90 protein-coding genes, 12 tRNA genes, 3 rRNA genes and 5 pseudogenes (1 of these 110 cut by a window edge) are annotated in these 115343 nt (G+C 39.4%); 88 read left to right on the forward strand and 22 right to left on the reverse strand.

Annotated features, from left to right (window positions below; translation table 11 throughout):
* Positions 1-211 precede the first annotated feature (211 nt).
* Together UP17_RS01330 and UP17_RS01335 are read left to right on the forward strand one after the other, a co-directional pair.
* The gene (locus tag UP17_RS01330) at positions 212-1294 is read left to right on the forward strand and encodes a D-alanine--D-alanine ligase (protein ID WP_061461176.1); all 1083 of its coding nucleotides are present in this window, start codon (positions 212-214) and stop codon (positions 1292-1294) included.
* 164 nt (positions 1295-1458) lie between these two features.
* On the forward strand, positions 1459-2841 hold the full coding sequence (locus UP17_RS01335) for a UDP-N-acetylmuramoyl-tripeptide--D-alanyl-D-alanine ligase (protein ID WP_061461177.1): 1383 nt from the start codon (positions 1459-1461) through the stop codon (positions 2839-2841).
* A 50-nt stretch (positions 2842-2891) separates the two neighbouring features.
* Here the strand turns inward: UP17_RS01335 and UP17_RS01340 are convergent, their stop codons facing one another.
* Positions 2892-4043 carry a PP2C family protein-serine/threonine phosphatase gene (locus tag UP17_RS01340; protein ID WP_061461178.1) on the reverse strand — a complete coding sequence of 384 codons (1152 nt, stop codon included), beginning with the start codon at positions 4041-4043 and terminating at the stop codon, positions 2892-2894.
* 1262 nt (positions 4044-5305) lie between these two features.
* Here UP17_RS01340 and UP17_RS01345 point away from each other — a divergent pair.
* From UP17_RS01345 to UP17_RS01355, 3 genes are all read left to right on the forward strand, one after another.
* Entirely contained in the window at positions 5306-6805 is a 1500-nt protein-coding gene (locus tag UP17_RS01345; RefSeq protein WP_061461179.1) for a degradosome RNA helicase CshA, read from the forward strand.
* Positions 6806-6982: 177 nt separating this feature from the next.
* Positions 6983-7456 (forward strand): PH domain-containing protein, encoded by a 474-nt coding sequence (locus UP17_RS01350; RefSeq protein WP_061461180.1) that lies wholly within the window; start codon positions 6983-6985, stop codon positions 7454-7456.
* Entirely contained in the window at positions 7449-8918 is a 1470-nt protein-coding gene (locus tag UP17_RS01355; RefSeq protein ID WP_061461181.1) for a PH domain-containing protein, read from the forward strand. The genes UP17_RS01350 and UP17_RS01355 overlap by 8 nt, the downstream gene beginning before the upstream one ends.
* 27 nt (positions 8919-8945) lie before the next feature.
* Here UP17_RS01355 and UP17_RS01360 read toward each other — a convergent pair whose 3' ends face one another.
* Positions 8946-9536, reverse strand: a complete 591-nt coding sequence (locus UP17_RS01360) for a rhomboid family intramembrane serine protease (protein ID WP_061461182.1) — start codon at positions 9534-9536, stop codon at positions 8946-8948.
* A 107-nt stretch (positions 9537-9643) separates the two neighbouring features.
* Here UP17_RS01360 and acpS point away from each other — a divergent pair, with 107 nt between their 5' ends.
* The 14 genes from acpS (at position 9644) to UP17_RS01430 (ending at position 21043) form a co-directional block, all read left to right on the forward strand.
* The gene (acpS, locus tag UP17_RS01365) at positions 9644-10000 is read left to right on the forward strand and encodes a holo-ACP synthase (protein WP_061461183.1); all 357 of its coding nucleotides are present in this window, start codon (positions 9644-9646) and stop codon (positions 9998-10000) included.
* 236 nt (positions 10001-10236) lie between these two features.
* Positions 10237-11241, forward strand: a complete 1005-nt coding sequence (locus tag UP17_RS01370) for a LolA family protein (protein WP_061461184.1) — start codon at positions 10237-10239, stop codon at positions 11239-11241.
* Between the two features lie 244 nt (positions 11242-11485).
* Positions 11486-12649, forward strand: coding sequence for an alanine racemase (gene alr / locus UP17_RS01375; RefSeq protein WP_061465935.1), 1164 nt, complete (start codon positions 11486-11488; stop codon positions 12647-12649).
* Positions 12650-12808: 159 nt separating this feature from the next.
* On the forward strand, positions 12809-13090 hold the full coding sequence (locus tag UP17_RS01380) for a CopG family ribbon-helix-helix protein (protein ID WP_061465936.1): 282 nt from the start codon (positions 12809-12811) through the stop codon (positions 13088-13090).
* A 7-nt stretch (positions 13091-13097) separates the two neighbouring features.
* Positions 13098-13448 (forward strand): type II toxin-antitoxin system PemK/MazF family toxin, encoded by a 351-nt coding sequence (locus UP17_RS01385; RefSeq protein ID WP_034306610.1) that lies wholly within the window; start codon positions 13098-13100, stop codon positions 13446-13448.
* A gap of 471 nt (positions 13449-13919) precedes the next feature.
* Positions 13920-14747: an RsbT co-antagonist protein RsbRA gene (locus tag UP17_RS01390; protein WP_061461185.1), complete on the forward strand. Its 828-nt coding sequence runs from the start codon at positions 13920-13922 to the stop codon at positions 14745-14747.
* A 2-nt stretch (positions 14748-14749) separates the two neighbouring features.
* On the forward strand, positions 14750-15106 hold the full coding sequence (locus UP17_RS01395) for an STAS domain-containing protein (RefSeq protein ID WP_061461186.1): 357 nt from the start codon (positions 14750-14752) through the stop codon (positions 15104-15106).
* Positions 15107-15109: 3 nt separating this feature from the next.
* Positions 15110-15511, forward strand: a complete 402-nt coding sequence (locus UP17_RS01400; protein ID WP_061461187.1) for an anti-sigma regulatory factor — start codon at positions 15110-15112, stop codon at positions 15509-15511.
* A gap of 9 nt (positions 15512-15520) precedes the next feature.
* Entirely contained in the window at positions 15521-16531 is a 1011-nt protein-coding gene (locus tag UP17_RS01405; protein ID WP_061461188.1) for a PP2C family protein-serine/threonine phosphatase, read from the forward strand.
* Positions 16532-16590: 59 nt separating this feature from the next.
* Positions 16591-16923: an anti-sigma factor antagonist gene (locus tag UP17_RS01410; RefSeq protein ID WP_061461189.1), complete on the forward strand. Its 333-nt coding sequence runs from the start codon at positions 16591-16593 to the stop codon at positions 16921-16923.
* Complete coding sequence (rsbW, locus tag UP17_RS01415) at positions 16920-17393, forward strand: anti-sigma B factor RsbW (protein WP_061461190.1); 474 nt, start codon at positions 16920-16922, stop codon at positions 17391-17393. Before UP17_RS01410 ends, rsbW begins: the two co-directional genes overlap by 4 nt.
* Positions 17371-18159, forward strand: coding sequence for an RNA polymerase sigma factor SigB (gene sigB / locus UP17_RS01420; protein WP_061461191.1), 789 nt, complete (start codon positions 17371-17373; stop codon positions 18157-18159). Before rsbW ends, sigB begins: the two co-directional genes overlap by 23 nt.
* Positions 18156-18767 (forward strand): PP2C family serine/threonine-protein phosphatase, encoded by a 612-nt coding sequence (locus UP17_RS01425; RefSeq protein ID WP_250211736.1) that lies wholly within the window; start codon positions 18156-18158, stop codon positions 18765-18767. Before sigB ends, UP17_RS01425 begins: the two co-directional genes overlap by 4 nt.
* Before the next feature lie 92 nt (positions 18768-18859).
* Complete coding sequence (locus UP17_RS01430; protein WP_061461192.1) at positions 18860-21043, forward strand: Tex family protein; 2184 nt, start codon at positions 18860-18862, stop codon at positions 21041-21043.
* Positions 21044-21122: 79 nt separating this feature from the next.
* On the opposite strand, the gene cmpA is transcribed toward UP17_RS01430, so the two are convergent.
* On the reverse strand, positions 21123-21242 hold the full coding sequence (gene cmpA / locus UP17_RS27240; protein ID WP_089364909.1) for a cortex morphogenetic protein CmpA: 120 nt from the start codon (positions 21240-21242) through the stop codon (positions 21123-21125).
* A gap of 83 nt (positions 21243-21325) precedes the next feature.
* Here cmpA and UP17_RS01435 point away from each other — a divergent pair, with 83 nt between their 5' ends.
* The 20 genes from UP17_RS01435 (at position 21326) to tsaD (ending at position 30995) form a co-directional block, all read left to right on the forward strand.
* Positions 21326-21805: a SprT family protein gene (locus UP17_RS01435; RefSeq protein ID WP_061461193.1), complete on the forward strand. Its 480-nt coding sequence runs from the start codon at positions 21326-21328 to the stop codon at positions 21803-21805.
* Positions 21806-21938: 133 nt separating this feature from the next.
* Positions 21939-22013, forward strand: a tRNA-Asn gene (locus UP17_RS01440).
* Between the two features lie 7 nt (positions 22014-22020).
* Positions 22021-22111 (forward strand) — tRNA-Ser (locus tag UP17_RS01445).
* Positions 22112-22128: 17 nt separating this feature from the next.
* A tRNA-Glu gene (locus UP17_RS01450) sits at positions 22129-22200 on the forward strand.
* Positions 22201-22227: 27 nt separating this feature from the next.
* Positions 22228-22303: transfer RNA gene (locus UP17_RS01455), tRNA-Asp, on the forward strand.
* 78 nt (positions 22304-22381) lie between these two features.
* Positions 22382-22456 (forward strand) — tRNA-Gln (locus UP17_RS01460).
* Between the two features lie 9 nt (positions 22457-22465).
* Positions 22466-22541: transfer RNA gene (locus UP17_RS01465), tRNA-Lys, on the forward strand.
* 9 nt (positions 22542-22550) lie between these two features.
* A tRNA-Leu gene (locus UP17_RS01470) sits at positions 22551-22632 on the forward strand.
* Positions 22633-22691: 59 nt separating this feature from the next.
* Positions 22692-22777 (forward strand) — tRNA-Leu (locus UP17_RS01475).
* An 18-nt stretch (positions 22778-22795) separates the two neighbouring features.
* Positions 22796-22872 (forward strand) — tRNA-Arg (locus tag UP17_RS01480).
* A 7-nt stretch (positions 22873-22879) separates the two neighbouring features.
* A tRNA-Pro gene (locus UP17_RS01485) sits at positions 22880-22956 on the forward strand.
* 29 nt (positions 22957-22985) lie between these two features.
* A tRNA-Gly gene (locus UP17_RS01490) sits at positions 22986-23059 on the forward strand.
* Positions 23060-23154: 95 nt separating this feature from the next.
* Positions 23155-24705, forward strand: a 16S ribosomal RNA gene (locus tag UP17_RS01495).
* 176 nt (positions 24706-24881) lie between these two features.
* Positions 24882-27815 (forward strand): 23S ribosomal RNA (locus tag UP17_RS01500).
* A gap of 117 nt (positions 27816-27932) precedes the next feature.
* A 5S ribosomal RNA gene (gene rrf / locus UP17_RS01505) occupies positions 27933-28048 on the forward strand.
* The 16S, 23S and 5S rRNA genes sit together here with 12 tRNA genes alongside, the layout of an rRNA operon.
* Before the next feature lie 66 nt (positions 28049-28114).
* Positions 28115-28188: transfer RNA gene (locus UP17_RS01510), tRNA-Met, on the forward strand.
* 181 nt (positions 28189-28369) lie between these two features.
* Positions 28370-28822 (forward strand): tRNA (adenosine(37)-N6)-threonylcarbamoyltransferase complex ATPase subunit type 1 TsaE, encoded by a 453-nt coding sequence (gene tsaE / locus UP17_RS01515; protein ID WP_061461194.1) that lies wholly within the window; start codon positions 28370-28372, stop codon positions 28820-28822.
* Positions 28822-29514, forward strand: coding sequence for a tRNA (adenosine(37)-N6)-threonylcarbamoyltransferase complex dimerization subunit type 1 TsaB (tsaB, locus tag UP17_RS01520; protein WP_061461195.1), 693 nt, complete (start codon positions 28822-28824; stop codon positions 29512-29514). Before tsaE ends, tsaB begins: the two co-directional genes overlap by 1 nt.
* Before the next feature lie 21 nt (positions 29515-29535).
* Positions 29536-29988 carry a ribosomal protein S18-alanine N-acetyltransferase gene (gene rimI / locus UP17_RS01525; RefSeq protein WP_061461196.1) on the forward strand — a complete coding sequence of 151 codons (453 nt, stop codon included), beginning with the start codon at positions 29536-29538 and terminating at the stop codon, positions 29986-29988.
* Positions 29985-30995, forward strand: coding sequence for a tRNA (adenosine(37)-N6)-threonylcarbamoyltransferase complex transferase subunit TsaD (gene tsaD, locus UP17_RS01530; RefSeq protein WP_061461197.1), 1011 nt, complete (start codon positions 29985-29987; stop codon positions 30993-30995). The genes rimI and tsaD overlap by 4 nt, the downstream gene beginning before the upstream one ends.
* Before the next feature lie 277 nt (positions 30996-31272).
* On the opposite strand, the gene UP17_RS01535 is transcribed toward tsaD, so the two are convergent.
* The gene (locus UP17_RS01535) at positions 31273-33192 is read right to left on the reverse strand and encodes an ABC-F family ATP-binding cassette domain-containing protein (RefSeq protein ID WP_061461198.1); all 1920 of its coding nucleotides are present in this window, start codon (positions 33190-33192) and stop codon (positions 31273-31275) included.
* Between the two features lie 131 nt (positions 33193-33323).
* Between UP17_RS01535 and moaC the strand changes: the two genes are divergently transcribed.
* The gene (gene moaC, locus UP17_RS01540; RefSeq protein WP_061461199.1) at positions 33324-33830 is read left to right on the forward strand and encodes a cyclic pyranopterin monophosphate synthase MoaC; all 507 of its coding nucleotides are present in this window, start codon (positions 33324-33326) and stop codon (positions 33828-33830) included.
* Between the two features lie 33 nt (positions 33831-33863).
* Entirely contained in the window at positions 33864-34523 is a 660-nt protein-coding gene (locus UP17_RS01545) for a redox-sensing transcriptional repressor Rex (RefSeq protein WP_061461200.1), read from the forward strand.
* A 29-nt stretch (positions 34524-34552) separates the two neighbouring features.
* Here the strand turns inward: UP17_RS01545 and UP17_RS01550 are convergent, their stop codons facing one another.
* Positions 34553-34765 (reverse strand): YdiK family protein, encoded by a 213-nt coding sequence (locus tag UP17_RS01550; RefSeq protein WP_061461201.1) that lies wholly within the window; start codon positions 34763-34765, stop codon positions 34553-34555.
* Complete coding sequence (locus UP17_RS01555; protein WP_061461202.1) at positions 34762-35487, reverse strand: CPBP family intramembrane glutamic endopeptidase; 726 nt, start codon at positions 35485-35487, stop codon at positions 34762-34764. Before UP17_RS01555 ends, UP17_RS01550 begins: the two co-directional genes overlap by 4 nt.
* 336 nt (positions 35488-35823) lie before the next feature.
* On the opposite strand from UP17_RS01555, the gene groES reads away from it, so the two are divergent.
* Together groES and groL are read left to right on the forward strand one after the other, a co-directional pair.
* Positions 35824-36108, forward strand: coding sequence for a co-chaperone GroES (gene groES / locus UP17_RS01560; RefSeq protein ID WP_053348954.1), 285 nt, complete (start codon positions 35824-35826; stop codon positions 36106-36108).
* A 59-nt stretch (positions 36109-36167) separates the two neighbouring features.
* Positions 36168-37805, forward strand: coding sequence for a chaperonin GroEL (groL, locus tag UP17_RS01565; RefSeq protein ID WP_061461203.1), 1638 nt, complete (start codon positions 36168-36170; stop codon positions 37803-37805).
* Between the two features lie 462 nt (positions 37806-38267).
* On the opposite strand, the pseudogene UP17_RS28505 reads toward groL, so the two are convergent.
* Positions 38268-38419, reverse strand: a pseudogene (locus UP17_RS28505) (IS6 family transposase); the annotation flags it as partial.
* 190 nt (positions 38420-38609) lie between these two features.
* Here UP17_RS28505 and UP17_RS01575 point away from each other — a divergent pair.
* The 3 genes from UP17_RS01575 (at position 38610) to UP17_RS01585 (ending at position 42315) form a co-directional block, all read left to right on the forward strand.
* Positions 38610-39950, forward strand: coding sequence for a sensor histidine kinase (locus tag UP17_RS01575; RefSeq protein WP_250211737.1), 1341 nt, complete (start codon positions 38610-38612; stop codon positions 39948-39950).
* Positions 39947-40579 (forward strand): response regulator, encoded by a 633-nt coding sequence (locus UP17_RS01580; protein ID WP_061461205.1) that lies wholly within the window; start codon positions 39947-39949, stop codon positions 40577-40579. Before UP17_RS01575 ends, UP17_RS01580 begins: the two co-directional genes overlap by 4 nt.
* Positions 40580-40983: 404 nt before the next feature.
* The gene (locus tag UP17_RS01585; RefSeq protein WP_061461206.1) at positions 40984-42315 is read left to right on the forward strand and encodes a peptide MFS transporter; all 1332 of its coding nucleotides are present in this window, start codon (positions 40984-40986) and stop codon (positions 42313-42315) included.
* Here the strand turns inward: UP17_RS01585 and UP17_RS25905 are convergent.
* Positions 42274-42534 (reverse strand): tyrosine-type recombinase/integrase, encoded by a 261-nt coding sequence (locus tag UP17_RS25905; RefSeq protein ID WP_081108666.1) that lies wholly within the window; start codon positions 42532-42534, stop codon positions 42274-42276. The genes UP17_RS01585 and UP17_RS25905 overlap by 42 nt on opposite strands.
* Before the next feature lie 354 nt (positions 42535-42888).
* Between UP17_RS25905 and UP17_RS01590 the strand changes: the two genes are divergently transcribed.
* On the forward strand, positions 42889-43326 hold the full coding sequence (locus tag UP17_RS01590) for a VOC family protein (protein WP_061461207.1): 438 nt from the start codon (positions 42889-42891) through the stop codon (positions 43324-43326).
* 631 nt (positions 43327-43957) lie between these two features.
* Positions 43958-44086, forward strand: coding sequence for a hypothetical protein (locus UP17_RS29120; protein ID WP_284149550.1), 129 nt, complete (start codon positions 43958-43960; stop codon positions 44084-44086).
* A 47-nt stretch (positions 44087-44133) separates the two neighbouring features.
* Here the strand turns inward: UP17_RS29120 and UP17_RS29125 are convergent, their stop codons facing one another.
* Positions 44134-44265: a hypothetical protein gene (locus UP17_RS29125; protein ID WP_284149551.1), complete on the reverse strand. Its 132-nt coding sequence runs from the start codon at positions 44263-44265 to the stop codon at positions 44134-44136.
* 235 nt (positions 44266-44500) lie between these two features.
* On the opposite strand from UP17_RS29125, the pseudogene UP17_RS29670 reads away from it, so the two are divergent.
* From UP17_RS29670 to UP17_RS01620, 6 genes and pseudogenes are all read left to right on the forward strand, one after another.
* Positions 44501-44666 (forward strand): annotated as a pseudogene (locus UP17_RS29670) (IS6 family transposase); the annotation flags it as partial.
* A gap of 199 nt (positions 44667-44865) precedes the next feature.
* Complete coding sequence (locus UP17_RS01595; protein ID WP_061461208.1) at positions 44866-45597, forward strand: GntR family transcriptional regulator; 732 nt, start codon at positions 44866-44868, stop codon at positions 45595-45597.
* Entirely contained in the window at positions 45590-47134 is a 1545-nt protein-coding gene (gntK, locus tag UP17_RS01600) for a gluconokinase (RefSeq protein WP_061461209.1), read from the forward strand. The genes UP17_RS01595 and gntK overlap by 8 nt, the downstream gene beginning before the upstream one ends.
* 18 nt (positions 47135-47152) lie before the next feature.
* Complete coding sequence (locus tag UP17_RS01605) at positions 47153-48499, forward strand: GntP family permease (RefSeq protein ID WP_061461210.1); 1347 nt, start codon at positions 47153-47155, stop codon at positions 48497-48499.
* Between the two features lie 79 nt (positions 48500-48578).
* Positions 48579-49982, forward strand: coding sequence for a decarboxylating NADP(+)-dependent phosphogluconate dehydrogenase (gnd, locus tag UP17_RS01610; protein WP_061461211.1), 1404 nt, complete (start codon positions 48579-48581; stop codon positions 49980-49982).
* A gap of 750 nt (positions 49983-50732) precedes the next feature.
* Complete coding sequence (locus UP17_RS01620; protein ID WP_061461213.1) at positions 50733-51440, forward strand: SH3 domain-containing protein; 708 nt, start codon at positions 50733-50735, stop codon at positions 51438-51440.
* 2730 nt (positions 51441-54170) lie between these two features.
* Here UP17_RS01620 and UP17_RS01630 read toward each other — a convergent pair.
* A complete protein-coding gene (locus UP17_RS01630; RefSeq protein WP_061461215.1) occupies positions 54171-55310 on the reverse strand; it encodes an FtsW/RodA/SpoVE family cell cycle protein in 1140 nt (379 codons plus the stop codon).
* 729 nt (positions 55311-56039) lie between these two features.
* Here UP17_RS01630 and UP17_RS01635 point away from each other — a divergent pair.
* From UP17_RS01635 to UP17_RS01670, 8 genes are all read left to right on the forward strand, one after another.
* The gene (locus UP17_RS01635) at positions 56040-56279 is read left to right on the forward strand and encodes a hypothetical protein (RefSeq protein WP_061461216.1); all 240 of its coding nucleotides are present in this window, start codon (positions 56040-56042) and stop codon (positions 56277-56279) included.
* An 82-nt stretch (positions 56280-56361) separates the two neighbouring features.
* Positions 56362-58593, forward strand: coding sequence for a transglycosylase domain-containing protein (locus tag UP17_RS01640; protein WP_061461217.1), 2232 nt, complete (start codon positions 56362-56364; stop codon positions 58591-58593).
* Positions 58594-59015: 422 nt separating this feature from the next.
* Positions 59016-59663 (forward strand): type A chloramphenicol O-acetyltransferase, encoded by a 648-nt coding sequence (gene catA / locus UP17_RS01645; protein ID WP_061461218.1) that lies wholly within the window; start codon positions 59016-59018, stop codon positions 59661-59663.
* 156 nt (positions 59664-59819) lie between these two features.
* Positions 59820-60320 (forward strand): GNAT family N-acetyltransferase, encoded by a 501-nt coding sequence (locus tag UP17_RS01650; RefSeq protein WP_061461219.1) that lies wholly within the window; start codon positions 59820-59822, stop codon positions 60318-60320.
* 253 nt (positions 60321-60573) lie between these two features.
* Entirely contained in the window at positions 60574-61083 is a 510-nt protein-coding gene (locus UP17_RS01655; RefSeq protein ID WP_061461220.1) for a YfiT family bacillithiol transferase, read from the forward strand.
* Between the two features lie 686 nt (positions 61084-61769).
* Positions 61770-62222, forward strand: coding sequence for a tetratricopeptide repeat protein (locus UP17_RS01660; RefSeq protein ID WP_061461221.1), 453 nt, complete (start codon positions 61770-61772; stop codon positions 62220-62222).
* 247 nt (positions 62223-62469) lie between these two features.
* Positions 62470-63078 carry a hypothetical protein gene (locus UP17_RS01665; protein ID WP_061461222.1) on the forward strand — a complete coding sequence of 203 codons (609 nt, stop codon included), beginning with the start codon at positions 62470-62472 and terminating at the stop codon, positions 63076-63078.
* Positions 63079-63091: 13 nt separating this feature from the next.
* Complete coding sequence (locus UP17_RS01670; RefSeq protein WP_061461223.1) at positions 63092-63352, forward strand: MerR family transcriptional regulator; 261 nt, start codon at positions 63092-63094, stop codon at positions 63350-63352.
* A 442-nt stretch (positions 63353-63794) separates the two neighbouring features.
* Here the strand turns inward: UP17_RS01670 and UP17_RS01675 are convergent, their stop codons facing one another.
* Positions 63795-65069 carry an IS110 family RNA-guided transposase gene (locus UP17_RS01675; RefSeq protein WP_061461224.1) on the reverse strand — a complete coding sequence of 425 codons (1275 nt, stop codon included), beginning with the start codon at positions 65067-65069 and terminating at the stop codon, positions 63795-63797.
* Between the two features lie 301 nt (positions 65070-65370).
* On the opposite strand from UP17_RS01675, the pseudogene UP17_RS25920 reads away from it, so the two are divergent.
* Positions 65371-65646: pseudogene (locus tag UP17_RS25920) on the forward strand (GyrI-like domain-containing protein); the annotation flags it as partial.
* Positions 65647-66589: 943 nt separating this feature from the next.
* On the opposite strand, the gene UP17_RS01685 reads toward UP17_RS25920, so the two are convergent.
* Positions 66590-67261 (reverse strand): helix-turn-helix transcriptional regulator, encoded by a 672-nt coding sequence (locus UP17_RS01685; protein ID WP_208857038.1) that lies wholly within the window; start codon positions 67259-67261, stop codon positions 66590-66592.
* A gap of 162 nt (positions 67262-67423) precedes the next feature.
* Between UP17_RS01685 and UP17_RS01690 the strand changes: the two genes are divergently transcribed.
* The 3 genes from UP17_RS01690 to UP17_RS01700 all read left to right on the forward strand — a co-directional run bounded on the left by UP17_RS01690 (position 67424) and on the right by UP17_RS01700 (position 70512).
* On the forward strand, positions 67424-67810 hold the full coding sequence (locus UP17_RS01690; protein WP_061461227.1) for a RidA family protein: 387 nt from the start codon (positions 67424-67426) through the stop codon (positions 67808-67810).
* Positions 67811-68221: 411 nt separating this feature from the next.
* On the forward strand, positions 68222-69520 hold the full coding sequence (locus tag UP17_RS01695) for an MFS transporter (protein ID WP_208857039.1): 1299 nt from the start codon (positions 68222-68224) through the stop codon (positions 69518-69520).
* A 41-nt stretch (positions 69521-69561) separates the two neighbouring features.
* Positions 69562-70512 (forward strand): sugar phosphate isomerase/epimerase family protein, encoded by a 951-nt coding sequence (locus UP17_RS01700; RefSeq protein ID WP_061461229.1) that lies wholly within the window; start codon positions 69562-69564, stop codon positions 70510-70512.
* A 986-nt stretch (positions 70513-71498) separates the two neighbouring features.
* Here UP17_RS01700 and UP17_RS01705 read toward each other — a convergent pair.
* Complete coding sequence (locus UP17_RS01705; protein WP_061461230.1) at positions 71499-73961, reverse strand: SpoIID/LytB domain-containing protein; 2463 nt, start codon at positions 73959-73961, stop codon at positions 71499-71501.
* Positions 73962-74130: 169 nt separating this feature from the next.
* Between UP17_RS01705 and UP17_RS01710 the strand changes: the two are divergent.
* Together UP17_RS01710 and UP17_RS28165 are read left to right on the forward strand one after the other, a co-directional pair.
* Positions 74131-74676, forward strand: a pseudogene (locus UP17_RS01710) (lipid II flippase family protein); the annotation flags it as partial.
* 884 nt (positions 74677-75560) lie between these two features.
* A complete protein-coding gene (locus UP17_RS28165; protein ID WP_167555960.1) occupies positions 75561-75710 on the forward strand; it encodes a hypothetical protein in 150 nt (49 codons plus the stop codon).
* Positions 75711-76009: 299 nt separating this feature from the next.
* Here the strand turns inward: UP17_RS28165 and UP17_RS01715 are convergent, their stop codons facing one another.
* Positions 76010-77242 carry a glycerophosphodiester phosphodiesterase family protein gene (locus UP17_RS01715; RefSeq protein WP_167555961.1) on the reverse strand — a complete coding sequence of 411 codons (1233 nt, stop codon included), beginning with the start codon at positions 77240-77242 and terminating at the stop codon, positions 76010-76012.
* Between the two features lie 673 nt (positions 77243-77915).
* Here UP17_RS01715 and UP17_RS01720 point away from each other — a divergent pair.
* Together UP17_RS01720 and UP17_RS27245 are read left to right on the forward strand one after the other, a co-directional pair.
* Positions 77916-78044 (forward strand): annotated as a pseudogene (locus UP17_RS01720) (VOC family protein); the annotation flags it as partial.
* Between the two features lie 815 nt (positions 78045-78859).
* On the forward strand, positions 78860-79009 hold the full coding sequence (locus UP17_RS27245) for a hypothetical protein (RefSeq protein ID WP_155727176.1): 150 nt from the start codon (positions 78860-78862) through the stop codon (positions 79007-79009).
* Here UP17_RS27245 and UP17_RS01725 read toward each other — a convergent pair.
* From UP17_RS01725 to UP17_RS01735, 3 genes are read right to left on the reverse strand one after another with little or no spacing between them, the layout of a single operon-like run.
* A complete protein-coding gene (locus UP17_RS01725) occupies positions 78979-80193 on the reverse strand; it encodes a Ger(x)C family spore germination protein (protein WP_061461232.1) in 1215 nt (404 codons plus the stop codon). The two genes, UP17_RS27245 and UP17_RS01725, sit on opposite strands and share 31 nt — an antisense overlap.
* Positions 80177-81280, reverse strand: a complete 1104-nt coding sequence (locus UP17_RS01730; protein WP_061461233.1) for a spore germination protein — start codon at positions 81278-81280, stop codon at positions 80177-80179. The genes UP17_RS01725 and UP17_RS01730 overlap by 17 nt, the downstream gene beginning before the upstream one ends.
* A gap of 25 nt (positions 81281-81305) precedes the next feature.
* Positions 81306-82874: a spore germination protein gene (locus UP17_RS01735; RefSeq protein WP_434218690.1), complete on the reverse strand. Its 1569-nt coding sequence runs from the start codon at positions 82872-82874 to the stop codon at positions 81306-81308.
* A 769-nt stretch (positions 82875-83643) separates the two neighbouring features.
* Here UP17_RS01735 and pbp4b point away from each other — a divergent pair.
* The 5 genes from pbp4b to UP17_RS01760 all read left to right on the forward strand — a co-directional run bounded on the left by pbp4b (position 83644) and on the right by UP17_RS01760 (position 89880).
* Positions 83644-85017, forward strand: coding sequence for a penicillin binding protein PBP4B (gene pbp4b, locus UP17_RS01740; protein ID WP_061461235.1), 1374 nt, complete (start codon positions 83644-83646; stop codon positions 85015-85017).
* 111 nt (positions 85018-85128) lie between these two features.
* A complete protein-coding gene (locus UP17_RS01745) occupies positions 85129-85641 on the forward strand; it encodes a GNAT family N-acetyltransferase (RefSeq protein ID WP_061461236.1) in 513 nt (170 codons plus the stop codon).
* A 411-nt stretch (positions 85642-86052) separates the two neighbouring features.
* On the forward strand, positions 86053-86502 hold the full coding sequence (gene hutP, locus UP17_RS01750; protein WP_061461237.1) for a histidine utilization transcription antiterminator HutP: 450 nt from the start codon (positions 86053-86055) through the stop codon (positions 86500-86502).
* Between the two features lie 112 nt (positions 86503-86614).
* Positions 86615-88132 carry a histidine ammonia-lyase gene (hutH, locus tag UP17_RS01755; protein ID WP_061461238.1) on the forward strand — a complete coding sequence of 506 codons (1518 nt, stop codon included), beginning with the start codon at positions 86615-86617 and terminating at the stop codon, positions 88130-88132.
* Between the two features lie 350 nt (positions 88133-88482).
* Entirely contained in the window at positions 88483-89880 is a 1398-nt protein-coding gene (locus UP17_RS01760) for an amino acid permease (protein ID WP_081108967.1), read from the forward strand.
* 574 nt (positions 89881-90454) lie between these two features.
* Here UP17_RS01760 and UP17_RS01765 read toward each other — a convergent pair.
* A complete protein-coding gene (locus UP17_RS01765; protein WP_061461240.1) occupies positions 90455-91408 on the reverse strand; it encodes an acetyl-CoA carboxylase carboxyltransferase subunit alpha in 954 nt (317 codons plus the stop codon).
* On the reverse strand, positions 91405-92214 hold the full coding sequence (gene accD / locus UP17_RS01770) for an acetyl-CoA carboxylase, carboxyltransferase subunit beta (RefSeq protein WP_434218691.1): 810 nt from the start codon (positions 92212-92214) through the stop codon (positions 91405-91407). Before accD ends, UP17_RS01765 begins: the two co-directional genes overlap by 4 nt.
* A gap of 643 nt (positions 92215-92857) precedes the next feature.
* Between accD and UP17_RS01775 the strand changes: the two genes are divergently transcribed.
* Both UP17_RS01775 and UP17_RS01780 read left to right on the forward strand, forming a co-directional pair.
* Complete coding sequence (locus tag UP17_RS01775) at positions 92858-93829, forward strand: sporulation protein (RefSeq protein WP_061461242.1); 972 nt, start codon at positions 92858-92860, stop codon at positions 93827-93829.
* A gap of 62 nt (positions 93830-93891) precedes the next feature.
* Complete coding sequence (locus UP17_RS01780; protein ID WP_061461243.1) at positions 93892-94299, forward strand: sporulation protein; 408 nt, start codon at positions 93892-93894, stop codon at positions 94297-94299.
* A gap of 689 nt (positions 94300-94988) precedes the next feature.
* Here UP17_RS01780 and iadA read toward each other — a convergent pair.
* The gene (gene iadA, locus UP17_RS01785; protein WP_061461244.1) at positions 94989-96161 is read right to left on the reverse strand and encodes a beta-aspartyl-peptidase; all 1173 of its coding nucleotides are present in this window, start codon (positions 96159-96161) and stop codon (positions 94989-94991) included.
* 28 nt (positions 96162-96189) lie between these two features.
* The gene (locus UP17_RS01790; RefSeq protein ID WP_061461245.1) at positions 96190-97611 is read right to left on the reverse strand and encodes a YfcC family protein; all 1422 of its coding nucleotides are present in this window, start codon (positions 97609-97611) and stop codon (positions 96190-96192) included.
* Positions 97612-97885: 274 nt separating this feature from the next.
* Between UP17_RS01790 and UP17_RS01795 the strand changes: the two genes are divergently transcribed.
* The 3 genes from UP17_RS01795 (at position 97886) to UP17_RS01805 (ending at position 104224) form a co-directional block, all read left to right on the forward strand.
* Positions 97886-99919: a sigma-54 interaction domain-containing protein gene (locus UP17_RS01795; RefSeq protein ID WP_061461246.1), complete on the forward strand. Its 2034-nt coding sequence runs from the start codon at positions 97886-97888 to the stop codon at positions 99917-99919.
* Between the two features lie 1367 nt (positions 99920-101286).
* Complete coding sequence (locus UP17_RS01800; RefSeq protein WP_061461247.1) at positions 101287-102492, forward strand: quaternary amine ABC transporter ATP-binding protein; 1206 nt, start codon at positions 101287-101289, stop codon at positions 102490-102492.
* A 4-nt stretch (positions 102493-102496) separates the two neighbouring features.
* Positions 102497-104224 (forward strand): glycine betaine ABC transporter substrate-binding protein, encoded by a 1728-nt coding sequence (locus tag UP17_RS01805; RefSeq protein WP_061461248.1) that lies wholly within the window; start codon positions 102497-102499, stop codon positions 104222-104224.
* Between the two features lie 57 nt (positions 104225-104281).
* Here the strand turns inward: UP17_RS01805 and UP17_RS01810 are convergent, their stop codons facing one another.
* On the reverse strand, positions 104282-104464 hold the full coding sequence (locus UP17_RS01810; protein ID WP_061461249.1) for a hypothetical protein: 183 nt from the start codon (positions 104462-104464) through the stop codon (positions 104282-104284).
* Positions 104465-105034: 570 nt separating this feature from the next.
* On the opposite strand from UP17_RS01810, the gene UP17_RS01815 reads away from it, so the two are divergent.
* The 8 genes from UP17_RS01815 to esaA all read left to right on the forward strand — a co-directional run.
* The gene (locus tag UP17_RS01815; RefSeq protein ID WP_250211738.1) at positions 105035-105982 is read left to right on the forward strand and encodes an IS110 family RNA-guided transposase; all 948 of its coding nucleotides are present in this window, start codon (positions 105035-105037) and stop codon (positions 105980-105982) included.
* Positions 105983-105987: 5 nt separating this feature from the next.
* Positions 105988-106266 (forward strand): hypothetical protein, encoded by a 279-nt coding sequence (locus tag UP17_RS28515; protein ID WP_250211739.1) that lies wholly within the window; start codon positions 105988-105990, stop codon positions 106264-106266.
* A gap of 198 nt (positions 106267-106464) precedes the next feature.
* On the forward strand, positions 106465-107379 hold the full coding sequence (locus tag UP17_RS01820; RefSeq protein WP_061465939.1) for a nucleoside hydrolase: 915 nt from the start codon (positions 106465-106467) through the stop codon (positions 107377-107379).
* Positions 107380-107809: 430 nt separating this feature from the next.
* On the forward strand, positions 107810-108100 hold the full coding sequence (locus tag UP17_RS01825) for a WXG100 family type VII secretion target (protein WP_061461250.1): 291 nt from the start codon (positions 107810-107812) through the stop codon (positions 108098-108100).
* Positions 108101-108197: 97 nt separating this feature from the next.
* Complete coding sequence (locus UP17_RS01830) at positions 108198-108437, forward strand: ESX secretion system protein YukD (protein ID WP_061465940.1); 240 nt, start codon at positions 108198-108200, stop codon at positions 108435-108437.
* A 70-nt stretch (positions 108438-108507) separates the two neighbouring features.
* Positions 108508-109824 carry a type VII secretion protein EssB gene (gene essB / locus UP17_RS01835; RefSeq protein ID WP_061461251.1) on the forward strand — a complete coding sequence of 439 codons (1317 nt, stop codon included), beginning with the start codon at positions 108508-108510 and terminating at the stop codon, positions 109822-109824.
* A gap of 29 nt (positions 109825-109853) precedes the next feature.
* Positions 109854-114335 (forward strand): type VII secretion protein EssC, encoded by a 4482-nt coding sequence (gene essC / locus UP17_RS01840; protein ID WP_061461252.1) that lies wholly within the window; start codon positions 109854-109856, stop codon positions 114333-114335.
* Positions 114328-115343, forward strand: partial view of a type VII secretion protein EsaA gene (gene esaA, locus UP17_RS01845; protein ID WP_061461253.1) — the 5' portion only. The gene runs 1912 nt beyond the window's last position; 1016 of the gene's 2928 nt are visible here — the first part of the coding sequence; the start codon lies at positions 114328-114330; its stop codon lies off the right edge, out of view. Before essC ends, esaA begins: the two co-directional genes overlap by 8 nt.

A 115343-nucleotide genomic window follows, 5' to 3' on the forward strand; every position in this document is an offset into this window, starting at 1 on the left:
ATTATTTGATATCTTTGATTTTTTTTAGGTGTAAGACTTACTATCTATTGCATAAAAGATAAGGGGGGACGCCGCACAGGAGACAGGGAGTTGTGGCTTTGGCCTATATTCCTCATTGGAAAAGAACCAATGATGGAAGTTTCGCTTTTCCCGTTTTAGTGTAAAATGATACAATGAACATGGTTAAAAGAATATTGGAGGGTAATAACTCATGAAAACTAAACTTGGTTTGCTTTATGGTGGAAAATCTGCGGAGCATGAGGTTTCTATGCAGACGGCTTTAGCGGTGATTAAGGCTCTCGATTTAGCAAAGTTTGATATATATCCGATTTACATAACAAAAGAGGGTTCATGGATTAATGGACCGATGTTAACAGGGCCTGCCGAGAGTGTGGAGGCTTTGACTTTTTCGTCGGACAAATCGAACTCGCCTCTTGCCTTGCAGGCACATTCAACTGATGAAAATAGTGAATCAACAGGGTATGACGTAATTTTCCCATTGCTTCACGGGCCAAATGGAGAAGACGGGACAGTGCAAGGGATGCTGGAACTATTGAATCTCCCTTATGTAGGCAATGGCGTTTTAGCTTCATCAGCTGGAATGGATAAAGTTATCATGAAAAACATCTTTGCCCAAGCGGGGCTTCCTCAAGTTAAATACACTTGGTTCATTCGTTCTGAATGGGAAAAAAATACTGAAAGCGCCATTAAAAAGGTAGCTGATGAATTGGGGTACCCTTGTTTTGTCAAACCAGCTAATTTAGGCTCGAGTGTCGGTATCAGCAAATGTAATGATGCTGATGAATTGGAAAAAGCGGTTGCGGAAGCTTTTCAATTCGATCGGAAGATCATCATTGAAGAAGGGGTCGTAGCCCGTGAACTTGAGTTTGGCATTCTTGGCAATGATGACCCATCATGTTCAGTGGCAGGAGAAATCATCCCTAAGCAAGATTTCTCCTTCTATGATTATTCAGCAAAATATGTTGACGGTAATTCAGCGATGGTCATTCCAGCGGAGATAAAGGAAAGCGAGTACGCAGCTTTATCTGAAATGGCCATTACGGCCTTTAAGTCATTGGATTGCTCTGGATTGGTTCGAGCTGATTTCTTCTTAACGAAAGAGGGCCAAATCTATATTAATGAAGTGAATACAATGCCCGGATTCACTCCTTTCAGTATGTTTCCGTTATTGTGGAAGCACACAGGTGTCGACTATCCAGCGTTAATTGAAAAACTCGTGAAACTTGCCTTGGAACGTCATCAAGAAAAACAACAAATCAAATATACAGTTTGATCATGCAGGTAATGTATCAGTGAACTTCACAATTCTTCAAAAGTTGATCTGATGGATTAAAATTAGCAGGAGCCGGTTCAATTTATACTGGTTTCTGCTTCGTTTGGTTAATGGAAGAAGAAGAAGAGAGCGATTAACGGTTCGATGAATGTAGGAGGAACAAAATGATAAAGAGAACGTTGAAACAAGTACATGAAATGGCAGATGGATTGAATGATATCACTTCATTCCAGTCCAAAGGAATAAATGGGGTTACCATCGATTCAAGAACGGTTAAGGAAGGGTGTTTGTTCATTCCGCTTAAGGGTGGGCAGGTTGACGGTCATCAATATGTCAGGCAGGCTTTAGCACAAGGAGCGGCGGCTTCTTTTTGGCAAAGGGATGTTCCGAATCCTCCCAATGATTTACCGATAATCATTGTTGAAAATACCGAAAAAGCACTTCAGCAATTAGCGCGTTCTTATCGACAGCAGTTGAATATAAAAGTGGTAGGGATTACAGGCAGCAACGGTAAAACGACTACGAAAGATATGACGGCTGCGCTGCTGGCAACTACCTATAAAGTTCATAAAACCAATGGAAACTTCAATAATCATCTAGGTTTACCACTAACGGTGCTTTCGATGGAAGAGGATACTGAAGCGGCTGTTTTGGAAATGGGAATGAGCAGCCGTGGAGAAATTGAGTTTTTATCCAAAATGGCAAAGCCTGATGTAGCGATCATTACCAATATCGGTGAATCACACTTATTGGATTTAGGATCACGCGAGGAAATTGCGAATGCGAAGTTGGAAATTGTCGAAGGTTTGGCGAAAGGTGGAACGCTGATATATCATGGTGATGAGCCATTGCTTCGCAATCGGATCAAAAAAGATTTTCCGGATTTAAATGTAATTTCTTTTGGGCGTACGGAACAAAATGATTTGTTTCCACAGACCATTAACCAAGGGGCAGATAGTACAACGTTTACAATCGCATGTGATGAAAAGGATATCAATTATGAGATACCGGTTTTAGGCCATCATAATGTTCTTAATGCATTGGCAGCCATCTTGGTTGCTAAAGAATTCCATGTAGATGTTGCAGCAATCCATAAAGGTCTGTCTACCATTCAGTTAACTAATATGAGGATGGAATTGGTCCAGGGTGCAAAAGGGCAGAAAATCATCAATGATGCGTATAATGCCAGTCCAACTTCAGTAAAGGCAGCTGTAGAGTTGATTGAGGGATTATCTGGTTTCGAGAAAAAGATCCTTGTACTGGGAGACATGTTGGAGTTAGGGCCACAGGAAAAAGACTTTCATCTGAAAATTGGTGAATTGATTTCTAATGAGCGGATCGATAAGATCTTCACGTATGGTCCTTTAGCAGAGTTTATTGCGAAGGGAGCGAGCAAGGCTTTTTCATCAGAGAATGTCCGTCCTTTTCAAGATAAGCAGAAACTTATAGAGGAACTTAAGTCGTCTACACAGGTAAATGATATCATTCTCGTTAAAGCTTCTAGGGGCATGAAGCTTGAGGAAGTCGTTCAAGCCTTACAAAAATAAAAAAGAATAGAAAAGGCCGTTTCTTTTTGAATCGGCCTTTTTTATCGTACTTAATAAAGTGTCCCGGCAATAATGCAGATATCATCGTCAATCACTGAATGCCTCATCCTTGAGACAAGTAACTCCTGAAGAAGGTCATGTGTATCAAGATGGATATTCTCGATGAATTCCCTCTCGACATTGCCAGATCGGTCGATTGCGGATGGTACGGGAGTTTTAGAAAGTCCATCTGTATAGATGAAGAAACGGCTTCCTGGTTCATAATGAAATACTATTTTTTTTATGGGCATTTCAGGACTTAGCCCAATGGCTATAGTCCCTTCATTCAAATTGAGGAATTGATTGGTGCATGGGGAATACAAAAAGGCTGAAGGAAGTCCGAAGTTCACATATTCGATGCGTCGCTCCTTTGTATCCACGTATGCAATGAAGGCTGTAAAACAAGCGTGGTTTTTATATTCCCTTTTAACTCCTTGAAATAAATCCCGCATATGTTTGTTCAGTTCCTCCGTTATGAAGATGGGGTCTTTTACGCGTTTGATAAGCTCAGGTATCAAAGTGCGTATGGACATGTTTATGAGTGCCGTATGAATGCCCTTTCCGCATAAGTCGATCATTATGAAGCTGTATGTCCTGTCGCCAATCTCCGTCCAGTAAAATAGATCCCCTGACAGTTCACTAGAAGGCTGGGAAAGCCCTTTGACCTCTATATCTTTTTTATTGATAGACAAAGGTAAACCTGAAAGTTGAAAGCCCTTTGCAATTCGCAGGCTCATTGCTGATTTCTGGTTGATCTTTTCTAGCTCCTGCCCCTTCAATTTCGCTGAAAACAGTTGCATGCTGATGTTTTGGAGTGACTTTAATTTAATCCTGACTTCTACTGAATTGGCAGGGACAGCCATGGTTTCATAAAAGGTCCTTTCTGGTAACGCCAGAGGGGCCTCCATACCTAAAGCACGTTTGTAGATAAATAAGATAGGGATTTCATAAGTTTCAGCTAAGGCGAACAACGAGGTTTGCTGCCAAGAATCTTTTGTTATGTATAAAGGTAAAACAAATAATGATTTCATTAAGTCCGTTGATTCCTGAAATAGAAGACTTTGATTGAGTGGATCCTCCAAAAAGGTGACTTGCTTGTTCATTTTCTTTAACATCAGACCAAAATCCTTACATAAAGGAACATCTATAGTGTATATATTCATATAACCCCCAATGTTTTATTGATAGGTCAATCATACTGCATTTAGACTTATTTACTACCGTTTTTTTAATAATTAATAGAAATTTCGAAATATAATGGTATTATATACCTGGTAATGTATAGTGGGTTGGTAGTAAGTCCTTTCTTTTTCTAAAGGAGTAACCGTGTAAGGTGGCCTTTTGATTCGGATTACTCCTTCCTGAATAAAGTTTGTTGAAACTATTTGAATTAAACACATATCATGTATATAAACAGATGTTCGTTTTGTAAAATCATTTATTGATTGCTCAAATATTAAATAAAGAATCCATTTACTCATACTTGGATATAGTAACTACGGTAATCCTGTTGGTGGTGAATCAATCCGTGTGCTTCTCTAAAGGGAAAATAAAAACCAATGTGACACACATTTCAACCGATAAAATGGCACATTGAATGAACATGCTAAATTCTTACTCAAACGTATTTCAGATGCACATTTCCATGTGGGAAAATCAAATTCCCCTATTTTTTGAAACGATCTAAAGTTTATAGTAACCATAAATGGGGAGATATCCTTTATTGCAATAACAGTTTGAAAATGGTAATATGAAGTATGAGTTTAAATGTCTTATCATTGATGATTATTTAAATTAATCAGGTTGAGGCAACAAAATTGTATGTTCTTACATGTTTCATGAGTTCATTCTTGAGATTATTTTAGATTAAATAGGCCGCGCGTCTGGTCATATATAAAAGCTGCATTTCTTGGCGGCTTTAGTAGCTATTAGGGAATCAAGCCGCATTTTAGCGCTTTTCCACTTCTGCAAATCCTCAACGCACCGGGCCTGTTTTGTATAAGAATCTTGGCTCTCGTCAAGTTTTGTTCATACAGTCTTTTTAAGTCTGATGAATAATAGGTGCAGCAGCCCTCACCTGAATAAAACGGTAAACATCCGTTTATGCTACTTTTAATTTTCCATATTGAATTTAATTTTGGTTACATGTACTTTTAAAAAGATGAGCGTATGTTAATGATAAGTTTACACGTGCGCGAAACTAAAAATGCCAGTGAATGTTCGTGCTGGTATATTTCCTTTTTAAAAAATCATATTGAGTTCATTTGAACTAAAAGGCAGACATACTTTTAGGTGATAATGATAAACTTTTTCATAAGAGATAAAGTAGAACATCCGTCATGATGATGAGGATTTGAACTAAACATCTGTGCATGATCCATGAATGCACGTGTAAATTTACGATATAAAAAGGAGTACGAAAACATTGACATTGTTTAGCGAATTAGGATTAGATAGAACGTCTATGAAATCAATAGAAAAAATGGGATTTGAGGAAGCGAGCCCGATTCAATCCCAAACGATACCTCTAGCTCTTGAAGGTAAAGACATCATTGGTCAAGCGCAAACTGGAACTGGTAAAACTGCTGCATTCGGTATCCCATTGATGGAAAACATCGATATTAATAACGAAAATGTGCAAGGGATTGTTATTGCACCTACACGTGAGCTTGCCATCCAAGTTTCCGAAGAACTTTTCAAGCTTGGTTACGGAAAACGCGCCCGTGTATTAGCGGTTTATGGTGGACAAGATATCGATCGCCAAATCCGTGCTTTAAAGAAAAAACCACATATTATCGTTGGTACACCTGGTCGTCTTTTAGATCATATCAAACGTAAAAATATTAAATTAGGCGGAGTTCACACTGTAGTTCTTGATGAAGCAGATGAAATGCTTAACATGGGATTCATTGAGGATATCGAATTGATCCTTTCAACGGTTCCTGACGAAAGGCAAACATTGCTTTTCTCAGCTACAATGCCTGATCCAATCCGTAAAATTGCTGAAAGATTCATGCAAGAACCAGTTCTTGTACGCGTAAAAGCGAAAGAAATGACAGTGGATCGCATCGAACAATATTACTTGGAGTTAAAAGAAAGTGAAAAATTCGATACACTTGCACGCCTTTTCGATATTCAAACACCGGATCTTGCTATCGTCTTCGGACGTACGAAACGCCGTGTAGATGAATTGGCTTCTGCATTGAATATCCGCGGTTATATGGCTGAAGGCATTCATGGTGACCTAAGCCAGGCGAAACGTCTGTCCGTTTTGAAAAAATTCAAAGAAGGAAGCATCGATGTCCTTGTTGCTACTGATGTGGCTGCACGTGGACTTGATATTTCCGGCGTAACTCACGTATACAACTTTGATATCCCTCAAGATCCAGAAAGCTACGTTCACCGTATTGGACGTACAGGACGTGCGGGTAAACACGGTATTGCAATTACGTTTGTAACACCACGGGAAAGAGGTCAACTGCATGCAGTTGAACATACAACGAAAAAACGTATGGAGAAACTTAAGACCCCTACGTTAACTGAAGCGTTGGAAGGTCAACAAAAAGCAGTAACGGAAAAAATTCTGACTACAATCGAGAATGATGATTTATCATTATACCTTGGTCAAGCGGAAGAGTTATTACAAAAACATAGTGCGGCGGATTTAGTTGCAGCTATGCTTAAATCAATGACAAAAGAACCGGATCAAACGCCAATCAAGTTAACGGAAGAGTCTCCATCTCCAATGCGCCGCAATCGTGGAGGAAGCAGTTCTTCTAGTAACAGACAGCGCAATGGCCGCAGTTCTTCAGGCAGAAAAGATTACGGTAGCGGATCAAGTAAACGCCCAAGCACGAACCGTAAATCGAATGGTTACGGAAACCGTAGCACGAGCCAAAAAAGAGAAAAATCAAATAAAATTTAATTGAATTGGAAATGCCGCTCATTTGAGCGGCATTTTTTTATATGCATCTGGATGAACGGTTCAAGGACTTTGTTTGAAAAGTGGTTAAAACCCCGCATTTAATTATAGTATAATGGATGAAGCGAAGGATGAATGATACGTTTCATTCAAAATACCTGTACAGAAGAGGGGAACCGCATGGAACCTGAAAATCGTATATCGAATAAGGCCTTGACCGTATGGAAAATCAATGGTCTTATAAGCTGTTCAATAACATGGATTATAAGCATCGCCGTACTCGTGCTTACAATCGTTTTTAATTGGACATATTGGGTTTTTGGAGCGTGGATCATAATTTCGATAATCCAACCATATTTGACCATCTTTCTGATTCCTTCGGTGAAATGGAAGAGATGGCGTTACGAAGTAAGGGATACGGAAATTGATATCCAAAGTGGTATTTTTGTCATTAAAAGAACACTCATACCAATGATTAGGGTTCAGCATGTTGAAACGAAGCAAGGACCATTATTAAGAAAATATGATTTAGCCTCCGTTGAAATCTCCACTGCAGCGACCCTTCACGTTATACCTGCACTGGACCTTGCAGAGGCAGATGAATTAAGGCACTATATTTCCAGAATGGCGAGTGTGGAGGAAGAAGATGTCTGAACCTAAAAGGCTTCACCCTGTGGCTGTATTGCTTAATATTATTAAATCGGTCAAGGAGTTAGTTATCCCTTTTTTACTAGTTGTCGTTATTCCTGGGAAGAATGAAGGGATTCCTGGATGGGTTCAACCGCTAGTCATTGCCATTATTGTACTTTTACTGATAATAAATGCATTCCTTCGATGGTTACGTTTTACATATAGCATACAAGACGGCGAGTTCAGAATTGAGTCCGGAGTACTCATAAGGAAGAAGCGGTATATAAAGTTTGATCGCATTCATAGCATAGATATTTCAGAGGGCATCATACAGAGGATATTCCGGCTGGTGAAGTTGAATATTGAAACTGCAGGCGGGGCTCAGGCTGATGCTGTGTTATCGGCCATAAGAAAAAGTGAGGCGGAACGAATCAATGCTTTTATAAGCCAGGAGAAAAGCAACAATACGAATAACCCCCTTGATAAGGATAAAGATCAAGTGTGGGGAAATGAAGATGCGGCAAAATCATCTTCTGTTTTTAATCAGACGCTTCCGCAATTATTCGTTATGGCTGCCACTTCGGGAGCGGTAGGTGTTTTTATATCTGGAGGGATCGCTTTTATTTCACAGTTTGATGAAATAATACCTTTTAAGCGGATATTTAAGGGCTATGAAGATTTTATTGGAATGGGAACCATTGTTCTTACAGTGCTTGCCCTAGTGGCCTTATTGGTGGTTTATGTACTGGCCACATTAAGTATGGTAATTAAATATGCTTCTTTTACCGTAATAAAAACGGATGAGGAAATCGTTATTTCCAGAGGGCTTCTCGAGAAAAGGCAGCTGACAATCCCTATCCATAAAGTGCAAGGTATCAGGATCATGGAGAATTTGATTCGGAAACCATTGGGATTGGCGACAGTTTATATTGAATATGCAGGAGGCAGTATGGATGATAAAGAAAGCCTATCCATCATGCTGTTCCCTTTGATCAAGAAGAAGCATTTACATAAAAAACTCCTGGGAATTTTACCGGTTTATCAAACAACCATGGAGATGACATCGATACCTAAGCGTGCACTTTCGCGGTTTGTATTACGCAAGGTTCTATACATCATCCCAATCATCGGTGCTTTGGTGTGGTTTGGCAGGCCTTGGGGTTTTCTTTCTCTGTTACTTTTACCGTTGGCGGTCTTTTGGGCTTACATGCAATATAAAGATGCAGGATGGGGGATAGAAGGGAATTTGTTGCAACTGAGCAGCCGTTTTTTCTCAAAGCAAACATTGATCATGCAGAGAAGCAGAATTCAATCAATCACATATAAAAAAAGTTGGTTTCAGAATCGAAAAGAATTAGCTACGATTTCAGCATCTATTAAATCTGGAGTTAACTCCCAGGTCGGCATGGTTGTGGATGTGGAAGAAAAAGATTGCCGATTAATTAAATCATGGTATTTACCTAAAAAAGCAGTCGACTCCCAATGAATGAATGGAAAGAGTCGGCTGTTTGTCCTACCACTTTTTTCTCGAGTATAATGGGGCTGTTAAAGCGCCGATTGCTATACCGGCCAAATGTCCGACAACGTTGATCTGTGGTTGAATGAAAGTCATGATAATGGCAATTCCGGTCAAGGTATATACTGTATTTCTTTCGTTGTTCGTAAAATTAGTCTTATTAAACAGTACAAGGTAAAAAAAGAAACCGAATAAACCAAAAATTGCACCGCTGGCACCTATGTGGTTATATGTCAGTGGTTTAATTAGAAAGGTTGCGATGTTAGCAAGGATTCCGGTCGATAAAAAGAAGATTGAAAACTTTACGGATCCAAGAAATTTCTCTAGGAATGGACCAAAGATGGCAAGTGAGAAACCATTAAACAGTAAATGTGTGAACGTGCTATGTAGAAAGATGGGGGTGATCAAACGCCACCATTGTCCATCAGCGATGAATAAGTTCACACCTGTTCCATAATAAAAAATTACATTACCAGGAAATATAGGGAAAAGGACGAGAACGAAAACAATCATCATAATGAGTATGAGCACAGTCACAGCTCGATATGAATGGGTGTATTCGCGGAAGCTTTCTGTTCTTGTAAACATGGATTCCTCCTTATTATCGTTTTAAATAAGATACATATTGTCATTTCCAGGTAAAAGAGTCCTTCTAATAATATGCAACTTATTAATTTAATAGAAGAGGTGTCAATTTGATTAAAGGTATAGGCGTCGACATTACTGAATTGGATAGAATGGAAAAATTGATTGACCGGCAACCCCGTATAAAGAAACGAATATTAACTGAAAGGGAAATCTCAATTTTCGAAAAGTTAAATGGAAGAAGGAAAATCGAGTATTTTGCTGGGCGCTTTGCAGCAAAGGAGGCTTTTTCTAAAGCATACGGTACAGGGATAGGTAAGCACTTGTCCTTTTTGGATATCGAAATCATATCTGATGATAAAGGAAAGCCAGTGATTTCAAAGCCGTTTTCTGAAGGGGTCCATCTTTCTATTAGCCACAGCAGGGATTATGCGGTTGCTCAGGTCGTAATCGAAAGGGTGATTTGAGTTTTGTCCAATCGGGTCATAAACCTTTAGGTTGTCTCATATACATTTAGTGCTATAGGGAGACAAGGCCCGGTAAAAGGTACATGGCAGAGTAGGTGCTCTCGAAAAGTTTTTAGCCGGGTCGAATTGATCCGTGTCTAAAATGCTGAGGAATCTAAGACATCAGTCGAGCCAATGTCCGGATCCTGCCTTTTCCTCTCCCTTTTACGTTCAAATGACAAAAAGGGGTTGAAAAGATGAAGAAGATGTTAATGCTTTTTGCAGGGATCATGCTCTTGCTTGCTCTTTCTGCTTGCGGCCAAAAATCACAGGGTGATGTAGTGAGTGAATTGAATGAGAAGCTTGGCGAAATGAAAGGGTATAAAGCTAACGCGATGATGACATTGAAGATGGGGACGGAACCTCAAGTGTATAACGTGGAAATTTGGCATAAGGACCCTTCCTTTTACCGCGTAAATCTTAAAAATGAAGAGAAAGATCAAAGCCAGATGATTTTGAAAAATGATGATGGTGTATATGTTTTGACGCCAGCTTTGAATAAGAGCTTCAAATTTCAAAGCGAGTGGCCGGAGAACAGCAGTCAGGCCTATTTGTTTGAGTCGCTGGTGAAAGACATTACGGAAGATAAAAGTGCGACATATAAAGAAACGGATAAACATTATGTCTTTGAAACGAAAACGCGCTACCAAAACAATAAAATGTTGCCGTACCAAGAGATTACTATAAACAAAAAAGATTTATCTCCGGTCAGTGTAAAAGTCATGGACCCCGATAAGACCGCATTAGTCCTTGTTGAATTTTCAAAAGTGAAATTCGATACGACTTTTGATAAAGATTCATTTGATATGAAGAAAAACATGACAAGTGCACAACTTGAAGCGCCTGTTATGGCGGAAGTCCAAAATGAAGGGTTTGCGGTAAAATACCCTGAAAATATTGGTGACATGAACTTAACGGAAGAAAAGGAAATTGCGACGGAAAAGGGAGAACGTGTCGTTTTGACCTATGAGGGTACAAAAAGTTTTACATTAGTTCAGGAAAAAGCTGAGGTAGTCCAAACCTCCGTTTCGACGAATGTTAATGGAGAGCCAGTTGATTTGGGTTATACAGTCGGGGCCATGACAGGAAATACAATTGCATGGACTCTTGAAGGTGTGGATTATATGATTGCATCAAAGGACTTAACACAGGAAGAGATGATAGAAGTCGCCCGTTCAGTTGGGGGAGATCCGGTCAAATAGGATTACATAACAAGCTGATGTTTCCCGTCTCCTTATGAAGGTTTCTTCTAGGAAGGATAGGCGGGGAAGCAGCTTGTTGACATTTTAAATCCCTTCCATTTTGAATGGTTTGGCAAGTTGGGAAATTAGAATCAATGTTAAAAAGCACTTTATCTTTCTATCAGTTGGTTATAGAATGGTCCTATAATGAAACGAAAACTTCGCTATTGGGAAGAATCTTATTGTGAGTGCAGGAAAGAAGGAAATGGGCTTGGAAACGAAAAACTTTCATCGGGATACGTGGGCAGAAGTAAATTTGGATAATATTTTTGAAAATATCTCTTCAATGAAAAATAGACTGAGAAATGGCGTTAGTCTTTTCGCTGTCGTTAAAGCGAATGCTTATGGCCATGGTGACTATGAAGTGGCTAAAACCGCGCTTGAAGCGGGGGCTGATTTTTTAAGTGTCGCTTTCTTAGATGAGGCTCTTGCTTTACGGAAAAAAGGAATATTGGCTCCGATTCTTGTACTTGGGGCTTCGAGGCCTGAAAGTGCAGCGCTTGCTGCCGATAATGGGATTTCCGTGACGGTTTTCGATGTAACATGGTTGGAGAAGGCAAAGGATTTATTGAAACCGGGACAAGTTCTGCAAGTTCATGTAAAGGTTGATAGCGGCATGGGGAGAATTGGCATTCGTGATAAAGGCCAACTCTTGAAAGTGGAAAGTTTGCTTAATGGGGAAACGTGTTTTAACTTCCAAGGGATATTCACACATTTCGCGACGGCCGATGAAATAAAGACCGACTTTTATGAAAAGCAGCTTGCTTCATTTAAAGGAATGCTTTCCGCCTTGATCAGAAGGCCAGAATATATTCATGCAGCCAATAGTGCAGCTTCTTTAAGGTTTAGCGATCCTGAATCGAATGCGATAAGAATGGGGATTTCCATGTATGGTTTGAGTCCTTCTATGGAAATGAAGCCGATATTGCCATTTCCATTAAAGCAGGCTATATCATTGAGAACGAAGATGGTTGCAGTTAAACAGCTTACAAAGGGTGAAAGCGTTAGTTATGGAGCAACATATACGGCTGAAGGTGATGAATGGATTGGGACTTTGCCGATTGGTTATGCTGATGGCTGGATCCGTAAGCTGCAAGGTCAGGAAGTTCTTGTGGATGGAAGCAGAGTGCCGATTGTCGGCAGGATTTGCATGGATCAATGCATGGTCAAGCTGCCTCGATCATACCCTGTAGGAACAGAGGTCACACTCATTGGGAACGATGGAGATGAATCGATTACAGTTGATGAAGTAGCGGCTAAACTGGAAACGATCAATTATGAGGTAACGTGTATGATAGGAGCAAGAGTGCCCCGCGTATATATAAAAGACAATCAGTTGATTCATGTTCGTAACTTCATCCTGGAATGACGGATTGTAAAAAAATCCTAGGATTGTGAATAAGATTTACTTTATTATGCTGATAATAGGATGGAGAATAGAATATACTCTTTGCAGATAGGCAATTTAATGGTAATATTGAAAAGGATATATAATAAAGGTGTGTAGTGATGGTGGAGGTGTATGTTTGTGTCTGAATCCAGCGCAACAAGAGAGATATTAATTCGATTACCTCAAAATTTTTTATCAGAGTTAGATGGGTATGCGAGTGAAGAAAATGTAAATCGCAGTGAATTTATTTATCGTGCCACAAAAATGTATCTTCGCGAACGTAAAAAGAAAGAGTTTCGTGAATCGATGAAACGCGGTTATATTGAAATGGCGGCCATTAACTTAACGATTGCTTCTGAAGCCTTTCAGGCTGAATTCGAGGCTGGTCATTGCGTTGAACGATTAGTTAGCGGAGGCTGAGCCATTGATTGTTGTTAAGCGTGGTGACGTATACTTCGCAGACCTTTCCCCGGTAGTCGGTTCAGAGCAGGGTGGAACCCGTCCGGTACTAATTTTACAAAATGATATTGGTAATCGCTTTAGTCCGACTGTGATCGTGGCAGCCATTACAGCTCAAATTCAAAAAGCGAAATTGCCTACACATGTTGAGATTAATGCCAAAAAGTACGGATTTGAACGGGATTCCGTCATTTTATTAGAACAGATCCGGACAATTGATAAGCAGCGTTTAACCGATAAAATTACGCATCTTGACGAACCGATGATGCAAAAGGTCAATGAAGCTTTACAAATCAGTCTAGGCCTCATTGAGTTTTAGAGAAACGTTTTCCCGTTAATCCGGGCGTTATTATAATACAAATCATTCTTTATTTTAATTAGATGGCACGATTCCTGCAACAGTGGGAATCGTGTTTTTTTATGAAATAACATAAATTTATGAACACAATAAAGGAATTAAGAGGAGGAAGATTCTTCAATCCAATTAATCGTATTATTTGTACCAATTTTTACAGCAGGAAATATAAAAAATTTGACGAATAAAAAAGTATACAATTAGATATTGGATTAAACGTTCATTGGTTTTTATTGGTATCCTCCTAACTTTACTTTGGAAGATGTTTTCCTTACCTGATTTTCGGGTATGTAGTTATGTTGTAGATACTTAAATAAGGAAAAGTGTAGTGGGGAAACCCAATGGAATTCCAGGTGGAAAGAACATTACAGTTAGTTAACATCCTTGTGACGAGGACAGGGAAACATAGCAATTGTGTTAGAATGGGAGGATATTATGAACCAATTGGTTTACGATTTTATTAAGCAAAATCATGATTACATCCTTACTGAGTGGATGGATATCATGAAGGAAAGTACAGACGAAAGATTAATTAAAGTCGTCTCTGATCGAATGTTTACGCAAACGAGCAGTGAATTTATAGATATGATCATTACGAATGTTGATAGTAAAAACAAGGAATTCACATTGAAGCTTTCAGATTTTGCCGAGAAAGTCGTCCAATTGGGATGGCCTCTTACTTTCGTCAATGAAGGACTTCATAAATTCACGTTAATTGTCATTAATGGAATGGTGGCAAAGGGTTTGGTGACTCTTGAGAATCAAGTCAATCTTGTTAACCATTTGGATAAATGGGCAACACCAATAAATAATGAGATAGTCAATATATATACCCAAACTTGGGAAAGAACTGTTTCCATGCAAAAAATAGCCTTGCAAGAACTTTCGGCACCGCTCATTCCTGTTTTGGAAGGCATTACGGTAATGCCGCTGATTGGCACAATTGATACTGAACGTGCCAAACAGATAATGGAAAACCTGCTGACTGGCGTGGTTAAGCATAGATCTGAAGTTGTGCTTATTGATATAACGGGTGTGCCGGTCGTGGATACCATGGTTGCTCATCATATCATCCAGGCAGCGGAAGCGGTCCGATTAGTGGGTGCTAAATGTATACTCTGCGGCATTCGCCCTGAAATAGCCCAAACCATCGTTAATCTTGGAATTAATTTAAATGAAGTGATTACAAAAAATACGTTGAAAAAAGGGATAGAAGTTGCGTTGGAATTAACGAGCCGTAAGATCGTAAAGGTGGAGGGATAAGTATGAGGATTCCGATATTAAAGCTTTATGACTGCTTGTTAGTCTCTATTCAGTGGGAATTGGATGATGTGACAGCCCTTCAATTTCAAGAGGACTTACTGCATAAGATTCATGAAACAAGCGCAAATGGCGTTGTTATAGATATAACCTCAATAGATTTCATAGATTCCTTTATCGCAAAGGTATTAGGCGATGTCTTTAGCATGTCTAAGCTAATGGGGGCAAAGGTTGTAATTACGGGGATCCAGCCTGCTGTTGCAATAACATTAATTGAACTGGGAATTAGTCTCGATGGTGTTTTGACAGCATTAGATTTAGAGAAAGGCCTGGAGAAATTACAACAGGAATTGGGGGATTAAAGAATGGAGTTCCAATCCTGCGTAAAAATCATAAATGAATGGGACATCGTAGCTGCAAGGCAGCTCGGAAGAAATGTCGCTAAAGAGTTGGGGTTCGGTACTGTAGACCAGGCAAGGATCACAACGGCTATAAGCGAATTGGCCCGAAATATATACTTATATGCTGGACAAGGCAGTGTAAGCATAGAAAAGCCAAATATAAATGGGAAGTCAGGATTGAAAATCATTGCAGAGGACCAAGGGCCGGGAATTGAGGATATTCGCAGAGTCATGGAAGATGGATATACCACCTCAGGGGGACTGGGGGCAGGCCTTCCTGGAGTCAAACGTTTAATGGATGACTTTGATATTGAATCGATACCAGGAGAAGGTACTAAGATTGTCGCTACGAAATGGCTCCGTTAGGGGGGGACTATGGATATTAGGGAGAACATGGAGAAAAAGTATCAAGAGGCGCTTTCTACTTATCTTAAAGACCAAAATGAGCAGGCACTTTACCAAGGACAAAAGATTAGCCGCCTACATATAAAATACAATATATCTCCAGAAGAAATCATCAGTATGCATAAAAATAACTTAATGGAACTTTACCCGGAATTACCGGGAAAAGTATTGGATTCATTCGATTTTCTGCTAGAAGTCATGATGGGATACGGCATTGCATACCGTGAACATCAAAGCCTTAGACATCAACAGCAGGAACTGAAAACGGAAATTGAGATCGCGGCAAACGTTCAACATACTCTTTTGGAAACGGAAATTCCTGATATCAAAGCTCTTGAAATTGGGGTGATAAGTGTTCCGGCCAGACAGATGAATGGAGATTATTATCACTTCGTCCAAGATGAAAATGAGCGTATCGGGGTAGGGATTGCCGATGTAATAGGCAAAGGGATTCCTGCTGCATTGTGCATGTCGATGATTAAATATGCGATGGATAGTCTTCCGGAGCATCGTCATGAACCGAAAAGCGTGCTTGAGAGTTTAAACCGTGTTGTGGAGCATAATGTAGATCCAAGTATGTTCATAACCATGTTCTATGGCTTATATGATCCGCATGACAGGCAATTTTCCTATGCTTCAGCTGGGCATGAACCTGGTTTTTACTATGACGCCGCTTCAGGTACTTTTAGCGATTTGGATGCAAAAGGTTTGTTGCTTGGAGTTGATAAAAAAACAAGGTATCGCCAATATGAAAAAACGGTGAATCGCGGAGATATGATTATTTTATTATCTGATGGAGTGACCGAGTGCCGGACAAATGATGGGTTCATAGAAAGGGAAACGCTAATTGGTTTCATTAAAAAGAATATGCACTTACAAGCCCAGGAAATGGTGAATAATATTTATAAGCAATTGGAGAAAATGCAGAACTTCCAACTAAGGGATGATTTCACATTAATAATTTTAAAATCAAATGTTTAGTATTTTTTCCACAGGGTATAGATATAGGAATGAAGAGGATTTGAAGAGGTGGGTTAAGGATGAATATAACAGTAGATGTTAATGAATTAAATAATGAATTTATTGTAAAACTAAAAGGTGAAATCGATGCCTATACTGCACCAAAACTAAGAGAATCACTATTTCCAATATCAGAGCAGGACAATGTTTCGATTATTATTGATTTAACTGAAGTTTCCTATATGGATAGTACGGGACTTGGAGTATTTGTCGGTGCTTTTAAAAGTGTAAGGGCACATGATGGCGAATTCACTTTAGTTGGTTTATCAGAAAGGTTACGACGTTTATTCGATATTACGGGTCTTGCAGATATCATTGATATAAAAAGTGGTACAGAGGGTGGGTTAGAATGAGTCAAGTATATGATTACATCGAAATGAAAATACCTGCAAAACCAGAGTTCATCGGTGTCATTCGTTTAACGCTTTCTGGAATAGGTAGCCGGATGGGATTTGCGTATGATGAAATCGAGGATTTGAAAATCGCTACCAGTGAGGCTTGTACAAATGCGGTACAGCATGCATATAAGGATTCTGAAAAAGGTGAAGTGAAAGTGAGCTTCGGGCTTTATCCTGACCGTTTGGAGGTCATGGTTTCTGATAGTGGTAAGAGCTGTAATTTCGAAGAGATTCGTCAAGGAATCGGTCCATACGAAAATGGACAAAAAGTCGAGCTCTTGAGAGAAGGAGGCTTGGGTCTTTACCTCATTGAAACTCTGATGGATGATGTGAAAATTCATCAGCATGACGGGGTTACAGTATTTATGACTAAGTTTTTAGAAGGAGAGCAGGTGGAGATGGATGCAAAAACAGTCTCAACCTAATCAGGCACAAAGGGAACAGGTAAATGAATGGATTAGAGCTTATCAGCAGAACCAAGATGATGAAGCACAGAGTAAACTGGTCATCCATTATAAAAGTTTGGTTGAAACAATCTCCCGAAAGTATGCGAAGGGGAAATCATTTCAGGAGGATATCTCTCAAGTCGGCATGATTGGTTTGTTAGGTGCCATTCGAAGGTATGATGAATCTTTCGGTAAAAGCTTTGAGGCATTTGCCGTTCCTACAATAATCGGGGAAATCAAGAGGTTCTTGCGTGACAAAACATGGAGTGTTCATGTGCCAAGAAGAATTAAGGAACTTGGTCCGAAAATAAGGGTGACTGTTGAGGAATTAACGACGACTCTGCACCGTTCACCAAGAATAGATGAAATAGCCGATTGTATAGGGGTTACTGAAGAAGAAGTTTTAGAAGCGATGGAAATGGGTAAAAGCTATCAAGCGTTATCTGTTGATCATTCTATTGAGGCGGATTCCGATGGTGGTACGGTCACATTGCTTGATATTTTCGGAAATGTCGATGGAGGTTTTGAAAAGGTCAATCAGCGCCTAGTGCTTGAAAAGGTGCTGCATGTGTTGAGTGACCGTGAAAAGATGATCATTCAACATACTTATCTAGAAAATTTAAGTCAAAAAGAAGCGGGCGATAAACTTGGAATTTCCCAAATGCATGTATCAAGACTCCAGCGCCGCGCAATCAAGAAACTTCAGGAAGCCATTAACGCTGAAAACTCGGAGTTAATACAGTGATCAAAGATATTCTGAGGGAAGAAAAAATAGAAGTCCTTGTCTCTCAATCCTCTAAAAACGGGATGGTTTATTGCGGTGATGATTACTTCTTTCTTCATACGAAAGAATACTTTGTGTGTGTACTGGCAGATGGGCTAGGTAGCGGGAAAAATGCTTACGAATCCTCCCATGCCGTCATCGAGGAAGTTAAACGTAATCATGAGTTGGATGTAGAATCATTAATGGCAGTATGTAATCAAGTTTTAATCGATAAGCGGGGGGCAGCCGTCTCCATTTTGAAGATATTTTATGAAAAGAATGAATTTATATACAGTTCAGTTGGGAACATCCGCTTTTTTCTGTATAATCCAAGCGAGGACCATCTTGTTTACCCTTTACCTGTTACAGGGTATTTATCCGGCAGGAAGCAAAAATACAGGACGCAGAGCTACAAATATGAACCTAATGCAAAATTCATTCTTCATTCCGATGGTCTAGAACTTAAGGGAGCTAAATCTTTTTTAAAAAGGCTTGTCCCTATCGATAAGAACGCCCAATGCATTTTAGAAAGCAGTCCAGTAACTGCAGATGATACGACTTTCATTTTAGGAAGCTTACTTTCGCCATAAATCGGAAGTGAGCTTTTTTGTAATGGATTCGCAACTTCATCCCTCATTTGCTAGACTATACATATTAGATTAAAAGCTTGGAGGTAAACATAATGATCGTTGTAGAAGATACATTAAAAGAATTGATTAAACAAATATCCAATGAGCTAACTTTGAAAAATAATCAAGTTCAAAACGTCATACAGATGCTGCAAGAGGGGAACACTGTACCATTTATTGCCCGGTATAGAAAAGAAATGACGGGTTCGCTTGATGAAGTGCAGATTCGTTCCATTATGGAAAGGTGGAACTATCTAGAAAACCTTGGGCAGAGGAAAATGGAAGTTACGCGTTCGATTGGTGAACAGGGAAAATTGACGGAAGAATTAAAAAGACAAATCGAGAAGGCAACAAAACTGCAGGAAGTCGAGGATTTATACAGGCCATTCAAGCAAAAAAGGAGAACGAAGGCGACGGTCGCTAAAGAAAAGGGGCTTGAGCCACTGGCTAAATGGCTTCTTGAATGTCAAATGCAAGCTCGAGTTAGCGAAAAAGCCGCAGAATTCGTATCGGCAGAAAAAGAAGTTACTTCTATTGAAGAGGCAATTGCAGGAGCGCAGGATATCATAGCAGAACATATTTCTGATGACGCGGAATTAAGGAAGTGGATGAGGGCTGAGATTTTCAAAGCGGGAAAAATAGTTTCGGTCGTAAAAAATGAGGAGAAGGACGAGAAAAGAATCTTCGAGATGTACTATGAATATGAGGAGCCAGTTCAAAGGATCGTACCACATCGGGTCTTAGCGCTTAACAGAGGTGAAAAGGAAGAGGTTTTACGAATATCCATTCAGCCTCGGACTGAAATCATCATTGGTCATTTGGAACGGAAAATCATTAAAAATAACAAATCTGAAGCCCAAAGTGTCCTTAAATCAGCGATTGAGGATGGACTCAAGCGTTTGATCATGCCTTCGGTAGAACGGGAAATCAGGAAAGAGCTGACGGAAAAAGCAGAGGATCAAGCTATCCACATTTTCTCTGAAAATCTCCGGAACTTGCTCCTGCAACCCCCGCTTAAAGGGAAAGTGGTCCTAGCTCTAGATCCGGCATATCGGACGGGCTGTAAATTGGCTGTTATTGATGAAACGGGAAAGGTACTCGATATTAGTGTAATCTATCCGCATCCCCCTGTTGCGAAGTTTAATGCTGCCCGCGAAAAAACGATCGAAATACTTCAGCGGTTCTCAGTTGAAATTGTGGCAATCGGCAATGGGACGGCATCACGTGAATCAGAGCAATTCATCGCGGATATTCTAAAGGAAGTGAAAGGAAATATTTCTTATATCATTGTTAATGAAGCGGGGGCAAGTGTATACTCTGCCTCAGATATTGCCCGTGAAGAGTTTCCGGATCTTCAAGTAGAACAGAGAAGCGCCGTATCTATAGGCAGAAGGCTTCAAGATCCCCTTGCCGAACTTGTAAAAATTGATCCTCAATCAGTGGGGGTAGGTCAGTATCAACATGATGTGTCCCAGAAAAAGTTAACGGAATCCCTTTCTTTTGTAGTAGAGACAGCTGTTAACCAGGTGGGAGTTAACGTCAATACCGCTTCATCGTCCCTATTGCAATATGTAGCTGGTTTATCAAAATCAGTTGCTCAAAATATTGTGAAGAAAAGGGAAGTGGAAGGGAAGTTTGCTAGCAGGAAGGAATTAAAGAAGATTCCCCGACTTGGCGCCAAAACATATGAACAATGCATAGGGTTCTTGCGTATCATTAATGGAGATGAACCTTTGGATCAAACCGCGATACATCCTGAGAACTACAGTGCCGTGAATAAATTGTTAAAGAAAATGGGATTCACATCTGAGGATTTAGGCAGTGATGCACTGAATGAAGAGTTAGGTAAACTAAATCCGGCGGAATTAGTAAATGTTTTGGAAATTGGGGAAATTACGATTAAAGATATCATAGATGATTTGATGAAACCGGGAAGAGATCCTCGGGATGAATTATCAAAACCACTGCTTAAGCAAGATGTGCTAAAAATGGAGGATCTGCAAACTGGGATGGAATTACAAGGCACAGTGAGGAATGTTGTGGATTTCGGTGCGTTTGTGGACATCGGTGTTAAACAGGACGGACTTGTGCATATTTCCAAACTAAGCAATCGGTTTGTAAAACACCCATTGGATATAGTTGCCGTTGGGGATGTTGTGACGGTTTGGGTAGAACTGGTCGACTCTCAAAAGCAAAGGGTATCTTTAACTATGCTCGAGCCAAAGAATCAAAACTAGCCTATGGTAAGCTCCTTCTATATTAGAAGGGGTTTTTTTGGGGAAGCAAATGTATGTTATATTTCGAACATAGTTGAATCTATAATCGGAGACTTTCCTTCTTTTGATAAAAAAACCAACATTGATTCAACATCTTTACTTGATAATAATCCTTTTCATAAAAGGCTTTACGGATTTGATTCTGGAACCAATTAGGCATAGCTTTTCCTCCCTTAGTTTCCTATTGTATTATTAGTCTATGTTATAATGGGTTGTCATGTTACCAAGGAAAGGGAGGGGGAAATGGATAATCTGCAATTGCAAAAACTGGTTGAAGAAATTTCGTTGAAAGACTTTAAAAAGGCCTTTAGACATGTAGCCACTTTTAACCCTCGTCTTCGAACTACGGGAGGACGATACTTGCTCCGTTCACACAATATTGAAATTAATAAGAAGTATCTTGATGAACGCGGTGTGGGAGAAATGATTGGTATCATAAAACATGAATTGTGCCATTATCATCTGCACCTCGAGAAGAAAGGGTATCAGCATCGTGATGCAGACTTTAAGCAATTACTCAAAAAAGTGGGGGCACCGAGATTTTGCGAGCCACTACAATCAAATCAAGTAAAGAGAAAGATGAATACTATTCAATATAAATGTAAAGACTGTCAGCAGGTGTATATAAGAAAAAAACGAATCGACACTACCCGTTTCGTTTGTGGTAAATGTCGCGGAACATTGATTTACCAAGGGTTTAAAGAGGGGAAAACAGAAATTTAAAAAAGACACAAAAGAACCCTTGACTTTAGGTTGTAACCTCTTTATAATCATAAGAGTCGACAAGATAACAACTTGTTCTTCACGACAAACACTAAGGTCCTTGAGCATGAAAAAGGAACCCAATTTTCATTATTCCGCAGTAGCTCAGTGGTAGAGCATTCGGCTGTTAACCGAACGGTCGTAGGTTCGAGTCCTACCTGCGGAGCCATTTTTTTGGGGAAGTACTCAAGAGGCTGAAGAGGCGCCCCTGCTAAGGGTGTAGGTCGCGTAAGCGGCGCGAGGGTTCAAATCCCTCCTTCTCCGCCAGTTACATATTTTATCAAGGCCCATTGGTCAAGCGGTTAAGACACCGCCCTTTCACGGCGGTAACACGGGTTCGAATCCCGTATGGGTCACTTTTATTCGCAAAATTATAATGCTCTGGTCCCGTGGTGTAGCGGTTAACATGCCTGCCTGTCACGCAGGAGATCGCGGGTTCGATTCCCGTCGGGACCGCCATTTTTTTAAAAAAATACTTGCTAAAATAATATTATTGTGATATAATATTAACCTGGACATTAAAAAGTATTTGATTGTTGGGCTATAGCCAAGCGGTAAGGCAACGGATTTTGATTCCGTCATGCGAAGGTTCGATCCCTTCTAGCCCAGCCATTTTATTTAGAGCCATTAGCTCAGTTGGTAGAGCATCTGACTTTTAATCAGAGGGTCGAAGGTTCGAATCCTTCATGGCTCACCATTTCTTTTCGCGGGTGTGGCGGAATTGGCAGACGCACCAGACTTAGGATCTGGCGCCGCAAGGCGTGGGGGTTCAAGTCCCTTCACCCGCACTGATAATTTTCTTCTTGACAACAAGTTGAAAAGGTGTTAAACTTACAAAGTCGCTTTCGCGGTCGTGGCGGAATGGCAGACGCGCTAGGTTGAGGGCCTAGTGGGGGAAACCCCGTGGAGGTTCAAATCCTCTCGGCCGCACCAATAACATCATAGAAATTAGCGCCCGTAGCTCAATTGGATAGAGCATCTGACTACGAATCAGAAGGTTGTAGGTTCGACTCCCGCCGGGCGCACCATATTTTTCGGGAAGTAGCTCAGCTTGGTAGAGCACTTGGTTTGGGACCAAGGGGTCGCAGGTTCGAATCCTGTCTTCCCGACCATTCTTTCTGGAAATACTTTAAAATTAAATGCGGGTGTAGTTTAGTGGTAAAACCTCAGCCTTCCAAGCTGATGATGAGAGTTCGATTCTCTTCACCCGCTCCATTATTGCTCTTTGAAAACTGAACAAAACAAAGCGCCAACGTTAAATTTTAAGTGAGCACACACTATCAAAAAAGCAAATGAGCAAGTCAAACATTTCTTCGGAGAGTTTGATCCTGGCTCAGGACGAACGCTGGCGGCGTGCCTAATACATGCAAGTCGAGCGAATCGATGGGAGCTTGCTCCCTGAGATTAGCGGCGGACGGGTGAGTAACACGTGGGCAACCTGCCTATAAGACTGGGATAACTTCGGGAAACCGGAGCTAATACCGGATACGTTCTTTTCTCGCATGAGAGAAGATGGAAAGACGGTTTACGCTGTCACTTATAGATGGGCCCGCGGCGCATTAGCTAGTTGGTGAGGTAATGGCTCACCAAGGCGACGATGCGTAGCCGACCTGAGAGGGTGATCGGCCACACTGGGACTGAGACACGGCCCAGACTCCTACGGGAGGCAGCAGTAGGGAATCTTCCGCAATGGACGAAAGTCTGACGGAGCAACGCCGCGTGAACGAAGAAGGCCTTCGGGTCGTAAAGTTCTGTTGTTAGGGAAGAACAAGTACCAGAGTAACTGCTGGTACCTTGACGGTACCTAACCAGAAAGCCACGGCTAACTACGTGCCAGCAGCCGCGGTAATACGTAGGTGGCAAGCGTTGTCCGGAATTATTGGGCGTAAAGCGCGCGCAGGTGGTTCCTTAAGTCTGATGTGAAAGCCCACGGCTCAACCGTGGAGGGTCATTGGAAACTGGGGAACTTGAGTGCAGAAGAGGAAAGTGGAATTCCAAGTGTAGCGGTGAAATGCGTAGAGATTTGGAGGAACACCAGTGGCGAAGGCGACTTTCTGGTCTGTAACTGACACTGAGGCGCGAAAGCGTGGGGAGCAAACAGGATTAGATACCCTGGTAGTCCACGCCGTAAACGATGAGTGCTAAGTGTTAGAGGGTTTCCGCCCTTTAGTGCTGCAGCTAACGCATTAAGCACTCCGCCTGGGGAGTACGGCCGCAAGGCTGAAACTCAAAGGAATTGACGGGGGCCCGCACAAGCGGTGGAGCATGTGGTTTAATTCGAAGCAACGCGAAGAACCTTACCAGGTCTTGACATCCTCTGACAACCCTAGAGATAGGGCTTTCCCCTTCGGGGGACAGAGTGACAGGTGGTGCATGGTTGTCGTCAGCTCGTGTCGTGAGATGTTGGGTTAAGTCCCGCAACGAGCGCAACCCTTGATCTTAGTTGCCAGCATTCAGTTGGGCACTCTAAGGTGACTGCCGGTGACAAACCGGAGGAAGGTGGGGATGACGTCAAATCATCATGCCCCTTATGACCTGGGCTACACACGTGCTACAATGGATGGTACAAAGGGCTGCAAACCTGCGAAGGTAAGCGAATCCCATAAAGCCATTCTCAGTTCGGATTGTAGGCTGCAACTCGCCTACATGAAGCCGGAATCGCTAGTAATCGCGGATCAGCATGCCGCGGTGAATACGTTCCCGGGCCTTGTACACACCGCCCGTCACACCACGAGAGTTTGTAACACCCGAAGTCGGTGAGGTAACCTTTATGGAGCCAGCCGCCTAAGGTGGGACAGATGATTGGGGTGAAGTCGTAACAAGGTAGCCGTATCGGAAGGTGCGGCTGGATCACCTCCTTTCTAAGGATAATTACGAGAGCGCTTTTGTTTTGTTCAGTTTTGAATGAGTAATTCATTCAGATACGAAAGATAAACATCACGATGTGATGGATTCTTTCTACTTTGTTCCTTGAAAACTAGATAATAGATAGAAGGCAATTAATTTTTTTCAAAGCATCAGTAAGATCTTTTTTAACGGTTAAGTTAGAAAGGGCGCACGGTGGATGCCTTGGCACTAGGAGCCGATGAAGGACGGGACTAACACCGATATGCTTCGGGGAGCTGTAAGTAAGCTTTGATCCGGAGATTTCCGAATGGGGAAACCCACTGTTCGTAATGGAACAGTATCTTTACCTGAATACATAGGGTACTGAAGGCAGACCCGGGGAACTGAAACATCTAAGTACCCGGAGGAAGAGAAAGCAAATGCGATTTCCTGAGTAGCGGCGAGCGAAACGGAATTAGCCCAAACCAAGAGGCTTGCCTCTTGGGGTTGTAGGACACTCAACATGGAGTTACAAAGGAACGGGGTAAATGAAGTGATCTGGAAAGGTCCGTCAAAGAAGGTAAAAACCCTGTAGTTGAAACTTCGTTCCCTCCTGAGTGGATCCTGAGTACGGCGGGACACGAGAAATCCCGTCGGAAGCAGGGAGGACCATCTCCCAAGGCTAAATACTCCCTAGTGACCGATAGTGAACCAGTACCGTGAGGGAAAGGTGAAAAGCACCCCGGAAGGGGAGTGAAATAGATCCTGAAACCGTGTGCCTACAAGTAGTCAAAGCCCGTTAATGGGTAATGGCGTGCCTTTTGTAGAATGAACCGGCGAGTTACGATTTCATGCGAGGTTAAGTTGATAAGACGGAGCCGCAGCGAAAGCGAGTCTGAATAGGGCGAATGAGTATGAGGTCGTAGACCCGAAACCAGGTGATCTACCCATGTCCAGGGTGAAGTTCAGGTAACACTGAATGGAGGCCCGAACCCACGCACGTTGAAAAGTGCGGGGATGAGGTGTGGGTAGCGGAGAAATTCCAATCGAACCTGGAGATAGCTGGTTCTCTCCGAAATAGCTTTAGGGCTAGCCTCAAGATGAGAGTATTGGAGGTAGAGCACTGATTGGACTAGGGGCCCCCAACGGGTTACCGAATTCAGTCAAACTCCGAATGCCAAATACTTATTCTTGGGAGTCAGACTGCGAGTGATAAGATCCGTAGTCGAAAGGGAAACAGCCCAGACCACCAGCTAAGGTCCCAAAGTATACGTTAAGTGGAAAAGGATGTGGAGTTGCTTAGACAACCAGGATGTTGGCTCAGAAGCAGCCACCATTTAAAGAGTGCGTAATAGCTCACTGGTCGAGTGACTCCGCGCCGAAAATGTACCGGGGCTAAACGTATCACCGAAGCTGTGGATTGACACCATTTTGGTGTCGATGGTAGGAGAGCGTTCTAAGGGCGTTGAAGTCAGACCGGAAGGACTGGTGGAGCGCTTAGAAGTGAGAATGCCGGTATGAGTAGCGAAAGAAGGGTGAGAATCCCTTCCACCGAATGCCTAAGGTTTCCTGAGGAAGGCTCGTCCGCTCAGGGTTAGTCGGGACCTAAGCCGAGGCCGAAAGGCGTAGGCGATGGACAACAGGTTGATATTCCTGTACCACCTATACATCGTTTGAACGATGGGGGGACGCAGAAGGATAGGGTAAGCGCGCTGTTGGATATGCGCGTCCAAGCAGTTAGGCCGGAAACGAGGCAAATCCCGTTTCCATTAAGGCGGAGCTGTGATGGCGAGGGAAATATAGTACCGAAGTTCCTGATTCCACGCTGCCAAGAAAAGCCTCTAGTGAGATGTAAGGTGCCCGTACCGCAAACCGACACAGGTAGGCGAGGAGAGAATCCTAAGGTGTGCGAGAGAACTCTCGTTAAGGAACTCGGCAAAATGACCCCGTAACTTCGGGAGAAGGGGTGCTTTTTAGGGTGAATAGCCCGGAAAAGCCGCAGTGAATAGGCCCAGGCGACTGTTTAGCAAAAACACAGGTCTCTGCGAAGCCGCAAGGCGAAGTATAGGGGCTGACACCTGCCCGGTGCTGGAAGGTTAAGGGGAGAGGTTAGCGCAAGCGAAGCTTTGAACCGAAGCCCCAGTAAACGGCGGCCGTAACTATAACGGTCCTAAGGTAGCGAAATTCCTTGTCGGGTAAGTTCCGACCCGCACGAAAGGTGTAACGATCTGGGCACTGTCTCAACGAGAGACTCGGTGAAATTATAGTACCTGTGAAGATGCAGGTTACCCGCGACAGGACGGAAAGACCCCGTGGAGCTTTACTGCAGCCTGATATTGAATTTTGGTACAGCTTGTACAGGATAGGTAGGAGCCTGAGAAGCCGGAGCGCTAGCTTCGGTGGAGGCGTTGGTGGGATACTACCCTGGCTGTATTGAAATTCTAACCCGCGCCCCTTATCGGGGTGGGAGACAGTGTCAGGTGGGCAGTTTGACTGGGGCGGTCGCCTCCTAAAGAGTAACGGAGGCGCCCAAAGGTTCCCTCAGAATGGTTGGAAATCATTCGTAGAGTGTAAAGGCACAAGGGAGCTTGACTGCGAGACCTACAAGTCGAGCAGGGACGAAAGTCGGGCTTAGTGATCCGGTGGTTCCGCATGGAAGGGCCATCGCTCAACGGATAAAAGCTACCCCGGGGATAACAGGCTTATCTCCCCCAAGAGTCCACATCGACGGGGAGGTTTGGCACCTCGATGTCGGCTCATCGCATCCTGGGGCTGTAGTCGGTCCCAAGGGTTGGGCTGTTCGCCCATTAAAGCGGTACGCGAGCTGGGTTCAGAACGTCGTGAGACAGTTCGGTCCCTATCCGTCGCGGGCGCAGGAAATTTGAGAGGAGCTGTCCTTAGTACGAGAGGACCGGGATGGACGCACCGCTGGTGTACCAGTTGTCTTGCCAAAGGCATAGCTGGGTAGCTACGTGCGGACGGGATAAGTGCTGAAAGCATCTAAGCATGAAGCCCCCCTCAAGATGAGATTTCCCATGGCGCAAGCTAGTAAGATCCCTGAAAGATGATCAGGTTGATAGGTCAGAGGTGGAAGCGTGGCGACATGTGGAGCTGACTGATACTAATAGATCGAGGACTTAACCAACGCTTTTTAAAAAATGAAATACCTTCTTATTATCTAGTTTTGAAGGAATGAAAATTTCTTCTTGCATTTTGAACTCATACATGTTATGATTATAAATGTGTTAAAAAAGATTAAATGTTTGGTGGCGATAGCGAAGAGGTCACACCCGTTCCCATTCCGAACACGGCAGTTAAGCTCTTCAGCGCCAATGGTAGTTGGGGGTTTCCCCCTGTGAGAGTAGGACGCCGCCAAGCTATAATCTTTGTATCCTTTTTGAGAAATTGGGAATACTGAATTTATAAAAGCACCATTTATACCGTCGCGGGGTGGAGCAGTCCGGTAGCTCGTCGGGCTCATAACCCGAAGGTCGCAGGTTCAAATCCTGTCCCCGCAATCATAAAAAAAGCGAAACTTAGGTTTCGTTTTTTTGTTTTATCCAAATTTCAAGTAATTATGACCCTAACTTATTTGTTTCTTCTTTTGAAACAAGGTAAACTACATATAGAATGGTTTTTGTTCCATAACCGACATGAACTATAGGACGTTTTCCTAATAATGATAAAGGTGATTGATATATGCAACATTTTGAATGGATTTCTCAGGATGAGGAAGAAACAGCGCAATTTGCGCATAAATTGGCACAAAAACTTTCGAGTGGAGATGTACTGGCTTTAGAAGGTGACCTAGGTGCAGGGAAAACGGCATTCACAAAAGGGCTAGCTAAAGGGTTAGGTGTTACTAGAGTAGTAAATAGCCCTACCTTTACGATAATAAAGGAATACATGGGGCGATTGCCTTTATATCATATGGATGTATATCGGGTAAGTGAATCAGAAGAAGATTTAGGCTTTGATGAATATTTTGATGGTGATGGTGTGACTGTCGTTGAATGGGCCCATTTAATAAAGGATCACCTTCCTGATGAAATCTTGACCATTTATATTTATCGTCTTAGTGATACAAGCCGGCGTTTTGTCTTAGCAGCCAAAGGTGAACGATATGTAACGTTATGTAAGGAGATTATTTGATGAAGGTTTTAGCTATAGATACTTCGAATTTCACATTAGGGATTGCGCTGATAAATGGGAGTCAAGTAATTGGTGAGTATACGACGAACCTAAAGAAAAACCATTCGGTGCGGGTAATGCCAGCAATTGAGACGCTGTTAAGGGATTGTGATACTAATCCGAAGGAATTGACTAAGATAGTGGTCGCTCAAGGTCCAGGCTCTTATACAGGCGTCAGAATTGGTGTGACGATTGCGAAAACCTTGGCCTGGACGCTTCAGATTCCGTTATCAGGTGTTTCCAGTTTAGAAGTTTTAGCAGCAAATGGACGTTATTTTAACGGGTTGATATCTCCCTTGTTCGATGCAAGAAGAGGGCAGATTTATACTGGATTATATGAAATGAAAAACGATCTGTTAAAAACAGTCATGGAAGATTGTAATATTCTATCCTCTGAGTGGGCGATGCGATTGAAGGAATTAAATCGTCCTGTTTTATTTGTTGGTCAAGATGTTGATATCCATCGGGATGCGATTACGGAAGCGTTAGGCAATTTAGCAGTATTTGCTCCGGTACAGTCGTTTAACTCAAGACCAAGCGAACTAGCCTTCATTGGTCTTCTCAAGACTGAAGTGGATGTTCACCAGTTTGTACCGAATTATATTCGCATGGCTGAAGCAGAAGCTAAGTGGCTTGAACAGCAGGGGAAATAAAAAGGAAAGCGACCGATTACTATGAGTAAAACATTGACGTTCCGAAAGATGAAAACGGAAGATATCGACCAAGTGCTTAACGTGGAAAAACAATCCTTTACTTTGCCTTGGAGCCGGGAAGCTTTTTTTAATGAATTGAATCATAATCAATATGCTGTATACATGGTGATAGAAGATGAGGGGAAAATAGCTGGTTATTGCGGCGCTTGGATTGTCATTGATGAATCGCACATTACCAATATTGCAATTTTACCTGAATACCGAGGGCAAAAGCTTGGAGAAGCTTTGCTCAGGAAGATGATTGAAATCTCCATTGCAATGGGTGTGGTGCGGATGACGCTTGAAGTCCGTGTCAGTAATGCAGTAGCCATTTCACTTTATGAAAAACTAGGTTTCCAAAAGGGTGGAATCCGAAAAAATTATTATACAGATAATCAAGAAGATGCTTATGTTATGTGGGTGAATTTTTCATGAAAACAAATCAACTTATATTAGGAATTGAAACGAGCTGTGATGAAACTGCGGCAGCTGTCATAAAAAACGGAACAGAGATACTAAGCAATGTCGTGGCGTCACAAATAGAAAGCCATAAACGTTTTGGCGGAGTCGTCCCCGAAATAGCTTCCCGTCACCATGTAGAGCAAATTACGATTGTTCTTGAAGAGGCGCTGCTTCAGGCGGGTGTGACATATCAAGATTTGGATGCCATTGCCGTTACAGAAGGCCCTGGACTTGTAGGGGCACTATTAATAGGCGTTAATGCGGCTAAGGCTGTAGCCTTTGCACATGGAATCCCGATTGTAGGTACGCATCATATAGCGGGCCATATCTATGCAAATAGACTTATTCAGGAGATCCAATATCCTGCCCTTTCTTTGGTCGTTTCGGGAGGTCATACTGAATTGGTTCTTTTGGAGGAACCGGGTTCTTTCAAGGTGATAGGTGAGACGCGGGATGATGCAGCAGGAGAGGCGTATGATAAAGTGGCTCGAACCTTGGGGCTCCCTTATCCTGGTGGCCCTCATATCGATAGACTTGCACAAGAAGGTTCACCTTCATTGAAACTGCCTCGGGCATGGTTGGATGGCAGCTATGACTTTTCTTTCAGCGGGTTGAAATCAGCTGTAATTAACACTTTGCATAATGCAGAACAGCGCGGGGAAAAAATTGAACCTAAAGATTTGGCGGCAAGTTTCCAAGCAAGCGTGATAGAAGTGCTTGTAATGAAAGCTGTTAAGGCTGCCAAGGAATATAATGTGAAACAGGTATTGCTTGCCGGAGGAGTTGCGGCAAATAAAGGCCTGAGGGAAGCATTAACGGAAGCTTTTAAGGATTTACCTATGGATATATCCATTCCGCCCCTCTACCTTTGTACGGACAATGCGGCCATGATCGGTGCTGCCGGCAGTGTCATGTTTGAAAAAGGTAAGCGCTCCGGATTGGATTTGAACGGAAATCCCGGATTGGATATAGAAGCATAATTGACGTGAAGACAGGACCTTAACTTCGGGATCCTGTCTTTTTATCGTGTTTAATGAAAAAAATAGAATATTCTGTGGATAAAGTTTATTTGACAATCAAACTGCATGTGTATAAACAGGAGTTTTGTGGATAAGTGGATATGTTTCTGTGGATTATGTGTATAACTCGAATCAATGGCTAGTAAACGGCAAGTGATTTGTTAATAATTTTGTGGATAACTTTTAAGGGCATTTTAACTGGAAAAGAAAAGACCGAGTCATTTGACTCGGTCAATTGTCATTCTTCCAGTTCAGCCCATTCTTCGAGAAGCAGGTCTAATTTTTCCTGTGCTACATCAAGCTTTGTTTGGACTTCCATTACTTTCTCATGGTCCTGGAAAACATTTGGGTCACAAAGGTGTTCGTTGCATTCGTTTATTTCGGTTTCAAGAAGCTCCATGGCCGCCTCGATTTCCTCAATGCGCCTTTTTCGCTGGCGTTCAGCTTTTTTTGCTTCTTTATCAATTTTATAATTTGTTTTTTCTGCGGTTACATCTAAGGTTTTTACATGGTTTTCCTGTTCTAGCTCTTTGATTTCAGCTTGCTCCTGTTTCTTCTCTACGTAGTAATCATAATCACCGAGGAATTCTTCGTTTCCGTCTTTGGAAAGCTCGATCACTTTCGTTGCTATCCGATTTATGAAATAGCGGTCATGTGAGACGAAAAGAATGGTTCCCGGATAATCGATCAATGCGTTTTCAAGCACCAATTTACTGTCGAGGTCTAAATGGTTTGTTGGCTCATCAAGAATTAAAAAATTCCCTTTTTCCATCATCATTTTGGCTAGAGCTAGCCTGGCCTTTTCACCGCCGCTTAGTGTGGAAACGGTTTTCAAAACATCGTCCCCACTAAAAAGAAAATTACCGAGTACGGTGCGTATGTCCTTTTCCGGTTTAAGGGGATAATCATCCCATAATTCATTGAGTACGCGTTTATTGGAAATAAGGTTAGCCTGTTCCTGATCGTAGTAGCTGACTTCGACGTTCGTTCCAAAACGGAAATTCCCAGAAAGTGCAGGCAGCTTAGAGATGATCGTTTTCAATAACGTTGATTTTCCAACGCCATTTGGGCCAACAAGAGCTATGCTCTCTCCTTTTGTCATCCGGGAATTTATATTTTTTGATACCGTTTCCCCTTCGTAACCGATAGCCAAATCCTGAAGGTGTAGCACTTCATTTCCGCTTTGCCGTTCAATCTGGAAAGAGAAATTAGCGGATTTTTCATCACCTTGCGGCTTGTCCAATACATCCATCTTTTCGAGCTGTTTGCGTCTGCTTTGTGCTCTTTTCGTGGTGGAAGCCCTTGTGATATTGCGTTGGACAAAGTCGCGAAGCTTTTCGATTTCCCCTTGTTGTTTCTCGAACAGCTTCATGTCCCGCTCATAATCTTCCGCTTTTCCCTCTAGGTAAGAACTATAATTGCCATAGTACTTTTTCATGTTATTCCGGGAAATTTCATATACCTGGTTTACAACTTTATCTAGAAAATAGCGGTCATGGGAAACAATAAGAACAGCTCCTTGGTAGCCTTGTAAATATTGTTCAAGCCAAGAAAGGGTTTCGATATCCAAATGGTTCGTTGGCTCATCCAGAATCAATATATCCGGTTTCCTTAAAAGCAGCTTCCCTAAAGCAAGTCTTGTTTTTTGTCCACCGCTTAAAGTGGAAATTGGGGTAGAATAGTCAAAATCAGCAAACTGAAGTCCATGCAATACTGAACGAATATCCGCTTCATATTGATAACCGCCCTTCTCTTTGAAAGCTACCATCAAAGTGTCATATTCATTTAATACTTTTTGGTAAATTGCTTCATTTTCAAAGATGTCAGGTCTGGCCATATCAGCCTCAAGGCGACGCAGTTCTTTTTCTTGTTCTAAAAGGTCATTGAATACAGTCAGCATTTCATCCCAAATGGTCAGTTCTGATTCCAGTCCCGTGTCCTGTGCCATATATCCGATGGTGACACCTTTTGGTTTGATTATTTCACCGCCATCATGGGAAAGCTGCCCGGCTATGATTTTTAGCAGAGTAGATTTTCCAGCGCCATTTCGGCCGACAAGTGCAATTCTATCCTTATTTTGAACTTCGAGCTTCATATTTGATAAAATAAGTTCAGCTCCATAATATTTCGATAGTTGATTGATTTGTAATAAAATCATAGATTTCACCTCAATTGATTATTGTTAGTGTAACGTATTATAGTTATTATCGGCAACAGCTTGGTTCCAAGCAAAAACAAGCTATTACATAAAGTGGAATAATAGTGTATGATTTAGGAGGGGTTACTTAAATGGGAGACTTAACGCATTTTAATGAACAAGGCCGGGCTAAGATGGTTGATGTGACTGCTAAGCCTGAGACATCCCGGACGGCAATAGCTCAATCGAGTATTTTATTGAACGATGAAATATATGAGTTGGTCACGAACCAGAAAATGAAAAAAGGTGATGTACTGGCCGTTGCACAGGTTGCAGGAATCATGGCCAGCAAAAATACATCCAATATAATTCCAATGTGCCACCCTATTGCTCTGCAAGGGGTCAACATAGCCTTTGAATGGGAAAAAGAAGATGAAGGATATAGGCTTAGGATTGAAACGGAAGCTAAGACAAAAGGGAGTACAGGTGTGGAAATGGAAGCGTTAACAGCTGCATCCGTGACTGCCTTGACTATTTATGACATGTGTAAGGCCCTTGATAAGGGAATGGTAATCGGGCCTACATTCTTAGTGGAGAAAACAGGCGGAGTGTCTAGTAACGATTATAAAAGACAAGTAATTCAAACAGATAGAGATTAAGTTGAAAAGCATGTGTGAAGGCGGGGAAGAATTATGAACCATGACCCAAAGATACCGCAGGCAACAGCCAAAAGGTTGCCATTGTATTATCGATTTTTAAAGAACTTACATTCCTCAGGCAAACAAAGAGTTTCCTCGGCAGAGCTAAGCGAAGCTGTAAAGGTGGATTCTGCGACCATTCGCCGTGATTTTTCCTACTTTGGAGCGCTTGGAAAAAAAGGCTACGGCTACAATGTCAATTATTTATTATCCTTCTTTAGAAAAACACTAGATCAAGATGAACTGACAAAAGTCGCTTTAATCGGAGTGGGGAATTTAGGGACTGCTTTTTTAAATTACAATTTCATTAAAAATAATAATACGAAGATTGAAATGGCATTTGAAGTTTCTGAAGATAAGGTCGGCAAGCAAATAGCTGATGTGCCAATCTATCATATGGATCAAATCGATACACTATTGCAGGAAAATAATATTACTGCGGCTATTTTGACAGTGCCTGCTCAGGTAGCACAGACGATAACCGATCGTCTAGTCAAAGCTGATATAAAAGGAATATTGAATTTCACACCTGCACGGCTGACGGTACCCCCATCCATAAGGGTTCACCACATTGACCTGGCCGTGGAGCTTCAGTCACTCATCTACTTTCTGAAACATTATCCTGTGGTGGAAGAAGCTGCATTGGAGGAATGAAAAAAACGCTGCATCTTCGCAGCGTTTTTTTATTTTTTCTTATTTTTTTGGGCGGCTTTAATCTTAAAGTGAAGCATGATCATGCGTAATCCCGATCCAAAGTCTAAAGTCGCAATTAGTACAAGTATGTAGGCAAAGATTCCCCATCCGGAAGAACTGACGGTTTGAATCGCGATAGCGGTAAAAAGAGCTCCTAAGCCTGCATAAATGATACCCATGAATAATGGTGATTGACGTTTCATAATAAACCTCCGATGAAGGCCTGTGCAGTATCTAGCATCTTCTCAATATCATCCCGATTTACAACTTGAAAGATGATAACAAGCGTATTCATCGCAATATGTGCGCTCATGGAAACGAGGATGCGGCCCGTTTTCGCATAAAGAAAAGCAAAGGTAAAACCCATTGCCGAATATAAAAGAAGATGTTCCAATTCACCATGCGCCAAGCCAAAAATAACTGAACTGAGTAAAGCAGAAATAAAGAAGTTAAAGCGTTTATGAAGTGATCCGAAAATGATTTTCCGAAAAATGATTTCTTCCAATATAGGTCCAATAACTGAAGTGACGAAAATGACTATGGGAACTTGGTAAATGAGTGAAATGAGCTGCTGTGTATTTTCAGATTCAGGCTCCACCCCAAGCATCTGTTCAATGTACCCAGCAATGCTTTGCGCAAAAAGAGCGAGGAACACTCCGGCAACTGCCCATAATATGGACGTGGGAATGGAAGCTGGAGTGCTTCTGTCCATTTTTTCCTTCATATCTTTTCTCATTAAAAACAGGATCAAGGATAGAGCAACGAAAAAGCTGAATACGATCCAGTATGCTGCAGACTTCACCTGGAGTTCATCAGCAGTCATTCCAGTTGAAGACCCGATCAGCATGAAAAGAGGTACCCCAACAATACTGGATAATTGCATGGAAATGTAGGTGATGATGACGAACCAATATTCTTTTTTCAAAAATGAAAACTCCTTTTATTTAGTCACCCATTCCGCTTAGAACGTTCCTGATATGGGGACAATCTATAAACGCATACTCCAAAATGGTATCAAATAATGAGACAGAACACCACTTAAAGGTACCCCTAACAAAACATTTTAGCACCTTTGTTAAAAGAATCATTATGCTAAAGTAGTATACCCGAAATTTATCAGAAATTAATAAAAAATTTTCGATAAGATACTTGCAAAAAAGGCCCGGTTTATTTAATATTATAAATGTGTTAGCACTCGATGGTGAAGAGTGCTAATAATCATGAAACAAATTATCAAGAGAATATGAGGAGGTTGTTTCACTTGTTAAAACCATTAGGTGATCGCGTTATTATTGAACTAGTTCAATCTGAAGAAAAGACTGCAAGCGGTATTGTTCTTCCTGATACTGCAAAAGAAAAGCCACAAGAAGGTAAGGTAGTAGCTGTTGGTACTGGCCGTGTCCTTGAAAATGGCGAACGTGTTGCTTTAGAGGTTGCCCAAGGCGATCTAATTATCTTCTCAAAATATGCAGGTACTGAAGTTAAATACGAAGATACTGAATACTTAATTTTACGTGAAAGCGACATTCTAGCTGTTATCGGCTAATTATACATCATACTTAACTGAACGAAAATTTTCTTAAAATTTTAGGGAGGTACTTATAAATGGCTAAAGAAATTAAATTTAGTGAAGAAGCTCGCCGCTCCATGCTTCGTGGTGTGGACGCACTTGCAGATGCAGTTAAAGTAACGCTTGGACCAAAAGGTCGTAACGTGGTTCTTGAGAAAAAATTCGGTTCACCGCTTATCACAAATGACGGTGTGACGATCGCTAAAGAAATTGAATTGGAAGATGCATTCGAAAACATGGGTGCGAAATTGGTTGCTGAAGTAGCGAGCAAAACAAACGACGTAGCTGGTGACGGTACAACTACTGCAACGGTTCTAGCGCAAGCGATGATTCGTGAAGGTCTTAAAAACGTAACAGCTGGTGCAAACCCAATGGGTATCCGTAAAGGGATCGAAAAAGCGGTTAATACTGCAATTGCAGAATTAAAAGCTATTTCTCAACCTGTTGAAAACAAAGAATCGATTGCACAAGTTGCTGCTATCTCTTCAGCTGATGAAGAAGTGGGCCAACTGATTGCTGAAGCTATGGAACGTGTTGGTAACGACGGCGTCATCACTATCGAAGAGTCTAAAGGTTTCACAACTGAATTGGACGTTGTAGAAGGTATGCAGTTCGACCGTGGATATGCTTCTCCTTATATGGTTACAGATTCAGATAAAATGGAAGCTGTTTTAGACAATCCATATATCTTAATCACGGATAAAAAAGTAACGAATATCCAAGAAATCCTTCCTGTACTTGAGCAAGTTGTTCAACAAGGGAAACCACTATTATTGATTGCTGAAGATGTAGAAGGCGAAGCGCTTGCAACTCTTGTTGTGAACAAACTTCGTGGAACATTCAATGCAGTTGCGGTTAAAGCTCCTGGATTCGGTGACCGTCGTAAAGCAATGCTTGAAGACATCGCAGCTCTTACAGGCGGCGAAGTAATCACTGAAGAAATCGGACTTGATCTTAAATCTGCAACAATCGAATCTTTAGGACGTGCTTCTAAAGTGGTTGTTACAAAAGAAAATACAACAATCGTTGAAGGTTCTGGAGATACAGCTCAAATTCAAGCTCGTGTAAACCAAATCCGTGTTCAATTAGAAGAAACAACTTCTGAATTCGACCGTGAAAAATTACAAGAGCGCCTTGCTAAATTAGCTGGCGGTGTAGCCGTGATCAAAGTCGGTGCAGCTACTGAAACGGAATTAAAAGAACGTAAACTTCGTATTGAAGATGCATTGAACTCCACTCGTGCCGCTGTTGAAGAAGGTATCGTAGCCGGTGGTGGTACAGCACTTCTTAACGTATACAATAAAATCGCTGAAATTCAAGCGGAAGGCGACGTAGCAACAGGCGTGAAAATCGTTCTTCGTGCTATCGAAGAGCCTGTTCGTCAAATCGCTCACAATGCTGGACTTGAAGGCTCTGTAATCGTAGAGCGCCTTAAAGGCGAAGCAGTTGGTACTGGCTTCAATGCAGCTACTGGACAATGGGTGAACATGATCGAATCTGGTATCGTCGATCCTACAAAAGTAACTCGTTCAGCTCTACAAAACGCTGGTTCTGTAGCAGCCATGTTCTTAACAACAGAAGCTGTTGTAGCTGACAAACCAGAACCTGCTGGTGCTGGCGGAATGGGCATGCCTGATATGGGCGGCATGGGCGGAATGGGCGGCATGATGTAATCATCGCTTAAATCCCTTAATATAGGGGTTTAACGAGGATTCAGAGTGGATGCTCACCAAACATGTGAATATCTTTAAAGTTGAAGGCCTCCCACAGTTTACTGTGGGGGGCCTTTTTCTTTGTTGTCAGTCATGTGAGCATACATCGTTAATTGAGACTGTATGCCCTAATTGTTTTTTCAGTAACTATGCGTGCTAAACGATTGCTGCGTAATTTCCTTATTGGTATATGCGGTAACTTCCTAATAAGAAGTTGTAACCGTATTGCAGGCTGTTTTTGCACTAATGACTTGTTTAAAACATAGAGCTCTAATATTCTTTTCATCTATGAATCATGATGCTACTATGTATTCAATCTCGCATTGGACAGACTTCACCCCTTGTTGAAGTGATCCTTTTTTCAGCCCAACAGTTCATCTCCACTTTAGATATCTGTTTGGCTATTCGAAATATTTTTAATCCTAGCATAGAACGGACTTTCTTATCCAACTCAGGAGCATATTGAAGGACCCACGCAGTAGAGCTATGGATAAGCATCGTTCCTCCATGATTTTCATAAAATCATGAAAACGCAAGTTGTACAGTAGGAACCACCTTACTGTGTGAATAATAATTTCAAGTACATAATGCTTCTAAAGAGAATACTTGCAGGATGTTCGGATTTTTTACCAGAACCCATTTTTTGTAATTTTCATAATTACGATGAATTGCGTATAATGGAAGGGTATACATGAACTTAAAATAAATCTGAAATGAAAGAATGGTCATCATTCTATTCTATAAGCAATTAAAGGTGAAATGATTATGATAGCTAGTCTTATGAAGTCTTGGACAATATGGATAAAAATTGGAGTAATTTTATTCGGGGTATTCTTACTGTCGTGGTTGGGTCCTGACGAAATTGGCCTTACTGATTTGCTTATTTCTTTAAGAGAAGGTGAAGAAACGGGAAATAAGCTAATGCTTGCCGTTTTTTTGTTAATTTCTTTAAATACAGTTTTAGCTTTGTTTCATTATATTGGTGCACTGCTGTTGGGAGACGAAATCGGTGCTCGTTTAAACCGTCCATGGTTAAAAATCATCATTCCTCTTATTGTTATTCCTCTCGACTATATCGTGATAAATGCTTATTATTCATTAACATACTCATTTAGCGCCTATGCGTTGTTATTGTTGTTCGCAATCTTATTATTGCAAGCCTTTGAAAAGGATAGGCTAAAGCCAATTATTAAATCAATTATTTGTTCTCAATTAATCTTTGGGATTGAATGGCTGAATGAGATTCCTTCTTTATCCCAATATGGATTTGGCCAAGGGTCGCTTTCAATGGAATTAAAAGATATAGCAGTTCAAGTTGGATTTGAGCAATCTTTAACATTGTACAGTTTAACTTTGTGTTTAATTTTTGTTATTAATGCTGTTATTTTAGCTGTGTATTTTTCATTAGCTGAACAAAAGTGGCGGATAAAGCAAGAGCTTCATTATGCGCAATTAGAAGCGATGCAGTCTAGGTCAGGACGGGAAGCGCTCTATCTGGTCCATGATTTAAAAACGCCTCTCACAGCAATTGAGGGGCTAAATTCTTTAATTAGTTTGAAGGTGGACGATTCTAAAATTAAAGAGTATTGTCAAAAGATTTCATCATCGATTCATTCCGTTAGCGACATGATTTCTGAGATTTTATATGATGATAAAAAACATTGGTGCCGTATAAAAGATTTAGTTGGATACGTCAAAGCAAGCAGACTGAGCGGGACAAATCTTAATTTGAAAGTAGACTTTCAAACAGATCCCGAAATTAAAATTTTAATTAATAAAATCCGAATGACAAGGGCATTAGTGAACTTAATTGACAATGCTTACGATGCAGTGAATGGAATAGAAGATGGTAAGATTTTGCTTAAGATAAAAACCTATGAAAATGAACTTTGGTTGGGCGTATCAGATAATGGGATAGGGATTACACCTAAAGAGCAGGAGAAAATATGGAAAGCTGGGTTCAGTACAAAATCGCATCCAGGGATGGGATTAGCTTTCGTACGACAAGTTGCTAAAGGGCATGGTGCATCTTTAGAAATTGACAGCAAGCTTGGACACGGGACAACAATTTGGATTAAACTAGCCGAGAGGAGTGTGTCAAGATGAACATTTTAGTCATTGATGATGATGCATCAATTCAATATATGCTAAGTGAAATTTGTGAATTTGCCGGCTGGAATGTAGATACGGCTAACAACGGAAAAGAAGGGTTAAATGTGTTTGCAGAAAAAGGAGCAGATGTTGTTTTAGTTGATTATCATATGCCGGAAATGGACGGAATAAAAACGGTGGGTGAGCTCCGTACCCTTAATGCCGATGTTCCGATTCTTGTATTGACAGTCGATGAACGACAGGAAATTGCTGATCGCTTTCTTGAAGCAGGCGCAACTGATTTTGCCTTAAAGCCTGTAAAAGCGCCTGATTTGATTTCAAGAATTCAACTGCATGCCCGCCTAGCAAAATTAACCCAATCAGCTCCGCAGCAAAAATTCAGTGAAGAAAAGGATGTATTTGTAACAAAGGGAATTAGTAAGAGAACACTTTGTCACATTAGTGATTTTCTGCATTCTAATCGTGAACCTTTTTCTGTTGATACAATTTCTAAGGAAGTTGGTTTGGCTTATCCGACCGTCTATCGCTATATTATGCATTTACTTGATGAAGGAAAAGTGGAAATTATTGTGAGTTATCAAAAAATAGGAAGACCGAAAAATTTATATCAATGGATTGACTAAGAAACTGCCTTAATACTAGGCAGTTTTTTTATTATGATGGGGACCTCTGTTGCTGCACAGACCATTAATGCTATAAGACTTTTTTTCTTTTTTTTCTGTATTTTTATATTTTCTGATAATATAAAATTATTTTACAACACTAAAGATTCTTTAAAATATAAATTCATTCATTGAATGTCTTCAAGTTAAATGAATGAATTTATAAGTTAATGCTCATGTAGATTTTGCTATCAGATTCTTTTTGCACCAGAGCGAAGGTTAAAAATGTAAACGCTTACTGATAATGGGTTGGATGGCATGCGTGGCCATCATCGTACCAATCAATTGTCTATTAAAATAAAGACCATGTAATTATTTTGGGAATGTAGCGATTGGTGGTTAACCATATTGAGGAGGACTTTATTATGCAAGCACTATTAAAAGAAGAAGTTCAGCAGCCAAACCCGTCCAGGAAAAAGCATCCTCTTGGATTGTATATGCTGTTCGCGACTGAGGCATGGGAGCGCTTCAGTTATTACGGAATGAGAGCAATCCTTGTTCTTTACTTAACGGCAACTGTTGTAAACGGCGGGCTTGGAGTCGACAAATCTACGGCTATGGGCATATACGGATTCTTTACTGGTGCCGTTTATATTACGCCAATGATTGGCGGATACTTAACTGACCGTTTCATAGGCAGAAGATTGGCGATTACGATTGGTGGCATTTTAATGGCGCTTGGTAACTTTTCGCTATTCGCAAGTCAGAGTTTGACGGCGCTTTACATTGGTCTTGGTTTATTGATTATCGGTAATGGTTTCTTCAAGCCAAACATCTCGACAATTGTTGGTGATCTTTATGAAGACAACGATCCGCGTCGTGATGGAGCTTTCACCATCTTCTATATGGGTATTAACGTTGGGGCTTTCTTCGCACCATTAATAGTTGGACTTATGAGCTATAAATATGGATTCCTGACAGCAGCAATTGGCATGATTGTAGGGCAGTTAGTTTTCAACTTATTAGGCAATCGTTATTTAGGCGATATCGGTAAAGAACCTACTGGTAAACCGGAAGTTACAGCTGGTCAAAAATCAGCTGCACCGTTAACGAAAAGAGAACAAAAACGTACAGCGGCAATCGTGATTTTGGCAGTCTTCGTTATTGCGTTCTGGGCCGCTTTCGAGCAGGCAGGAAGTTCATTGACATTGTACGCTAATGACCAAATTGATCGGACTGTATTTGGTTTTGAGGTTCCGACTGCTTGGTTCCAATCATTGAACCCATTATTCATCGTGATTTTAGCGCCAATCATGTCTGCTTTATGGTACAAGCTTGGCAGCTCAAAACGCGGTGACTTAAAAACTCCAACGAAGATGGCTCTTGGTTTGGTCACTGTTGGTTTAGGTTTCTTAGTACTGCTTCCTGCTGTTATGTATACAGGAAACGATACAGCGCTGAAAGTAAATATCCTGTTCATGATTGTAACGTATTTCCTTCATACATTAGCCGAATTAATGATTTCACCAGTTGGCTTATCAATGGTAAGCAAAATTGCTCCAATCAAGCTTGCCTCTCTTCTAATGGGAGTATGGCTGGCAAGTTCCGCGGTAGCTAATATGGTAGCCGGCCAATTAGCTGCATATACGCAGTCTTTAGGTTACCTGGAAATCTTCAGTGTAATTGGTTTTGTAACAATTGGTTTAGGTATTGTACTATTGCTTCTTTCGAAGCCAGTAGCAAAGCTGATGAAATAATGAGAAAAGGAGCTGACCCAAATGGCACATAATGTGCCTTTTGGGTCGAGCTTTTTTGTATATGGCCGTGCTTTGGAATATCATTGGTGTATTTATGTCTGAATGCCCTAATATCTCTTGTATCTCTTTTATACCTGCCCCAGCTTCAATGAGAAGGGATGTATAAGTATGTCTAAAGCTGTGTGGAGTGATGTGCTTGTCTACATCCAAATGCTTCATTAAACGCTCATAACCCTTGGATGACCGATGTTTTCAGCAAAAATGAAATCTTGATCCTCATATACTAACCGTTGTTTCATTTTCAATTCCATCTGCTCACGCTTGTGTCCTCTGCTTTAGAACATTATCTAAAAGTACACACTGTGATATAAATTGAAACGCCGTATACGCGAACCGTACGTACGGTGTTGTGAGAGGGCGAAAATAAACTTATTTTCCCCCTACTCGATTATGCAACTAAAGGGGCAGGTTTGTTGAAGAAGGATATTTTCTGTTTTAAGCGAATTAGAATTTCAAACAAACTTTACACGAATACAGGTATTGAAAATAACAGGAATATAGGAGGTATGAGATATGAAGATCAATAGAATAGATCATGTGAGTATAAACGTAAATGATCTTTCAGAGGCTAAAGCGTTTTTTCTTGATTTAGGACTTGAAGTACAAGCGGAATGGGAATTGGATGGAGAACAGTTGGACAGAATAGTTGGGCTTAATGATGTTAAAACGGCATGTGTAGGATTGGGGATGCCAGATGGTCAGGCATGGATAGAGCTAGTCAAATTTTATACGCCGTCAGATGAAAAAGATATTCAGCAACCTTTGGCAAATACGCTGGGTATCCGACATATTTGCTTTGCTGTTGAAGATATTGAAGCTATTGTTGCAAAATTGAAAAAGAAAGGCACGGAAATCTTTAGTGAGATACAGCAATATGAAGAAAGTTATAAGTTATGCTACGTTCGTGGTCCAGAGGGAATTATTTTAGAGTTGGCGGAGAAGATCAGATAAATATTGAATGGGACTTTAAATGATTTAGACCTCCAACTTTAAAGATTTCTTCTTAAACTATCGGGTGCTTTACTTGAAGAAGTCAAATAAAAAAGTCGGTTCCTTAACGTAAGGGAATTCGACTTTTTTATGTTTGAATTTGCTTAGCGTACAAAATTTCCGAAATGTTGGCGATACTCCTTTATACAACTAACGGGGCAGTTTAGTTGAAGAGTGCTGTCTGATCTTTATTCAACAAATGGGCATATTCTGGAATAACGGGTGACCCCAAGACACCTGTAACTTTTACATTTAAACTTTAGCGGAAATAATAAAATTCTTTTTGGTTAAGCCTTAGAGGACATTAGAATCTTTAATTCCTGGTGTTAATGTCCTCTATCCTTTATCTATCTCTACCATACTTCCAGAACCACAAAATAAAAAATAGTCCTTGATAAGAGAAAGGCATCTTACAAAAAAGTCCCGCAGAATGAAATCTTGCGGGACTTTTTGAATACCAGTGGTTAGCGGTTATTATCAGAATAACTAGGATTGAATTTCTTCACCGATCGATACGAAAAGCCTTTGTCTTCATTCAAAAGCACAATTCCATCTAAAAGAACTAGCCACCATTGCTCAATGCGATCACTGGATGGCCTCGAATGATAAAAACAGAGAGTTTTTAGAAGGGACATTAGGAGATGGTTGTTTACGGGAACTGCCTGATTTCGATATCGATGGTGAAGTAAAGAAAAACTTTGGCTATATTTCACCGAATTAAAGGCGTTTCCAGTGTGTCTTGAGCCACTATATCTCTAAACTTGGATATTAAGAGTTAGATTTTTTATTACGCTTTTTTCTTTTTACCAAATAGACAATGAAAGAAATTAAAGCAACCAAGTATATGAATATAGTAATTTGATATCCTACATCAAACCAATTCACATGTGTTTCATTCATGTTATTATGCCTCCTTTAGAAATTAACAGGGTATGTAACTGATTTACTATAACCCAGAGGTTGACGCCCAGTATGATGAGGGCGACCTAGATATGTAATCATCGCTTAAATCCCTTAATAAAGAGGTTTAACGAGGATTCAGAAATGAATGCTCACCTAACATGTGAATATCTTTAAAGTAGAAGGCCTCCCACAGTTTACTGATGGGAGGCCTTTTCTTATTTGTTGTCAGTAAAGACAAAATCCCATGTTGGGAATGAAATCATTTCGAACAGCCACCTATATTTTGAGTGGTATCGAAGTAAGCGTATGGTTTAAAAAAATCAATCTCATCAACAGGCAAAGTCTGCACAAAATGAGGTTGAATTGGGATTCATAAGTTGTTCGGAGTAGCTGCTTAATCCCAAAGTTAACAGGATATTACATTCTATGTTTCTATTCCATTATTTTTGCACTAGAACCTTCTAAACTCCCCAATAAACTTTGACTTTTATTAACGAGAATCTAGTTAAATTCAAAAAAAAGGCGCTTGCATTATTAATTTTTTTGATTATAATACTTGTATACAAGTGTACTTGAACTCTATTAGAAGGTGAATTTATGGTCGAATCAAAGGAATTTCTTTATCCTGTAAAATGGCTTTCAAAAGCTTCAGCTGGTGATCGTGTAACATCCGAACTTAGAATGCGGATTATTTCGGGTATGATTGAAAGCGGTACCATCCTATCCGAAAATAAATTAGCTGCTGATTTTGGTGTTAGCCGCTCACCGATTCGTGAAGCGTTAAAAATACTGGCATCTGAAAATATCATCCGATTAGAAAGAATGGGTGCGGTTGTCATTGGTTTAACAGAAAAAGAATATGCAGAAATTTATGATGTGCGTTTACTCATCGAGACGTTTGTATTTGAACGGCTAGTAAGAATGGACACGAATGAATTAGTAATGGAACTTAGTAAAATATTAGAAATGATGAAAATTTCCATAAAGTACCGAGATGCTGATGAGTTTTCCAATCAGGATGTCATATTCCATGAAACAATTATTCGGTCCATCAATCATTCCTACATCCTGATGATCTGGGATAATTTAAAATCTGTGATGGAAAGTTTGATTCTTCTATCCATGCGGAGTCGTTTTAAAGAAAAGTATGAAGACTTTACACGGATCATAAATAATCATCAACTTTATATTGATGCGATCAAAACAAAAGATCGAAACCTTATGATTAAGTCGTTACATAAAAATTTTGATGATGTTCAAGAGAAAGTTGAAGACTTATGGATGTCCCAACAGATGCTTTCAAAAGGGGTCGAACAAGAAAATGACTAGCTATATGTTAGGCGTAGACATCGGTACAACAAGTACAAAAGCTGTATTATTTACGAAAAAAGGAGATGTCATTCAGCAAGAGAATATTGGTTATCCTCTTTACACACCTGATATGACAACGGCGGAACAAGACCCTGAGGAGATTTTTCAGGCTGTTTTGAAAGCCTTTTCAAATATAACGAAACAGCATTCAGATAAAAAACTATCATTCATTTCATTTAGCAGTGCGATGCATAGTGTTATAGCTATGGATGAAAATGACCAGCCGCTAACCCCTTGTATCACTTGGGCAGATAATCGCAGTGAAGCTTGGGCCCATAAAATAAAAGCTGAATTAGATGGGCATGAAGTTTACAAACGAACCGGAACACCTATACACCCGATGTCACCATTATCCAAGATCGCCTGGATCGTGAATGACCGCCCAGAGATTGCAACCAATGTTAAAAAGTACATCGGGATTAAAGAATATATCTTTAAAAAGTTCTTTGATCAATATGTTGTCGATTATTCTCTTGCTTCATCGATGGGCATGATGAATCTCAAAAACTTGGATTGGGATGAGGAAGCCTTAAGAATTGCTGGAATAACGCGTGGTCAATTATCTGAGCTCGTACCAACAACAAAGATTTTTAACAACTGTGATCCGGATTTAGCCAAACAAATTGGGATTGACCCAGAAACCTCTTTCGTCATTGGGGCAAGTGATGGTGTTCTTTCAAATCTAGGTGTAAACGCTATCCGGAAAGGTGAAATCGCTGTCACGATTGGGACAAGCGGTGCGATTCGGACGATTATTGACGAGCCGAAAACAGACGAAAAAGGAAGAATCTTTTGCTATGCTTTAACGGAAAAGCATTGGGTGATTGGCGGGCCGGTAAACAATGGCGGGATGGTCCTCCGCTGGATTCGCGATGAATTTGCTTCATCCGAGGTAGAAACAGCTAAAAGACTCGGAATCGACGCTTATGAAGTTTTAACCAAGATTGCCGAACGTGTAAGACCAGGGGCTGATGGATTGTTATTCCATCCATATCTTGCAGGTGAACGTGCACCATTATGGAATCCGGACGTACGGGGTTCATTTTTCGGATTAACACTGTCGCATAAGAAAGAACATATGATTCGAGCGGCTCTAGAGGGAGTCATTTACAATTTATACACAGTATTTTTAGCCTTAACCGAATGCATGGACGGTCCCGTGACCCGAATTCAAGCTACGGGTGGCTTCGCTAGGTCGGCTGTTTGGCGGCAAATGATGTCCGATATCTTCGAATCGGAAGTCGTGGTTCCGGAAAGCTACGAAAGTTCCTGCCTGGGTGCTTGTATATTGGGGTTATATGCCACCGGGGAAATTGAGTCCTTCGAAGTAGTTTCAGAAATGATAGGCAATACCCACAAGCACACACCGATAGCTGATTCTGTAAAAGAATATAGGCAGCTACTGCCGATTTTTATTAACCTATCAAGGGTATTGGAAAACGAATATACACAGGTTGCGAATTATCAAAGAAACTTAATAAATGCTGCAAAGTAAAGACATGGAGGAATTACGATGCCATTAGTTATTGTCGCTTTAGGAATTGTCGCTTTATTAATTTTAATAATGGGCTTAAAATTAAACACCTTTATTTCCTTAATCATTGTGTCGTTTGGAGTGGCTTTAGCACTTGGGATGCCACTTGATGGAATTGTCAAAACCATTGAAGCAGGATTAGGCGGAACACTTGGTCACTTAGCGTTAATCTTTGGACTTGGAGCGATGTTGGGTAAGTTAATCGCAGATTCAGGCGGCGCGCAGCGCATTGCCATGACCCTTGTTAAAAAATTCGGTGAAAAGAATATTCAATGGGCAGTCGTAGCAGCATCATTTATTATCGGTATCGCGTTATTTTTTGAAGTGGGATTAGTATTATTAATTCCAATCGTATTTGCGATTTCAAGAGAATTAAAAGTTTCGATATTATATCTTGGTATTCCAATGGTAGCGGCATTATCCGTGACTCACGGTTTCTTACCGCCGCACCCGGGACCAACCGTTATCGCTGGTGAATATGGTGCAGACATTGGTCAGGTTTTACTGTACGGCTTCATCATTGCGGTACCAACCGTTATTTTAGCTGGACCAGTATTTACAAAGATAGCTAAAAGATTAGTACCTGACTCATTTACGAAAACAGGCAGCATTGCCTCTTTAGGAGAACAAAAATCTTTTAAACTTGAAGACACACCTGGATTTGGAATCAGTGTATTTACCGCTTTACTTCCGGTTATATTAATGTCAATTGCTACGATTATCACTTTGATGCAAAAAACAATGGGATTTGAAGATAATGGTTTATTGGCAGCTATCCGATTTATTGGTGAAGCCGGTACTTCCATGTTGCTTTCTTTATTATTTGCGGTCTATTCAATGGGATTAGCAAGAAAGATTCCAATGAAAGATATTATGGAATCTTGTACCTCAGCAATCTTGCATATCGGAATGATGCTCTTAATCATAGGGGGCGGCGGAGCCTTCAAGCAAGTATTGATCGACGGCGGTGTAGGTGACTATGTAGCTGAATTATTCAAAGGAACATCATTATCACCAATCCTGCTTGCCTGGATCATCGCGGCAATCCTGCGTATTTCCTTAGGATCTGCTACCGTAGCTGCTTTAACGACAGCTGGTTTAGTTATTCCGATGTTAGGTCAGACGGACGTTAACCTTGCTCTAGTTGTACTTGCTACAGGAGCGGGAAGTTTAATCGCTTCACACGTTAACGATGCTGGCTTCTGGATGTTTAAAGAGTATTTTGGTTTAAGCATGAAAGAAACATTTGCAACATGGACCTTGCTTGAGACGATCATTTCAGTAGCCGGATTAGGATTTATTCTATTACTAAGCTTATTTGTATAGGCCTTTCCCGGCAGTAAATCCCCACTTATAGTAGGGATTTACTGCCTATTATTCTTACATAGAAGGAGCAGAAAATTAAATGTACAATACAATTGGTGTCATTGGTTTAGGGGTAATGGGCAGTAATATCGCTTTAAATATGGCTAGTAAGGGGGAAAAAGTAGCTGTCTATAACTACACAAGAGATTTAACGGATCAGCTTGTGGCTGAATTGGATAGTCAGTCGCTCCATCCGTATTACGAAATCCAGGACTTTGTTCAGTCACTGGAAACGCCAAGAAAGATTTTTCTAATGGTGACTGCGGGCAAGCCGATCGACTCGGTGATCAATTCATTGCTTCCTCATCTTGAATCAGGCGATATTATCATGGACGGCGGCAACTCCCATTACGAAGATACTGAACGCAGATATGATGAATTGAAATCTAAAGGAATCAGTTATTTGGGAATTGGTATTTCTGGTGGAGAAGTCGGGGCGTTAAAAGGACCTTCGATCATGCCGGGTGGAGATAAAGACGCCTATGAAAAAGTAGCTCCAATTCTGACAAAAATCGCAGCACAAGTAAATGATGACCCTTGCTGTACCTATATCGGTCCAAAAGGAGCAGGTCATTTTGTGAAAATGGTACATAACGGGATTGAGTATGCAGATATGCAATTAATCGCTGAAGCCTATACATTTTTAAGAGAAAAGCTGCATTTGGAAGTTAATGAAATTGCTGGCATCTTTGAAACATGGAATCAAGGCGAACTGAAAAGTTATTTAATCGAAATCACTGCCGAAATTTTAAGGAAAAAAGATGAAGTAACGGGCTTACCCTTGATCGATGTGATTCTTGATAAAGCAGGACAAAAGGGCACAGGCAAATGGACCAGCATGCAAGCTATTGATAACGGAATACCAGCATCGATTATTACAGAGTCTTTGTTTGCTCGTTACATTTCCGCTTTAAAAGAAGAACGGGTCAATGCAGAACATATTCTAACAGGCCCTGAGAACGATCAGCAAAAATTAGATAAAAATGAGTGGATTGACTATATTAGACAAGCATTATATATGGGAAAAGTTTGTGCATACGCGCAAGGTTTTACTCAATATAAAATGACTTCTGAACTTTACGGCTGGGATTTGCCTTTAAAGGATATTGCGCTGATTTTCCGTGGTGGCTGCATCATTCGTGCAGAATTTTTAAACGTCATTAGCGAAGCCTATCAAGAGCAGCCGAATCTGGCTAATTTATTAATCTCACCATATTTTGCCGAAAAGGTTACGGATTACCAGGTAGGATTGCGAGAGGTTGTCTGTGAGGGAATAAACTCCGGTATCTCGTTTCCATGTTTAAGCGCTTCACTCACTTATTACGATAGTTATCGAAAAGGCATCTCAAATGCTAACCTTTTGCAAGCACAACGTGATTATTTTGGTGCACATACCTATGAACGACGTGATTTAGCAGGAGTCTTTCACACAAACTGGCAGTGATAGAAAGTGACAAAAGAAACAGTCATTTCTCAATAAGCGTTCATGAATTTGAGATGAATAAATTTCACAAACTCTTGAAAAATCTGTTATTAACTGACAATGTTATGTTTCCTGCTCTTGTATCAAAAGATGCGGTATATCAAAAAGCAAAAAAACTGATGGAAATGACAGGAATTGAAAAGCTTGCAGATAATACAATCACTTAAGGATCTGGCGGCCTTGCTATAATACATTTTTAGCACATATCGTTAAAGATATTACACACTCTCACCATACGGGCGGCATAATGTAATAATTGCTTAAATCCCTTGAAATATAGGGGTTTAACGAGGATTTAGAAATGGATGCTCACCCAACATGTAAATATTTTTAAAGTGAAGGTCTTCCATCAGTTTATTCAGTTTATTGAACTGCTGGGAGGCCTTTTCTTTCATGTTGTCAGTCGTATGAGCATAGAAGTTTATCATTGTTGAATTTCTATCAACCCCACCCATTGCTTGGCACGGGGCAACGCGCCAAGACCGACCAGATGTAACACAAACAATGGATAAGGATAGATAGGAGATAGCTGCTATGTAAGAGAAGGAAGGTAAGCGAATAAAGGATCTAATCGTATAGGGAAACAGAAGAAGGGAAAAGGAAATCTTATCGGTATCCCTAACAACTTCTGGATAGGCTAAACTTATCTAGACAGAAAATTTAAGGTCAGGTAGACTACAGATACAACTAGTTATAGAAAAGAGGTCCGATATGCGACGTGATATACAACCGAATGAACGAGCTTTCTCTTCCAAGGAAGTGGCAGAAGAAGTGGGGATTGCAACTCCCACTGTTAGAAAGTATGGTCAAATCTTAGAAAGGAATGGATATGAGTTTTTGAAAGATGGAGATCGACGTATCTTTGTTCAATCTGACATCGGGGTGCTTATAGCGCTACGCGATACGGACAAGCCCCTAGACGATACAGCTAAAGACCTTGTATTTCAACAAAAAGAAAGATTAGAAGGATCCAATGAAACTGAGATAGCGATACCCGATACATATGAAAATTTACCCCACGACCCCAATCAATTAAAAGAGGTCTTAATGTTTTTAGTCAATGAACTCGCAGCCACACGTGAAATGAATGTCCAACTGACAAGCGATATGTCAGAGATTAAAACAAAGGTTTCCCGGCTCCAGCAAGATCATCATGTTATAAGTTCTAGTATTGGAAATTCAGCGCAAAGAACTAATACTAAAATTGAACAATTAACTGAACAACAAAATATCCATTACGAAACATTGCTGCAACAAGAAAAACAAAAAAGCGAAATCTTACAAAAAGAAATACAAAATATGCGGGACGAACAGAAAAAAGACTGGAGTTCACAAAATGAATTTAATAAACGTTTAGAAGAAGCGATACAAAAACGTTCAGAAAAATGGTGGGGGCTTTTCTCCATATTCAGAAAATAAGGCGACTGTCATGTTTTTTTTGCCTAACTGTGTAATGATTTGTGGAAGCAAAATTATTGATGTAGAAACATTTGATAAATCTTTTTTTTATATATAATAATGGATAAAAGCATAGTGACATATATGATTCGCATAGCTGAAACACAGAATTAAGAAAGAGTATTTCAACTTTACAGGATTTGGTGCCTGCTATGTAATCGCTCGGCGATACCAATGTTTCGCAAGTTCTACCAGAGGCAAACAGAGGCTCAATTGAAATTCATTATAGATTTGTTTAAGCGATATGCATCTAAAACAAAATCACAATTTGAGGCAAGCAAAAAAGGCATGTTTGATAAAATGGGAGTTGAGGCGGTTGAATACTTGCATTCAAAAAAAGAGTCATCCTTAATAGAGTTGCTCCAGACAGTGGTTGATCGGTTCTTTTTTTGTCTGTTTCGTATCGCTGGGCGATATAACTTGGTTTAATAGAAAAGCTATGTTCGATATCCAAAACATGATATACATCCGAATGAACGAGTATCTCTTCTAAGGTAGTGGAAGAAGAAATGGGGATGCAACACCCACTGTCAAAAGTATGGTCAAAACTTAGAACGAAACGGATATGTGTTTTTAAGATGGTGATTGCCTATCTTTATTCAATCCGACATCGAAGCGGTCATAGCGTTACGCGATACGGACAAGCCCCTAGAGGGTACGGCTAGAACCTTGTGTACCTACAAAAAGATAGATTAGAAAAAACTAATGAAACAGAGATACCGATACCCGATACATATGATAATTTAATCCATAATCCCAAACGATTAAAAGAGATTTTAATTGTTTTAACCAATGAACTCGTAGCTACGCGTGAAATGAACATCCACTGACAAACGATATGTCTCAGCTTAAAACAATGGTTTCCAGCTCCAGAAAGATCCATGTCCTTAATAGTGTTCCTCAAGAAAGGGGCTGATCGGTTCTTTTGTGTGTTTCGTATCGCTGGGCGATATAACATACAAATAAATCCACAGAACCTTCATCTTTAATAGAAAGGGAGGTCCAATATACGATAGGATATACATCCGAATGAATGAGCAGCCTCTTCCAAGGAAGTGGCATAAGAAATAGAGAGGCAAAATCCACTGTTCGAAGGTATGTTTAAAACTTAGAGCGAAATGGATAGGAGCCGTTAAGATGGCGATTGGCATATCTTCGTTCAATCCGGCATCGAAACGCTTATAGCGTTACGCGATACGAGCAACCCTCTAAACGATAGAGCTAAAGACTCTTCTCTTGGATCAAGAAATAGAAAGATTAGAAGGAACCAATGAAACAGAGATAGCGATACCCGATACATATGAAAATATATTTGACCCATGTTCTCATTCAATTAAAAGGGATCTTAATGTTTTTAACCAATGAACTCGCTCGCAGCTACGCGTGAAATGAACCTCTAACTGACAAACGATATGTCACAGCATAAATCTGAACAACAAAAAAACATTATGGAAGCAAATCAAAAGTGGAAATTCCTTTGTTCCAACTATTCGGTATCACCATTTTCAAATTTCAACAATTTCCCGAGAAATATCTACAAATTCTGAGTTGATATCGACAAAATTAGGCTTTTAAAAGAGATAGCGATACCCGATACATATGAAAATATATTTAACCCATGTTCTTATTCAATTAAAAGAGATCTTATTGTTATTAACCAATGAACTCGCAGCTACGCGTAAAATGAACCTCTAACTGACAAACGATAACGATATGTCACAGCTTAAAACTGAACAACAAAAAACCCATTACGAAACATTACTGCAATAAGAAAAAGGTTTCATTCCCTTTTTTTATCACCTATACGATTTTCAAGTATAAATTTTCGACTATTTAAACCTAAGGCAACCAAATCAAAAGTGGAAATTCCTTTGTTCCAACTATTCGGAATAACCATTTTCAAATTTCAACAATTTCCCGAGAAATATCTACAAATTCTGAGTTGATATCGACAAAATTAGAAGCTTCTAAAGGCGATTTGTTTTTGCTGATAAAAAAGTAGAATTTGCATAACCATTACTTACCAGATAGTTTGTAATTGCTCCATTATGGAACACAAAAAATGATCAACTTATATAAAAGAATAATCCAATTAAATAGTATAAGGGCATGTTTTGATTAATCTTTTTTCAAAACATGCCCTTTCTATTTATTCATTTATCAGGTTTCTTGGATTAATTTGATCAAACTTTGTTTCAGAGCTACACTTTTATAAATTAGCAAAGATTTCCTTGCCTTAGTTATAATAGATGGAAGTAGAAAAAAGGTGGATATTATATGAAATTATCAATACTTGTAGCCCCTTTTTGCATAAAAAAGAGCTGCCTTAAAGATAGCTCCAATCTTCAGCTAACGCACCCGTTTAGTTGATTAAGAATGTTTTACTCTCGCCTAACGGCAGTTAAATAAGACTCCAGAGTTCGCTGGCGTAGAGCATGTCAGCAATCATACTTACCGAAAACGTGTGGCTATTGGTTTTACAAGGTCATGAAGGCTATTGCCATGTTGCAACGAATCCTTCATCATTCGCATCTATCCGTTACCCTGCGCTATATTGGGATTACAGAAGAAGAAACCGACAATGTATTAAAGTCATTTAGTGTCTTTAATAATTCATAACAAATAAATGGCCTCTTTTTAGTAGGTTTCTTTTGATAACTTCACTTTTTTAAAAAATATTGTTATTTCAAATTAGCCAAACATAAATGCTCTTTTTCGATAGCTTATTGAAAAAATTAATCCTATTGCTAACATATTCCCCATTAATGAGCTGCCTCCGTAACTTATAAAAGGTAAGGGTATCCCTGTTATAGGTAGTAAACCTATGTTCATTCCAATATTCTCGAAAATATGGAAAAAAATCATTGAAACCACACCTACACATAGGTAAGATTCAAAACTATTTTTGACATCTAACGCTAACTTCACCATGCCCGAAATAAGGAAGAAATAAATTGTTATTAAAATACTAGATCCTAGGAAACCATATTTAGAAGCAATAACGCTAAATATAAAATCTGTGTGTGCTTCAGGAACGTATACCCCGCTTCCTTTATAACCAGAAACTCCACCTGATCCTATGGCAAGCAAGGCTTTGATTAAGTTAAAGCCCTCTCCTGATTTATAAGATTCTGGATCAATCCAAGCATAAATCCTTCCTAATTGAAATATTTTTATCCCCATTAAACGGAGAATTTCAGGGTGAAGAAAAACTAAGTACAAAATTCCACTCACAATTGATCCTCCAATAATAAAAATACCACCAATTATTCTCCATGATATTCCTGAAACAAATAATATCCCTATAAAAATACACATTAATACTAAAGATGTACCTAAATCTGGTTGTTTCATAATTAAAAGTATTGGAAGAAGTGTTGCAGCCCCCATCTTAATTAATAGAAAAAAATCCGTTTTCAAAGTTTTGTCTTCATATTTATTATGATGTTTTTGTATTAAGTAACTTAAACAAATTATTAAAGATATTTTAGTAAACTCAGCTGGCTGAAGAGACCCAATCCCAGGAATTTGAAACCAACTTTTGGCTCCATTTATTTCTCGTGCTATTGACTCAGGCGACAAAATTAATGCAATTAATAGAAATAAACTAAGCGAGTAAAAAAACCAATTCAAGCGAAATATTTGTTCAGAATCCAAATACATAACTCCTAAAATCATACCGCAACCTATAAAATACCAAGTTACTTGTCTAAATAAAAAATCCCCTTCGTATTGACCAAATTCTTGAGCAGTGTGAATAGCTATACAACTAGTTATAAATAGCAAAAGTAAAAGTGTAACTAGGTTGTAATCAAACTTTGAATTTTTCATATTTTTCCCCTTGTAAAATATTTACTCATGTTATAATTTAACTCTATTTTACTAAAAATGTAAATTCATTAGTGCCATAAGACGGGTTGAAAATCCAGCTCTCTTTTAAGTCGCTCTTGAGAAATATTATTCAGCTAAGAAAAGTAAAAAAATAAAAATCCAACCCTGAAAAGCTTCAAGGATGGATTCAGACAAACACCAAGTCTCTTGGATAATTCTTATTATGGTCTATAGATAGGAATGTTATCCAGGTTATTACGTAAAACGAACATAATATATAGAAAAAGAGATTGTGCTTATAAATGGGAAAAATCCAGCTGCCATAATTGGTGGCTTTTTTAATGACTAAAGTGCAGATTTGGTCTTTATATAGAAGGGGGAATCGAGGATTAAATGTCTTTGCCCCCTTATTACTAAGGTTCCTTTCGAATTAATATAAATGGACTGAAAAAAATGAAATTTGCACGCTTTGATCTTTTAGGCTGTATCTATGGTATTCATGAAATATTTATAGATGGTACACAAAGGTATTTTTCAAAAATAGTAGGAATGTTATCCATCATTTTATCAACATGGGTATTTGCATGTATAACGTCTTTGAAAGACAAAGCTGGTCGATAATTGTGCATTCTTATTCAGTATAGAAATTTTAAGACTATTCGCTTCAAATAAGTAGACGTGTTTCCCTACTTAAGACAATCAGAAGTGGTTCTCGAAAGGGGATTTAATTTGAAGAAATTTATTGTTTGTTATACCTTGGAAAATGATATTAAACGAGAAAAAATAATAAAAGGGCCAGATGTAAAGAAGGAAGACGTTCTACAAGATGTATTAGATAAGATAGTACGAAGTAATTACTTTATTGCGAAAACCGACCAAGGAGAGTATAGGATAAATTCTTCCTTAATACGTTATATACAGGTTTTGCATGAAATGCATTGTTTTAAATACCATACTGATCATCAATGACTAGTGAGTAAATAAAAGGTTATTTCTTTGCATAGTTTTCTTCAATTTTGTTGAGTAACCTTGAATATGGGAGAGAAGATTAATGTCAGAAACGTATCGTTCTCGTCAGGAACGAAAACAAGTGGAAAAAACAAAACAAGATCAAAAAAAAGGTAAGAGCTCCCCTAAAAGAAGTTCTTTCTTGAAAAAAGTTTTACTTTGGTGCTTACTGTTGGGTGTTGTTTCAATTGGAATAGGGGCAGTTACGGTTGCAGCAATGATTAAGGATGCACCTAAAATAGATGCTTCAAAACTAGTCGATCCGCTTTCTACCAAATTATACGATAAAAACGGGAATTTCCTTTACGAATATGGTAAAGAAAAACGGACAAAAATTAAGTATTTTCAAGTTCCAAAAATGTTGGAACATGCTTTCATTGCCACGGAGGATGCACATTTTTATGAACACAATGGCATTGATATAAAAGGAACTGCTAGAGCAATCTTCAAGAACCTAAAAGGGGATTTCGGATCTCAAGGCGGAAGTACGATTACACAGCAGGTCATTAAAAACTCCTTTTTGTCACCTCAGAAAACAATAAAGCGAAAGGTACAGGAATGGAGCTTGGCCTATCAGCTTGAGCAAAAGTATTCCAAACATCAAATCTTAATGATGTATTTTAATAAGATCTACCTTGGAGACGGGGCATATGGTGTAGCAGCTGCCGCCGAAAATTACTACGGAATCGATGCCGATCATCTAAATAAACTAACGCTTCCAGAGGTCGCTATGCTGGCGGGGCTCCCACAGAGTCCAAGTTATTATGATCCCACTGAACCCGAACATGTGAAAGCTGCAACAAATCGTCGTAATATTGTTTTAGAAGCTATGTATAAACAAGGGTATATTACGAAAAAGCAATTGGAGGATGCAAAGAAGGTTCCAGTTACATCAGGACTTGTTCCAAAAACGAAAAAGCAGGGAATGCCGTACGAGGCGTTTTTGGACGCTGTTGTAAAAGAAGTTGAAGGAAAGCTGAAAAATGTAGATATCAGTTCGGATGGATTATCTATTTATACGACGCTAGATCCAAAAGCTCAGACCTTTGCGGACAAAATAATGAACACCGATACGATTATTTCTTATCCAAATGAAAATTTTCAAGGAGCCTTCGTATTTTTAGATACAAAAACAGGAGAAGTACGAGCTATTGGAAGCGGTCGAAACCAATATAAAGCTTCCTTCCGGGGCAACAACTTTGCGGTTGATATTAAACGTCAACCAGGATCTACTTTCAAGCCAGTCTTTGATTATGGTCCGGCTATTGAAAATTCAAAATGGTCTACAGCACACCAAATTAATGATCATGAGATAACCTACTCAAATGGTCAATCTATTTCTAACTGGGATCATCAATATCACGGAAAGTTGTCGATTAGAACAGCACTTCAATGGTCATACAATATTCCAGCACTCCTTACCCTTCAAGAAGTAGGGATGGATAAAGCACAAAACTTTGCAGAAAATCTGGGTATTACTTTTAATAATAATAAGGTGTACGAATCATATGCGATTGGAAGTAATACGGTTAATCCATTAGAGTTGGCAGGGGCATATAGTGCTTTTGGAAATAACGGTGAATACAATACACCACATTTTGTTCGTAAAGTTGTTTATCCTGATGGCAGAGTTGTTAATTTAACTCAAAAGCCAAAACGTGTTATGCATGATCACACAGCTTATTTGGTGACGGATATGTTACGGACAGTCGTAAAATCTGGTACAGGAAAAACAGCAAATGTCCTTGGACTAGATGTGGCTGGAAAAACTGGCACAACCAATTTTGACAGTAAAACCAGAGCACAATATGGATATCCAGCCGGTTCGGTAAATGATAGTTGGTTCGCTGGTTATACACCGCAATACACTATGGCGGTTTGGACTGGATATACTAAAAATGGTCCAGGTAATTATATGGATGGAAATACAACTAAAATCTCGCACCAAATGTTTAAGGCGATGCTGGAAGCGTTTGGAACAGACAAAAGTAGCTTCCAGCAGCCTAGTGATGTATACCGGGTGAATAATGAACTGTTCATTAAAGGTGCAAATCCTGAAGAAGCTCCACAAGTTATAAAAAATAATAAAAATAAACAATTTGATATTGGTGGAAATAAAGAGGATAAAAAACATAAACAAGAGGAAGGAAAGCATAAACAACAAGAGGAAAAGAAACACAAACAAGAGGAAGAAAAGCATAAACACCAAGAGGAGAAACACAAACAAGGGGAAGAGAAGCATAAACACCAAGAGGAAAAGAAACACAAGCAATAAAGATTTTTAGGATGGGATCGCATTTGTTCCATCCTTTTTTATGATACACATAAGAGAATGTGATGGTTTCTACTTAAACTATAAGGTGCTTTACTTCAATAAGGGAGTTGCTTTGAAGTGACCCAAAAAGTTAGACACTTTATTTAATTAGGCAGCCTTGAGGGCATGAACCCGGTAATCTACCGGGCTCATGCCTCAGTTTGTCGACAAAAGGGGTTCGGAATGTATTATTTCCGAACCCCTTTTGATATTCTGTGAGGAGCGAGGCAGTTAGTGGAAGAAAGTAATATCTGTAAATTGATTTTAGTCGGAATACTTGATAATGTGGTGGTGTAAATTAGTTTACAAAAGGATGATTGTCATGAAAAAAGCAGAGGAAATAGCCTCCTAAATCAAATAAAACATATTAGGAGGCGTTGTATATGAAATTCAATATAATTGATCGTGAAAATTGGTATCGAAAAGAGTATTTCGAACACTATTTACAACAACAAACAACGTTCAGTATAACGAATGAAATTAATATTACTGTTCTTATGAAGAACTTAAAGAAGAAGAATTATAAGTTATATCCTGCGTTTATTTTTATGGTTACAAATATAGTTAATTCCCATCGAGAATTTAAAACCAGTTTTAACCCAGAAGGGAATTTAGGTTATTGGTCAGAAATTTTGCCTTCTTATACAATCTTTGATAAGAAGACATACACATTTTCTAGCATATGGTCACCAAATGTAAGTAGGTTTTCTGAATTTCATTCTCAGTATGAAAAAGATGTAGAAGAATACAATGGTACGGGTAGTTTATTTCCAAAGACTCCTGTACCAGATAATAATATTCCCATATCTATGATCCCTTGGAATTCTTTTACAGCATTTAATTTAAATATTAATAATGGTGGAGATTTTCTCTTACCCATTATAACTGGGGGTAAATATTCACAAATAAAAGATGAATGGTTCTTACCTGTCTCGTTACAAATTCATCATGCTGTTTGTGATGGTTATCATGCAAGTGTTTTTATGAATGACTTACAAAGGTTTGCTGATGAAAGTGCAGACTGGCTCTAATTATTCATTGGGAAAATATCTAAAAGGGGAACTGTGAAAGCAGTTCCTTTTTTTATAGAATTACAACCAAAGTTTGTTAATAAATGTACTTAAACTATCGGGGCAGGATAGTTCATTAAGATGTATAATATTGGATATATTTAAGGGGGGATTTTGATGTTAATCAGAGAGGTAAAACCTGAGGATGCTGAAAGTTTCGATTGGCTAATGAAGCAAGTTGAAACTGAGGCTGATTTTATGCTTATGGAACCAGGAGAAAGAAAAGGTTCTCCTGAACAACAACGTAAATGGTTGGAACGAATGGACAAAGAGAATAATTCAACTGTACTTGTTGCAGAACAAGAAGGTGGACAGCTAGTAGGATATTTAGCAGTGATTGGCGGAGATAAAAGAAGAACCAAACACTCATCCTATCTAGTTATAGGTATTTTAAAAGAATACACAGGGCGTGGTATAGGAACAAAACTATTTCAAAGGTTAGAAGAATGGGCAATAATTCATAACATCTTACGGTTAGAGCTTACAGTCGTCACTCAAAATGAAGCAGGAGTATCTCTATATAAGAAAATGGGGTTTGAGGTAGAAGGAATAAAAAGAAACTCACTAGTGATAGATGGCAATCTTTTTGACCAGTATTTTATGTCCAAGTTATCATAAGGTCTTGTTAAAATAACAGGTGCGTTAGTTGTATAAGAATTAAGTGATATTATGAGTGAGGTCAGATTTTAGTTATTCAATTAAAGGGCGCTATTCTGAAACAAGGGTAAGCGCCTATTTTTCATTATAGGGCCATTTAATTGAATAAGCTTTTGAATTACGATGCAGTTTGTTGAAGTGATATAATTAAATAAAATTAAACGTTAATACCGAAATATAATGAAATAAAGAATAAGGAAAAGGGGGATTGAAAATGGATGTAAGATACCCAATTGGGAAACTACAAGTTCCTGAAAAAGTAACATTAGAAAATTTTCAAGAATGGCTAAAGGAAATTGAAACTTACACGATTCGATTAAGAGAAACTGTCGACTCATTAAGTGATGAGGAATTAAGCAGAACTTATCGTGAAGGTAGCTGGACAGTTCGTCAACTTGTTCATCACATTGCAGATTCTCAGTTGAACATGTATCAACGTTTGAAGCTGGCTTTAACAGATGAGAACCCAACAGTACCAGCTTTTGATGAAGAAAAGTGGGCTATTCAACCGGATACAAAGCTTCCTGTAGAAAGTTCTATTAAAATGTTAGAAGGTATAAATGAGCGCATCGTATCTTTAGGATATAGTTTAACTGAAGAGCAATTAGATCGAGCTTTTACTCACCAGATAAACGGTATAATAACAGTTGCTACAAAAGTTGCAAAATTAGCTTGGCACGAAGAGCATCATTTAGCCCAGATAAAAATCGCATTATCAAAATAATACAATATGTATAAAAGTGGCTTATCGAACCTCGATAAGCCATTTTTAAAATTAAAATAAGGAATAATTACAGAAGTTTTATTCAACTATCGGGGCAGGTTACATTCCTGTAGTTCGTTATTTTTCAGCTTTGAAAAAAATAGGGCTCCTCAGTAAGATATGAGTAAGACATCATCTAACTCAAAACCTTAGAAGGAACCTTAATATGAATTTTAAAATGCAAGACAAACAAAATCAACTAATAGAAAGAATTTCCGGTACTGGACAGGTTACACTTAGTTGGAAAATAAAAATAAGGCCATGTAGAAGCATACACAATAAGTGAGGAGAATCTACTACACCAAAAAGGGGGATTGAAAGTGGATATATTACTCTGATAACTCTTGGTTTCATCATAATCGGATTTGTTGTTCTCTCTTATATAAAAAGAAATATGGATAGTAAGCAAAGTTCAACTATCCAATCCATAGTTTGGTGGATAGTGGGAACCACAGTTTTTGGGGGAGCGAGTATAATACTTATTGTGTGGTGGTTTAGTAAAATTTAGTGAGTTTTTGGCAATGGTTTTGGAGAGAAGTAGTTCATTTTTGTGAAGTAATGTACTTAAACTAACGGGTGCTTTTACTTCAATAAAGGAGGTTTTATAACCACAATAGAACGGTCAACCATCTTAGGGGGAAAAATACTTGATAGCATTACCATTACTTCTAATTTATATCGTATATAGAATTTATAAATCCAAAAGACCTTTAACAAAGTTTGGACATTTCTATGACAAATCTTTTTATCTTGAAGAAAAAAAGGAATATGAAAAAGCCCTTGATCTAAGAAAACAAGCATTAGAATTAGATACACTTACTAATCTGGAACGTGCGGAATTAAATTTAGCTAACGCCAGAATGTATTTAAGGTTAGAACAATATAAAAAGGCAACCGATTACTTTGATATATCATTTGAACTAGCAAAAGAAGAAAAGTTTCCGTACTCTAAGGGGTTTGACGAGGTAGTTGAAGCTTATTTGCAGGCAAATCGCAAAAAAGATGCCATTGAATTAGTAAACAAGATGTTAGAAAGACAAAGCTACGATAAGAAATTCAAAAAATTACAATCCATAAAAGAAAAACTAAAATCAGTTTAAAAGACTACCATATTTATTCCTAATTCAATTAGGGAGGAGCTAAGGGAGCCTTTTTCTTATGGAACTATCGGGGCAGGATAGTTCCATAAGAAATAACCAAATTCAAGTGATCCCCTCCGATGGAATGGGGATTTTTTAGACTTTTTATTTCTAATGGTAGATATGTGGGAATTTATGTAATATACTTGTTCTAAGTAGTATGTAGTAAGTAGTAAGTGTTGTGGAAAATTGAAAGGTGGATGAAGTAATGAGGGATATAGTTATAGGAGAAGAATTTATCACTCTGAGTGAAGGCAGAAAAATCAGGTTTTCCTTTATTGGTCGTAAAAGGATTATACAAATGTACGCCGTTGGTGGTATGTTTTTTGACCTCTTAATTAATAATCTGATTGCATTTGATGAAAAAAATAAAATTATTGTTACTGATGAAAGTTATAATTCGAATAATGAAGCGTTAAAGCAATTACTGATACTGATTAACAGTAAACAGCCGATGACCTTTAAACGCTGGATGCGTTATTTAAGTATTCCTTCAAAAAACAGAAGGGATCTTTATACAAAACTTTTAGCAAAATCTGATAACAGTGAAGCTGCTCAAGAACGAATAGTTCAAAGGATTAGAGCAGAACTACTCGAACCTGAACAAGTAACAGTAGAAATTATTACACTTTCTTTACTTTTAAAATCAAGCAAATTACTCAATCAATATTTTTCTTCTTATGAGGTGAAGCAATTAGAGAATAGAATAAAAGAACTAAAACAGAATGACCATAAAAGATGGAAAGATATCAAAAATATCAATAAAGAAATAGAGTTTATGGATGCTATTATTTTAACATCTGCTGTAGTGATATAAAAGGAGACAGACTATGGGACGAAGACGTTCATATGAAGATATATTAAATTCGGATTTTGTTAGCATAAGCGAATTAGTCCGTTTAACAGATATCCGATATAGCACTATTAAGTTTTATACAGAAGAAGGAATGCTACCATTTGAACAAGAGGACATACGTTTGACAAGACGTTATCCAAGAATTGTTGCATCTGAGCGTTTAGAGGAAATCAAAGAATTAAAAAAGAAAGGTTTAACGATTCTAGAAATAAAAAAAGAACTGAAAAATAAATAAGTACAAAGAATACTCTCAATATTTAATGATAAATTGTTCTCCCTTAATGAACTCCCTCAGTTTAATAGATAATACTCACGAATACTCGCTTATTCGCAGGATTTCATACCACATGGTATAGGTTGCTTTAGATAAACGAAAGAGATAGGACCGTTTTGATAAGATTAGGGCAGATTGAAATAGGGGATCTATTAAAAATCCCATATTATTACATATGCTGTACGCATTTTCCACGCTGCCCCTGGAGGCTTTCCCTCCCATGTCTCAACGGGTCATAATCATATGCCCTTTCATTCCTTCGTCACACCTATCCAGGGGGTGGAGGCCGGTTTTGCTAACGGAACGGGTCATTGCCCTTTTGTTCATTACATCCAGTACTTCGTGCTTTCTTTGAAATCCTACGAATAAGCCAACTTTCGTTAATAACAATGTGAATGTAAATTTACGCTGCTAGTTGTTCAAGAGGGAAGACCATTTCCGGTTTATAGGCAGAGCCATTACGAGCAATCCCTACTAGAACACGGGCAAGTTTTCCACATAGTTTCATGATGGATTTCATTTTCTTAATCTTCTTCACTTTAACATTGTTCGAGTGTAGGGCTTTAAACTCAGGGTTATTCATCACCAGACTCATGGTCGCAAGGAAAAGGTAACGCCGCAGGCGTGATCTTCCACGTTTGGAAAGAACAATTTGGCCTTTCCACTTCCCAGAGCTTGCTTCAGCTAGATGCAATCCTGCATGACGAAGGAGCGCATTCCCGTGAGCGAACCCACTTAGATCTCCAGCTTCTCCTAAGATGCCCGCTAGTGAAATCTCACTGATTCCTTTAATGGCAAGTAATTGCTTAACGAATGGAATCTGTTCCAAGACGTTTGTGACTTCTTGCGTCACTCTTTCGAGTTGGGATGAAGCGAGATCATATTCCTCTAATAACTGTCCCAAGTGAAGTCTATACGCATCAAGGGCTTGTTTCGTACCAATTGAACGCTTGGCCAACGCAAGCAGGGAATGGGCTTTTTTATGCCCGGAATGTCGCTTCATACATGATTTCCACCCGGTTACGATATCTTGAGGCTGTAAGGAACATAATTCAGCTGGGGTAGGAAAGAGGCGTAGGCTTGCGATTGCCCCTTTACATGATACGTCTTTAAACACTTCCCGGAACTCGGGAAAGACAACATCCACCCAGCGATTAATTTGGTTGATGGAGCTAACAAGACGCTTAACGATCACATCTCGGTTAGCCATAAGGACACGAAGTTTTTCAAATGACTCTGAAGTGGAACGAACGAAGGCATAGTAGCCATTCTTCACCATATCAGCGATGACAAGGGCATCTTTTTTATCACTTTTGGATTGCGTATTATCACGATTTTCTTTGTTTCTTTTGACATGGTGAGGATTGACCGTGACAACATCCATGTTTTGTTTGACTAGCCACTTTGAAAGGTTTATCCAATAATGACCGGTAGGTTCCATTCCGACTATCGTGGTGTCTAAGTTTTTCAAGTGTTTTAGTTCCTTTATCCAGTTTAGTAAGCTAGTAAAACCCTCTTCGTTATTTTGAAAAGACAAAGGTTTTCCGACCACAATGCCCCGATAGTTTACTGCACGGGCCACGTGTACGTGTTGGGCAATATCCACACCAACAACTAGATGTTGATCCGTAATTCTCTCAATTAGTTGATTTTGTTTGTTTTGCATTTTAACATTCATAGTAGGGCTTCCTCCTTAAGGTTTTGAGTTAGATTGGTCTCTATACTCATATCTTACTGAGGGGCTTTATTTTTTTCAAACCTGATATTTAACGATCTACAGGAATGCTAACGGGTGCGTTAGCTGAAGATCGGTGCTGTCTTTAAGGTAGCTTTTTCTTTATGGAACTATCGGGGCAAAGAAAATTAAAAATTGGGGATAATACCTTTAATATTGTTAAAGGAGAGATGCCCAATGAAAACTAAATTGTCTATTTTAATCTTAACTATGCTTATGTTAATAACTGTTAATGGAGTAAAAAGGGGAGCTTGATCATAATATCGACGCAGCAACAACGAGGGAGTGCCCAGATAACCTAACACAGCTTGAAGTTGATGCATCTACATGGGCGGTATTCGAAGCAGTCGGCCCCTTTCCTGAAACACTGCAAAATGTATGGGGACGTATCTATTCTGAATGGTTCCCATCCTCTAACTATGAACAAATAGATGGGCCGGAAATCCTTTGGAATGAAAATAAAGATTTAACCTCACCAACATTTAGAAGTGAAATATGGATCCCCGTTATGAAAAAGTAAGGATGGGCGAAAGATTTATCCGAAGAGCTGTCTTAAGGCAGCTTTTTCGTGCGCCCGGAATGGGTGCAATCTATAGGGTGAAAGTCCGAACCATGAAGGCAGTAGTAGTGGTTAGCTTAATGCAAGGGTGTCCACGGTGACGTAGAATCTGAAGGAAGCAAGCGGCAAACCTCCGGTCTGAGGAACACGAACTTCATATAAGGCTAGGTATCATTGGATGAGTTTGCGAAACAAAACAAAGTCCTTACTGCCGAAGGTGGTACAGAGTAAATAAGCAGATAGATGGAGGGGAAGATTGCACTCTTACCCGGGGAGGTCTGGTTTAGTTCATGTAAGGGATCTCTAAAAATAATCAAACTATTCTATAAAAACTGTATACTAAATCACAAGAAATGAATCCACTTTGATCAATCTTTTTTTCAAAATGGGTTCTTTTTATTTACGCTAATACGCTAATATTGGGTTCAGGAGAACCTTTTAATAATGGGGAAATCAGTAATGATTGAAGAGTTATAACCCTGAGTGGGCCGTTTATAGGTTGTTTTTTGATAATGTAGGATTTTTTCTTATTAAGCAATCGGGCCAGATTGTACAACAAAACTAGATTTTTAGACGACTTTATTGCTAAAGTATCCTTTATAAAAAAATTTAACAACTCATTTACTCCCATCTAATAAGGACGGGGGTATGTATGTTTGAAGTATTAAAATTAAATAACTTATTGTAATCTTGACATTTCCATATTGCGGGTACTAACAGCGAAGCTGTCACTACCCGCAATATAGGAAGTATGAATATGGGAGGGGAGTAATTTAGAAAATGTACTTCAACCGATAGATGGAGAAATCCCGATATAAATGAAACAGGTTCATAAATAATTCACAACATACCGCAAAGTGAATCTCCGAATCTTTTAGGTTTTCCCTAAACAGGTCCAGACAGATTATTTGATTTTATTTAAATATCTATAAATAGTGGCTTCGGATACGTCTAAATATTTGGCTACCTCGCTTACGCCGCCTTTAAGTAAAAATGCTCCCTTTTCATTCAGTATTTTGACCACTTCTATTTTTTCTTGCGATGACATCCGTTCAGGTGGAATGTCATACTCTGCTAAAACCCCTTTAATAAGAGATAAAAGAAGTTCCTCAATATTTTCTTCGAAATTCTCAAAAAGATGTGTATCAAAGGTAGGCTTTGATGACTCTATAGGATCATTTTTGGGTTTGTCAATCATGATGAATTGATCCAAAATGTTGCGAGCGTTTATAACATCGGAAATATCCATGTTAACACAAATCATGCCAATGATTTTGTTCATTTCATCTTTAATAAAATAGCTCGAAGAACGGAGCGTCTTATTCTTTTTTGATCTACTTTTATAATTGCAGATATAATCTCGATCTTTATAACTTTCATCTTTTAATATTTTCAAAGCAAGATCCGTAATGGGACTATTAATCTTTCTTTCACTAACATGTCCATTCACTATTTCAATAATGGAATGATCAGGGTTTGTTACATCGTGTAAAACAACCTCACAATTTTCCCCCATTATGTTAGCAATAAAGTGCACCATTGGAATATACTGTTTCAGCTTTTCTACATTTGTCACTACCATCACTCATCGCACCTTCAATTTCCATTTGTTAATTTTAGTTTAACAAATATTATTAAAATTTCAACTTTACTAAAAATTTAGTTGTTGTAATAATAATTATACATTATAATAAAATAAAATCATCATAATAATTTTTTATTACAGGAGGCAATTACGATGAAAAACGCTATTTCAACGAACAATGCACCAAGTGCCATTGGACCTTATTCTCAAGCAGTAAAAATGGGAGACTTTCTTTTTGTTTCTGGACAACTTCCGATTAACCCAAGTACAAATGAAATGCCGGAATCCGTTGCAGAACAAACGAAGCAATCATTAGAAAATGTAAAAGCCATTCTAGAAGCTGCTGGAAGTGATTTACAACATGTCTTAAAAACAACTGTATTTTTAAAAGATATGAATACGTTTACGAAAATGAATGAAGTATATCAATCGTACTTTACTGAAAATTATCCGGCTAGAAGTGCAGTAGAGGTTGCTCGCTTACCAAAAGAGGCTTTAGTGGAGATCGAAGTCATTGCATGTGTACCAAATAATAAGTAGTAGTACATTCAAATAATCCTATTGAAATATGATCGCGCAGGGGGGGGGAAACCGTTTTATTTAACCATTTGTGTAAGCCTTTTCAATCTATTTTTCTACTTAAAGGGGTCTCGCCAAGATTTCGGAAATTTTGTACGCTAAGCGAATTTCAGCAATGATTTTGCTGTTTTTATGTACGTTAAGCCCTTCCCAAAAACGGTATCAGTCCAGATTATTGAAACTTTGTTTTGGTATTGAGTTTTGGGTCTGAAAACCAGCTATTTTCAAAGAAAAAGTAGCTTTGTTAGATCCAGCATCAAAAACGAACGTTAGGGTGCTTCACTTTTATATCAAGGTTTGTAGCCTTAACGTACATTTTTTCCGAAATGTTGTCTGTACCTCTTAAAGCATCTATTTAGGAGGGACATGCTATTGACTAATCAAAATAACAACAAAAAAAAATGGTTTACGCTTGCCGTATTAATTCTGGGTGGAGGAACGGTCTTTAAACTCCCTTGGTTAAAAGATGCTTTTTATATCCCTATGATGGATTATTTCCATTTGACACACACACAAATTGGTTTTACCCTGTCTGTTTACGCTTTTATCCAGACCTTTGGTTACCTCATATCTATGTATGTAGCAGATCGATTTTCCAAGAAAAAGTTGATGCCGGTTGCTTTAATTGGGATTGGAGGAACGGGATTTTACTTGACAACATTTCCAAGTTATTACGAAATATTAGTCATTTGGGGACTTTTCGCATTATTTGCAGAAATTGCTTTTTGGCCCGTCTTGATTAAATCTGTAAGATTACTAGGGGATTCAAATGAACAGGGGAGAATGTTTGGATACCTAGAAGCAGGAAGAGGAATCGTAGATACTGTAATAGCGTTTGCTGCCCTTGGAATCTTTAAATGGTTAGGAGAAGGGGTGGCAGGTTTCAGAGGTGCCATCCTCTTCTTTTCGATTACCATGATTGTGATTGCTATTATTTTGTATTTCCTCCTTGAAGAGGATGAAATTAAAGAGGTAGATGAGCAAGGCGAAAAAGTTAACAAAAATAAGGTAGCATTAAAAGGTGCTTTAAAAGCGATAAAAATGCCAGAAATATGGGTAGTTGCATTCACTATATTTTCAGTATATTCCGTTTATATTGGTTTGACGTACTTTGTTCCATTCTTAAAAGACATCTATGGAGTACCTGTTGCTTTAATAGGGGTATATGGGATCATTAACTCATACGGTTTAAAAATGTTAGGCGGACCTATAGGGGGATTCTTGGCTGACAAAAAGTTTAAATCTCCATCAAAATATTTGCGGGTGGCTTTTGCAGCATCTATCATTGGAATGATTATCTTTATTCTGTTGCCACATCAACATCTGAATGTTTATGTTGGCGTAACCTTTACACTCGCTTACGGTGCCATCATCTTTTCACAAAGAGCGGTATTCTTTGCTCCTATTGAAGAAGTAGGAATCCCAAGAGAAATAAGTGGTGCCGCAGTTTCTATTGCCTGCTTAGTAGGATATGCTCCTTCCATGTTTGCCTTTACTCTATATGGAAGCATGTTAGATCGATCACCAGGAATGGAAGGATATCGACATGTCTTTTTGACCATGATTGCATTTGCAGTTATCGGTTTACTTATTAGTAGCTATTTAGTAAAAATCGTAAACAAGAAAAAAGAACTCCAACAAAATCTGGAGGGCAACCAATTCAATGCTTAATTTTATATCAAAAGATAAATTGACATAAGGGAGTGTAAGACATGAAAATTGGATTAGAGACAGAAAGCTTTCACTTGCAGTTTATTACAGGTCGAATGGATATTTTCGGTTTTATCAGAAAAACAGCCGAATTGGGATTAGATGGAGTCATGATCAATATTGTTCCATGGCCAGGGTTGCCAGGAATTGGTACATTAGAATCATTTGAACCGGAATACTTAGACAAGGTGAAAAAAGAAATTCAAAAGTATGGATTTTTCGCTGAAATCGATACAAATGGAACCGATCCGAAACATCTAACCGAGGTCATTGAGGCCGCGCATAGAATTGGAGCGGATGTCATTCGTACGTATACCTGCATGGGAGAATATGATCCAGGCAGATTGAGAAGAGCTCCCGAAGATATTAAACAAATTGTACCATTATTAAAGAAATATAGAATCAAGCTTGCTGTTGAAAATCACGAGGAAGAGTTAACGGATGAAGTGATTCAAATCATAAAGGAAGTCAACAGCCCTTGGGTTGGTGCTCATTGTGATTTCGGGAATGCAATGATGGCATGGGAGGACCCGGTTGATGCTGTAAGAAAATTAGCACCATATGCCTTTACAACTCATTTTAAGGATCATATTATCGTCCATGATGGCGAAGATTACAGGGTATGTGGCGTACCTGCTGGGACTGGTAATATCGATTTGGAAGAATCTTTTAAAATATTGATTGAGAATTCAATGTTGACTAGAATCAACGTTGAAATGTGCTTCCCGTATGCCATCCATTTTAAGAGAGAGCCTGGTACAGGTGGAGTCTTTGCAGTAGGAGAAGGAGCATTTAAGGTGGAACAATCTCCTTATGATTTAAATGTAATTAAACCATTGGATTACTATTATCCGCCAGCAGAACTTCTAGAACAAATGATTGAGGATCAAGAAAAAGGTGCAGAGCAATCAGTTAGATATGCACTTGCATTAAGGGATAAATACTGCCGCTAAATAAAAAACAGGGAGAGGTTTTTTAAGGAGTAATCTCCCTATTTATTTTACAGAAGGCATTTTCAACGTATCAGCTGTTTCGTAAATGAAACTGTTGTTTTCGCAAATGGAATCAAACCCAAACCACGGAATAGGACCTATCATTTTAGGAAAAACACACGTTTAGGCATAATTGACATAAACAAACCATTAACAACTATGTTTCAAAATTCAAAATAACATAATGTTAGAACCTGTCTTTATTTGGGAGCACGAACATGGAAATCTAAATAAAATCGCTGGAAATTTAAAAGCATTTATATTAAAAATATAAAATACTAGGTGTATATTTATGTTTAGGTATTAAACTTTAGAATAATTAGATTTTTAGTGAATAAAAAATTCCTTTTTTATAACTAGACTAGTGTTGGCTGTCCTTAAAGTGGCAGCCACTTTTTTGATTGTATATAGGATTTTAATTTGCTAAAGAAACTGCAACGAATGGATGTAAAAGTATGTTTATTTACTTAATTTTTAATTGAAGCATTTTTTGATAATAAAGAAATCGCTCAAATTTGGAATATTAGGTCACCGATAGGAATGTTTGTAGGTTCACACTTATCAACCTTTCAATGCAAGTGAAAGGTTAGGGCTTCGTAATATCTCGGTTCGTTTACAAAATCATTACTGATAACATCTATATTTTATTTATGCGTAAAATCTCTGTTTTACACATAATTGAACATAGGAATTAATGTTTAGTATCTAAATCTTCTTTGAGCGTTTCTTTTTTGTTCATAAGTAATATTGGTTGACTTTATTTAAAGGTGTTCGAAAGACCAATGAATCTAGGCCAATTTAAAAAGCATGAACCAAGTTGATTACTGGGTTCATGCTCTCAAGGTTGCCTAATTAACTATAGAGAGGTTTAATTTTTTGGTTCACTTTAGACATTTAAATAATCAAGCTCACCCAAAATTGATTTGGGCTTTCATGGATAGATTTCGTTATCGGACATTCGTTAAGTATTTTCCATATACATAACCTGTTTCCTTACCGTACTTAATTTTGTACCAAGAACTGCTATTAGTAATGACGGTAACAGTTTGGTTTTTCTTCAAAGAGCCAAGAACTTTCCCTGATGTGGAGGGTTTGGAACGGACATTTAACTTTGTAGCATTGACCCTACCAGTCATATTCTTCGCTGCCGGTTTGTTTAATGTGTAGGAAGTCGTAGTTGCACGTTTGTTCTTACTTGGATCTATCGCTGTAATGGTAAACGTATACTTTCCGTTCGAAACCTTTGATACATCCCAGGATGCACTTTGGACACCGGCATTTTTATTAGTATTATTGGTCAGTGTCGCCACGGTTTTGCCTTTTGCATCTTTTACTTGAACGGTTACCTTCGCCTTTTCGTTAATCTCATACTTCAAATCAACTTTATTCGTTTTTGAATCATATGAGGTTTTTATATTCTTAATGGAAGGTGAAGTTGTATCGGGTTTTGTTAATGTAAATGTAACCGTTGCTGAGCTTTTATTTTGATTACTGTCGATCGTTGCAATTTCAAATGAGTACTTACCGTTCGAAACCTTAGATACATTCCACGATGTCCATTGGATACCGGCATTTTTCTCTGTATTATTGATCGTAGTAGCTAGGATTTTACCTTTTGTGTCTTTTACTTGAACAGTAACCTTTGATTTTTCATTGGTCTCATACTTTAGAAAAACCTTATTCGTTTTTGAGTCATATGAGGTATTTGTATTATTAATAACTGGAGCCGTTGTGTCAGGTTTTGTTAATGCAAATGGAACAGATACTGAACTTGAATTATTACTACTATCAATCGTTCTAACTTCAAAGGTGTATGAACCGTTGCTTACCCTTGAAGCATCCCAAACGGCTAATTGCAATCCTGATGGCCTTTCGTCCCCTTTAACAAGAGAAGCGACGACATCCTCTTTTTCATCCTTAACTTCCACTGTCACATTCGCTTTTTCATTCGTATCAAAGGTTAATTTGACTTGGTTTGTTTTAGTATCGTAATACGTTTTTATATTATTAATTGTTGGTGCTGTTTCATCTTTAGGTGCAGGATCCGGAACTGGTGTTGGGATTGGCGTTGGAATGACAGGTGCCGGTTCCGGCTTTACTGGTTCTACTTCCTCAGGTTCTGGCTCATAAGCTTGTTTTAAGCTTGTCCCTTCATAATAGAATGCAAGAATCTCGCGATACGTATATCCCTGTTCACCAGCCTTTTTCGCGCCATACTGGCTTAGTCCGACACCATGGCCGAATCCTTTACCTGAAACGTTAATCGTATCCTTTGCAGTATCTACTTTTTCTATTAAAAAGCTTTTCATGAAGCTCAGGCCTATAATGTCTCTAATTTTCGAAGCCGCTACATCTTCTAATATTACACTTTGTTGTAGCGCTTTCCCCTTTTCTTTCACCATAAATTCAATCGTAATACTTCCTTTACTCACCCTGCCGCTACTTGTTGGTGCTTGAAGGGTGAGTATAGGGACAGCGGTAATTTTAATGTCTTTGCCTGTATAGCCATTTGACTGTAGCCAGGCTCTTATATTAGAAATTTCTTGTGTTTGTTCGGCTTCCTTCGTATTAGCCCACCATGTATCTGCTTTTGTCAAATCTAAGTTTGTAAGGTCTATTTGATGCTTTTTCACACTAAAACTCCATGCAGTTTGCGGATCATATGGATCGTTTTTGACCATTAAATATGGTCGCTCTGTGCCGCCCCATACATTTTTGTTGGACTCCGTTTTTCCTCCATTGCTAGAGTAAAAAAGAGCATCTGAACCTATATGTTGTTGTTTATCACCATAACCAATGACCTGACCTTCTGTTGCGTTAACAGCTTTTGTTGAATTTCCGTGCCAAGCATAGCCACCGTATACCTGGAAACTCACTGTGTCATCGGGCGTTCTGTTGATGTAGCTCATTGCATAGGTTCTTGCTGCTACAGCCTGTGCCTTTAAGGCTTCCTGATTCCATAAAGCGGGCATTTCAGCTGGAACAACCCCTTTTAAATAATCTTCAAGACCAATCGAGTTATACGGACGGATGAATTTCCCATCTTCCATAATAAAACGGAAACTACCTAAGTATGTACGGCCATTAATCGAAAGTGGACCGTTCCCTGTTTCAGGTTTCACTTCAATCTCAGAAGCTTTGCCTAATTCTTTTGAATCTAACAGCACAACAATTTCCGTACCGCTGACCCTCAACGTATACTTCTTGTTCGATTCTAGTTTTACATTTGCTAGATTCGTAGTGTACGTGACTTCCGGTTCGACGGTAATCTCAGATTTGTTACCAAGATAGCCTTTTAATTTAACCTTAATGATTGGATCGGATGCCGCCTTAACTGATATTTCCGGAAGCAAAAATAGCATGAGAACGAGTGTAACAAACATCCATATTCTATACCGTACCTTTTTCATTGAATAACCTCCGCTGAATTAAAAAATAACTAAATAATAGTATAACATCCATAATTATACACCGGGCAATATTTTACTATTTTAGGGGTTCCACTTATTCGCCATCACCAGGACAACCAGTAAAAGATAAAAGAAGACATTCGCGTTATATGCATATGTTTTTTAAAATACATTAGGAACAATTATAGGTATTCTTTTACTTCCTACTTTTATTGCAATTTTTTCAAGGGCTATTGTTCATTTATCTGAAGAAAGAGGTTCTATACCATCTTTGATAAAAAAGGGGTTAACTCTCGAATACATTAAACGTGGGATAAAACACATTCATTTACCAAAGTTTTCTTACTTAAAGGATATTAGATTGAAAGATATTCCCATAAGATTGTTCTTAATTAATATGGTAATAACTGCAATCTATACAATTGGAGTGTTATCTGCGTTATATGCTGCTTTAATAGCTCCAGAAAGAGCAACAACAGCTATAATGGCATCGGGTCTTATAAATGGAATAGCTACAATTTTACTTATAATTTTTATTGACCCTAAAATATCTATTCTTGCGGATGACGTAATAAATCAGAAGGGAAGTTACCTTAATCTCAAGGGTGTATCTCTTATGATGGTTACTTCTCGTTTATTAGGAACGATACTAGCTCAAGTATTTTTTATTCCAGGGGCAGGATATATTGCTTGGTTTACCAGATTTATTGTCTAATAATTGCCTGATTTCTTATAGAACTAACGGGTGCGTGTGCGGCCGAGCCTAGGTCGTATCATATAGCGGGTGGGATTCCCGTCGAGTAAGAACTAGCCATTCGCTCGTAGCGAGTCTTGGAGGGCTAAAGGTAACTTTAGTCTTTAAGCGTAGACAGTTAGGTGGCGGGCCGAAAGCCAAATGGTTGAAGGGATTGAGCTCCATAATGTTAGTAAATCGAGAGGGCTGATGCCTTACGCACAGCAGAAAGCTACATTTTATCTTTCGTTAAGGGCAAGATGGATAAAACCTCTCTGGAGTCAGAGACCTTGGCACGTTACACATCGATATGATACGGCAACTCGGGAGACCCTATCGGTCTTTTCTTATTAGAAGAGTATGGTGTACAAGCGATAAAAAGTAAGGAAACCAAATGCTGTGTAGGGAGTCGGATAGCAGCGTAGTACCAATGAAGTTGGGTAATGCCGATGGAGGAAAGGCTAGCTACCAGTTATCGCCCTTACTAGGGAAACATTTACTACACTCAGAGGTAGGGATAAATGGAAACAAAACTACTAAGGATAGCAGAATTAGCAAAATCTGAATCTGAGAGATTAGCTACATTTTGTGAATGGTAACTAGGAGGAGCCGTGTGCGTGAATAGCGCAAGCACGGTTCTGTGAGGGGGGCAGGAACACAATCTACCGTAAGGTAGAGAGGTTCCCTTCTACTCGACTAGCTTAGGAACGGAGCTATCTTTAAGGCAGATTTTTCTTTATTCAAACTATGGGGGCAGAATAGTTCAAGTACCATAGTTTATTCGAACTGTGCAACATAATCATTTGGAAATTACTTTGGAATATTTTTTGATTTACTACGAATCCTAATTTTAGGAGGCGAAAAAAATGAAAAAACAAGAAAAATCAAAAAATCTTGGCCAAAAAGCTGATTCAATGAATGCCTTGGATCAAGGGTTAAACTTGTTTCCACAAATAGTTAATAACGCTACTGGTATTGATAAGGGGAACGACGGTAAAATAAATAAAAATGATTAAACTGAACGCCTTTTTGGGGCGTTTTTCTATCTTTTCTAATGATTCTTCTCCATCCTACTCCCTCCTTCACTTGTCAACTCAACAATGAGTCCTATAGAACTATCAGGAGCGTTAGTTGATTAAGGAACACAAAAATGACTAATCCAATTAAATAGTAGAAGGGCATGTTTTGAACAATCCTTTTTCAAAACATGCCCTTCTATTAAAGCTACACCTAACTCCAAAAACCGAACGAATTTTGCCTTCTAGTATTTAAAAATTTTCAAAAAGCTTAGACTTAATGGTGTTACAGGCTACAATTAATCCTGCAAATCAAACTGAATATAATCAAGGTTGTAGGAACCTGGCCTTGTGACCTTTACTGTAAATACGTGAGTACCTTTTTTTAGGTAGCGGTACTCCAAATTCTGAAGTTTGAATGCACGTTTATGAGTTGTATTTTTCAGCTCGATCTCCCCGCTTGTTTCGCCAGCCCAATCCAAGTTGATGGTGCCAGCCGGGGTAGATGCTGCAGAAACTCTGCCGGAGATTTTATATGTTCCTGACTTCTTAATATTCACTTTGTATTTCGCCCACTCGCCATCCATGTTATGGCTTACAGCAATAGCTCCATCGATTTCGCAAACATCAATTGAATCTTGATCGGCTGTATTACAGCGGTTGGCGTCCTGATCAAAATATCCGGTACCTTGTCCGCCGCCAAGAGGGTCCTCAGCTTGAACCCGAACTGTACGGTTTCCGGTATCGTACTCCCAGTTTCGCATGTTGCCTCCATTACGCCAGTAATCAATAGCTCCAATATTGTCAGTTTGCATCATATTAACTCCAAGCTTTGTTACTGCTTTCCATCCAAGATTTACATCTCTTAGTGAAGCCTCATCTGTGTATTTTGCAGCAAGGCCATACCACATTACATTCACTAAGACCCTGCTATTTTTCTTGATTTGTTTCACCTTCTCTGGCTGAATCTGCGGATCTGCAAGATCATCAAAGACAATTTCATAACCGACCGGCTGACGGCCCGGGAACGTTCCTACAGTGTTGGCGCTGTCATCAAGGATAATGTGCATATATAGGATTTCTGGATCTTTTGCCATGAATTCGGCTGCTTCTTCAACATTTGGGCTGCCTTTAAACAGACCGTGATCTACTGTGTCGGTTTTAACGAGAACCTCGTACATTTTATCCCGGATCTCCCAGCCCTTATCCAGGTTTACGATTGCACGGTCCTTTACTGCAAGCATGACCTCTTTAAGCGTTGGAATTTTGTGCTTGGTGAGCGCTGCCGTCTTACCTCCGAGACCTTCCTTAAGGCGAAGACTCTTAATTTGAGCCAGTGTGAGGTCAGAAACCTTTCCCTTGCCATTGGTAGTACGATCAACGGTCGTATCGTGCATTAATACAGGTACACCATCAGCCGTTAGCTGGACATCTATTTCTACAATTTCGGCGCCATCTTCAATAGCCTCATTGATTGCTGCAAGCGAGTTCTCGGGATATTCACGCCATTGGCCCCGGTGAGCCAGGATCATGAGTGGTGCATCTTCACTATGGTCGAGCAATTCTGCGTGAATCTGTTCAAAGGACTTGCCTTCTCGGACAGCAATCGGATTAGAAGCGGTTGCTCCTGCTTGCTGTACCGGTACTAAGACAGACGCTATTAACCCTAATAAAAATAATTTTTTTAGCTTCATTATTGTTAATGCTCCTTTCAATTTTTAATCAATTAAAGATTGTTTTAATATTTTCAACCTCCCGACATAGTTATTGGATGCATCCACTTTTACAGTTTCATTATACTTTCACTATGTAATTAAATATTATAATTAGACAATTTTTTACAAATATTCACATAGGTTTTACAAAGTTGCCATTTGCTATCCTTGTTGGTTTAGTCAAAGGATTTAGGAAAACCGAGAGATGGTGCAAAAACTATAAAATTTCTAGTGGGCGATGAAACAGATTGAATTACATGTCAGATTATTCATTTTAGAAGGTGGATTTAAAAGGTAAATTAAACTAAAAAACGTTTTTGTTCTAGAACCTTTTTGTTGTATTAAATTCCAAGGATTGCACTTAAAACTAACAGGTTATGATCGGAGCTGTCTTTAAGGCAGATTTTTCTTTATTCCTAATAGAGTTTCAAAGGACAGAGATATATAAGTGGGGAATATTTTATTTATCAAATAAATGGAGGCTAATTTGATGAATGAAAAATTATTAAGGGGACGTATTACTTATATACCAGTTACTGATGTAGAACTTACTTCGGAATGGTATGTAAGTAAATTGGGTGCGGAGTTAAGCTATAGAGATGAAGACAAAGCAATTCTTAAAGTACAATAGGTATCAATGAAGATATTCCTCAAAATATATGGAAGAATACAATATTAATAAATTACAAGTTCAATTAACAAGTAAGACATAATCAAATTGTTATTAATGAGGATCAGTTAAAAACAAAAAAAACGATTCAAACAAGAGCAGCCCAAAATGAAAAATTCAAAGATACTGGTGGGGAGATAAAAACTGGTATAACAATTCTCATACTGCAGCCAGTGTTTAGCACAGCGTAATATAGCTGCTGGTGGAGCAATAACTGCATTGGGAATGCTTGGATTTGGACCGGGTGTATTTACAGGTGTTGTAAGTGGACCTATGGGGGGACTCGGTTAGAGAATGGATGCACATAATGAAGGTAAAGGTGGAACACTTTTTAGTTACTTGGGTATAAGTCTTTACTGTAGTATCAAGATAAGGAGTATTTATGACATATACACAACAAATTTTTTTAATAATGATGATTATATTAAGCATATTTTATTCTCTAAAGTATGCTAAAAAAGATGCTCCTAAGAGGTCAATGTCTATTATGTTATTGTTCTTATTAGTAACGGTTACTTTAATATCTATTATAACTTTCACTATACTTTTATAGATTGAAAGTAAGTTTAGGATTGTTGAGCCGAAGGAACTTCAAAGTGCCATTTTGCTATGGGGGTCGGATGCTTAGGCATCATATGAACATTTGGATGCAAAACTGGTTAACACAACACCTATTTCCAAACACCACCAAGTTAGTGAAAACCAGAATTCAACCAAAATCGGTCAAGTTCTGGTTTTTTTGTTTGAGAAAGGGGGGATCCGAAATGGGAAAAAATAAAAGGACAAATACTGATGATTTGCAAGCATTTGTCCTCTTGTTTTTAAATTGTTTATTTTTCTCATTTAATGAAGGCTATAAGATTCAATGTGTATATCCGGGGGCTCACTTTTTTGTTCCTCCTGATGTTCCATAATCTTTAATTGTTAATTTTACATTGTAGTTGATGGGGATTTCACTAAATGTTTGGTCCCAATCCTTTTTGACCTTCATCCATAATTTGGGGTTCTCGATTCTCAAGCGATTTCCGAAGCCAGCGACGTCCACTCGATATTCTTTTTGCATTTTTTCTAATGAATTCCTTACCAAGCGTTTCACTTCTTTTTCCGCTGATTTTTCCGCTTTATTTAGAAATTCATTTTTAAAGGGATCTCCCGAAACCACCCAATTTTCGGCTAGCCTTCCCTCTGATTCAATGTTTACATCAAAAGATATGTTGTTTCCTTTAACTCGAGGTTTAATAGTGCTTTTCATGGTCTCCACTTCATACACCATCAGCTGACCAGTCTTCTTATCAAAGCTCTTTACAACACCGCCTTTACCCTTTCCTGTAATCCATGTTACGCCTTCTAGTTCTTCCTCATTCAAAAAGCCCTTCATTTTATGTGTTTTTCCATCGATCACGGAAGCTCCCGCAAATTTGACTTCCCCACTAACTGAGTCTACATTTTGCAGCAAAAAACTGGATTCTGAATGAAGCTTGCTCTCTAATTTAAAAAGCGGCATAGGAGGCAAAATCCTCGATGTTCGAAAGGTATTATCTAAAATGCCAACCAGCCGAAACGCTGGAATTTCTCCTGCTGTCTTTGTTTCCAGTGTGCTCTTTGCTCTTCCTTTACTAATGAGCACAACACAGCTTGGTCTAAAATCGTTATCACGAAGATTTTCATCGAGTAATTGTTCCAAATCATACGATTTTGCAAGACTTTCACTGATAACAATCACTTTCATGTGGTGACTGGTTAATGCCTGTTCCCTTTCTAATGAAAATTCACGAATCATTTGAAGGACGGAATCCCCAGTTTGAGAAATATTAATATAAGATTTTTGTGAGGGTCCTGATTGTTTTGTGGTGGAACTTGCTACTTGTGGAGTGATGATTTGAAAGGTTGAGGTAATCAGGTCCTTTTTTGTATAACCCTCCCCTTTTTTGCTTAACTCTTTTTCAATTTTGGACTTCAAGCCTTTATCAAATGCCAAACCTATGCCTAAACTTTGCTCTTCAATTTCATGACTGCTCCAACATCCTGTAAGGGATACGAACAAAAGAACGGAGAGGGAAATGAAGAGGGGCCGTATTTTGCTATGTGGTTGTTTCATATTTTCCTCCCTTTACTTTTTGAATAATAAGGAGGAGAAGCGGGAGTAAACCAAATAAATACAATGCGTAATTGCCGACGAAATCTCCAAGTTTAAAGATGTCATTCATATTTTTTGGAATCATGGAAATGATGTATAAAACCGGAAGCAGGGCAACCATAAAAGGGTGAATGTTCTTTTTTGAAAGTTGAGCAAACCCTAAAGCAGCAGCATAGTATGTGATGGTGAATGTGGCAAATATTTGCATGATCCATACCACAAGCAATAAAGATTCAAACCGTTCAAAGATCAAACCGGAGATCTCAAAACTGCGTATAAGATCAAGTGTCGGCCATGTTCTTGTGACCACTCCTTCAACAGATAATGCTCCGATAACCATTATGACCGTTATCACGTAAAAAACCAATGGAATCAAAACTCCAACAATAAGGGCCTTTACTGCTTTTTTGGGCTGATTCATAAATGGAATAAGCAGTAACATGACTTCAGGTCCTGTAAAAGCTAGAGCCGTCGTTTTTACTCCTTTTAGTACAGGGATGATTCCTTCCCCTAATACCGGACGCAGATTATCAATCTCAAATATTTTAATGCTCATGAAGGCAACGACCAAAAAAAGGATAACCGTCAAAGGTAATATAATTTCAAAAAGACGGGCAATCGAGTTAATGCCGCCAATGACCAGATAGAGACTTACCCACATGAAAATCATCGAAATTGCCCATGTAGGAGTGCCTTCAAGAAGCAAATACTTTATTACTTCCGCCATAGAACGGAGCTGAAACCCGCAAGTAATAAGGAAATAACCTATTAAAGCTATACTGAGTAATCTACCTAACCATTTTCCCACAATTTCATTGCTGTATTGATAAAAGGTTTTTTCGGGAAACTGTTGGCTTAATTTGACGATGATCACCCCCGCGATTATGGCGATTATCCCCCCTAAAATAACGCTTATCCATATATCTGGTGTATGTACCTTCTCCGTGGCTGCTCTGGGTAAGGTGAGTAATCCTGTACCAAGTATAAAGTTTATGACTATGACCGCTACTTGAGGAGTTGTAATTTGGTCTTTCGGACTAAGATTCATTATTTAATCACCCTTTCACCGTATGTTATCTTTTACGCATAGGATTTTTCGTCTGCATCATCTTTGGCCGGCTTTTCATCATCATAATTGGCATGCGAACCATCAAGTCTTTCCATTCACTTAAGCGATAAGGAACGGCTGGACTCAAATAAGGCACGCCAAAGCTTTTTAATTTCACTAAATGGCTGGCCATGAAAAGAAAAAAGAGAATGACTCCGTATAATCCTAATGTGGCAGCACACAACATAGCTGGAAAACGAAGTATCCGAAATGTAAACCCTGTACTATATTGAGGAATAGCAAATGATGAAATGGCAGTTAACGAGACTACAATCACCAAAACAGGGCTAACGATTCCTGCCTGTACAGCAGCTTCCCCAATGATTAATCCGCCGACAATCCCCATTGCAGGACCAATTGGCTTAGGTAAGCGCAGGCCTGCTTCCCTCAAAATCTCGATGGATATTTCCATGAATAATGCTTCGATAAGTGCCGGAAAAGGAACGCTTGCTCTCGTTCCTATAATGGATATGGCCAGTTTGGTCGGAATTAACCCTGAATGAAATGAGATGAAAGCTATATACATAGACGGTGTAAACAGGGCTAGAAAGGCTGCGAGATAACGAAGCATACGCATGAATGTGCCAGGAATCCATCTTTCATAATAGTCTTCCGGTGATTGTAACATCATGCTTAAGGTAACTGGAGCAATCAAAGCAAATGGCGTCCCATCCAATAAGATGGCCACCCGGCCTTCCAACAAAGCAGCGATTACGCGATCAGGACGTTCTGTATTCTGTATCTGCGGAAAAGGACTTAGGTAATTATCTTCGATGAGTTGCTCTACATAACCTGATTCTGGCACATTGTCAATATTAATTCTCTTAATTCGATTTTCTACTTCTTGAACTAATTCGGGATCAACAATATCTTTTATGTAAGCGACAACCAAGTCTTTTTTCGAACGCTTTCCTACTTGGAATTTTACTAACGATAAATTTTCGTTTTCACCACTTCCCCTTAAAAAAGATGTATTATCACTCAAAGATTCAGTGAAACCGACCCGTGGACCCCTGACTAATGCCTCTGATACCGGCTCTTCAATCGTCCTTGTTTTAGGTTTTGTTGTCCCGAGGATTAGCGGTTCAGGCAATCCATCAATTAAAAGAGCGGTAGAACCTGTTAATACTTTTGATGCTAACTCTTTAATGGAATCGACCACTTCTACTTCACTGATAGTTAACACTTCATTTTTTATAAATTCTTTTGACATGCTTCCTTTGATGTAAGGAAGGCCCTGTTTGTATTCTGCTGAAAAATCAACCATTAATGATGGCATGATATTTTTATCAATGAGTTCTTTATCTGATAGTCCATCCACAAAAATGATAATTGACCGAATACCGGTACGTCCTATATTAAATTCTCGAAAATGCACATCCCAATTATGGCCAATTTCTTGCTTAACTAGTTCTAGATTTAATACAAAATTATCTGTAAAATGATCAGTTGAATCTTGGGAGGTACATTCTTTTTGTTTGTCATTATTAGTAACTTTTCCTTTTTTACTGATCTTTGATATCCACTCTTTCATCATCATCACTCATCCTTTGAGTTGCGAAGCCGATTTAACAATTTGGAGAATAAATACGGAATAAAAAACACTATAAAAGCTTGTATAAAAACCTGCCATTCTGGCAGGTAGGAAACAATCGTTTTCCACATTATCATCACCCTATACTTGCCTCATATCAGCAGCTGAATTCTTTAAAATCCCTTTATTTCTCAAATAGTATGATGTTCTTACACGTTTCTTATGCAAGAAAGTTAAAAGCAAAGCCTATTTCTATCCCCTTTATATTTGGTACTAGCCTTGATGTATTTAACTTTGACATTTGCCCGTGTATCGATGGGAAGGCCGGAGTGTAGAAATGATGTGGATAATTTTGGTCAATTATTGCTTTTCCTCCTACATTGGGCTTATGCTCATAATTGAAATATAATTTTAAAGATTCAGATACCAAATTGAAATTATGTTTGAAATAATATATACTGAAAATTGGAAATTGTTAGTAAATAGTATCCTTAACCATTAACGACTACGTGATAAAAAAAATTACAAAATAAAGACGTTCAAGAATAAAATGATTCAATCGCAACCCTTGTACCGGAACGGAAAGGAAAAGTAATTACCGTTTTGTGGGAATGTGAATCCTGGTAATAGAACGGAAGTAAAGAATTCTCCCTCATTAATCGAAATATTCCTTAAACTTATTAAATCCAGTTTATTTCTTTCGACATTAGTCAAAGGGTAAAGTTGTTCGTTTCTTGTTTTCTAAGTATGATTACAAAGGGGGAAAAGGATGAATATATGGACAAGCTGCACACTAAGTTCAATCCTGGCACTCTCATTACTTGCACCTTCCGTGTCATTTGCTAAAGAAAATGCAAATCAGGAAGTTCCTGTGAGTAAGGAAACTGCCAGCCGGTATCCTGTGTTAACGAAAGCAAAAAAACCAGAAGAAGCGGGCTTTTCATCTGAAAAGCTGGAAAAGGTGGATCGGCTGATTGAAATGGAAGTGGCTGCCGGTTTCCCTGGTGCTGCCCTGATTGTCATAAAGGACGGTAAGATCGTTAAAAATGAAAGCTATGGGTACAAACAGAAATTTAATGGATATACGCCACTTAAGAAGTTTCAGAAAATGGACAAGGACACTTTATTTGACCTTGCTTCAAACACGAAAATGTATGCAACTAATTTTGCTATTCAGAAATTAGTCAGTGAAGGCAAGTTGAATATCCATGCAAGAGTTCAGCAATACATTCCTGAATTCAAAGACATGGAAGCGGATGTGATCAAAGGAAAGGATACTCTGAGGATTATTGATGTGCTTCACCATACAGCGGGTTTTAGACCAGATCCGCAATACCATAATCCAAAGGTTTCGAAAGACCTTTTTTCACAGGAACGGGATAAGACCATTGAGTTCATATCTAAAACACCGCTGACATATGTACCTGGAACACAGAATGTATACAGTGATGTCGACTATATGCTGCTCGGAGCCATTGTTGAAAAAATCACGGGTCAGCAGCTTGACACCTATGTTGAAAATGAATTGTACAGGCCGCTTAATTTGAAAAATACAAAGTTCAACCCCCTTCAAAAAGGCTTTAAGCCAAAGGATGTTGCGGCAACTGAATTGCTTGGGAACACGCGGGATGGCGTGATTGATTTTCCTAACGTTCGCACATACACACTTCAAGGTGAAGTTCATGATGAAAAAGCCTTTTATTCGATGGGAGGCGTTTCGGGTCATGCAGGTCTGTTCTCGACTACAAGCGATCTCGCTGTCCTCCTGCAAGTGATGCTGAATGGCGGGGGCTACGGTAAACATACGTTGTTTGATCAAGAAACAATCGATGAATTCGTCGCACCTTCCGAAATGAATCCTACTTATGGACTTGGGTGGAGGCGAAATGGCGATGCTAGCATGGAGTGGATGTTCAGCCCTTATGCGAGTGACAGTGCTTACGGACATACTGGATGGACTGGGACGGTCACGATCATAGATCCTGAATTAGATTTAGGGATTGTTCTACTTACAAATAAAAAGCATTCTCCGCTCGTTAACCCTGTAGCCAATTCCAATCAGTTTTTCGGTGACCTCTTCAAAACAGGAAGCTATGGAAGTGTTGTAACTGCGATTTATGATGCATTGGAAACGAAGGAATAAGAGGCAATATGTTTCGTAGGGAAGTCAATTTGGCAGTCTGGATATCAGGGTCATCAAGTTGACTATGTATGTGGTACACAGTCTTAAATATTAATTATTTGGGGGGACATAATGAAAGTCAGGCTACTAACTCCAGCTGATGCTGAAAGTTATTGGGCATTAAGAATAGAAGGATTAAAAAACTACCCAGAAGCATTCGCAACAAGCTACGAGGAAGCTATAAATAAGGAGAATCCAATAGAGCAGGTTGCTAATAATTTAAAAACAAAAGGGAATTTTACCTTTGGGGCATTTGATGAATACGAGGAACTCATTGGTGTAGTTACCTTAATTCAAGAACAGCACAAAAAACTGCAACATAGGGCAAATATTTTCGCTATGTATGTAACTTCAAAGAAAAGTGGATTAGGTGTTGGAAAAACATTATTAACAGAAGCTATAAATAAAGCGAAAGAAATAGATGATGTCGAGAAAATAAATTTGACTGTAGTAACAAGTAATCAAAAAGCCAAAAACCTTTACGTAAACTTAGGTTTCAAGGTTTTTGGCTTTGAGGAAAAAGCTTTAAAAGTAAATGGTGTCTATTATGACGAAGAACATATGGTTCTATGTTTAGAAAAATAAAGTGTCATCTTCAACTACGGGTGCGTTAATAACAAGACTTATTTTTTCCACCGTTCACTCTGAATTGTGATTTTTAGTTTTTATAAATGTGGCCAAGTGCGACACATTGACGCCTGTCAACGGTACCGGACCGATGGAAGGATAAGGAGTACTCACTTCATCAAGATCCTCTTGGTGTCCTCAAAAGGCAAGTGGGGAACCACCGTTTGATGCTGTACTACCACCGCCTAAAAGCGCTTATCAAAGCTAGCGTTTTCGATATGATGAGCAGGTAGTTAGGGATGATGAACATTAGCCCTAAAAAGAAATGTTAAAACAAATGAAAAAATATGTTGACCGAACAGACTGTATCCGCTTACAATAATATTTAGTTATTAGTCTATTTAGAAAATTTTAAAAAGAGGTACCTGCATGACAAAGGAATTCGACAAAAGAATCGGGCGCCATGCAATCATGTACGCGTTTGCGGACGAAGAGGAAGAAGTCATATTGACGAATGATCTAAAGCGGATGGATTGGCTTTATGGAAAAGGTAAAGTCGGTTCAATGGAGCTGCAGAAAATAGTTGCGGCCATTGAGACATCAGCTAAGAGACTTGGATTAGTCAATCCCGATATGTATCGGGAAATGCATGCGCTGTATCATGCGATCATCGAAGCACTCCAAGGCGTGACACGGGGCCAAGTCGAGCTTGGCGGTCTTTTGAGGACTGCGGGCCTTCGGTTTGCAATCGTTCGGGGCAGGCCGTTTAAAAGCGGGGACGAAGGTGAATGGATTGCTGTCGCCGTGTATGGAACGATTGGAGCACCGGTTCGGGGATTTGAACATGAAGCCGTTGGTTTGGGAATTAACCACATTTAAATAATTAAAAGCCTATAGTTATTTAGTGAAATAGGGGGCTGTATTGTAGACTGGATAAGTCTGTCAATATGGTCTCCTTTTGTTTGTTAAAAAAAGAATAGGGGTGCAGGAAATGATTATGTTAACGGGCCAAACTTTAACGATTGAAGAAGCGAAAAAAGTATTATATGGGGAAGCATTTGTCTCTGCTTCAGCCGAGAGTGTTAAGAAAGTGGAAAAAAGCCGGGAAGCGGTTGAGAATATCGTGAAACAAAAGAAAGTCGTCTACGGTATTACAACAGGATTCGGGAAGTTCAGCGATGTTTTGATTGATGCAGAGGACGCAGAGCAGCTACAGTGGAATTTGATTCATTCTCATGCATGCGGAGTCGGGGAACCGTTTCCTGAGGTGGTTTCGAGAGCTATGGTCCTTCTCCGTGCCAATGCACTATTGAAAGGGTTTTCAGGCGTCCGTCCTGTTGTCATTGAACGTCTGATCGATCTTTTGAATGCTCATATCCATCCGGTCATCCCTCAGCAAGGTTCTCTTGGAGCAAGTGGGGACTTGGCGCCTCTTTCCCATTTGGCGCTAGTATTGATGGGAGAAGGGGAAGTGTTTTATAAAGGAGAGCGAATGGAGGCCATCGTAGCTTTATCGAAAGAAGGCATTCTTCCGGTGACACTTAAAGCAAAAGAAGGTCTTGCATTAATTAACGGAACACAGGCCATGACGGGGATGGGGCTCGTCAATTACATTGAAGCCGAACAGCTGGCCCATCAAACTGAAGCGATTGCTTCACTGACTTTAGAAGGATTACGCGGTATTGAAGATGCCTTTGATCGGGATGTTCATCTAGCACGCGGTTACCGCCAGCAAACAGAGGTCGCGGAAAGGATTAGCCGCATGATCAACGGCAGCCAGCTCATCACCAAGCAAGGAGAACTGCGGGTACAGGATGCTTATTCGCTTCGCTGCATTCCGCAAGTGCATGGTGCTTCATGGCAAACTCTTGATTATGTAAAAGAAAAATTGGAAATCGAAATGAATGCTGCGACGGATAATCCGCTTATTTTTGACGATGGGGAAAAGGTTATTTCAGGGGGGAACTTCCATGGCCAGCCGATAGCATTTGCGATGGACTTCATGAAAATCGCTGTTGCCGAGCTTGCGAATATTTCAGAGCGCCGCATTGAGCGACTCGTCAATCCTCAGCTGAATGACTTACCGCCATTCTTAAGTCCGTCACCTGGCTTGCAGTCTGGAGCGATGATCATGCAATATTGTGCAGCTTCACTCGTCTCTGAGAATAAAACACTTGCACATCCTGCAAGCGTGGATTCCATTCCATCTTCAGCGAACCAGGAAGATCATGTAAGCATGGGAACGATTGGATCCCGACACGCACATCAAATCATTCAAAACGTTCGCCGCGTTTTGGCGATTGAGCTCATTTGTGCCCTGCAAGCGGTGGAATACCGTGGAATAGAAAAGATGGCTCCGTTTACAAAAGAGTTTTATACGGAAGCAAGAAAGCTCATTCCAAGCATTACGCAAGACCGTATCTTTTCAAAAGATATTGAAGCAACGGCAAGCTGGTTACATCAAATCGATTGGAATTCATTTATTAATAGGAGTTTACCTACAACATAATATGATGATGCTAAATCACCGAATCTTTAAAAATTCGGTGATTCTTTTAAAAAACGTTAGGCATATAAGCCCTTTGACTTGAGTTTTTAAGCCTAACATAGTTGCGGAAATGCTACTTAGATCCCTGAATTCCAAAAAAGGTCTTAGCATAAGAAAAAATTTTGAAAAAGTGAAAATTGCAAAAAGTAACTATTGAGAATGATCCACTTTACTTATTCGTGCTAGATTAAATATGCATTTTTGGAGGGGAACCCAATTTGGAAAATAGGCAATTGCAGCCGTTTGATAAAGATGAGCAAAACCAGCCGTCAAATACTTTACAAAGAAAGCTAAAAGCGCGCCACCTTACGATGATTTCGTTGGGCGGTGCAATTGGAACAGGGCTTTTTCTCGGCAGCGGGCCGGCGATTCACTCTGCAGGACCTGGCGGGGCTTTGGTAGCTTATACCGTTATCGGTATCATGGTTTATTTTATTATGACAAGTCTCGGAGAACTTGCATCATTTATGCCAATCAGCGGAGCCTTCAGTACCTATGCTACGCGTTTCATCGATCCGGCACTAGGGTTTGCACTTGGTTGGAACTATTGGTTCACCTGGGCGATGACGCTTGCGGCGGAACTATCTGCCGCAACGATGGTTATGAAGTTTTGGTTTCCTCACAGCCCGTCATTCTTATGGAGTTCTTTGTTTTTAGTTTTGATATTCTTATTGAATTACGTATCAGTTAAAGGATATGGAGAAGGGGAATATTGGTTTTCGCTCATTAAAGTGGCGACCATCATCATTTTTATCGTTGTCGGAATATTGATGATATTCGGGATCATGAACGGAGAGGCGATTGGTTTTAAAAACTTCACAGTTGGTGACGCTCCGTTTGCCGGTGGCTTTTTGGCAACATTGGGTATTTTCATTGCTGCTGGTTTCTCTTTTCAAGGGACAGAAATAGTCGGTGTGGCAGCCGGTGAAAGTGAAGACCCGGCAAAAAATGTACCTCGTGCAGTTCGTAGCATCTTTTGGAGGATCTTCCTTTTTTACATCCTAGCGATACTTGTTATTGGACTGATCGTTCCTTATACGAATGGCAGCCTGCAGGGACACACGATCATGGTTAGCCCGTTTACGATGGTGTTTGAAAAAGTGGGACTGGCATTTGCTGCTTCGGTGATGAATGCTATCATCTTAACGGCTGTATTATCTGCTGGTAATTCAAGTCTTTACGTGACAAGCCGAATGTTGTACTCAATGGCAAATGAAGGGCTGGCACCGCGGATTTTTGGGAAGCTCAACAAGCGCGGCGTTCCCATTTGGGGACTGATTGTGACCTCACTTGTTGGGATGCTTGCATTTTTTGCTTCCATATTCGGTGATGGAGTTATCTATATTTGGCTGATGAATGCAGTTGGGGTCACTGGATTTATATTCTGGCTAGGTATAGCGGCGAGCCATTACCGGTTTAGAAAAGCATACATTGCTCAAGGGTATTCACTGGACGATCTTCCCTATCTATCAAAATGGTTTCCTTTTGGACCGATATTTTCCTTTGCCCTTTGTTTTTTCGTTTTAATGGCGCAAAACTATCAAGCCTTTCTTGGAGATACCATTAATTGGGCAAGTGTGGTTGCTACCTATATTGGCATCCCATTTTTTCTGGTAATGTGGCTTGGGTATAAGTTTGTTAAGAAAACAAAAGTAATTCCGCTAGAGGAGTGCCAGATTGATTTTGATGAACACAGGAATGCAAAATAAACATTAGACTTCTTTAAAAATAATTTCAACTTTCTTTGTTAAGAAATTTAGCAGCCTTGAAATGACAAGGTTCTATACCGCCAAATAAACAAAATAAACAAAATTTGAAGTTGATGCCAGTTGATTGAGCCGAGGTAACTGTTAGAGATGGTTGAATCAATACGGACAATATCAATTTCATTTAAATGATATCCCCTACAGGTAGATTATTAAGTACATTTAATAATCTACCTGTAGGGGAATTTTTTTTATTGGCGAAAAGGGACAAACATTTTAAACGTGAAGTGGTTCGATTAAATTTTGGGGAGGTTCATTGAGTTTATGCTTTATTAAGTAGGCAAGAGATTTCCATATAGCCTAATTAACGGTTTTGTAAAACAGAGATAAGCCCTGCTAAAAGGGTTTGGAGGGTTATTTGGCATGGCCATGAATAATGTAACAAAAAGATAAGAAATAATTCAGGTGTAATTGGGGAGGAAAGACATGGGCACTATAATTTACATTACAAAATGTTGAGTCTAACAATCTAAATCAAATGTTCTATGAACATGTTGGGAAATAATTGTTCATCTTCTTATTTAAATGTCCTTTCTTCCATAAACTCACCGATTTTTCGGAACTTATCAAAACGTTGTTGGCGTAGATTGCCTTTATCTAATTGACCAAGTTCTTGTAATGCTTTTCGTAAGGTTTCTTTGATAAAGTGCGATTGAAGTGGGATGTCAATATGTGCTCCTCCTGCAGGTTCTTTGATGATCTCATCAATCACCCCTAGTTCCATCAAGTCCTTAGCCGTAATTTTCAATGCCTCAGCTGCTCGTTTTGCTTGTGTGGCATCCTTCCATAACAATGCTGCTGCTCCTTCAGGTGAAATAACCGAATAAAATGTGTTTTCTAGCATGTAGATTCGATTGCCTATTCCTAGAGCCAATGCACCACCACTCCCGCCTTCACCAACTACAAAACAGATGATAGGCACTCCAAAACTTGCCATTTCACGAAGATTGAGGGCGATAGCTTGTGATTGTCCGCGTTCTTCAGCTTCACGACCTGGGAAGGCCCCTGCCGTATTGATAAATGTTACGATGGGGCGATTGAACTTATTGGCTTGTTGCATAATTCTTAGGGCTTTTCTGTAGCCTTCAGGTTGTGACATGCCAAAACGACGATAGATATTGTCTTTAGTATTTTTCCCTTTTTGATTTCCTAAAACAGTTATAGGCATTCCTTCGAAGGTAGCTATTCCTGAAACCAATGCAGGATCTTCCCCATAAAGTCTGTCACCATGAAGTTCAATAAAGTCTTCAAAAATATGGTGGATAAAATCTAAAGTAGTAGGGCGTTGTTGAATTCTTGACAGTTGAATTTTATCCCAAACTTCCATATTCTCGTTAAGATGGATTTTGATTTCATTGACTCTTTGCTCAAGATTATTTATTACTTCGTTAAGGTCAAGATTATGCTTTGTAGACACCTCTTTCAATTCAGCAATTTGATTTTCCAGTTGTTTTAAAACTTGCAAATTCATCGTTTAAAACACTCCCTGAAATCGAGATGATGGATTTTTAAAATGGTTGTTAATGTTTGTTTTAATTCACTCCTATTTACAACCATATCCAGTTGCCCATGTTCTAATAAAAATTCAGAGGTTTGGAAATTTTCCGGAAGTTCTTCTCTTATCGTCTGTTCAATTATGCGTCTTCCTGCAAAGCCAATTAAAGCTTGTGGCTCGGCAATATTGATATCACCTAATGAAGCGAAGCTAGCAGAAACTCCACCCGTTGTAGGATTCGTTAAAACGGATACGAAAAGGATTTTTTCGTAGTTTAGTTGTTCTAAAGCAACACTCGTTTTTGCCATCTGCATGAGACTAAGAATTCCTTCTTGCATGCGGGCTCCGCCGCTTGCCGAAAACAATATAAATGGTTTTCGTGTTTTTAATGATTCCTCAATGGCTCTTGTGATTTTTTCACCGACTGCTGAGCCCATACTTCCCATACGGAAACGAGAATCCATGACACCAATCACAACCGGATAAACACCTATGGAAGCTTCCCCGGTTATAATCGCATCATTTAATGCAGTCTTATTCTTATCAGAAATTAATTTATCTTTATATTCAGGGAAGTTCAGCGGGTCAACGGAAATTAAACTTTTATTGAATTCCGAAAATGAACCACTATCTGTAACCATTGAAATGCGGTCATAAGCTGTAACCGGGTAGTGATATTGGCATTTCGGACATACATTCAATTCTACTTTCATAAGAGATTCATCATAAGTTTCCCCGCATGATTTACAAGTAAAAGGGATTGGAGTAAGGCTTTTGTCCATTTCATTTGATTCTATTTTTTCTCTCTTTAATGGGTAAATCTCCATCAATCCTCCTTTGGTAAGACAGCTTTAGTACAAGTTACGCTCACCGTTGTGTTTTTTAGCTTTTCATTAAAAAGTTTTATACAATCAGCAATCACCCTAGAGTGGGACTTCATTATAAAAAATTATCTATTCCTGTATGAATGCATGTTTACTTGGAAAATCAAAAACTTACGATTTTATCGACGGGAAATACATAGGCTTGTATACAAACCGAGTATACAAACATTAAAAACTACTTATAATCTTCTATATAGTGAATATTGATCCAGTTCTTAGAAAGAACGATTTACCAAATAGCAAAGCGTCATTTAATTCCATTAATTGGTGTAAGCTCATAATATGCAATTACTAATATAATTGAATGGGTCATTCTTCCATGGATAATATTTTATTGGTTATCAGATTGTTAAAAAGATAAAGATTAATAGTTTTTTTCTTAATTTAAAGGGGCAGATTAGGCACATATAATATTCAAGAGGGCAATCTTAGAATGTAAATGAAACTTTAAGAGCTATATATTCGTATAAATTGATAGGGTTTCAAGCGAAAGTGAAATGATCATAACAGACTAATGGAAATTAAAGGAGAAATGAACCGAATGTTTAAGAAGTTTATGGCTAAGTTAGGGAAAGGTGCAGCAACTGTTGATTTACGCTACGAAAACCGTTCTTATTATGCTGGTGAGACACTAAAAGGGGAAGTAATTTTACATGGCGGAGAAGTGGAACAACAAATTAACCAGTTAGCAGTTGGCTTCATGATTAAAGTGAGGACAAAACGTGGGGAAACTGTCACGAAAAAAGTGTCATCTGTACCTTTAAGCGGTCCGTTTACAATTAAGGAAAAGGAAGAGAAACATTTTGATTTCACTTACAAAATCCCGCAAGATCTTCCTTTAACAAGAGGTTCGATTTCTTACTTTTTCGATACTCACCTAGATATTCAAGGTGGATTGGATCACATTGATGTAGATGCATTGGTCCTTAAGGCTCCAAAGGAACTAGAAGCCATTTTCAACTCACTAAGTAAGCTCGGTTTTCGAGAACAACCTACTTCAGGAAAAGTGGATGCCTATGGACAGGAATTTTCATTCTTTCCAACAGCGCAATTTGCCGGCCAGATCAATGAATTGGAGATACGGATTTCTTCAAAAGAAGCCGTAGAGCAGGTGTTTATGGAAATCGATTGTCAAAATGGGAATCGAGAAATTGAAGCCAAACGGGAATTTGTTATTGATCATAGACTGTTAGAGGAACATCAAGAGCTTACCCATTTTTTACAGCAACAAATTGCAGAGGTAGTGGAACAGCCTCAATTGTTCACGCGTCCATTTTCTTATCATGATCAATATTCACCTACAGGAAATAAATTCAGTGGTGTTGGGGGAATGGTTGGAGGATTAGCCGCAGGAGTATTGGGTGGCATGCTGCTTAGCGAAATGATAGATGGTTTAGATATGGATGGGGTGCTAGAAGGGGCTACTGATGCCCTTGGAATAGAAGAAGATATGTTTGATGTGGAAGAACAGTTTGAAGATTTTGGTGGCTTTTTCGGTGATGGGGATGAGTAACTTAGATACCAAACATTAATCATTTTTAATTGTTGTAGTAAAATTCCAGGAGGGAAAACAACTTGTTGTTGAGAAGATATCTGTCACAATTAGGAATAGGAAAAGCTGTAATCGATCTTAAATTGCCTAAGGTAAAGTATGGGTTGGGAGAACGGATAACAGGTGAATTCTCCATAATAGGAGGAATCTGTGAGCAAAAAATAAAACGGTTGGAGTGTGACTTAGTGCAATTAGACAAGGTGAATAATGTGCAACGGATTTTTGATACCACAACCATACTGACAACAAAATTTATAGAGGAGGAGCAGGAAATCCTTATTCCATTTTCATTCCAGTTGCCGATTTCCGCTGCCTTGTCATCAGAGCACATATCCTACCGATTTAACACGAGGTTGTTTTTTGATAAAGGAGTAATAAGCGAGGATCAGGACATCATTCAAATAGTAGACCAAATTAGTCAAGAAAATTGAAGTTGACAATAATATATAAATTTAGTTTGAATTATGATTTTCATGTTTTCCAAGTTTACGAAGGAGGATATTAATAGTCATCATTAAACTAAGTGCTAGGGTATAAAGACAGCAACTTCACCAGGGGTGAAGTTGCAAAAAAAAGAATGTACTCATAATTGTTTGATTGGCTGCATAATCTCCAAGTTAACAGGAAATCTCTATTTTATATTTCTTAACAAACCCTAAAGTACTTTCAAATACTTGCTGTATCTTATGTTCTGGACAATGGATGCACACCTGCAAATCTCGGGATGAGTCATTTCATAATAATTCATAATGACATCCCGTTCCTCTTTTTGAGAACCCCAGCTTCATACACAGCTCACGGACTTTTCTTTTGCCGAAGGTAGCTTCGCGAGCACTACGGAAAGCTGTCTCATGGCCGATATGAAGACTGGTTGCCGTGATGATACCAACGCAGTTTTCCACGGATCTCTTCATTTGCAGCAATAGCTTCAATATAGTATTTACTCAATATAGATAGAGCTGTACATAATGCTGGTAGATTGAAGCGGGCTGAAGACAAGAACAGGCTCCATGACATACAACTCAAGTTGTATGTCATTACCGATTACCTAAAAAATCCACTTTGTTGATAACTTCCGCCGTGACAGTGGTGATTTTTCCCTGGCATTAAAGTCACTCCCTCATTCAAACGTTCCTTTTATAAGCGGAGCCATCTTTTCTACCATCACTTGTCCTCTTGCAATTACAGTATCAATTGTCAATGTATCCTTTTGCAACAATACAATATCAGCATCCTTCCCGGTTTGGATGCTGCCCTTGCTCGAAAGCTTTAGTACTTGTGCGGGATTGGTGGTGATGACCTTCAGTGCCGTTTCCAACGGGATGCCTTCCTTTAAAACAGAATCACGGACTTCGTGATATAGCGAGGATACTTTTCCAACTTGTAGGCCTGCATACTCCCCATGGCTGTTAAAGAAGGGAAGGCTTGCTTGTCCGTCTGAAGAGAAGGTTATGTGCCCGACTGGAACCCCTTCTTCAAGCATCAGGCGCAAGCCTATGCTGCACTTCACTTCGCCTTCTTCCAAAAACAAAGGAATGGTACTTGTGGTAAAGTCTACGTATCCGCCTCTCTTCGCGTAATCAATTCCAGCCCTGAATAATTCCCCATTTCGATTGATATGTGTCGGATGGAGCTGCCTAATTGGAATGTTGGTTTTATCTAAAATTTCATGCAGCAAGGAAAGCTTTCCATCTCCGTCCCCTACATGAACTTCTAATATCCCAGCTTTTCCTGACAGGATACCGCCATTGCGTGCCGCTGAGGCGACTTTAGTCAATTCCTCAAATGTGGGTTCTGATGATCTATGGTCGGAGATTGCAATCTCTCCAACACCGATAATTTTATCGATTAAAATAATATCGTCCTCGATTTTTCCCGTCAATGTTTTTACTGGCACTTGATAGGAGCCAGTATGAATGAAGCAGGAAATACCCTCTTCTTCAAGCGCCCGCGCCTTGGCAAGAAGGCTTTCCATTCTACGTGTAGTTCCGTCCGTACCAAGTAAGCCGACCAGCGTTGTAATACCTGAAGTTGTAATATCAGTGAGCATCAGCTCGGGGGTGCGGGTTTTGAATCCTCCCTCGCCGCCTCCACCAATAATATGAACATGTGAATCTATAAAACCCGGAACAACGAAAAGATTAGCCGCATCAATGATTTGAATAGGGGCAAAGTTGTCAGGAATCTCGATTCTGTCATCTATAAATGCGATTTTATCATTTGTAATCAATATGTCCTTCCGTCCTAAGTAATTGGGTGAGTATATCTCGCCATTTTTAATTAAAGTAAGCAATTCGTTTCTCCTCCTGTAAATACTGCTATCAGAATGGACCATACCCGATGAAGTGGGCTATGATAACAGCTACTAATCCGATGAGATATTGAATGAGCACCAGCGGCAAAATCCACTTCGCCCACTTTGTCCAAGAAATGCCTGCGATTGCTAAGCCCGCCATTAAGGTGGTAGCGGTCGGGAAAATCATATTTCCGATTCCGTCCGCGAAAGAGAAAGACAACACTGCAGTTTGGCGTGTAATATCCAATAAGTCTGCGAGCGGCACCATAATTGGCATTGTCAGCATCGCATGACCGGTGCCGGACGCTAGAATAAAATGGATAAGAGTTTGGAAGCTGTACATGCCAGCAACGCTTAAAAAGGCGGGGATATGCTGGATAGATTCAGCTACTTGATGCAGCATAGGGTCGACGATATGGCCCTCATTCAATACAACAAGAATGGCGCGTGATACGCCGATTATCAAAGCGCCGCCGAGCAAGGCTGCAGATCCATTAGTAAAGGAGTTGACAATGTGATCTGCAGACAGTTTTCCGATGATTCCAATTACGATTGTCAATACAATGAATAAGGCAGCGATTTCTGTCATGTACCATTGGAACTTGATGACTCCAAACGCCAAGACGATATAGTTAATTAAAAAAGCTACTAAGATGAACTTGTGTCTCGCTGTTAATTTCGCACCTGATTGCAGCAGGTTTTTCGCTTCTTCTTTTGTATATTTTCCGTAGATTCCTATATAAGGATTTTTCTTTACCTTCATTGCGTAACGATAGATATAAAGAACGGAAACCAGATAGACAATAACAAATAAAATAAGGCGGAACCCCATTCCTGAGAACATCGGCAATTCTGAGATTCCTTGGGCAAGTCCTACTGTGAATGGATTCATGACGGCTGTCGTAAACCCTGACATTACCCCTACTATGACAATGGCGGTTCCTGTAATTGTATCGAATCCCAGAGCCAACGCCAGGGGAATGATAAGAGGAAGATATGCCAGTGTTTCTTCTGCCATCCCCATTAAGGAGCCGCCTACTGCGAAAAACAGCATCACGACAGGAATCAATAGCTTTTCACGCTTCGCCAACTTCCGAGCCATTGTCCCGATAAGTACATCAACCGTACCTGTTGCTCTTAAAACACCGAAAAACCCTCCGATAATCAATAAGAAAAAGATAATATTTCCGGCTTCTACCATTCCTGTGTGAATAGCTTTTATCATATCGAACAATCCGACTGGTGCAGATTCTATCCATTTAAAAGAATTGGCGTCTACAGTTGTCCGTCCATCCGCTTCAATTCGTGCATATTCCCCGGCCGGCAAAATGTAAGTGAATAGCGTTGCTATTGCGAGAATGCAGAGCAGCAGTACAAAAACATTGATTTTTCTCTCTTTTTTCCCTGATGTTCCAAGCGAAACAACCTTCTCTTCAATTTGGCTCATAAGTGTCTCTCCTTTGTCTTTAAAATAAATGCATGGAACTAAAACGCTTACAAAATAATTCCTGAATAGACACTATCAACTTTTTTTCTCGTATTCTGCTGTTTTCCTCCTTTTCAAATCCATAGGCACATCAATGCTTTAAATATGCAAAATCTGTGCCAATATTGGTAGATTGATTATTATGAAAACTTTATGGTTGGATTAGAGTTTAAGGTCATTATTGGTTCTTTTTGGTGATATAATAGAACCAATTTAACGATAGGTAGGTGCTTTTATGTCAAAATCCTCACTTACGCTTATAGCGGGAAGTGCAAAAACAAAGCAAGCCTTGCAGGAACAGCTGGAACAATTGCTTGGAGACTATGTTCATATTAAAAGCCATTCTGCCGATGAGGGATTACCGGAGTCTCTGGAAGATACAATAATCTTGTATTCATCAGATGCTGCTTATGATAAAACAAACGACATTTATAGCATAAATGCCGAGAAAATAATTGTGGGAAAGAGAACGGTTCATCATGAATACATTGATAAACTATTAAGAATACCTGAAGGCTTAACAGTTCTGGTGGTGAATGATGTTGATGAGGCAACAATAAGTCTTATTGAATCCTTATATCAGCTTGGTGTCGATCATGTTCAATTCATCCCTTTTCGGAAGGGGAGTTTGTTTTATGAGGATGTTCATATTGCAGTTACACCAGGAGAAACAAATCTTTGTCCCTCATACATAAAAGAAGTAATCGATATAGGTGTGCGACTTTTTGACATGACAACAATTTTAGAAGTTGTAGAACGCTGCGGTTTGAACAAGGATATATCCTCGAGGATTTCAGAAAGGTACATTAGGAATATCATTGAATTACAACGTAGGCTGTTATATGCAGAGCGGGATGCCAAGCGGATGAGCGAGCACATCCAAAATGTGCTGGGAACTGTCGATGATGGAATATTGGTCGTTAACGAGGAAGGGCAGATTACAGTATTCAATAATAGGCTTGCGGCATTGTTTCATGTTGATCCACAAGATGTAGTTAAAAAGTATATGAAGGAAGTAATGCATAGCCGGGATATTACCGATTTCATCATGAACGGTAGGGATGCAAGCAAGTTCTTCGATATAGATGGCATGGATGTCGTCATTTTTCGATTACAAATGGAGAAAGAAAATACAATTGTCGCAACCTTCAAGAGTGTACATCAAGCCGTTGAAATTGAAAAGACGGCACAAAGGGAAATGCGAAATAAGGGGTTTTATACGAAATACAGCTTTCATGATATTATCGGCGAGCATGAAGTAATGAAAGAACGTAAGCAGATCGCCAAGAAGCTTGCCTTGTCGGGGCATCCGATTTTGATTCAGGGTGATACAGGAACAGGAAAGGAACTGTTTGCGCATGCTATTCATGAGCATTCAATGCGAAAAAACGGGCCGTTTCTCGCTGTGAACTGCAGCGCATTAACAGAAACTTTGCTTGAAAGTGAATTGTTCGGCTATGAAGAAGGGACATTTACAGGAGCGCAAAGGGGAGGCAGGAAAGGTTTGTTTGAATTGGCGGATAACGGGACTATCTTCTTGGATGAAATTGGCGACATAAGTCTCACAGTTCAATCACATCTGCTGCGAGTTCTGCAGGAGGGGGAAATTCGAAGGATTGGCGGCAGAAGAATCATACCCATTAATGTTCGGTTGATTACAGCAACGAATAAGGATCTTCAAGGAAAGATGCGGGACGGTTCGTTCAGAACAGACTTATTTTACCGGCTGAATGTACTTAATCTCCGCATTCCGCCACTCAATGAGAGAAGAGCGGATATCCCACTTTTGATTAAGCATCTCATCACAAAGAGTGGGAAGTGGGTAAAGGTAGAGCAAGACGTACTGGAATATTTCATGCAATATGAGTGGCCCGGCAATATAAGAGAGCTGAAAAGTACTATTGATTACATGCTGACGGTCTGTGAGGGAAATGTATTGATGAAAAGGGACCTTCCGTTCATGCACGGACAAGCGGGAGAAAGTGTGATTTCGAAATACTCCGCGTGTGAAAGTATGCTGGAAATGCAAGAGCGCACTTTTATTTTGGAAGTAATCAAGCAATGTAACGATAAAGGAAAAGCGGCGAGCAGAGAGCTTATATCAAGTCAAAGCATAGATTCGGACATTGTCTTGTCAACGCAGCAGATCCGCCGCCGCTTGGATATTTTAGCGGGCGAAGGATTTGTGATCAAAGGCAGAGGACGGGCCGGCACAAAGATAACTGCTGCTGGAATAGAGTATTTATATTTTCTAAAGTCAAATCGCTGAGGGTATAGCTGAAATAAGTTATTAAATTCTCAACAAAAAAAACCGATTGGTAAATCAATTGGTTTTTTTACATATCTGCATGTGAAAAAAATTATAGAAAGAATCTATACAGTATATAGAAATTATGAATTGATAAGTGAAGATGAGAATTTTATTTAACAAGAAATCTAGTGACGTTAGGGATATTGATTTTGGGGTATATGGTTGTTATCTGCCCGACAACGTCATAAAAAGTATTTTAAAATAACAAAAAAAACGATTGAATATAAAATCTTGATAATGAACAGCAAGGCAATAGAAGTGTAGCGATTGTTCACGCTGGGGGTAGTTATAAATGCACGGTCTGTATTTTTTATTATTTAATAATCCTTTGCAGCAATGGAAAACTTGTACAGCCGATGAAGCTATGAATAGATTAATTGAAAGAAGGCAATCCACTAACTAAAGTAGCCATATTTTTTGTATTGGTTTTATCCGTGAAGAGTATTCAATTGTGAGTTAATTTCACATTTGAAAAAAATGATAAATCGTGTGTCCGAAAATTTGTTTTCGACGTCCGAGTTTTTGCTATGAACGTTGATAAATCAACGTTTATAGAAGAATGGTGTCACTTTCATATGATGCACACTCTTAGCATAAATACTCAACAATTCCGCCGCACATCATTTGAATTTATATTCATTGTTTGTTAAGGTAATAAAGTACTTTAGGGAGAACGGTTTATTCCGTGTGATGGAACTGACCAAAAAACTCTAAAATAAAAACCAATATATTTCAGTTGATATATGCTGTGCCTGTTAGTTTCCTCAGTTGTATTGCACCTCTTTTCCCTACTTGAAATGCTCAAATTAGACACATTGGGAATCCCATAATCATTTTCAATGCGTATGGTGTCATACTGCAAGTATCATTCCACCTGGTTAAGGAAAATGAAGTACTTAAGAGGGTAATCTTTAGTCCAACGACTGGACAGAAAACTCTAAGTGGAAATCGTTTATATTAAAGTTGGTATATGCTGTGCCTGCTTGTTTCCTCAATTGTGATTGCACCTCCTTTTCCTACTTGAAATGCTCAATTAATCACACATATATAATCCAAGTAAAGAATGCCTTCTTGGGAACAATAAAAATAGGTAATTTCTTTGTTCATTAGGTCCTGTGCAAGAAGGTGCCACTCACATATGTGTCAATTCCGCTTTTTTTACCTCAATATGGTATAGAACAGAAGAAAAAAGTGTATGGGTAGAATCGTTTTTAAAAATTTCGATTATTTCAAGGTACTTGTGTATTAATAATCATCACTCGCATAAAACGGGGAAATTCAGCAAAACTGAATCATATGGGCAACTATTAGAATGAGGTGACTTGATGAAGCCGTATGTAGAAGTCAGAAATGTCTCGAAAATTTTTGGCAAATCTCCAAAAGCAGCAACAGATTTATTGATGCAAGGCAAAACAAAAAAAGAAATCTTGAAAGAAACGGGACAAACGGTCGGAGTTAATAATGTGAATTTCGAGATTTATCCTGGCGAAATTTTTGTCATCATGGGTCTATCCGGAAGTGGGAAATCCACTTTAATCCGCATGTTCAATCGTTTGATCGATCCTACATTGGGAGAAATCTTAATTGGGGGAGAAGATATCGTGAAGATGAACGCGGCGCGCCTAAGGGAAGTCAGGCAAAAGAAAATAAGCATGGTTTTTCAGAACTTTGCTTTATTTCCGCATAAAACGATATTGGAAAACGCTGAATTTGGGCTCGAAATTCAAAAAGTGGATCCAACAAAACGCCATGAAAAAGCGATGAAGGCTCTAGAGGCCGTTGGATTGAAAGGCTACGAAAATCAGCTGCCGTCACAGCTTAGCGGTGGTATGCAGCAAAGGGTTGGATTAGCTCGGGCACTTGCTAGTGATACGGACATATTATTGATGGATGAAGCCTTCAGTGCTCTTGATCCATTAATACGTAAGGATATGCAGGATGAGTTGATTGAAATTCAAGATCAGTATAAAAAAACGATCATTTTCATTACCCATGATCTTGATGAAGCATTAAGAATAGGGGATAGAATTGCTCTTATGAAAGATGGAAGTGTGATTCAATTGGGAACTCCTGAACAAATCATGATGAATCCAGCTAATGAATTTGTCGAGAAGTTTGTTGAAGATGTTGATCTATCAAAAGTACTGACAGCTTCTCATGTAATGATACGCCCAGAGAAGATCGCAGTTGACAGAGGTCCGAGGGTTGCATTGGAAATCATGCGTAAACAAGGGTATTCCAGCATTTTTGTTGTGGATAGAAAGCAGAAATTATTGGGGGCAGTGACTGCAGAACAGGCTCGTCAGGCAATGAGCAATAACCAATCGATTTCTGAAGTGATGTCAACCGATATCCCAACTGTAAAAGAGGATGAATTACTTGGTAACCTCATGGATGTGATGGCAACTTCAAGCTTGCCAATCTCAGTGATTGATGAACAGAAAAGAATTAAAGGAATTCTGCTTCGCGGTGCCGTGATTGGTGCTTTAGCAGGAAATAAAGATTCCTTGAATGAAATGGAGAGTGAATAATTCAATGAATATGACAAAAATACCACTAGGAGCTTGGGTCGATTCTTTAGTGGATTGGATAACTATTGTATTTGCTGGATTATTTACACTTATTACGAATGTGATTGAGGGTCTACTGAATATCCTGGTCGATGTAATGAGTGCTGGACCTTCCATCGTGTTAATTATAGTCCTAACCCTTCTGGTTACTTATACAAGCAGATGGCCATTGGGAATATTTACTTTCATTAGCTTACTTTTGATTGATAATCTTGGTTATTGGGAATCAAGCATCCAAACACTTGCTATCGTTATATTGTCAGGATTCCTAACCATACTGATCGGGATACCGATCGGAATATGGTGTGCCCAAAATAAAACGGTGCGTAAGATCGTAACCCCAATTTTGGATTTCATGCAAACGATGCCTGCGTTCGTTTATTTGATTCCTTCAATATTATTCTTTGGAATAGGGGTAGTGCCGGGGATCATCGCGTCATTCATTTTCGCAATCGCACCGACAATCCGTATGACCAATCTTGGGATTCAGGAAGTGCCTAATGATTTAATTGAAGCATCGGATGCTTTTGGTTCAACAAGCAGCCAAAAGTTATTCAAGGTACAAATACCATTGGCTACTCCAACGATTATGGCAGGAGTTAACCAAAGCATCATGCTTGCATTATCCATGGTTGTTACAGCTTCATTGGTTGGAGCACCCGGGCTTGGTGCAGATGTCTATCGGGCTGTCAGCCAAATTAATGTAGGACAAGGATTTGAAGCAGGATTATCCATCGTAATCATTGCAATCATTCTAGATCGTATCACGCAAAACCTTCGTAAGCCAGCTTACGAGCATATCGTTAGCAGGAAAATCATTTTTACAATATTAGCTTTACTTGTTGTAGGGACTGCACTGTTCGGTACTTTTACAAAAGAAAAAGCTGTGAACGGGGATAAAAACAGTTTTGCTGCCAAAACCAATTATGAAATCATCGGAATTGAACCTGGAGCAGGATTGATGAAGTTGACTAAAACGGCTATAGGTGATTATAAGTTGGATGATTGGAAGTTGGTTGAAGGATCTTCGGCGGCAATGGTTGCTGAATTGAAAAAAGCAATTGATAAAAAAGAACCGATCATCGTTACTGGATGGTCACCGCATTGGATGTTCTCGAAATATGACTTGAAATATCTCAAAGATCCGAAAAAATCCTTTGGCGGGGCTGAAAATATTAATTCGATTGCCAGAAAAGGCCTCGAACAGGATGCGCCCGGCGCTTATAAAATTATTGATCAATTCTTCTGGAAAACTGAAGATATGGAAGATGTAATGGTCAAAGTCACTGAAGGGATGTCTCCTTCAGAAGCGGCAGAAAAATGGATAAGCGAAAATCCGGACAAAGTGTCAAAGTGGACTAAAGGTGCTAAATCAGGAAATGGTGAAAAAATCAAACTGGTTTATGTTGCATGGGACACTGAAATTGCCAGTACAAATGTAATTGGCAAGGTTCTGGAACAGAATGGTTATGACGTAACATTAAGTCAAGTTGAAGTGGGACCAATGTTTGCCGGCGTTGCAAACGGAAGTGCGGACGCAATGGTGGCTGCATGGCTTCCTGGTACACATCTTGAATACTATAATAAGTATAAAGATGATATGGTTGACCTTGGACCAAACTTAAAAGGAACAAAGAATGGACTGGTTGTACCGGATTACGTCGATATTGATTCAATTGAAGATTTAAAATAAGAAAAACGAGGGGATTTCAGAAATGAAATCCCCTCGTTTTTTCAGTTATACGAAAGATCAATGTATGGAAACGAATTTACTCTTCAATTCTTCTTCCGTTACTTCGATCTTTCCTTTCAAATCTTCAGCTAGTAATACATAACTTTTCACACCTATGAATTCTGAATGCGATATTAAAAAAAAATTTGTCCCCTTTTTATACGTAGAAGGATCATCTTCGATTAACCTAAACATTTTCATCCTTTATCCACCTTCGTCAGCCGCATGTAATATAACTACCTTTAGAGAACACTCTCTAGTTTGGGTAATAGCATTGAACAAGTTAAAAAGGAATAAGGGCCCTACTTCTTCATTTCCCTTTTTTATATCATTGATATTTATAAGCGGTCAACTATTTTTACTAGTAGATACATGAACTGGCAGGCTTCTTCATTGTTTGGGAATTATGAATATTCTTAAAATTTTGTGGAACTGCCTATAATTGAATGTTAAAATTCAGTTGGAAAATAGTGTTTCCTGATACATAAGAAACTTCTATGGCGGCGATTCTCGCCGCCACCATCTAGCACGAAAACCTGCTCTTTACCCAAAAATAAAGTCTAACCCATTAAACCCTTGACAATAATGGATGATAACAATACAACCAGGCTGGACTTTTTTTGGTGGATCTTAAGGAAGATACCCTGTATAAGAAACTGGTTGTGACAGTATGGAAGAACCATTTAGTGTACTACAAGTACGTATACAAAAATTTTTGTAACAAATCTCCTGTCATATGTATTGTTAATCTTTTTTTGAGGTGATTCTCCTATGGAAGCAATGATTGAACGGTGTGCTGGCCTAGATGTACACCAAGAAACAGTAGTAGCCTGTGTACTATTTGGTCCATTAGATAAAAAGCCAAAAACCTCTATTGAAACGTTTTCAACTACAACAACGGGACTCTTGGCTTTAAGTGATTGGCTAGCTACACTTCAGGTATCCGATGTTGTGATGGAAAGTACCGGAGTCTATTGGAAACCAATATGGAATATACTTGAAGGTTCTTTTCACCTTGTTCTTGCCAATGCCAGACATGTCAAAAATGTTCCAGGGCGTAAAACTGATGTGAAAGATGCCGAATGGCTTGCCAAGCTTCTAAGATGTGGACTTATTGAAAGCAATTTTGTACCACCAGAGGATATTCGTGATTTACGAGATCTTACTCGTTATCGAAAAAAATTGATTCATCATCGCACTTCAGAGCAGAATCGCATTCACAAAATTCTTCAAGATGCTAATATCAAGCTAACATCCGTACTATCAGACATTTTTGGTGTATCGGGACGCCGTATCCTTGAAGCGATTCTAAACGGTGAAAAAATAGAGACCGATGGTCTTCGAAAAATGGTGGATTGGCGAACAAAAGCAAGTATTACTGACATTGCCAGTGCAATTAATGGTCGTATTCGCCGTCATCATCGTGATATGTTGCGTTACCATTGGGAGCATATGAGTTATTTAGAAAAAGCCATAGAAGAATTGGAAAAACAAATCGATCAACTCCTGTCCCCCTATCGTAAGGAAGTAGAATTATTGGATGGAATACCTGGTGTGAACAAAGCTGCCGCAGCTACTTTTATTGCAGAGATGGGCGTTGATATGTCCGTATTTAAGTCAGCTAAACATCTTGCCTCTTGGGCTGGTGTGAGTCCCGGAAATTACGAAAGTGCTGGTAAAAAAAAACGAGTAAAACCACACAAGGTAACAAAGCATTAAAAACGATGGCTGTAGAGTGTGTACTGGCAACCTCAAGGCAAAATAATCGAATTGCTTCACATCGAAAAAGGATTACCAAACGACAGGGAAAAATGAAGGGCCGAATTGCTTCTGCTCATTTACTTTTGACGATTGCTTACAACATCTTAAAAACAGGAGAACCCTATCATGAACTAGGCTCAAATTACCTTGAAGAAAAACAAATGAACAAAGAATTAAAAATGATCGAATACCTAAAAAAGAAAGGCTATACAATCGATCCATCAGAACAACAAACTGCATAACCAGTTAAAATAACGACATAGTACATTTACGTCCTTCAAAAAAATTAGAATTTGGTGGGCTTATTTTAGTATGGCCTTTCACGAATATGTTTTCATACAAAAAGATATGAAACGTGTAGAAAGCTATTTATTCTCTATTGAGAAAGGAGATTAATATTTGGTGGCACAAAAATGTAATTCTGGAGGGTGTTGGAAATATTGAAACCAATCATATTTGATGTTGATACTGGGATTGATGATGCCATGGCGATGGCATATGCATTAAATTCACCAGAATTGGAAGTGCTGGGGTTTACCACTTGCTTTGGTAACGTACCCGTTGTTGAATCGACCCGTAATACACTGGCCGTTTTGGAAAAATTAAATAGGCGCATTCCGGTTTTTGAAGGAGCCGGTCAAACATTGGTACGCGGAAAGAAGAAGAAATATCCCAAGCATGTCCATGGGGAAGACGGATTAGGAAATACCCTTCAGTTTGAACCAACTATTAAAGCATCAAAAGGGAATGCATCAGATTTCATTATCGAACAAGTGAAAAGCCGACCGCAAGAAATTACGGTTATTGCAGTAGGACCACTGACTAACATCGCAATGGCGATTAAAAAAGCCCCGAAAATCATGTCCTTAGTAAAAGAGGTGGTTATTATGGGCGGTGCTGTAAACGTACAAGGAAATGTAACGCCTTATGCTGAAGCGAACATAGTATCCGATCCTGAAGCGGCTGATCATGTATTTTCATCCGGACTGCCAATCACCCTAGTGGGACTTGATGTGACACTGCAAACATATCTTTTGAAATCGAAGCTTGATGAATGGCGGGCAACTGGTAAGGAGAGCGCCCGATTTTTAGCGGAAATGACCGATTATTATATGAAAGCTTATGAAACCTCCCATCCAGGTTTGGGCGGTTGCGCCCTTCATGATCCACTTGCAGTCGGGGTTGCGATTGATTCAAGTTTTGTAAGTGCAGAAATGATGAACGTCAAGGTTGTGACCGAAGGCGAAGAAACAGGCAGGACAATAGGCCAACAGGTTAGCGGTCCTGGAATCCGCGTCTGTACGAAAGTGCAAGCGGATCGGTTTGTGAAACACTTTTTGGAACGGGTTATATGAGGACTTGATCATGTGATAAGGATCTCCATTAACTAAGTCGCACAGCTGAAATCCATGTATTAAAAATAGTTTATTTTGCTTTGAAAAAAGGATTTTCGTATATTTGGATATCCTTTCGATTGGTTTTTCAAATATTAATCAATCGTTTGATTAATTTCATAGAGATTTGAAGGAATCCCTCCATTTTAGTAAAGGTCCAAAAAAATTGGGCATAAGGAACTTTTTTTTTACCATGAAAAGGTAAAAAAATAAAATTCATTCAAATAAATGTTTAATGATCCGGGAAAACAGGTACATAGACTTTCATAATCCCATATTTAGGTTTTTTCCATAATCATAATTTACCATTTTTCGACTTTGTTTTTATTTATATGGCAGAAAATGTATGGTTCTATTAAAATGTACTATATAAGATAGGAGGAGTTTTTCTATGTCACAAATTCGCGTAACACCTTCGGAACTGAAAGATGTAGCTAGGCAATATGATAATGAGAGCCAACAGGTAACGGATATCATTGGTCGTTTAGATAAAATGAGAGATCATTTAGCAGGTATTTGGGAAGGTTCTTCGAGTGAGGCTTTCATCGGGCAATATGAAGAATTGAAGCCTTCATTCATGGATATGGCACGCTTGTTGAATGAAGTTTCTCAACAATTGAATAAATCAGCTCAAATCCTTGAAGATACAGATAATCAGATTGCCAGTCAAATTCGCGGATAATCATTAGGTCAAAGAGATAAAGAATTTTCTAGGAAAAAGCGCTGCGACTCTTAATGAAGATCGTGGTGCTTTTTTGCTTTTAAAAGAGGTGGTTTCCATATATATTCAACTTACGATCGATTTAAACAGGTATACAGGGGAAGTATTTGACTTGCAAGTCTCGAATTACCGCTCCATCAAGAAGGTTGTGGAAATTGTATGGCAGGTAAAGGATATTGCCACTGCACCTAAAGATGGATATTGGGTGCGGGTCAAGAATAAAGAGTTTGTATGTTCAGGTTATGATACCCTGCTTGATAGCGGAATTACGTCGGGGGACCGCCTTGAGATCCTCTAATGGATAAGTGTGGGCTCGTTATAGGAATAAAGTCTAAAGCCCTTTTAGCAGGGGTAAAGGAGTACATAGAATGGATGAGAAACCATATCTGGAGAAAAAAACAGAAGCTGCAATGGTGAAGGATGATAATGGGTATCTGTTCGTTTTCCAACGGGCAAAACTATCGATGCAAGACCCACTGGAATTACAGCTTATTCATGAAGCGGATGATGCTCTCCAGAAACATATAGAAGTGACAGAGGACGAGGTGCAGATCAGAGTAAATCCACCAGCCTCTTTTTTTGTTTTTTCCAAAGCTAAAAATAGAAACCTGTTAGGTCGATGGGTATCGTCTTATCAAATCGTGAAGAAAATCAGAAATCATGAATTGACTCGGCTGCAACTAGTCGTCTGTCCAGAAAATATCGTCTTTGATCCAAGCTTGACCCCATATTTCCTTCATTATGGTGTAAAAGACAGTATGCCTCCATGTGAGCATAATCATGATGAGCTATTTCAAGAAACGAAGGCAACGATTTCGGCATTAGTGGATGGTCAGTATACCTTCGAAGAGTATCTGCTTTATTATAAAACATTAAAACTATCGAAGGAATCAAAAAGTATATTGGCAGCGGGGACTTGGGATGAACTATCCACGGTCGTTCAAAAACGGATAGATGCTTTAGAGGAGGAAGAAAAAGCATTTGTGCATATCCCTGAGAAAAAATGGAGAATGGGCCGCTATACTCTTTTGGGTACGATGATCGTTCTAGTGCCACTGATGTTCTTTACGATTTACACACTATTCTTCTCCCAACCTAGGCAGGATGCATATGTAGAAAGCGGTGAAAGCTTCTTAAAACAAAAATACAGTGAAGTCATTGACCGTTTGGAAAACTACGACCCAAAAAATATGCCGTATGTCGTTCAATATGAACTGGCGAAGTCCTATGTCACTTACGAACCGTTGGAGGGAGTCGCTAAGAAAAATGTGGAAAATGCAATCACCTTGCAAACCGATAGTCAGTATCTCCTATATTGGATATATATAGGCAGGGGCATGAACGAGGATGCGATCGATTTGGCGAGAATCATGGAGGATCGCGAATTGATTATGTATGGTTTGGTAAATCAGAAAGAACAGATTAAGTTAGACGATAAACTTTCCGGGGAAGAAAAGGAAACGCAAATTAAAGAAGTCGATACTGAGTTGTCCCAATATAGAAAGGAAAAAGAGGAATTGGATAAGCAAATGGAGGAAAATGGGGAACAGCAAGAACAGAACCAGCCTGCAACAAATTCCAATGCGGAAGATAAAGGTGAAGCGGAAGCAAAGCCTGCTGTAAAAGAAGAAGGTAAGGATTCCTCGAAAAAATCAATTGAAGAAAAAGAGAAAAGCAAAGAGTGAGCATTGGGTGTTTGCGGAGGTGAGATTTAATGAGTTTATTATGGATTTATTCTAAGGGGACCTACCAGTCCTATACGATCAAGGATAATCATAACGGTCCAATTACGATAGGGCCATCAAAACAGGATACGATCACCGTCTATTCCCTTCCCTTTGAACATGGATCCATCAAGCTGAGAAAACATGATGGGCTTAATGAATATGAGGTGTTTAGGGAGGGAAAGAAGCTTGGCGATGTAAAACCATTCCAAAGCTTCACCTTTCATGAAGGAGAAGAAACGGTCGAGATTTTTTATACGGCAGGGGAATTGGAAGAAAGCCTCTATTATATTGGCAACTTGAAAGAAATCACTATATCGGCCAAGGAGGGAGCAACCTTCCGTAAAGAAGGACCTGTTCCCGGCAATGGCTTTTCCTTTGTTCTTCATAAAGGGCAGTGGCTTCTCATACCTAAAGAAAAAAGTAGGATTTTCCTGAATGGTGAAAAGGTAACGAAGGCTGCTCCCGTTCAAAATGGTGATCTGATTTGCTGGCCCAATATGTTGCTTAGGTTGATTGAAGGCGACCTATTGATGATTCATAGTGCGGAGAGTTATGAAACAACTTTATCTAAAATGAAGAAGCCAATCTCTGAAATGAAGAAAAGCTATCCACAATATCGCCGGACACCAAGGATGATCTATGAATTGCCGGATGAGAAAGTGACGATATCATTTCCAAGCCAAGAATCGGAAGATAATAATAGAGGGTTATGGTTAATCCTGATGCCGCCGTTAATGATGCTTCTTGTCATGGGGGTCATCACGATCGTTCAGCCTCGGGGCATTTTCATTATCATATCGATTGTGATGTTCACAACGACTTTAGTAACCTCGACGGTTCAATACTTTAAAGACAAAAAGAAGCAAAAATTCAGAGATGAGAAACGTCAACGTGTGTATACCAGGTATCTAGACCAGAAGAGGGAAGAACTGCAAGAGCTGTCTGAAAAGCAAAAGAAAGTGCTGTTCTATCATTACCCTTCTTTTGAAAGGATGAAGCATCTAACTGATAGTATTAGCGACCGTATTTGGGAGAGAACGTTGGAGAGTGAAGACGCTCTCCACTTTAAGATCGGAACGGCGACCGTACCCTCAAGTTATGAGGTTTCGGCAAATAGTAACGATATGTCCAATCGGGATATAGATGATTTACTTGAGCAGTCGCAGGAACTTGTGGATGTATACAAAAACCTGGATGGTCTTCCGTTATCCATCGATTTATCAAGCGGATCGATGGGCCTTGTCGGAAAGGAATCGATTGTTAAACGCGAACTGCAACAATTGATTGGACAGCTGTCCTTTTTTCATAGTTATCATGATGTTCGTTTTGTGGCCATTTTTCCGGAAAAGGATTACCAAGAATGGGAATGGATGAAATGGCTCCCTCATTTTCAACTGCCACATGCCTATGCAAAAGGCTTTATATACAATGAGCAATCACGCGATCAGCTGCTGACTTCGATTTATCAGCTATTGAGGGAAAGAGATATGGATGAGAACAAAGGGAAAGCGAGATTCACTCCCCATTTTGTCTTTATTGTCACGGATCGTAATTTAATTGCAGAGCATGTCATATTGGAATATTTAGAAGGTAAAACAGACGATTTAGGTATCTCGACGATTTTTGCTGCGGATGCAAAAGAGAGTTTGACGGAAAATGTCCATACACTTGTGAAGTATATAAATGATCGCGAAGGTGAGATTCTCATCCAGCAAACGAAGGCTGTTCATACTCCTTTTACACTTGATGCACATACATCAGAAGGAAATGAGCGATATGCACGTACGCTGCGTTCACTAGATCATCAAAAGGGCATGAACAATTCAATACCAGAAACGGTTTCATTTCTGGAATTATTGAAAGCACGTGAAGTGGAAGAGCTTCCTATCAGCCAAAACTGGCGGACCAATCAGTCCTCCAAATCCTTGGCAGTACCGATTGGATTGAAAGGGAAAACGGATAGGGTTGAATTGAACTTGCACGAAAAGGCACATGGCCCCCATGGATTGGTTGCCGGGACGACAGGGTCAGGGAAAAGTGAATTACTGCAAACTTACATCCTATCATTAGCCGTTCATTATCATCCACATGAAGTTGCTTTTTTGCTCATTGATTATAAAGGCGGTGGAATGGCACAGCCATTCAGGCAGATCCCTCATCTACTGGGAGTCATTACGAATATTGAGGGAAGCAAGAACTTCAGTGCCAGGGCACTAGCCTCCATCAATAGCGAATTGAAGAAGCGCCAGCGCATGTTTGATCGATACGAAGTCAATCATATCAATGATTACACGGATTTATACAAAGAGGGCAAAGCGGATGAACCGTTACCGCATTTATTTTTGATATCTGATGAGTTTGCCGAACTTAAAAACGAAGAACCTGATTTCATCCGCGAATTAGTGAGTACGGCAAGAATTGGACGGAGCTTGGGTGTTCATTTAATTCTTGCCACGCAAAAGCCAGGCGGTGTTATTGATAACCAGATTTGGAGCAATGCCCGTTTTAAAATTTCTTTAAAAGTGCAGGATGCCAATGATAGTAAGGAAATTCTTAAAAATAGTGATGCCGCAAATATTACTGTCACCGGTCGGGGATATTTGCAGGTAGGAAATAATGAGGTGTATGAACTGTTTCAGTCAGCTTGGAGCGGTGCACCATATTTAGAGGATACGGTTGGATCTGAGGATGAAGTGGCATTCGTCACAGACCTTGGTCTTGTCCAAATCTCAAATGTATCGGAACAAATTACTAATAAGAGGAAAGAAAAGATAAGTGAAATTGAAGCCGTTGCGGATCATATTGTGAAGACGCAGGAAGAAATGAAGATTAAGAAGTTGGCAAGCCCATGGCTTCAGCCTCTTCAAGACCGTCTATCGAGAAATGCTGAGACAAGCCTGGCGATGTATCAATTCCATCTAGGAATGAAGGATGAGCCCGAATTGCAGAGCCAGACAAATTATATCTATAACTGGATTGAGGATGGGAATGTTGGGATTTTTGGTTCTTCCGGATACGGCAAGTCAACCACCGTTTTGACCCTTCTCTTTAGTTTTGCAGATCAATTCACTCCTGAAGAACTGCATTATTACATTTTCGATTTCGGGAATAGCGCTTTACTGCCATTGCGCCAGCTGCCTCACACAGGGGATTACTTTCGATTCGATGAGTTAAGGAAAATTGAAAAATTCATGTTGTTCATGAAAGCGCAAATGGAAAGGCGTAAGCAGCTTTTTTCAGAAAGGGAGCTTAGTAACATAAAGCTTTATAACGCATTAGTGGAGGATAAATTGCCGATCATTTTTATCGTGGTCGACAATTTTGATTTAGTGAAGGATGAAATGCAGGACCAGGAAGCACAGCTCATTCAGTTTGCACGTGATGGGCAATCACTTGGAATTTTCATGATTTTAACGGCAACGAGAATCAATGCCATTCGCCAGCCGTTAATGAATAGTCTTAAGACAAAGGTCGTCCATTACTTAATGGACAGTTCGGAACAATATTCTGTTCTGGGGAGGACCCTCTATGAAAATGAACCTGTTCCGGGAAGGGCGTTGGTGAAGAAGGACCAAACCTATCTCACGCAGGTTTATTTACCAGTCGATGGAGCGGATGATATAGCCGTTTTGGAAGAAATGAAACAGGCCGTGGCAGATCATAAGGTTAAATATAAGGAAATGGCCAAACCGTCGGCGATTCCGATGTTACCGGCACGTCTTGATTCCAGCAGCTTCAAGAGTTACTGCTCACAAGCCATTAAGAAGGATTCAATTCCAATCGGGCTGTCAGAGGAGAGCGTTACGCCTGTTTCCGTGGAGTTGAATTCCAATCCATTCTTGCTTGTCGTGGGACAGTCACGTAAAGGGAAAACGAATGTCCTTAAAGTGCTATTGGAATCGTTGCTTACACAGACAATTGGAGAAATTGGTTTGTTTGACGGAGTCGATCGTGGACTATCTTCATATGCTTTCTTTGAGACTGTACGTTATGTGGAAACGAAAGATCAGATATCCGAATGGCTCGATCATATCACTGAAATCTTTGAAGCTCGTGAACGACAATATCTAGCGGCATTGGAAATGAAACCGATGAAGCAGCTGGAATTCCCATCCATCATATTTGTCATAGATAGCCTTTCAAGGATTCAACAAACGATCGACGGCAGGATTCAGGATAGGATCAGTGGCCTGATGAAACAGTACAGCCATTTAGGATTTAGTCTGATCGTCGCTGGAAATGCTAACGACTTCACCAAGGGATATGATTCGTTGACAACTGAATTGAAACAAGTCAGACAGGCTGTTTTGCTTCTTAAAAAATCAGACCAAAGCTTGTATACGCTCTCCTATTCGAGAAAAGAAGAAGAAATTCAGCCTGGTTACGGATATTTTGTACTAAACGGTCAGGAAAGTAAAATCCAAATTCCTCTAAGTGAATATAGAAGGAGAGTGCAAGAGAGTGTCTGAAAAAATAAAACCGATGTTATTAATCGGTAAAATACTGGTGATCTTAGCGCTGCCCATCCTGTTTTTTTCTTATATTGGCCAAAATCCAATGAAAAAGACAGAAACGGCTTCTCGTGAAATCGCGATTGTCAATGAAGATAATGGCACTGAATTTAACAATAATCCCATATACGTGGGTTCAGAGCTAGTTACTACCTTGGACAAGGATTCTGAATATGAGTGGTTTGTGGTTAACAGAAGTACGGCGGAAAGTGGACTTGAAAATGAAAAGTATGATGCAGTTATATATTTCCCATCCGATTTTTCAGAGAATATTTATACGTTTGATGATGAGCAGCCTGTTAAGGCGGGAATTAAGTACAAGGTACAAACAAGTTTGAATGCAGAGAATATGGAGAAGGTACAAAAGGAATTAGAAAAGACAAAGAATAAAATGAATAAGCATATTTCAACACAGTATTGGAGTTACGTTTCCCAATCAGTCGAGGACATCCGTAAGAAGTTCGATAATGTCCTTGCTAAAGAAATCGCTTTTCAAAACACAATGTATGAGTTTTATACTCCAAGCTCGGAAAGCCTTGCTGGGGAAATCAAACAACATAGGGACATGCTTGAAGGAGTCTTTGCCCAGATGAAGGATGCTGGGAAAACGGGTAATGAAATGATGGGTGAAATAGGGAACACTAAAGCCCAGATGGCTTCCTTTGTAAAGGATGTAGCCTCTTTTGAGGAATATCAAAAAGCTCAAAGTAACCTTTTTGAGAAAACCTCGGCCCAAAATCAGCAGCTTATCATGGACAGTGTACAATCATATGACAAGGTGTTGAATGAGGGGAACCAATCTGTACCTGAGATTCAGCAAGGGATGAATACGAAATACAGTCTAAATGACCAAGGCATTAATGGGAATGTTGAAGTCATGCAGCAGAAACTTGATTCTAGTAATAATGAATTGGAAGAGTTTTCAACAAACATGAAAGACAAACAAGTAGAACAAATTACGAAAAT

Origin of the sequence: Peribacillus simplex, assembly GCF_001578185.1 — a bacterium.
Classification (GTDB): domain Bacteria; phylum Bacillota; class Bacilli; order Bacillales; family DSM-1321; genus Peribacillus; species Peribacillus simplex_A.

What these genes read in the sequence shown, in the direction of transcription:
- UP17_RS01330 (WP_061461176.1), top strand. Translation starts at nt 212, where the DNA reads ATGAAAACTAAACTTGGTTTGCTTTATGGTGGAAAATCTGCGGAGCAT.
- UP17_RS01335 (WP_061461177.1), top strand. Translation starts at nt 1,459, where the DNA reads ATGATAAAGAGAACGTTGAAACAAGTACATGAAATGGCAGATGGATTG.
- UP17_RS01340 (WP_061461178.1), bottom strand. Translation starts at nt 4,043, where the DNA reads ATGAATATATACACTATAGATGTTCCTTTATGTAAGGATTTTGGTCTG.
- UP17_RS01350 (WP_061461180.1), top strand. Translation starts at nt 6,983, where the DNA reads ATGGAACCTGAAAATCGTATATCGAATAAGGCCTTGACCGTATGGAAA.
- UP17_RS01355 (WP_061461181.1), top strand. Translation starts at nt 7,449, where the DNA reads ATGTCTGAACCTAAAAGGCTTCACCCTGTGGCTGTATTGCTTAATATT.
- UP17_RS01360 (WP_061461182.1), bottom strand. Translation starts at nt 9,536, where the DNA reads ATGTTTACAAGAACAGAAAGCTTCCGCGAATACACCCATTCATATCGA.
- UP17_RS01370 (WP_061461184.1), top strand. Translation starts at nt 10,237, where the DNA reads ATGAAGAAGATGTTAATGCTTTTTGCAGGGATCATGCTCTTGCTTGCT.
- alr (WP_061465935.1), top strand. Translation starts at nt 11,486, where the DNA reads ATGGGCTTGGAAACGAAAAACTTTCATCGGGATACGTGGGCAGAAGTA.
- UP17_RS01390 (WP_061461185.1), top strand. Translation starts at nt 13,920, where the DNA reads ATGAACCAATTGGTTTACGATTTTATTAAGCAAAATCATGATTACATC.
- UP17_RS01395 (WP_061461186.1), top strand. Translation starts at nt 14,750, where the DNA reads ATGAGGATTCCGATATTAAAGCTTTATGACTGCTTGTTAGTCTCTATT.
- UP17_RS01400 (WP_061461187.1), top strand. Translation starts at nt 15,110, where the DNA reads ATGGAGTTCCAATCCTGCGTAAAAATCATAAATGAATGGGACATCGTA.
- UP17_RS01405 (WP_061461188.1), top strand. Translation starts at nt 15,521, where the DNA reads ATGGATATTAGGGAGAACATGGAGAAAAAGTATCAAGAGGCGCTTTCT.
- UP17_RS01410 (WP_061461189.1), top strand. Translation starts at nt 16,591, where the DNA reads ATGAATATAACAGTAGATGTTAATGAATTAAATAATGAATTTATTGTA.
- rsbW (WP_061461190.1), top strand. Translation starts at nt 16,920, where the DNA reads ATGAGTCAAGTATATGATTACATCGAAATGAAAATACCTGCAAAACCA.
- sigB (WP_061461191.1), top strand. Translation starts at nt 17,371, where the DNA reads ATGCAAAAACAGTCTCAACCTAATCAGGCACAAAGGGAACAGGTAAAT.
- UP17_RS01430 (WP_061461192.1), top strand. Translation starts at nt 18,860, where the DNA reads ATGATCGTTGTAGAAGATACATTAAAAGAATTGATTAAACAAATATCC.
- cmpA (WP_089364909.1), bottom strand. Translation starts at nt 21,242, where the DNA reads ATGCCTAATTGGTTCCAGAATCAAATCCGTAAAGCCTTTTATGAAAAG.
- UP17_RS01435 (WP_061461193.1), top strand. Translation starts at nt 21,326, where the DNA reads ATGGATAATCTGCAATTGCAAAAACTGGTTGAAGAAATTTCGTTGAAA.
- tsaE (WP_061461194.1), top strand. Translation starts at nt 28,370, where the DNA reads ATGCAACATTTTGAATGGATTTCTCAGGATGAGGAAGAAACAGCGCAA.
- tsaB (WP_061461195.1), top strand. Translation starts at nt 28,822, where the DNA reads ATGAAGGTTTTAGCTATAGATACTTCGAATTTCACATTAGGGATTGCG.
- rimI (WP_061461196.1), top strand. Translation starts at nt 29,536, where the DNA reads ATGAGTAAAACATTGACGTTCCGAAAGATGAAAACGGAAGATATCGAC.
- tsaD (WP_061461197.1), top strand. Translation starts at nt 29,985, where the DNA reads ATGAAAACAAATCAACTTATATTAGGAATTGAAACGAGCTGTGATGAA.
- UP17_RS01535 (WP_061461198.1), bottom strand. Translation starts at nt 33,192, where the DNA reads ATGATTTTATTACAAATCAATCAACTATCGAAATATTATGGAGCTGAA.
- moaC (WP_061461199.1), top strand. Translation starts at nt 33,324, where the DNA reads ATGGGAGACTTAACGCATTTTAATGAACAAGGCCGGGCTAAGATGGTT.
- UP17_RS01545 (WP_061461200.1), top strand. Translation starts at nt 33,864, where the DNA reads ATGAACCATGACCCAAAGATACCGCAGGCAACAGCCAAAAGGTTGCCA.
- UP17_RS01550 (WP_061461201.1), bottom strand. Translation starts at nt 34,765, where the DNA reads ATGAAACGTCAATCACCATTATTCATGGGTATCATTTATGCAGGCTTA.
- groL (WP_061461203.1), top strand. Translation starts at nt 36,168, where the DNA reads ATGGCTAAAGAAATTAAATTTAGTGAAGAAGCTCGCCGCTCCATGCTT.
- UP17_RS01575 (WP_250211737.1), top strand. Translation starts at nt 38,610, where the DNA reads ATGATAGCTAGTCTTATGAAGTCTTGGACAATATGGATAAAAATTGGA.
- UP17_RS01580 (WP_061461205.1), top strand. Translation starts at nt 39,947, where the DNA reads ATGAACATTTTAGTCATTGATGATGATGCATCAATTCAATATATGCTA.
- UP17_RS01585 (WP_061461206.1), top strand. Translation starts at nt 40,984, where the DNA reads ATGCAAGCACTATTAAAAGAAGAAGTTCAGCAGCCAAACCCGTCCAGG.
- UP17_RS25905 (WP_081108666.1), bottom strand. Translation starts at nt 42,534, where the DNA reads ATGAAGCATTTGGATGTAGACAAGCACATCACTCCACACAGCTTTAGA.
- UP17_RS01590 (WP_061461207.1), top strand. Translation starts at nt 42,889, where the DNA reads ATGAAGATCAATAGAATAGATCATGTGAGTATAAACGTAAATGATCTT.
- UP17_RS29120 (WP_284149550.1), top strand. Translation starts at nt 43,958, where the DNA reads ATGGCCTCGAATGATAAAAACAGAGAGTTTTTAGAAGGGACATTAGGA.
- UP17_RS29125 (WP_284149551.1), bottom strand. Translation starts at nt 44,265, where the DNA reads ATGAATGAAACACATGTGAATTGGTTTGATGTAGGATATCAAATTACT.
- UP17_RS01595 (WP_061461208.1), top strand. Translation starts at nt 44,866, where the DNA reads ATGGTCGAATCAAAGGAATTTCTTTATCCTGTAAAATGGCTTTCAAAA.
- gntK (WP_061461209.1), top strand. Translation starts at nt 45,590, where the DNA reads ATGACTAGCTATATGTTAGGCGTAGACATCGGTACAACAAGTACAAAA.
- UP17_RS01605 (WP_061461210.1), top strand. Translation starts at nt 47,153, where the DNA reads ATGCCATTAGTTATTGTCGCTTTAGGAATTGTCGCTTTATTAATTTTA.
- gnd (WP_061461211.1), top strand. Translation starts at nt 48,579, where the DNA reads ATGTACAATACAATTGGTGTCATTGGTTTAGGGGTAATGGGCAGTAAT.
- UP17_RS01620 (WP_061461213.1), top strand. Translation starts at nt 50,733, where the DNA reads ATGCGACGTGATATACAACCGAATGAACGAGCTTTCTCTTCCAAGGAA.
- UP17_RS01630 (WP_061461215.1), bottom strand. Translation starts at nt 55,310, where the DNA reads ATGAAAAATTCAAAGTTTGATTACAACCTAGTTACACTTTTACTTTTG.
- UP17_RS01640 (WP_061461217.1), top strand. Translation starts at nt 56,362, where the DNA reads ATGTCAGAAACGTATCGTTCTCGTCAGGAACGAAAACAAGTGGAAAAA.
- catA (WP_061461218.1), top strand. Translation starts at nt 59,016, where the DNA reads ATGAAATTCAATATAATTGATCGTGAAAATTGGTATCGAAAAGAGTAT.
- UP17_RS01650 (WP_061461219.1), top strand. Translation starts at nt 59,820, where the DNA reads ATGTTAATCAGAGAGGTAAAACCTGAGGATGCTGAAAGTTTCGATTGG.
- UP17_RS01655 (WP_061461220.1), top strand. Translation starts at nt 60,574, where the DNA reads ATGGATGTAAGATACCCAATTGGGAAACTACAAGTTCCTGAAAAAGTA.
- UP17_RS01665 (WP_061461222.1), top strand. Translation starts at nt 62,470, where the DNA reads ATGAGGGATATAGTTATAGGAGAAGAATTTATCACTCTGAGTGAAGGC.
- UP17_RS01670 (WP_061461223.1), top strand. Translation starts at nt 63,092, where the DNA reads ATGGGACGAAGACGTTCATATGAAGATATATTAAATTCGGATTTTGTT.
- UP17_RS01675 (WP_061461224.1), bottom strand. Translation starts at nt 65,069, where the DNA reads ATGAATGTTAAAATGCAAAACAAACAAAATCAACTAATTGAGAGAATT.
- UP17_RS01690 (WP_061461227.1), top strand. Translation starts at nt 67,424, where the DNA reads ATGAAAAACGCTATTTCAACGAACAATGCACCAAGTGCCATTGGACCT.
- UP17_RS01700 (WP_061461229.1), top strand. Translation starts at nt 69,562, where the DNA reads ATGAAAATTGGATTAGAGACAGAAAGCTTTCACTTGCAGTTTATTACA.
- UP17_RS01705 (WP_061461230.1), bottom strand. Translation starts at nt 73,961, where the DNA reads ATGAAAAAGGTACGGTATAGAATATGGATGTTTGTTACACTCGTTCTC.
- UP17_RS28165 (WP_167555960.1), top strand. Translation starts at nt 75,561, where the DNA reads ATGAAAAAACAAGAAAAATCAAAAAATCTTGGCCAAAAAGCTGATTCA.
- UP17_RS01715 (WP_167555961.1), bottom strand. Translation starts at nt 77,242, where the DNA reads ATGATCCTGGCTCACCGGGGCCAATGGCGTGAATATCCCGAGAACTCG.
- UP17_RS27245 (WP_155727176.1), top strand. Translation starts at nt 78,860, where the DNA reads ATGGGAAAAAATAAAAGGACAAATACTGATGATTTGCAAGCATTTGTC.
- UP17_RS01725 (WP_061461232.1), bottom strand. Translation starts at nt 80,193, where the DNA reads ATGAAACAACCACATAGCAAAATACGGCCCCTCTTCATTTCCCTCTCC.
- UP17_RS01730 (WP_061461233.1), bottom strand. Translation starts at nt 81,280, where the DNA reads ATGAATCTTAGTCCGAAAGACCAAATTACAACTCCTCAAGTAGCGGTC.
- UP17_RS01735 (WP_434218690.1), bottom strand. Translation starts at nt 82,874, where the DNA reads ATGAAAGAGTGGATATCAAAGATCAGTAAAAAAGGAAAAGTTACTAAT.
- pbp4b (WP_061461235.1), top strand. Translation starts at nt 83,644, where the DNA reads ATGAATATATGGACAAGCTGCACACTAAGTTCAATCCTGGCACTCTCA.
- UP17_RS01745 (WP_061461236.1), top strand. Translation starts at nt 85,129, where the DNA reads ATGAAAGTCAGGCTACTAACTCCAGCTGATGCTGAAAGTTATTGGGCA.
- hutP (WP_061461237.1), top strand. Translation starts at nt 86,053, where the DNA reads ATGACAAAGGAATTCGACAAAAGAATCGGGCGCCATGCAATCATGTAC.
- hutH (WP_061461238.1), top strand. Translation starts at nt 86,615, where the DNA reads ATGATTATGTTAACGGGCCAAACTTTAACGATTGAAGAAGCGAAAAAA.
- UP17_RS01760 (WP_081108967.1), top strand. Translation starts at nt 88,483, where the DNA reads ATGATTTCGTTGGGCGGTGCAATTGGAACAGGGCTTTTTCTCGGCAGC.
- UP17_RS01765 (WP_061461240.1), bottom strand. Translation starts at nt 91,408, where the DNA reads ATGAATTTGCAAGTTTTAAAACAACTGGAAAATCAAATTGCTGAATTG.
- accD (WP_434218691.1), bottom strand. Translation starts at nt 92,214, where the DNA reads ATGGACAAAAGCCTTACTCCAATCCCTTTTACTTGTAAATCATGCGGG.
- UP17_RS01775 (WP_061461242.1), top strand. Translation starts at nt 92,858, where the DNA reads ATGTTTAAGAAGTTTATGGCTAAGTTAGGGAAAGGTGCAGCAACTGTT.
- UP17_RS01790 (WP_061461245.1), bottom strand. Translation starts at nt 97,611, where the DNA reads ATGAGCCAAATTGAAGAGAAGGTTGTTTCGCTTGGAACATCAGGGAAA.
- UP17_RS01795 (WP_061461246.1), top strand. Translation starts at nt 97,886, where the DNA reads ATGTCAAAATCCTCACTTACGCTTATAGCGGGAAGTGCAAAAACAAAG.
- UP17_RS01800 (WP_061461247.1), top strand. Translation starts at nt 101,287, where the DNA reads ATGAAGCCGTATGTAGAAGTCAGAAATGTCTCGAAAATTTTTGGCAAA.
- UP17_RS01805 (WP_061461248.1), top strand. Translation starts at nt 102,497, where the DNA reads ATGAATATGACAAAAATACCACTAGGAGCTTGGGTCGATTCTTTAGTG.
- UP17_RS01810 (WP_061461249.1), bottom strand. Translation starts at nt 104,464, where the DNA reads ATGAAAATGTTTAGGTTAATCGAAGATGATCCTTCTACGTATAAAAAG.
- UP17_RS01815 (WP_250211738.1), top strand. Translation starts at nt 105,035, where the DNA reads ATGGAAGCAATGATTGAACGGTGTGCTGGCCTAGATGTACACCAAGAA.
- UP17_RS28515 (WP_250211739.1), top strand. Translation starts at nt 105,988, where the DNA reads ATGGCTGTAGAGTGTGTACTGGCAACCTCAAGGCAAAATAATCGAATT.
- UP17_RS01825 (WP_061461250.1), top strand. Translation starts at nt 107,810, where the DNA reads ATGTCACAAATTCGCGTAACACCTTCGGAACTGAAAGATGTAGCTAGG.
- essB (WP_061461251.1), top strand. Translation starts at nt 108,508, where the DNA reads ATGGATGAGAAACCATATCTGGAGAAAAAAACAGAAGCTGCAATGGTG.
- essC (WP_061461252.1), top strand. Translation starts at nt 109,854, where the DNA reads ATGAGTTTATTATGGATTTATTCTAAGGGGACCTACCAGTCCTATACG.